The organism is Micromonospora sp. NBC_00330, from assembly GCF_036136635.1.
GTDB classification, from domain to species: domain Bacteria; phylum Actinomycetota; class Actinomycetes; order Mycobacteriales; family Micromonosporaceae; genus Micromonospora; species Micromonospora salmantinae.
In genome coordinates this window covers 2,581,107-2,696,449 of the sequence record NZ_CP108012.1, presented here as the reverse complement: position 1 = coordinate 2,696,449, position 115,343 = coordinate 2,581,107, and the positions used below count along the sequence as shown (strand labels likewise).

Annotated in this window: 104 protein-coding genes and 1 pseudogene (2 of these 105 cut by a window edge); 43 read left to right on the top strand and 62 right to left on the bottom strand. The window is 68.6% G+C overall.

Annotated features, from left to right (window positions below):
* The 4 genes from OG598_RS11980 to OG598_RS11965 all read left to right on the top strand — a co-directional run.
* A protein-coding gene (locus OG598_RS11980; protein ID WP_328654488.1) for a hypothetical protein crosses the window boundary here: on the top strand, positions 1–2,104 show its 3' portion. The gene continues 1,241 nt to the left of window position 1, outside the view; the window shows 2,104 of its 3,345 coding nt (coding positions 1,242–3,345); its start codon lies beyond the left edge, outside the window; its stop codon occupies positions 2,102–2,104.
* Positions 2,101–4,905 carry an RNaseH domain-containing protein gene (locus OG598_RS11975; protein WP_328654487.1) on the top strand — a complete coding sequence of 935 codons (2,805 nt, stop codon included), beginning with the start codon at positions 2,101–2,103 and terminating at the stop codon, positions 4,903–4,905. Before OG598_RS11980 ends, OG598_RS11975 begins: the two co-directional genes overlap by 4 nt.
* A gap of 240 nt (positions 4,906–5,145) precedes the next feature.
* Positions 5,146–5,967 (top strand): sugar phosphate nucleotidyltransferase, encoded by an 822-nt coding sequence (locus OG598_RS11970; protein WP_328654486.1) that lies wholly within the window; start codon positions 5,146–5,148, stop codon positions 5,965–5,967.
* A gap of 185 nt (positions 5,968–6,152) precedes the next feature.
* On the top strand, positions 6,153–6,923 hold the full coding sequence (locus OG598_RS11965; RefSeq protein ID WP_328654485.1) for a carbon-nitrogen hydrolase family protein: 771 nt from the start codon (positions 6,153–6,155) through the stop codon (positions 6,921–6,923).
* Positions 6,924–6,983: 60 nt separating this feature from the next.
* On the opposite strand, the gene OG598_RS11960 is transcribed toward OG598_RS11965, so the two are convergent.
* From OG598_RS11960 to OG598_RS11915, 10 genes are all read right to left on the bottom strand, one after another.
* Positions 6,984–7,181, bottom strand: coding sequence for a hypothetical protein (locus OG598_RS11960; protein WP_328654484.1), 198 nt, complete (start codon positions 7,179–7,181; stop codon positions 6,984–6,986).
* Between the two features lie 253 nt (positions 7,182–7,434).
* Positions 7,435–9,165 (bottom strand): GNAT family N-acetyltransferase, encoded by a 1,731-nt coding sequence (locus OG598_RS11955; RefSeq protein WP_328654483.1) that lies wholly within the window; start codon positions 9,163–9,165, stop codon positions 7,435–7,437.
* 2 nt (positions 9,166–9,167) lie between these two features.
* Positions 9,168–10,037 carry a carbon-nitrogen hydrolase family protein gene (locus OG598_RS11950; RefSeq protein ID WP_328654482.1) on the bottom strand — a complete coding sequence of 290 codons (870 nt, stop codon included), beginning with the start codon at positions 10,035–10,037 and terminating at the stop codon, positions 9,168–9,170.
* Positions 10,038–10,071: 34 nt separating this feature from the next.
* A complete protein-coding gene (locus OG598_RS11945) occupies positions 10,072–10,641 on the bottom strand; it encodes a nucleotidyltransferase family protein (protein WP_328654481.1) in 570 nt (189 codons plus the stop codon).
* A 42-nt stretch (positions 10,642–10,683) separates the two neighbouring features.
* Complete coding sequence (locus tag OG598_RS11940) at positions 10,684–11,136, bottom strand: TSCPD domain-containing protein (protein ID WP_328654480.1); 453 nt, start codon at positions 11,134–11,136, stop codon at positions 10,684–10,686.
* Entirely contained in the window at positions 11,133–12,527 is a 1,395-nt protein-coding gene (locus tag OG598_RS11935; protein WP_328654479.1) for an MFS transporter, read from the bottom strand. Before OG598_RS11935 ends, OG598_RS11940 begins: the two co-directional genes overlap by 4 nt.
* A complete protein-coding gene (locus OG598_RS11930; protein ID WP_328654478.1) occupies positions 12,524–13,435 on the bottom strand; it encodes a phosphotransferase in 912 nt (303 codons plus the stop codon). The genes OG598_RS11935 and OG598_RS11930 overlap by 4 nt, the downstream gene beginning before the upstream one ends.
* Positions 13,432–13,998 (bottom strand): kinase, encoded by a 567-nt coding sequence (locus tag OG598_RS11925; protein ID WP_328654477.1) that lies wholly within the window; start codon positions 13,996–13,998, stop codon positions 13,432–13,434. Before OG598_RS11925 ends, OG598_RS11930 begins: the two co-directional genes overlap by 4 nt.
* Before the next feature lie 11 nt (positions 13,999–14,009).
* Entirely contained in the window at positions 14,010–15,992 is a 1,983-nt protein-coding gene (locus tag OG598_RS11920; RefSeq protein WP_328654476.1) for an ABC transporter ATP-binding protein, read from the bottom strand.
* A 151-nt stretch (positions 15,993–16,143) separates the two neighbouring features.
* The gene (locus OG598_RS11915) at positions 16,144–16,626 is read right to left on the bottom strand and encodes an NUDIX hydrolase (protein ID WP_328654475.1); all 483 of its coding nucleotides are present in this window, start codon (positions 16,624–16,626) and stop codon (positions 16,144–16,146) included.
* Between the two features lie 276 nt (positions 16,627–16,902).
* Between OG598_RS11915 and OG598_RS11910 the strand changes: the two genes are divergently transcribed.
* The gene (locus OG598_RS11910; RefSeq protein ID WP_328654474.1) at positions 16,903–17,703 is read left to right on the top strand and encodes a helix-turn-helix domain-containing protein; all 801 of its coding nucleotides are present in this window, start codon (positions 16,903–16,905) and stop codon (positions 17,701–17,703) included.
* Between the two features lie 69 nt (positions 17,704–17,772).
* Positions 17,773–18,372 (top strand): hypothetical protein, encoded by a 600-nt coding sequence (locus tag OG598_RS11905; protein WP_328654473.1) that lies wholly within the window; start codon positions 17,773–17,775, stop codon positions 18,370–18,372.
* 114 nt (positions 18,373–18,486) lie between these two features.
* Here OG598_RS11905 and OG598_RS11900 read toward each other — a convergent pair whose 3' ends face one another.
* The gene (locus OG598_RS11900; protein WP_328654472.1) at positions 18,487–18,933 is read right to left on the bottom strand and encodes a hypothetical protein; all 447 of its coding nucleotides are present in this window, start codon (positions 18,931–18,933) and stop codon (positions 18,487–18,489) included.
* 71 nt (positions 18,934–19,004) lie between these two features.
* Positions 19,005–19,544 (bottom strand): AAA family ATPase, encoded by a 540-nt coding sequence (locus tag OG598_RS11895; protein WP_328654471.1) that lies wholly within the window; start codon positions 19,542–19,544, stop codon positions 19,005–19,007.
* Between the two features lie 145 nt (positions 19,545–19,689).
* On the opposite strand from OG598_RS11895, the gene OG598_RS11890 reads away from it, so the two are divergent.
* Positions 19,690–20,481, top strand: coding sequence for an HAD family hydrolase (locus tag OG598_RS11890; RefSeq protein WP_328654470.1), 792 nt, complete (start codon positions 19,690–19,692; stop codon positions 20,479–20,481).
* Here OG598_RS11890 and OG598_RS11885 read toward each other — a convergent pair.
* Positions 20,478–21,740 (bottom strand): helix-turn-helix domain-containing protein, encoded by a 1,263-nt coding sequence (locus OG598_RS11885; RefSeq protein WP_328654469.1) that lies wholly within the window; start codon positions 21,738–21,740, stop codon positions 20,478–20,480. The two genes, OG598_RS11890 and OG598_RS11885, sit on opposite strands and share 4 nt — an antisense overlap.
* Positions 21,741–21,928: 188 nt before the next feature.
* On the opposite strand from OG598_RS11885, the gene OG598_RS11880 reads away from it, so the two are divergent.
* Positions 21,929–22,513, top strand: coding sequence for a class IV adenylate cyclase (locus OG598_RS11880; protein ID WP_328654468.1), 585 nt, complete (start codon positions 21,929–21,931; stop codon positions 22,511–22,513).
* Positions 22,514–22,692: 179 nt separating this feature from the next.
* Here the strand turns inward: OG598_RS11880 and OG598_RS11875 are convergent, their stop codons facing one another.
* Positions 22,693–24,147, bottom strand: a complete 1,455-nt coding sequence (locus tag OG598_RS11875; protein WP_328654467.1) for a PIN-like domain-containing protein — start codon at positions 24,145–24,147, stop codon at positions 22,693–22,695.
* A 428-nt stretch (positions 24,148–24,575) separates the two neighbouring features.
* Here OG598_RS11875 and OG598_RS11870 point away from each other — a divergent pair, with 428 nt between their 5' ends.
* Complete coding sequence (locus tag OG598_RS11870; RefSeq protein WP_328654466.1) at positions 24,576–25,355, top strand: transposase family protein; 780 nt, start codon at positions 24,576–24,578, stop codon at positions 25,353–25,355.
* A gap of 202 nt (positions 25,356–25,557) precedes the next feature.
* On the opposite strand, the gene OG598_RS11865 is transcribed toward OG598_RS11870, so the two are convergent.
* From OG598_RS11865 to OG598_RS11845, 5 genes are read right to left on the bottom strand one after another with little or no spacing between them, the layout of a single operon-like run.
* Positions 25,558–26,352, bottom strand: a complete 795-nt coding sequence (locus OG598_RS11865) for an endonuclease/exonuclease/phosphatase family protein (RefSeq protein ID WP_328654465.1) — start codon at positions 26,350–26,352, stop codon at positions 25,558–25,560.
* Positions 26,353–26,367: 15 nt separating this feature from the next.
* A complete protein-coding gene (gene tmk, locus OG598_RS11860; RefSeq protein ID WP_328654464.1) occupies positions 26,368–26,967 on the bottom strand; it encodes a dTMP kinase in 600 nt (199 codons plus the stop codon).
* Positions 26,964–28,067, bottom strand: coding sequence for a radical SAM protein (locus OG598_RS11855; RefSeq protein ID WP_328654463.1), 1,104 nt, complete (start codon positions 28,065–28,067; stop codon positions 26,964–26,966). Before OG598_RS11855 ends, tmk begins: the two co-directional genes overlap by 4 nt.
* Positions 28,064–29,044, bottom strand: coding sequence for an aminoglycoside phosphotransferase (locus OG598_RS11850; protein ID WP_328654462.1), 981 nt, complete (start codon positions 29,042–29,044; stop codon positions 28,064–28,066). The genes OG598_RS11855 and OG598_RS11850 overlap by 4 nt, the downstream gene beginning before the upstream one ends.
* Positions 29,041–29,505, bottom strand: a complete 465-nt coding sequence (locus OG598_RS11845; protein WP_328654461.1) for a metal-dependent phosphohydrolase — start codon at positions 29,503–29,505, stop codon at positions 29,041–29,043. The genes OG598_RS11850 and OG598_RS11845 overlap by 4 nt, the downstream gene beginning before the upstream one ends.
* Before the next feature lie 159 nt (positions 29,506–29,664).
* On the opposite strand from OG598_RS11845, the gene OG598_RS11840 reads away from it, so the two are divergent.
* Positions 29,665–30,111, top strand: coding sequence for a hypothetical protein (locus OG598_RS11840; protein WP_328654460.1), 447 nt, complete (start codon positions 29,665–29,667; stop codon positions 30,109–30,111).
* On the opposite strand, the gene OG598_RS11835 is transcribed toward OG598_RS11840, so the two are convergent.
* On the bottom strand, positions 30,101–30,706 hold the full coding sequence (locus OG598_RS11835; RefSeq protein ID WP_328654459.1) for a hypothetical protein: 606 nt from the start codon (positions 30,704–30,706) through the stop codon (positions 30,101–30,103). The genes OG598_RS11840 and OG598_RS11835 overlap by 11 nt on opposite strands.
* 515 nt (positions 30,707–31,221) lie before the next feature.
* Between OG598_RS11835 and OG598_RS11830 the strand changes: the two genes are divergently transcribed.
* From OG598_RS11830 to ligA, 13 genes are all read left to right on the top strand, one after another.
* Complete coding sequence (locus OG598_RS11830; protein ID WP_328654458.1) at positions 31,222–32,625, top strand: APC family permease; 1,404 nt, start codon at positions 31,222–31,224, stop codon at positions 32,623–32,625.
* A complete protein-coding gene (locus tag OG598_RS11825; RefSeq protein ID WP_442931471.1) occupies positions 32,625–33,632 on the top strand; it encodes an acetamidase/formamidase family protein in 1,008 nt (335 codons plus the stop codon). The genes OG598_RS11830 and OG598_RS11825 overlap by 1 nt, the downstream gene beginning before the upstream one ends.
* Positions 33,633–33,643: 11 nt before the next feature.
* Positions 33,644–34,321 (top strand): GOLPH3/VPS74 family protein, encoded by a 678-nt coding sequence (locus OG598_RS11820; RefSeq protein ID WP_328654456.1) that lies wholly within the window; start codon positions 33,644–33,646, stop codon positions 34,319–34,321.
* A 52-nt stretch (positions 34,322–34,373) separates the two neighbouring features.
* Positions 34,374–35,039 (top strand): GNAT family N-acetyltransferase, encoded by a 666-nt coding sequence (locus tag OG598_RS11815; protein ID WP_328654455.1) that lies wholly within the window; start codon positions 34,374–34,376, stop codon positions 35,037–35,039.
* Positions 35,040–35,280: 241 nt separating this feature from the next.
* Entirely contained in the window at positions 35,281–35,919 is a 639-nt protein-coding gene (locus OG598_RS11810) for a hypothetical protein (RefSeq protein ID WP_328654454.1), read from the top strand.
* Positions 35,920–36,185: 266 nt separating this feature from the next.
* Positions 36,186–36,962: a hypothetical protein gene (locus tag OG598_RS11805; RefSeq protein WP_328654453.1), complete on the top strand. Its 777-nt coding sequence runs from the start codon at positions 36,186–36,188 to the stop codon at positions 36,960–36,962.
* A gap of 54 nt (positions 36,963–37,016) precedes the next feature.
* Entirely contained in the window at positions 37,017–38,120 is a 1,104-nt protein-coding gene (locus OG598_RS11800; RefSeq protein WP_328654452.1) for a hypothetical protein, read from the top strand.
* A 2-nt stretch (positions 38,121–38,122) separates the two neighbouring features.
* Complete coding sequence (locus tag OG598_RS11795; RefSeq protein ID WP_328654451.1) at positions 38,123–38,383, top strand: hypothetical protein; 261 nt, start codon at positions 38,123–38,125, stop codon at positions 38,381–38,383.
* 248 nt (positions 38,384–38,631) lie between these two features.
* Positions 38,632–39,147, top strand: a complete 516-nt coding sequence (locus OG598_RS11790; RefSeq protein ID WP_328654450.1) for an HIT family protein — start codon at positions 38,632–38,634, stop codon at positions 39,145–39,147.
* Positions 39,144–39,968 carry a phytanoyl-CoA dioxygenase family protein gene (locus tag OG598_RS11785; RefSeq protein WP_328654449.1) on the top strand — a complete coding sequence of 275 codons (825 nt, stop codon included), beginning with the start codon at positions 39,144–39,146 and terminating at the stop codon, positions 39,966–39,968. Before OG598_RS11790 ends, OG598_RS11785 begins: the two co-directional genes overlap by 4 nt.
* Positions 39,965–40,915, top strand: a complete 951-nt coding sequence (locus OG598_RS11780) for an NmrA family NAD(P)-binding protein (RefSeq protein ID WP_328654448.1) — start codon at positions 39,965–39,967, stop codon at positions 40,913–40,915. The genes OG598_RS11785 and OG598_RS11780 overlap by 4 nt, the downstream gene beginning before the upstream one ends.
* Positions 40,916–41,089: 174 nt before the next feature.
* Entirely contained in the window at positions 41,090–42,487 is a 1,398-nt protein-coding gene (locus tag OG598_RS11775; protein ID WP_328654447.1) for a D-arabinono-1,4-lactone oxidase, read from the top strand.
* On the top strand, positions 42,484–44,637 hold the full coding sequence (ligA, locus tag OG598_RS11770; RefSeq protein ID WP_328654446.1) for an NAD-dependent DNA ligase LigA: 2,154 nt from the start codon (positions 42,484–42,486) through the stop codon (positions 44,635–44,637). Before OG598_RS11775 ends, ligA begins: the two co-directional genes overlap by 4 nt.
* 100 nt (positions 44,638–44,737) lie before the next feature.
* On the opposite strand, the gene mobF is transcribed toward ligA, so the two are convergent.
* Positions 44,738–49,246, bottom strand: a complete 4,509-nt coding sequence (gene mobF, locus OG598_RS11765; RefSeq protein WP_328654445.1) for a MobF family relaxase — start codon at positions 49,244–49,246, stop codon at positions 44,738–44,740.
* Between the two features lie 346 nt (positions 49,247–49,592).
* On the opposite strand from mobF, the gene OG598_RS11760 reads away from it, so the two are divergent.
* On the top strand, positions 49,593–49,994 hold the full coding sequence (locus OG598_RS11760; protein WP_328654444.1) for a hypothetical protein: 402 nt from the start codon (positions 49,593–49,595) through the stop codon (positions 49,992–49,994).
* A gap of 120 nt (positions 49,995–50,114) precedes the next feature.
* Here the strand turns inward: OG598_RS11760 and OG598_RS11755 are convergent, their stop codons facing one another.
* From OG598_RS11755 to OG598_RS11740, 4 genes are all read right to left on the bottom strand, one after another.
* Positions 50,115–50,276 carry a hypothetical protein gene (locus OG598_RS11755; RefSeq protein ID WP_328654443.1) on the bottom strand — a complete coding sequence of 54 codons (162 nt, stop codon included), beginning with the start codon at positions 50,274–50,276 and terminating at the stop codon, positions 50,115–50,117.
* A 259-nt stretch (positions 50,277–50,535) separates the two neighbouring features.
* Positions 50,536–51,039, bottom strand: coding sequence for a hypothetical protein (locus tag OG598_RS11750; protein WP_328654442.1), 504 nt, complete (start codon positions 51,037–51,039; stop codon positions 50,536–50,538).
* A 99-nt stretch (positions 51,040–51,138) separates the two neighbouring features.
* The gene (locus OG598_RS11745) at positions 51,139–51,585 is read right to left on the bottom strand and encodes a single-stranded DNA-binding protein (protein WP_328654441.1); all 447 of its coding nucleotides are present in this window, start codon (positions 51,583–51,585) and stop codon (positions 51,139–51,141) included.
* A gap of 82 nt (positions 51,586–51,667) precedes the next feature.
* Positions 51,668–52,093 carry a single-stranded DNA-binding protein gene (locus OG598_RS11740; RefSeq protein ID WP_328654440.1) on the bottom strand — a complete coding sequence of 142 codons (426 nt, stop codon included), beginning with the start codon at positions 52,091–52,093 and terminating at the stop codon, positions 51,668–51,670.
* Positions 52,094–53,108: 1,015 nt separating this feature from the next.
* Here OG598_RS11740 and OG598_RS11735 point away from each other — a divergent pair.
* Complete coding sequence (locus OG598_RS11735) at positions 53,109–53,369, top strand: hypothetical protein (RefSeq protein WP_328654439.1); 261 nt, start codon at positions 53,109–53,111, stop codon at positions 53,367–53,369.
* Between the two features lie 475 nt (positions 53,370–53,844).
* Here OG598_RS11735 and OG598_RS11730 read toward each other — a convergent pair whose 3' ends face one another.
* From OG598_RS11730 to OG598_RS11705, 6 genes are all read right to left on the bottom strand, one after another.
* Positions 53,845–54,981 carry a bifunctional DNA primase/polymerase gene (locus OG598_RS11730; RefSeq protein ID WP_328654438.1) on the bottom strand — a complete coding sequence of 379 codons (1,137 nt, stop codon included), beginning with the start codon at positions 54,979–54,981 and terminating at the stop codon, positions 53,845–53,847.
* Entirely contained in the window at positions 54,978–55,493 is a 516-nt protein-coding gene (locus OG598_RS11725; RefSeq protein ID WP_328654437.1) for a hypothetical protein, read from the bottom strand. The genes OG598_RS11730 and OG598_RS11725 overlap by 4 nt, the downstream gene beginning before the upstream one ends.
* A 100-nt stretch (positions 55,494–55,593) precedes the next feature.
* Positions 55,594–56,523 carry a DUF4192 domain-containing protein gene (locus OG598_RS11720; protein WP_328654436.1) on the bottom strand — a complete coding sequence of 310 codons (930 nt, stop codon included), beginning with the start codon at positions 56,521–56,523 and terminating at the stop codon, positions 55,594–55,596.
* A gap of 76 nt (positions 56,524–56,599) precedes the next feature.
* Positions 56,600–57,967, bottom strand: a complete 1,368-nt coding sequence (locus OG598_RS11715; protein ID WP_328654435.1) for a hypothetical protein — start codon at positions 57,965–57,967, stop codon at positions 56,600–56,602.
* Between the two features lie 148 nt (positions 57,968–58,115).
* Positions 58,116–58,838, bottom strand: coding sequence for a hypothetical protein (locus OG598_RS11710; RefSeq protein ID WP_328654434.1), 723 nt, complete (start codon positions 58,836–58,838; stop codon positions 58,116–58,118).
* 51 nt (positions 58,839–58,889) lie between these two features.
* Complete coding sequence (locus OG598_RS11705) at positions 58,890–59,582, bottom strand: hypothetical protein (protein WP_328654433.1); 693 nt, start codon at positions 59,580–59,582, stop codon at positions 58,890–58,892.
* Positions 59,583–60,807: 1,225 nt separating this feature from the next.
* Here OG598_RS11705 and OG598_RS11700 point away from each other — a divergent pair.
* The gene (locus OG598_RS11700) at positions 60,808–61,131 is read left to right on the top strand and encodes a trypco2 family protein (protein WP_328654432.1); all 324 of its coding nucleotides are present in this window, start codon (positions 60,808–60,810) and stop codon (positions 61,129–61,131) included.
* Positions 61,112–66,160: a serine protease gene (locus OG598_RS11695; RefSeq protein ID WP_328654431.1), complete on the top strand. Its 5,049-nt coding sequence runs from the start codon at positions 61,112–61,114 to the stop codon at positions 66,158–66,160. The genes OG598_RS11700 and OG598_RS11695 overlap by 20 nt, the downstream gene beginning before the upstream one ends.
* A 248-nt stretch (positions 66,161–66,408) precedes the next feature.
* Here OG598_RS11695 and OG598_RS11690 read toward each other — a convergent pair whose 3' ends face one another.
* The 7 genes from OG598_RS11690 to OG598_RS11660 form a co-directional block, all read right to left on the bottom strand.
* Positions 66,409–66,585, bottom strand: a complete 177-nt coding sequence (locus OG598_RS11690) for a hypothetical protein (RefSeq protein WP_328654430.1) — start codon at positions 66,583–66,585, stop codon at positions 66,409–66,411.
* A complete protein-coding gene (locus tag OG598_RS11685) occupies positions 66,582–66,983 on the bottom strand; it encodes a hypothetical protein (RefSeq protein WP_328654429.1) in 402 nt (133 codons plus the stop codon). The genes OG598_RS11690 and OG598_RS11685 overlap by 4 nt, the downstream gene beginning before the upstream one ends.
* A gap of 867 nt (positions 66,984–67,850) precedes the next feature.
* Positions 67,851–68,798 carry a DUF2637 domain-containing protein gene (locus OG598_RS11680; RefSeq protein ID WP_328654428.1) on the bottom strand — a complete coding sequence of 316 codons (948 nt, stop codon included), beginning with the start codon at positions 68,796–68,798 and terminating at the stop codon, positions 67,851–67,853.
* A 49-nt stretch (positions 68,799–68,847) separates the two neighbouring features.
* Positions 68,848–69,192, bottom strand: coding sequence for a hypothetical protein (locus tag OG598_RS11675; RefSeq protein WP_328654427.1), 345 nt, complete (start codon positions 69,190–69,192; stop codon positions 68,848–68,850).
* A gap of 164 nt (positions 69,193–69,356) precedes the next feature.
* Entirely contained in the window at positions 69,357–70,490 is a 1,134-nt protein-coding gene (locus tag OG598_RS11670) for a DUF932 domain-containing protein (protein WP_328654426.1), read from the bottom strand.
* Positions 70,491–70,551: 61 nt separating this feature from the next.
* On the bottom strand, positions 70,552–70,965 hold the full coding sequence (locus OG598_RS11665; RefSeq protein WP_328654425.1) for a hypothetical protein: 414 nt from the start codon (positions 70,963–70,965) through the stop codon (positions 70,552–70,554).
* Between the two features lie 166 nt (positions 70,966–71,131).
* Entirely contained in the window at positions 71,132–72,784 is a 1,653-nt protein-coding gene (locus OG598_RS11660) for a ParB/RepB/Spo0J family partition protein (protein WP_328654424.1), read from the bottom strand.
* A 357-nt stretch (positions 72,785–73,141) separates the two neighbouring features.
* On the opposite strand from OG598_RS11660, the gene OG598_RS11655 reads away from it, so the two are divergent.
* Complete coding sequence (locus OG598_RS11655) at positions 73,142–74,074, top strand: phosphorothioated DNA-binding restriction endonuclease (protein WP_328654423.1); 933 nt, start codon at positions 73,142–73,144, stop codon at positions 74,072–74,074.
* 2,010 nt (positions 74,075–76,084) lie between these two features.
* On the opposite strand, the gene OG598_RS11650 is transcribed toward OG598_RS11655, so the two are convergent.
* The 6 genes from OG598_RS11650 to OG598_RS11625 all read right to left on the bottom strand — a co-directional run bounded on the left by OG598_RS11650 (position 76,085) and on the right by OG598_RS11625 (position 83,150).
* Positions 76,085–78,244: a protein kinase domain-containing protein gene (locus OG598_RS11650; protein WP_328654422.1), complete on the bottom strand. Its 2,160-nt coding sequence runs from the start codon at positions 78,242–78,244 to the stop codon at positions 76,085–76,087.
* A gap of 16 nt (positions 78,245–78,260) precedes the next feature.
* Positions 78,261–79,049, bottom strand: coding sequence for a hypothetical protein (locus OG598_RS11645; protein WP_328654421.1), 789 nt, complete (start codon positions 79,047–79,049; stop codon positions 78,261–78,263).
* Positions 79,050–79,069: 20 nt separating this feature from the next.
* On the bottom strand, positions 79,070–79,867 hold the full coding sequence (locus OG598_RS11640) for a hypothetical protein (RefSeq protein ID WP_328654420.1): 798 nt from the start codon (positions 79,865–79,867) through the stop codon (positions 79,070–79,072).
* 107 nt (positions 79,868–79,974) lie between these two features.
* Positions 79,975–80,661 (bottom strand): restriction endonuclease, encoded by a 687-nt coding sequence (locus tag OG598_RS11635; RefSeq protein WP_328654419.1) that lies wholly within the window; start codon positions 80,659–80,661, stop codon positions 79,975–79,977.
* Positions 80,662–81,542: 881 nt separating this feature from the next.
* Positions 81,543–82,001, bottom strand: a complete 459-nt coding sequence (locus tag OG598_RS11630; protein WP_328654418.1) for a hypothetical protein — start codon at positions 81,999–82,001, stop codon at positions 81,543–81,545.
* Positions 82,002–82,826: 825 nt separating this feature from the next.
* Positions 82,827–83,150 carry a hypothetical protein gene (locus OG598_RS11625; RefSeq protein ID WP_328654417.1) on the bottom strand — a complete coding sequence of 108 codons (324 nt, stop codon included), beginning with the start codon at positions 83,148–83,150 and terminating at the stop codon, positions 82,827–82,829.
* A gap of 291 nt (positions 83,151–83,441) precedes the next feature.
* On the opposite strand from OG598_RS11625, the gene OG598_RS11620 reads away from it, so the two are divergent.
* Complete coding sequence (locus OG598_RS11620; RefSeq protein ID WP_328654416.1) at positions 83,442–84,086, top strand: DUF4241 domain-containing protein; 645 nt, start codon at positions 83,442–83,444, stop codon at positions 84,084–84,086.
* 246 nt (positions 84,087–84,332) lie between these two features.
* Complete coding sequence (locus tag OG598_RS11615; protein ID WP_328654415.1) at positions 84,333–85,085, top strand: MBL fold metallo-hydrolase; 753 nt, start codon at positions 84,333–84,335, stop codon at positions 85,083–85,085.
* A 7-nt stretch (positions 85,086–85,092) separates the two neighbouring features.
* Here the strand turns inward: OG598_RS11615 and OG598_RS11610 are convergent, their stop codons facing one another.
* Positions 85,093–85,371 carry a hypothetical protein gene (locus OG598_RS11610; RefSeq protein WP_328654414.1) on the bottom strand — a complete coding sequence of 93 codons (279 nt, stop codon included), beginning with the start codon at positions 85,369–85,371 and terminating at the stop codon, positions 85,093–85,095.
* A gap of 217 nt (positions 85,372–85,588) precedes the next feature.
* On the opposite strand from OG598_RS11610, the gene OG598_RS11605 reads away from it, so the two are divergent.
* The 3 genes from OG598_RS11605 to OG598_RS11595 all read left to right on the top strand — a co-directional run bounded on the left by OG598_RS11605 (position 85,589) and on the right by OG598_RS11595 (position 89,873).
* A complete protein-coding gene (locus OG598_RS11605) occupies positions 85,589–86,029 on the top strand; it encodes a VOC family protein (protein ID WP_328654413.1) in 441 nt (146 codons plus the stop codon).
* Between the two features lie 543 nt (positions 86,030–86,572).
* The gene (locus OG598_RS11600) at positions 86,573–89,356 is read left to right on the top strand and encodes an AfsR/SARP family transcriptional regulator (protein WP_328654412.1); all 2,784 of its coding nucleotides are present in this window, start codon (positions 86,573–86,575) and stop codon (positions 89,354–89,356) included.
* A 61-nt stretch (positions 89,357–89,417) separates the two neighbouring features.
* Positions 89,418–89,873, top strand: a complete 456-nt coding sequence (locus tag OG598_RS11595; RefSeq protein WP_328654411.1) for a GNAT family N-acetyltransferase — start codon at positions 89,418–89,420, stop codon at positions 89,871–89,873.
* Here the strand turns inward: OG598_RS11595 and OG598_RS11590 are convergent.
* A complete protein-coding gene (locus tag OG598_RS11590) occupies positions 89,870–90,781 on the bottom strand; it encodes an NAD-dependent epimerase/dehydratase family protein (protein ID WP_328654410.1) in 912 nt (303 codons plus the stop codon). The two genes, OG598_RS11595 and OG598_RS11590, sit on opposite strands and share 4 nt — an antisense overlap.
* Before the next feature lie 96 nt (positions 90,782–90,877).
* Between OG598_RS11590 and OG598_RS11585 the strand changes: the two are divergent.
* The 3 genes and pseudogenes from OG598_RS11585 to OG598_RS11575 form a co-directional block, all read left to right on the top strand.
* Positions 90,878–91,141, top strand: a pseudogene (locus tag OG598_RS11585) (VOC family protein); the annotation flags it as partial.
* 284 nt (positions 91,142–91,425) lie between these two features.
* Positions 91,426–92,010 carry a hypothetical protein gene (locus OG598_RS11580; protein WP_328654409.1) on the top strand — a complete coding sequence of 195 codons (585 nt, stop codon included), beginning with the start codon at positions 91,426–91,428 and terminating at the stop codon, positions 92,008–92,010.
* 29 nt (positions 92,011–92,039) lie between these two features.
* Positions 92,040–92,984, top strand: coding sequence for an acyltransferase domain-containing protein (locus OG598_RS11575; protein WP_328654408.1), 945 nt, complete (start codon positions 92,040–92,042; stop codon positions 92,982–92,984).
* On the opposite strand, the gene OG598_RS11570 is transcribed toward OG598_RS11575, so the two are convergent.
* A complete protein-coding gene (locus OG598_RS11570) occupies positions 92,923–93,366 on the bottom strand; it encodes a nuclear transport factor 2 family protein (RefSeq protein ID WP_328654407.1) in 444 nt (147 codons plus the stop codon). The genes OG598_RS11575 and OG598_RS11570 overlap by 62 nt on opposite strands.
* Positions 93,367–93,447: 81 nt before the next feature.
* Between OG598_RS11570 and OG598_RS11565 the strand changes: the two genes are divergently transcribed.
* Positions 93,448–94,215, top strand: coding sequence for a helix-turn-helix domain-containing protein (locus OG598_RS11565; protein ID WP_328654406.1), 768 nt, complete (start codon positions 93,448–93,450; stop codon positions 94,213–94,215).
* 44 nt (positions 94,216–94,259) lie between these two features.
* Here the strand turns inward: OG598_RS11565 and OG598_RS11560 are convergent, their stop codons facing one another.
* From OG598_RS11560 to OG598_RS11540, 5 genes are all read right to left on the bottom strand, one after another.
* Complete coding sequence (locus tag OG598_RS11560) at positions 94,260–97,091, bottom strand: PQQ-dependent sugar dehydrogenase (RefSeq protein WP_328654405.1); 2,832 nt, start codon at positions 97,089–97,091, stop codon at positions 94,260–94,262.
* 87 nt (positions 97,092–97,178) lie between these two features.
* Positions 97,179–98,366: a ThuA domain-containing protein gene (locus OG598_RS11555; RefSeq protein WP_442931470.1), complete on the bottom strand. Its 1,188-nt coding sequence runs from the start codon at positions 98,364–98,366 to the stop codon at positions 97,179–97,181.
* Between the two features lie 392 nt (positions 98,367–98,758).
* Complete coding sequence (locus tag OG598_RS11550) at positions 98,759–99,472, bottom strand: alpha/beta fold hydrolase (protein ID WP_328654404.1); 714 nt, start codon at positions 99,470–99,472, stop codon at positions 98,759–98,761.
* Positions 99,473–99,577: 105 nt separating this feature from the next.
* Entirely contained in the window at positions 99,578–100,396 is an 819-nt protein-coding gene (locus tag OG598_RS11545) for a CPBP family intramembrane glutamic endopeptidase (RefSeq protein ID WP_328654403.1), read from the bottom strand.
* Positions 100,397–100,433: 37 nt separating this feature from the next.
* Positions 100,434–101,177 carry an SAM-dependent methyltransferase gene (locus OG598_RS11540; RefSeq protein ID WP_328654402.1) on the bottom strand — a complete coding sequence of 248 codons (744 nt, stop codon included), beginning with the start codon at positions 101,175–101,177 and terminating at the stop codon, positions 100,434–100,436.
* Between the two features lie 62 nt (positions 101,178–101,239).
* On the opposite strand from OG598_RS11540, the gene mug reads away from it, so the two are divergent.
* Positions 101,240–101,809: a G/U mismatch-specific DNA glycosylase gene (gene mug, locus OG598_RS11535; protein ID WP_328654401.1), complete on the top strand. Its 570-nt coding sequence runs from the start codon at positions 101,240–101,242 to the stop codon at positions 101,807–101,809.
* Between the two features lie 213 nt (positions 101,810–102,022).
* Positions 102,023–103,630: an alpha/beta hydrolase fold domain-containing protein gene (locus tag OG598_RS11530; protein WP_328654400.1), complete on the top strand. Its 1,608-nt coding sequence runs from the start codon at positions 102,023–102,025 to the stop codon at positions 103,628–103,630.
* Positions 103,631–103,772: 142 nt separating this feature from the next.
* On the opposite strand, the gene OG598_RS11525 is transcribed toward OG598_RS11530, so the two are convergent.
* The gene (locus tag OG598_RS11525) at positions 103,773–104,288 is read right to left on the bottom strand and encodes an SRPBCC family protein (RefSeq protein ID WP_328654399.1); all 516 of its coding nucleotides are present in this window, start codon (positions 104,286–104,288) and stop codon (positions 103,773–103,775) included.
* Positions 104,285–104,647, bottom strand: a complete 363-nt coding sequence (locus tag OG598_RS11520) for a metalloregulator ArsR/SmtB family transcription factor (RefSeq protein ID WP_328654398.1) — start codon at positions 104,645–104,647, stop codon at positions 104,285–104,287. The genes OG598_RS11525 and OG598_RS11520 overlap by 4 nt, the downstream gene beginning before the upstream one ends.
* 110 nt (positions 104,648–104,757) lie before the next feature.
* Here OG598_RS11520 and OG598_RS11515 point away from each other — a divergent pair, with 110 nt between their 5' ends.
* A complete protein-coding gene (locus OG598_RS11515; protein ID WP_328654397.1) occupies positions 104,758–105,858 on the top strand; it encodes a calcium:proton antiporter in 1,101 nt (366 codons plus the stop codon).
* 48 nt (positions 105,859–105,906) lie between these two features.
* Here the strand turns inward: OG598_RS11515 and OG598_RS11510 are convergent, their stop codons facing one another.
* Together OG598_RS11510 and OG598_RS11505 are read right to left on the bottom strand one after the other, a co-directional pair.
* On the bottom strand, positions 105,907–107,163 hold the full coding sequence (locus OG598_RS11510) for an RNA polymerase sigma factor (RefSeq protein ID WP_442931501.1): 1,257 nt from the start codon (positions 107,161–107,163) through the stop codon (positions 105,907–105,909).
* A 4-nt stretch (positions 107,164–107,167) separates the two neighbouring features.
* Positions 107,168–107,560 (bottom strand): YciI family protein, encoded by a 393-nt coding sequence (locus OG598_RS11505; RefSeq protein WP_238661275.1) that lies wholly within the window; start codon positions 107,558–107,560, stop codon positions 107,168–107,170.
* A 224-nt stretch (positions 107,561–107,784) separates the two neighbouring features.
* Here OG598_RS11505 and OG598_RS11500 point away from each other — a divergent pair, with 224 nt between their 5' ends.
* Positions 107,785–107,994: a hypothetical protein gene (locus tag OG598_RS11500; protein WP_328654395.1), complete on the top strand. Its 210-nt coding sequence runs from the start codon at positions 107,785–107,787 to the stop codon at positions 107,992–107,994.
* A gap of 6 nt (positions 107,995–108,000) precedes the next feature.
* Here the strand turns inward: OG598_RS11500 and OG598_RS11495 are convergent, their stop codons facing one another.
* Positions 108,001–108,366: a hypothetical protein gene (locus OG598_RS11495; protein WP_328654394.1), complete on the bottom strand. Its 366-nt coding sequence runs from the start codon at positions 108,364–108,366 to the stop codon at positions 108,001–108,003.
* Positions 108,367–108,640: 274 nt separating this feature from the next.
* Between OG598_RS11495 and OG598_RS11490 the strand changes: the two genes are divergently transcribed.
* Positions 108,641–109,384 (top strand): neutral zinc metallopeptidase, encoded by a 744-nt coding sequence (locus tag OG598_RS11490; protein ID WP_328654393.1) that lies wholly within the window; start codon positions 108,641–108,643, stop codon positions 109,382–109,384.
* 121 nt (positions 109,385–109,505) lie between these two features.
* Positions 109,506–110,162 (top strand): HAD family hydrolase, encoded by a 657-nt coding sequence (locus OG598_RS11485; protein WP_328655316.1) that lies wholly within the window; start codon positions 109,506–109,508, stop codon positions 110,160–110,162.
* 45 nt (positions 110,163–110,207) lie between these two features.
* On the opposite strand, the gene OG598_RS11480 is transcribed toward OG598_RS11485, so the two are convergent.
* The 5 genes from OG598_RS11480 to OG598_RS11460 all read right to left on the bottom strand — a co-directional run.
* Positions 110,208–110,585: a carboxymuconolactone decarboxylase family protein gene (locus OG598_RS11480; RefSeq protein ID WP_328654392.1), complete on the bottom strand. Its 378-nt coding sequence runs from the start codon at positions 110,583–110,585 to the stop codon at positions 110,208–110,210.
* A 155-nt stretch (positions 110,586–110,740) separates the two neighbouring features.
* The gene (locus OG598_RS11475; protein WP_328654391.1) at positions 110,741–113,296 is read right to left on the bottom strand and encodes an ABC transporter permease; all 2,556 of its coding nucleotides are present in this window, start codon (positions 113,294–113,296) and stop codon (positions 110,741–110,743) included.
* Complete coding sequence (locus tag OG598_RS11470) at positions 113,296–114,063, bottom strand: ABC transporter ATP-binding protein (protein ID WP_210781706.1); 768 nt, start codon at positions 114,061–114,063, stop codon at positions 113,296–113,298. Before OG598_RS11470 ends, OG598_RS11475 begins: the two co-directional genes overlap by 1 nt.
* Before the next feature lie 353 nt (positions 114,064–114,416).
* Positions 114,417–115,103: a response regulator transcription factor gene (locus OG598_RS11465; RefSeq protein WP_328654390.1), complete on the bottom strand. Its 687-nt coding sequence runs from the start codon at positions 115,101–115,103 to the stop codon at positions 114,417–114,419.
* A 207-nt stretch (positions 115,104–115,310) separates the two neighbouring features.
* On the bottom strand, positions 115,311–115,343 hold the end of the coding sequence (locus OG598_RS11460; protein ID WP_328654389.1) for a RecB family exonuclease. Its footprint extends 882 nt past the window's final position; 33 of the gene's 915 nt are visible here — the last part of the coding sequence; its start codon lies beyond the right edge, outside the window; its stop codon occupies positions 115,311–115,313.

Here is a 115,343-nt window from a genome sequence, read left to right as displayed (position 1 = left end):
GTGCGACGCGAACGTGGTCGTCATGAACCACTTCTATTTCCTGCAGGGCACCCTGCGGATCGGCGTCAATCTCGATGGCCGCCCCGTGCGGACCCTGACGGCTGCCGAGTTCGCGCTGCGTACCAGCCATGCCGTGCTCATCGACGAGGTGGATCAGTTCCAGTCGAGGGCCATCGAACGCTGCGCCAGCGACGTGAAACTGCACTCGCGCCGTCATTGGACCTCGGCCCCTCAGGAGATCGATACCGACGCGAAGCGGCTGCCCATCGACGACGAGAACGTGCTGCTGCCGTCGGTCAGCCACGTGCGGCTCATGGCTGAGTTCCTGCTGCTCAGCATCTGCCGCAACGCGCTCAAACTGCACGCTGCCGAGGACCAGCGCGCCGAGGAACGCATTCCCGATCAGACCAGCAGCCGCTGGCACATGGCGCGTGGCCGCGACCGCACACTGGCCCGACTGCTGTGGCCCGATTCCGATATCGGCGACGCGGGCATACCCACCGAGATCGTCGAGCGGATCAACGCGCTGATGCCTGAGCGCTACCAGCATGCCGACCGGCACGGACGCGCGAGCGGCGCGCTCGAACCGGTGTGGGCGGACGTCCAACGGGGCCTGAGCGCACTGGTAGGACCACGAGGCGAGAGCCTGCTTGACGCGGTCAAGCTCGAACTACACGAGTTGTTGGGCGACGTCATCAAGGACGGGCACCGCCGAGCCCAGATCATCAACCTGCTGGCGACCCGCGCGGTGATGATCGAACTCGACGAGGCGCTCGCAGAGGTCCGCAAGAACGCGCAGCGCTTCCGGTCGTCCGGGTTGCGCTCCGCTCAGAAGATCATCGAGCAGCTCCAGCACTCGGCGATCACCACCGTGATGCCGATCGGCATGCTCGGCCGCTCCCTGACCGGCTACCGGGTCACCGGCCTCGATGACAGGCAGAAGAGCGCCGAGCTGGTCGCCCAGACCATCGGCGGCGACCCGCACCTGTTCACCGCCGAACTCGGCGGGATCGTCTCGCTGAGCCTGGCCGGAACGCAACGGCCCGTCATGGGGCTGTCAGCGACGGCGTTCTTCCCGCAGGCCGTCCGCGAACACGTCCACGCCCCGGTCCGCTGGTGGATGACCGACGCACAAGCCCGCTCCATCCGCGCCCGGAAACGGCGTGTCGACTACGGCAAAGGGCACCCGCTGCTCGGCGAACCGATCAAAGTCTCGGGACTGCACACCAGCCGAAAACGAGACGCCCTGATCGAGCTCGGCGACCAGCTGTACGACCGGCATATCCGCCGGGAGCTGGAACGGGCAGCTCGCGAGGACCCCGACCGCGCCCACGTGCTCGTCGTCGCGAACTCCTACGAGCAGTGCGCCTTGCTCGCCCGCGGCATCGCCCAGTCCGGGAACTACCGGTCCGGACTGTGCGTGGCCGTGCGCGCCGAGGACCGGCACAGCCTCAATCCGGACCTGCCCCGCGAGAACCTCGCCGTCCGGCTGACCCAGGAAGAGTTCGAGACCTTCCCGGACCGGGGCAACATCCTGGTCGTGCCGCTGTCGCTGATCGCGCGTGGCCTCAACATCGTCAAGGGCATCCGCTCCGCGGTGCGGTCGGTCTACCTGTGCGTGCGGCCCCTGGCGTTGCTGAACGAGCCGTCCGAGATGTACGGGAGCATCAACGCAGCCGGCATGCGCGCCCTCCCCGCCGGTGGAAGCAGTGATCCCGTCGCCGCGCTCGCCGCCGCCCGCGACGCCGCGTGGGAGAGGCTGAGGCTGTTGCTGCGCTCGGCGAGCCAGTTCGCCTCCATGCAGAAATCCCTGCAGGAGGAAGTGGTCGCCGGCATGATCGTCGACCTCATCCAGCTCGCCGGTCGGGCCCGCCGTGGCGGTACCGAAGCCGTCCTGCACATGGTCGACTTCGCGTTCCACGAGGACACCTGGAGCGCTGACCTCGACACCATCCTGCGCCGCATTCACGCGAAGTGGCCGCCCGACGTGCGCAAACAGATGAACGACCTGTACGGCGAAGCGCTTAACGCATTCCTGTCGTACGCCGGAATCGACCCCAACGAGCCCACCGTGCTGGACGCTTTCCGAGAAGAGGACGAGTGACCCGACACCACCGCGAGCCCGGACGCTATCTCGACACGCTCGCGTACCGCTGCACCCCCGACCTCGTCGGCAACGACCGCGTGTACCTGAGAAACCTGGACGCCGAGACACGCACCCTGTGGGAGAACTTCGACCGCGCCTGCCAGAGGCGGTACGGCAACGACTCCGCCCAGGCCCCGTACTCGATCGCCACCACCGTGCTCAGCGTCCTCACCGGCGGATACGTCTACTTCGAGCCTGGTGGGCCCCAGCCGTTCCTCGCATCACGGGAGCGGATCGACGACAAGCTCCTGTGCCGGGTGTTCACCCTCACCCACGGGCTGGCCCAGGGTATAGCGATCCACGAAATCGACCTGCGGCAGCCGCCGGAGCTGGCACAGAAGATCGCCGACACTCCGGAGAGCGAGGTCTACCTCGCCGAGCACGTCCGGCCGCAGACCGGCAATCAGCCCGTCGCCCCGAACTGGGTGTTCCGCACCATCGCCTGGGGCCTGGCGCAGAAGCTGGCCGGCCCCTGGACGGTCCGCGAAGGCCTTGCCATCCCACTGCGGCCAGACGTCACCGGCGGGTTGATCGCTCTCGACGACCCCTGGGAAAATGACCAGGGCGGCCGGTACGCACTGTCACGTACCGCCCTCACGCTGCAAACGGTGCCGAACATCGCCACCCCCGTACTCATGGTGACCTCCCGGGTGACCCGGATCTCGGACTCACTGATCTACAGCAGGACCGTGCTGGCGGTCCAGCCCGGTGACAACCGCCCGGTCCTCGAAGTGGGCCTGCACGGCGGCGGCGGCGCCCGCACCATCAGCCGCTACGCGCTCGAGGCGCTCGGACGCCTCGAGATGGACTACTCCGTCCTGCAGGCCATCGCGACCCGCTCGCAGGCCGAACAGCGCATGCGCGCCGAAGCCATCGCCGAGGCAGGCAAGGACCGCAGGCCCACCCTGAGCTTCTCCCGTGAACGCCCTGCCCAGATCTGGCCCGTACTGCCGAAGAGCCGGCCGTTCCCCATCGGCGTCGGCACCGGCATGCACCACCTGCGGGTCCTCAACGAGCACGTCCTGGGCCGGTTTGAGGGCCGGGCAGAGCCACTCATCGCGCGCGCCACCACCATGGCTCTGCCGCACCGACCGACTGACCCCGAGCGGGTGCCCAAGGCGGAGCTGGACCGCCGCAAGGCAGAACGCGAAGCCACCGGGTCCAAGAAGGCTCTGCGCGGCAAGGGCAGCGCGTTTCCCGAGCCCGCCTCCATCGCCGCCGCAGTCAAAGCGGCCGGCTTCACCAAGCTGCGCCTGGTCTGCCTCTGGTACCGCGACGAAACCCGGCTGCGGATGATCGCTGCCCTCGCCAAGACGTACGGCCTCGAGACCGAGGGCCTCGACCCGCACGACGGCGAAGAGATCGATCTCTTCGGCGGGACGATCACCGCCGTCTTCCACCTCGCGGCGAACTTCCTGGCGCACGGTAGCCCGAACGGCCGGACCAAGGCACTGAACCCCGCCGCCGCGGCACTCGACACCAGCGGCGACGTCCTGATCGGTGCTTGGTGCGAAACCCACATCCCCACCACCGAGGACATCCCAGGCCTCAAACCCGCCGAACTGGAGGAAGCGGACGCGAAGCCACAGAGCAAGATGATTCTGGCGAGCAAGGACATCGCCAGCCAGTACCTGCTCGGCAGGAACGCCAACGGCATCATCGAGCCAAAGGACCCCGACCACCCGGCAGAGATGGCGCTGCTCGACCTCTACCGCTCGCTCGGCATCATCGACGACCGCATCGCCAACGCCCTGCGTCCTGAGAAACGACACGCGGGGTACGGGGCCGACCGTATCGCCCACGTCGGCTTCCACATCCGCCAGCAGAACAAACGCAAGGGTGAGAAGAGCTCTCCCAGAACGGTCGTGACCGCGACCGCGTTGATCCCGCCGCCGACGCCAGGCGACGTGTGGCAATTGCTCGGCTGGAGCTCGACTGTCGCCTCATGGCAGCCCTACCGCCAAGCCCAGAACCAGTTCCACGAGACCGAATACCCGCAGGAGACCGGCGGCAAGAAGTCGTACCGTCAGCGCTGGGACGACGTCGGCGACGTCGTCGAACAGGCACTGCAGGACCTCGCCGAGGACCTCGATGGCCGGCCGTACGTCGTCACCGTCGACGAGGACAGCGCCCGCCGCATCTGGGATGGGTTGCAGAACAGCAAGCAGGGCAGCCAACCCGGAGAATGGAAGAGTAAGCGGTGGCTGCCGGGCTACAGCCTGCAAGACGATGAACGCCCCGACGCGATCATCCGCGTCAACATCGCCGACGACAGAGTGCCCCCACCGATCGCCTACACCCACGTACTCAGCACAAAAGACGCCGTACGAGAAGGCGAGACGACCAACGCTCTCTACGAGATTGAGACGGACTTCGGCACGCCGGTCTGGGTCCTGTGCAACGTGCCGCGCAACTACGACGGTGGCAACTCGGGCCGGCTCGGCGCGAAGTACACCAGGTGGGACGCCAAACGGTCCGTTATCTCCGAGAACCGCGAAGAACGCCGCAAGAGCGAGATGCCCGAACCGTGGTACTCGATGACCGCTACCGAGATCTACCCCATCGCCCTCAATGACCGTGTCTCTCATGAGGCACTCGCGGTCGCCACCGCTCAGCTCTGTCACCAGACCATGTATTGGTCCGGCCGCGCCCGCTACCCAGTCGCACTGCACGCGGCCATTCAGATGGACGAGGGCCATCCTCAATATCGCCGCACAGCACAAGCGTCCGATGAGGAGGAAGACGGCCCGGGACGATAAGTAGCTCCTGCGTCAAGTCCGGGGTGTGCATTCGGTGCCTGAGTCTCGGTAGACGACACCGGACAGGCGTCGTTCTCGTACGCAGAGGGATCGAGGCCGCCGTCGCCGGCGGCCTGCGCCCGTGCGCGCCTCCACTAGGTGCCCGAATCGACCCAATGCTATGCGTAAGCTGCATTGGTCCGCCCGGCTCACTGTCGCTACACGTTGACGGCCGGTGTAACCCAACCGAAAGGTAAGCACGTGAGGGCCGTCATCGCTGTCGCCGGCATGGGCAGCCGCTTCTTCCCGATCGGCAAAACGATCAACAAGTGCATGCTGCCGATCCTCAACCAACCAGTCGTCGCCTACGCGGTCGCTGACTGCGTCGCCGCAGGCACCCGTGAGATCGCGATCGTCACCGCCCCCGGCGAGATCGGCCGCCAGGTGCGTCATTACTTCACCGAAGACCACGACCTGAAGGACTACTTCACCGCACGCGGCTGGCAGGACAAGTACGCGTCCGTCGTCGACCTGCACAGCCAAGCCGACTTCACGTTCATCGAACAGCCGCGCGACGACCGTTACGGCACCGCGCTGCCCGCGATCGTCGCCGCTGACTTCATCGCTGGCGACGACTTCCTCCTGGTGGCCGGCGACGACCTTTTGCTTCGCAACGACGGCGGATCGGACCTGGCCGACCTCGCCGCGGCCCGGGTCGCCGCCGGAGTGCCGGCTGCGCTCGCCGCCGCCACGGTGCCCGGCGCCGAGGCCCACCGCTACGGCATCCTCCACCCGCGAGCATCCGAGGGTCATGAACTGCTCGACGAGCTACTAGAGAAGCCGCACGACTACGACGAGCCGACCGCGTACATCAACATCAGCCGTACCCTGCTACCCGCTGACGCGGTGGCCTACTTCCAGGAGCTGATTCCGGCTGCCAACGGGGAGTACCAGGCCACCGACGCCGTCATCGCCTTCGCCCGCGACAACGACGTACTGATCCACCCCGTCACCGGTGAGTACCATGACTGCGGCAGTCCCGCCGGCTGGCTCGCGGCCAACAACGCCGCAGCCATGCCCTAGGCCTGACCGGTCCCGGTCGTACAAGCGCCTTCAGACCGGCTAACCCGGCGGCGGAAACGCTGCCCGTCTGCGCGTGCCGTGACCCTCCACGCCGGCCAGTCTCACAGGAGGTCCCGCAGCGGCGGTGCCGTCCCCACTGTCATCGCGCAAGCAGCAACGTCGTCGGACCTCGCTAGGGTTTCGGAGTGGCCGAGGTGATGCGGGTGGGGGCCTGTCAGACCCCGGAGATTCTGGGCGATGTCGGCGCGGCGGTGCAGTGCATCGAGGAGTTCGGCCGCGAAGCTGATCAGCGGGATGTGGAGTTGCTGCTGTTCCCGGAGTGCTTTCTGCAGGGCTATCTCGTGCAGGAGCAGCACCTGGACGCCCACGCTATGGATCTGCGCTCCGCGTCGTTCGCTGCGCTGCTGCGCCGTGTGGGCCGGATCGGGCAGACCCTTGTCCTCGGTGTCATCGAACGACGGGCGGGCCAGTACTTCAACTCAGCGGTCGTCGTGGCCGGCGGTGAGCTCCTCGGCGTCTACCGTAAAACCCACCTCATGCCGGGAGAATCGCTCTTTACTCCAGGTCAGGACTACCCAACCTTCGAGGTTAAAGGCGTGCTGTTCGGCATCAACATCTGCTCTGACACCCGGGTACCTGCTGCGGCCGCGGCGGTGGCGGCGCAGGGCGCACAACTGCTCCTCGTCCCAGCGCAGAACATGATGCGCCGCGCCTCCGCCCTGCATTGGAAGGACCGGCACACCCCGATCCGCGCCGCCCGGGCCCGGGAGAGCGGCATGTGGCTGGTGTCAGCTGACGTCACCGGTGAGCGTGGCGCGGACCGGATCGGCTACGGGCCGACGAACATCATCAGCCCGCAGGGCGAGGTCGTCGCGCAGGTCGCGGAGATGACGCCGGGCATGGCGACCGCCGACATCGGACGCTGTGAGCCGCCGGGTCAGGCCAAGTGTGGGTGACGCTGCCGCTGACGCCGGTTGGAGCCCGAGGCGATCCCCGGGCGAACGCAGGTGGCCTATTTAGGTGATCCGCCATCCGCTGCTCCAGCAGGGGAACTTCGTCGTGAAGACGTCGACGTCGAGGTTCAGGGTGTGGGCGGCGGGTGCGAACAGCGCCGCGTACTCCGCGTCGGGGGAGAAGAGGGTCCAACGGCGCCTTCGGGCGTCGAGCACGAAAAGCAGACCCCAATGGGCAGTGTCGCTGGCGGCTAGTTCCATCAGTTGTTTCCGCAGGCTGGCGGGAACGTGGGCGTGGTCGAATCGACCATGACCGACGATCATCAGCGGGAACTGAGGTCGGCCACGGTACAAGCCGCGTAAGTTCGGCACCCCTGTCACTCCCAGTACGCTCGTGGCTGCGCGAATCGTCCACGCGCCGCGCGAATAGTCGATGCGACGATGCCCGATCCGCGTCCCATAGCCGTCAACCGAGCGGTGAAGGCATTCCGCAGTCGGGACTACCGTCATCCCCCTACGGCAATCGGGGGACCGGGACTTGGTCGAGCCGGACGGGGCCCCCGGGCAGGTGAATCAGCACATCGCTGGTGGTTTCGTCGACGCCAATCGGAGCGTCGCCGATGGCATCGAGCAGCGCCGTTAGGCGGGGGAAGGCGGTGGTCTGCCGGATGCGATCGGCGGCTCCTGCATCGCGGAACGCCTGTACGGCCATTGCGGCAAGGTTGACGGCGCCGCGCCGATACTGGACGTCGTTACGTGCCAGCAGCGGCCCGCTCAGCAGTCGATCCCGATGCTCGGGCCGGACCGGCTGGTACTCGATGAGCAGGTCAGCGCGTTGGACGGCGAAGCTGGTCTCGCCGTCACGCAGCGCCTGCCGGTTCGGCTCAGGAAGCCGCCCGATGACCGGACCTTGTCGCAGTGCCCGGACCTCTGGTACCTGCTCGATGGTCGGATCCACCAGTCTGTCGTGTTCGGGCAGTAGCAGGATGGTGTGCCCGACCAGGGTGGTGTCGTCGTACCAGCTCGGCTCGTCGGTCGCGTACCGGGTACGACCGCCGTCCGGGTCGTGGATCACCACACCGACCGGCAGGATCTCGGCGGCGATCCCGAACTGCTGGTAGGCGTACCGCAGCTGCGCACACGCGTCGATGCAAGCGTTGGCGCGCTGCCCCTCGGCCATCTTGACCCAGAGCAGGGGCAGGAACTGGATGGCGAGCAACTCCCCAGAGCCCTGCGTCAGCAGTGCCGGCAGGTGATCGTCATGCAGGGCCAGGGTGCCCGGGTCAAACGGCGTCCTGCTGCTGTGTCGTGGTGCCGGCACCCGACCGGGCCTCCGATTCGCGCCTGCCTTCTGATGCTGGACGAACGTGCGCTCACCCGGGTCGGGGCGGATCTCGGCGTGAACCCCGAGGACCACCCACGGGTCGAACCCGCTGTCACGCTCCAGCACGTCGAAGCCGTGGCTGCGGTAGAACCGCTCCAGCTCCGGGCTGTCGGCCATCTGCCCATACGTGATCATGTAGCCGCAGTGCGCGTAAATCTGCTGGCAGCGATGCAGCAACGCACTGCCGATCCCGCGGCCGCGCATCGTTTCGTCGACCGCGATCGCCTTGATCCGCACCATCCACATCACGCCAGCCATGACCAGCTGAAACAGCTGCTGACTGCCCAACCCTGCCCGCCGTTGATGCTCGACCAGCTGCTTGAGCACACCACCCGGCGGGTACGCGACCACCGCTCCGACAACGCCGCGCTGGTCGTGCTCGGCCACCAGCACCAGCGTCGCCGGCGGCAGCAGCCTCCTCGGATCCATGGCCTGCGGGCCGGTGAACTTCTCGGCCATGTATCGCATGAACGTGTCCGGACCACCGTCCAAGCCGGCCCGCAACGCGGCCCCGCCGACACCGGCGTCCACGTCGTCGACGACCTCGTCCTCGAGATGGACACCGGCCAGCGCGGTGAGCCGACGCACTGCGGCCATATCCGCGCCGCGGGCCAGCCGCACTCGCACCTGCTCGGTCACCGGCCAGCCGTCGACCAGGCGCTGCCCGGTCAGGTCGGTGACCCTGTCCGCCGAGGCGGACAGTCGTGTTGCTGGAATCGGCCGGCGAATCGGTTCCCTGCGCCGAGATCGGCTGCTGCGCTTGACCACGAGCAAGCTCCCTCCACCACAACAAACTGCCAGGAGTGACCGTACCGTCGCTATACGACATTGTTCGATGGGTGGCGCCTGGTTCGGCGCCACTGTCACCCCTCGGTGCGGTTGTGGCTGCGCGGATCGTCCACGCGCCGTTGCCGGTAGATGGCGCCGTCGCGGGCGGTGGTGCGCCAGGGGCGGGCGTGCTGCACGGCGATGCGCAGCTCTGGGGCGTCACGGTCGAGCGTGGCGCAGACCAGGTCGGCTGTGCCATCGGGTGCGCAGCGGGCGAGCCAGCCGCCGTGAGGGCCGATAATTCCGGTGGGCATGGCGGTGCTGCATTGCGCGGGCACCGAGACGCTCACCCACTGGCTCATGGTGGCGGCGTGGCCCTGGGCGATCACGGCGAACATCGGGTCTTCGGAGAAGGTGGAGAACAGGACGCAGTCCACGCCCCTGTGCAGGTAGTCGAGGAACATCTCCGGGAAGTTGATCTCGATGCAAAGTGCCAGCCCCAGCTTGAATCCCGCGATGTCGAGGACGCTTGGTGTGAAGCCGGGGGTGTAGAAGCGGGTGATCTCCGTGTGGGAGAGGTAGCGCTTGTCGTAGCGGTCGACGATGCGTCCCTGGTCGGAGATCACGTACAGGCTGTTGTGCGGACGGTGCTCGCCGCTGAGTCGGTGATTGCTGCCCAGGATCACCCACAGGCCGAGTTCACCCGCGAGCGCGGCCGTCTTGTCCAGCTCCCGCCGTAGCATTGTCCAGTCGACGTTCCAGCCGGCGAAGTGGTCCTTGGCCTGCCCGGCGTAGCCGGACAGGGCGCCTTCGGGGAACTGCACCAAGTAGGCACCCTGCTGACGTGCGCGGCGCATGAGCGCACGGATTGCGGTGCCGTTGAGCGTGGCGTCGCAGGTGACTGGCGGTTGGGCGGCAGCGATCGTGAGAGTGGACGAGTCGTCCATTCGGCGGGCGTCGAGCATTTGGGGCGAGCCTCCTGGCGTCCATCGCGGGTGATCAGCTGAGGACTCGGACTCGGGGCCAGCGGTGGGCGGGGCGTTGCCGCGCTAGTCGTTGCGCGGACACGACCTGGCTGACTCGGGTCGGGTTGCGTTGCCAGATGCCGTCGAGAAGGTCATCGAGTCCGTGGGGTGCGCAGACAGCGATGTGCCCGCCGGCGTCGAGACGGATCGCGACGGCGGTGGCGTATTCGGGCCAGGTCGCGACCGCGTCGGCGATGCTTCGCAGCGCGGGGACGGGGTCGCCTCCGAATCGGGCGGGGTACCAGGTGTGCACGGCGGCCTGGTTCTTCGCCTCCCATGGCGGTCCGAGCCAGATCGCCGTCAGATGTTCGGTGGCGTGCTCGTCGTTGGTGCGGGTCAGGTCGGTGGGGTCGAAGAATGCCACGTCGATATCCCGAGCTTGCGAGAAGTCGAATCCGTGCCCGTAGCGTTGGTCCCACACCAGGTCCCTGAGGACACCGGCGCCGATCCAGGCGTCAGGTAGGCCCGAGTCCCGCACGGTGCGCAGCGCCCGCATCAGCGGCTGGCTCCCGCCAACCAGACCGCGTAACTCGTCATCGCGCATGCCCTCTTCACCTCCGGCAGGTCCAGGTTGATCGAGGTCGGGTCAGCTGCGGGGGTGCGGCAACCAGCTGGCCGTGGGCAGTCGTGGCTGCGTGCTGGTTTGAATGTCTCCAGGCAGCTGCGCGGCGTCTGGGTGCGGCGGGGTGCTGATGTGTTGCTGGTGGAGGCGGTGTGCGAGGTAGTCGCTCAGCGAGGTCGCGTGCGGCACGTCCGGGTCGGTGGTGGCGCCGGAAGGGGTGTAGTGGGTGTGCCGTAGCGGGGCCACGAACTCGGACGGGGGCGCGCCGGCTTGCAGACCGGTGGTGATCGCCGTGGACAGCGCCTCGGTTAGGCCGGCCAGGGTGGAGCCGTGTTTGCCGACGCGCAGCTCGACGTGAGTGAGCTGCCCGGACGAGGTGGCCGTGGTGAGGCGCCCCGTGGTGCCGTCCAGCACGAAATCAGTCGTGGTGCCGGCGTACCGGCGAGGTGCCCGCCGCTGCGGGTTGTCATCGCTCATTCTGCGTTCTCCCTGGGTGTGGTGGCGGTGGCCGTGACGGCGGTAGACAGGCCGGTGCTCGCGCTACCGGAACGACGTGCCAGTAGGCGACGTCCGCTGGGCGGGTTCGCGGCGGGGGTGTGGGGCGGGCTGTTCGGGGTGGTCTTCCATGGCAGGATCGCGGCGCTGGTGAGGGTGAGGGCGGCGGTTGCCGTGAGGGCGGTGCGGGGGCCGGTGGCGGCGGCGAGGATGCCGGCGGCTGCGATGAAGAGGGGTTGGGTGAGTTTGCTGGTGATGGACCAGGCGGTCAGGACGCGGGACAGGCAGTGCTCGCTGGTGTGGTTCATGCGGTAGGCGGCGAAGGTGGGATTGAACGTTCCCGCCATGAACAGCAGGAGTGTGTCGGCGAGGGTGATGATGATCAGGCCCGGTGTGCCGGGCGGGGCGAGGGGGATGAATCCCATCCAGAGGGTGCGGGCGACGCCGGTGGTGAGCAGGACCCTGCGGAGGCCGTATCGGGTGGTGAGGGGGCCGGCGGTGAGGGAGCCGAGGATGCCGCCGAGGCAGGGCAGTCCGAGGGCCAGGCCGTACTGCCAGGGCGCCAGGTGTAGGTCGCGGAGCATGAACACCGCGATGATGGGCGTGCTGGCCGTGATGGCGCCGCCGAAGACGACGGCGTTGACGAACAGTGCCCGCAGGCCCGCGTGGTGAAGGATGTGCCGCCATCCTTCGATGGCTTCCCGGCCCCGCCTCGGGGCGGGTTGCCGCGCAGGTGGCGGCGGTTCGGGGCTGCGCAGGCGGCGGATCCCGAGCGCGGACATCAGAAAACTCGCGGCGTCGACGGTGATGGACGCGGTAGCGCCGAGCCAGGACACGAGGACACCGCCGATGGGTGAGCCGAGGCTGTTCGCCGTCCACTGGGAGGTCTCGAATCGGCTGTTGGCGGTGACACGTTGATCGACGGTGACCAGGTGCTTCAGGTGTGCGCCGCTGGCGGCGCCGAACACGATGGTGCCGGCGGTCTGCACGACGGCGACGACGCACAGCTGCTCGTACGTCAGGGCGCCTAGCGCGGCGGCGATGGGGACGCTGGCCAGGGCCGCGAAGCGCAGCAGGTCGGCGCCGATCATCACGGGCCGTTTGCGCCGGAACTCCACCCAAGGGCCCAGGGGCAGGACGATGACCGCCGAAGCGAGGCCGGAGATCACCGCGAGCAGGGAGATCTGCAGAGCCGATGAGTCCAGCAGCAGGATCGCGACCAGCGGCAGCGCGCCCGCCCCGACGGCGGATCCCAGGTGGCTGACCGAGTATGCGCCCCACAGCCGGTGGAAGTCACGGCTCAGCGGGGGAGGTGCCTGTGAGCCGTCTGCGGGGCTGCGGTGGGCCCGCGGGATGGCGGTCGTCCGGTTCATGCCCATCGCATCAGTGCCTGAACGTCGCGGCGTGCTTGGCTGAGTAGCTGTCGCAGGTACGCGAGCCGGGACGTGGTCGAGTCGCCTGCTGGCAGCACGGTGTGCAGGCGGATCTCTCTGCAGGTCAGCAGGAGCAGGTTGACGTAGTAGGCCGTCGTGATGTCGGCGATGTGCACATGTTCGGCGATCGCGGCAGTGAGGGTGGGGCTGGCTGCGGCGCCGATGATGTGCAGTAGCGCGAGGTCGTAGCCGGGTAGGTAGCTGCCGGTGTGCTCGAAGTCGATGAGGGCGCAGTGCTCGCGGTCGAGGAGCAGGTTCGCGGGTAGGGGGTCGCCGTGTGCGGTGACCCGGTCCGGTCCGAGCTGGTCGACGAGGGTGTGTAGGGCGTGCTGGTCGGCGTCGTCGAGGAGTCCGGCGGTGTGTTCGGCGCCGATGCGGCCGTGGTAATCGACAGGTTGCGGCAGCGGCGGTGCTGGCATCCAGGCGGCGACGGTGTCGAGGGTGTCCAGGACCAGCTGTGCGGTGGCCGGGCTGACGTCGCGAGTGAGGTGGCGTTGGTCGTCCAGGCGCTGCCCAGGTAGCTGAGTCAGGACGGTCAGGCGAGCGTCGGCGTACAGGACCTGCGGCACGCGCACGGGGGGTGGCTGATCGGTGAACAGTTCGTACATGCGCAGCTCGTGTTGGCGCCGGCCTACCCAGTACGGGTCGTCGGTGGTCAACAGCTTCACGATCACCGGTCGGCCGTCGCGGCGGCCGGTGGCGACGACGGCCTTGTCGGTACGGTGCACCACCCGGCCGGTACCCACCCCTGCGGCAGCGGCACGGGCGACCAGCGCCGCGAACACGTCATCCGCCCCGTCCGCCACGAGACCGGCACTGCCTGCGCTGGACGTCTGGGGTGAAGTCATGGGACGGCCGGGAGCAGGTCGTCGTCGCGGCCGGTCAACGGCAGGCCGGCGACGGTGGCGATGCGCTCGATCGCTTGCTCCAGCATGGTGGTCTCCGGCAGGACGAGCTCGTTGGACCAGCCGAGGACGTCGCGCGGGGTATACCAGCTGCGCAGGTTTTCCGGCGACACCTCCGCCGCCAAGGGACGCGTCTCGTGGCGTCGCAAGGTCTCGGTAAGTGACACATCGAGGTAGACGAAGAGCGTTCGCCCACGGTGCGCGTCACGCAGCTCGGTGAGCATGCTCCGATAGCGGGCGGTGTGCATGATCCCTTCCAGGATCACGTGGTAGCCGTGGTCGAGGCAGAAGCGGACGTTCTGCGCGATGAGCGCGGGCGCGAGGCCGCCGGGCTTGTCGCGTTCCCTGAGCAGGATCCGACGGATATGGTCTTGGCCGACCATCGCGCAGCCGCGGCCGTGCCGGCGCCGCAACGCCGTGGCGATGGTGCTCTTCCCGGCGCTGGAATTGCCGCGGATGCTGATGAGGATCGTCTCGGAGTTGCCGGTGGGCGCCGCTTGGTCCATGACGGTTCTTCCTATCGCGAGGCGGGTCGGTGCTGTTGCGGGATGGGGCTGTCCTCGCTCGGGGTGGCGTCGTAGCCGGCGGCCTGAAGGGCGAACAGTTCGGCGTACCGGCCGCCGGTGGCGATGAGGTCGTCGTGGCTGCCGGCCTCGACGAGCCGGCCGTGGTGCAGGACGAAGATCCGGTCGGCGTGGCGGACGTTCGCGAGCCGGTGGGTGATCAGGATCGTGGTGGCCCGGCCCTTGCGGTCGCGGATGGCCTGGAACAGGGCGTCCTCGGCGCGGGGGTCGAGCGCGGAGGAGGGCTCGTCCATGATGAGCAGTTCGGCGTCGCGGAGGAAGCCGCGGGCGGCGGTGATGCGTTGCCACTGCCCGCCGGAGAGGTCCTGGCCTCGGGCGAAGGTCCGGTCGAGCAGTGTCTCGTACCCGTGGGGCAGTTCGGTGATCATGTCGTGGGCGACCGCGCGGGCGGCGGCGGACTCGATGAGGTCTTGCCGGGCATCGGTGTCAACGTTGCCGATGGCGATGTTCGTGGCCGCGGTGAACGGCCATTTGTGGTATTCCTGCGTCACTACCGCGATCCTGGCTCGCAGCCCGTCGATGTCGCACTCCGACATGGGCTGGCCGTTCCATTCGATGACGCCTTCGCTGGGGCTGCGGAGGGTGGCGATCATCGCGGCGAGGGTCGTCTTGCCCGAGCCGTTCTCCCCGACGAACGCGACGGTCTGCCCGGCGGTGATGGTCATGGTGACGTTGTCGACGGCGGGTGCGTCGCGGTCGGGGTAGCGCATGCTCACCCCGCTGACGGTCAGTTCCTGCAGCCGTTCGGGGCCCGTCGCGGACACCGGTCCGCTGCTGCCCGGGAGGTAGGCGGCGGCGCGGGTCATGAACCCGGTGTAGTCGTTGAAGTGCTGACCCTCGGTGTAGACGCGGTCGACCTGGAAGGTGACGATGGCGAGGGAACGCTGCGCGGACTGCACGGCGATCACGCACGTCGCCGCGGCGGCGAGGGGGATCTGCCCGTCGATCAGCAGCAGGCCGAGCAGGACGTACACCGCGGCGGTGGCTACTCCTCCGATCATCGCCCCGACCGAGGTGGTGGTGGTGACCCGCCGCGCCAGGACGAGCTGGATGTCGGTCTCGACCTGCATGACCCGGTCGTACTGGTCGAGCAGGAACCGGCGCAGCCCGTACGACCGCAGCTCCGGCGCGGATGCCCGCTCGGCCATCAACCGCTGCAACAGCCACAGCCGGCGCCGGCGCACCGACCCGGCCGTGTATGTCTGATACCGCAGGTGGCCCGCCCGCAGCGCCGCCCACCCGTTCGGCACCGTCGCCACCAACAACGCCACCAGCAACAGCGGGTGGATCACCACGACCGCGACCGCCACCGCCAGTACGCCGGCCAGCCCGGCGAGGAGGTTCATCGACGACTGCACCAGGCCGATCGCCGACTCGGTGCCTCGGGAGGCGCGTTCCATGTCGTCGGCGAACGCGTCGGCGTCGAACGCCTCCAGCCGCACCTGCGTGGACACCTCGAACAGGCCCCGCTCCACCTCCCGGCTCACCTGCGGCGTCAACGCGTTCTGCGCGTACCCCGTGGCGATGCCCATCCCCGCACGCAGCGCGACCGCCACCGCCAGCACGGCCAGCGCGGGCAACGCCGCCCGGACCTTGTCCGCGGTCGGCCCGCCGGCGAACAACTCCACCAACACCCGCTGCGTCGCCAACAGGCCGAAGGCCGCCATCACCCCGGCGCCGACCGTCGCTACCGCCACCACGCCCGTACGCAGCCGGTCTGCACGCCAACTGACGCCCAGAGCGGCCCAGACAAGCCGGGGGAGTTCCGCGAAGACGGTGAACACGCCCGCTTCCGCCCGGGCACGCACTCCCGTCTCCCACCATGTGGCCCGTAGCTCCGGCAAGACCGACTCCGGTCGCGCGATGCCCGGCTGGCCCGCTGTACTGGGGTTCTGTGTGGTGGTCGTCTGCGTCATGGACAAACATCCTCAAAGTTATGCAAATGGATGGCAGCGGGACGTGTGTGAGTCGGGCCGGTCGCCCGAAGGCGACCTCCCGCAGATCGGATCTTCAGCAGAGGGCTACGAGTCGAATCGTGGATGCGGCTGGCCCGTGTAGGGCCGGGGGTCAGGTGACCGGCAGCCCGTTCTCCAGGTACCTGGTGAACCCTTGGCCGCGTGCTTCCCGGGCCGCGGCGACGCGTCGGGCCAGCAGCGCCGGCAGGCGTTCATGGGCCGCCGGCTGGTCGCACCAGGACCAGCTGCGCAACTCTGTCGGCGGCAAGACGATCCGGTCCGTCTGCTCGGACGTGAGCGTGCCCGCATCGAAGACGAACATGACCCCCTCGGTGCGGCCAGGCTGCGGTGGCACCCAGTCCATGACCAGCAGCCGGCCGGGCGTCAGGGTCAGCCCGAGTTCCTCACGGCACTCCCGGACCGCCGCCTGGTAGGGCGACTCGTCGGCCTCGACGCACCCACCGGGGATCTCCCACGAGGCCTTGTATGCCGGCTCGACAAGCAGCACTCGACCGCGGGGATCGGTCAGGAGCAGCCCTGCGGCCATCCGCTTGCGAGGTAGATCGGCGGTGAAGTCACGGCGTTCGGCGGGCATGAGTCGACCGTAGGACGCCAGCCGTCCGACACGCCCGCCGCGCCGTGCCACGACATTGTCGGCAGATTCCGCTGCCGACTCCGACAAGACGGCGACATCGTCGGCCGCGCGTGACCCCTACCGGCGGCCAACGCAGCCGCTAGGCTGCCCGGCTGTCGACCAACCCCGTCCGACCCCCGACAGCCCTCAGTAACCGACCCAGGAATTGTCGGAGGCGGCGGATACGGTCTGCCCGCACCGTGACCGCATCTCGGCACCGCCAGGGGGTGGCAAACCATGGCCGACGACGAGATCACGACGGCACGGCGCGCACTCGGCCGCCACCTCGCACAGCTGCGCAAGCAAGCCAACCTCACCCAGCAGGGCCTCGCCCGGCTCGTGCAGTACGGCCGCAGCTCCGTCGCCAACACCGAGACCGGCCGCCAATACCCCGAGCGCGAGTTCTGGGCACGCTGCGACACCGCCCTGCACACCAACGGCACCCTCACCCAGGAATACGACCGCCTCACCAGGCGAATCCAGCGGCACCAACCACAGCCACCGTCGGTCCCGTCGGCGAAGAACCCGCACCGGCCGCAGCCCGCCGCCAGCACCGATTCCAGTGCTGACGAATCGGCTCTCTGGGAAGACGAGAACAGCATCAACGCCCGCCGAGCCGCGCTGAAGTCCTGCAACGACGAAGACACCCGACTCAGCTACCTCGAAGACGAGGTCCGAAAGGCGATCGCCGACAACGAACGCCTCCCGCCAGCAGTCCGCCTGGCGCGCTTGCGGCCGTTGCGTACCTGTGTGGATGAGCTCATGGCCGGGCAGCAGCACCCACCACAACGCGCCCGGCTCTACACCCTCGCCGTCCACCTGTCCGGGCTGCTCGGCGCCCTCGCCCTGGACCTGGGTGCGATCCGGGTTGCGCACGCCTACGCCGCCGAAGCCTTCGACCTCGCCGAAGCCGCTCAGCAACCTGAGGTGCGGGCAACACTGATCGCACTACGCCGAAAACATCCCGCCTTATCGATGGACGGCCGGGCCGCGGCTTACCCGCGCGATGATGCGTCGGGGGCCGGCGGTGCCGGCTAAGCACCGAGTCGGAGGAGGGCAGATAGACCCGGCCGTACGAGAGCTCGGAACTGTGGGAAGGTGGGCCATATGGGCTTCTTCGACCGGCAGGTAGCGGCATCGGACGTCGCGCCAGAACCGATCAGACAGCCCCGTCCCGCCTGGATGAAACCCGAGGCGGTGATCCCCGGTGTCGTGGCCGAAAGCCACGTGCTGGTCCACACCGATCGCGTCGCGGTCGCGATCAGCGGCCTGCTCGCCTACCCCGCGGGCTTCGAGTTCAGCGTGACCGCGGTGCTGCGTACGCCCGACCGTCGGGCTGATCTGATGCACCACCACCGGGTCGGGTACTGGGCCGGGCAGCCCGTGCCAGCTGATTTCCTCCGGGTGGGTGTGCAGTTCGCTGACGGGAGCACTGTCACCAACATGGATCGGCGCTCACTCACGCTGCTGGATGCTGAGCCCGCTGGCCGGTTGTTGTTTCCGGGCACCGCTGAGTCGGATGCCCGGCGGCACGTGGCGCACTACTGGGTTTGGCCGCTGCCGCAGCCCGGGCCCGTCACCTTCGTCTGCGAGTGGCCGGCGTACGACATGCCCGAGTCGCGGCTGGAGGTCGACGGCCAGGTGATCCTCGACGCCGCCGCGCGGGCGGTCCGGCTCTGGCCCGACACCGACGAGACGACCGACTAACCACGCTCGGACCGCCCGCCCCGCTCAGGCACCCGCAGGTTGCTGCGGTCTGGGCAAGGTCCCGCCTCTGCTGTCACCTTTCGCCGGTGTCGCCGCGCCGGTTGGCGTCACCGCCTAGGTGCGATCAGGCACGGTCATCTCGCGGCTCGGTGGACCGGCCGTGATCGTCGTGCAGATGCTGAGCAGCGCAGAGTGGTTGCGCAGCTTGGTGTACCCCTGGGGAGGATGGAATGCGCCCAGCTGAGCCCTGAGCTGCTCCAGCGACATCCCCGGGTACTCCGCAACTCGTTGGATCGGGATCGCGAAGGCCTGGTCCAGGTCCTGGACGTACTCGAGCACCGAGGCGCCGTTGCCGGGGCGAGCCCGTTCGGCGATCTCGGCAATCCGCTCCGGAGTGTCGACGATGGCGGGCCCGAGGTCGATAACCGCCCCGAGCCGGGCGACAGGCCAGGTGAGGTAGACGTACCAACGCGCTGACTGGCCGGTCAGGAACCGGCGTCGGAACTCGTGCGTCTTCTCGCCTGCCCAGAGGAGGTCGTAGTACAGGGGATTCAGCGACATGAGGATGGGCTCGCGGCCGTCGTCAGCCGCGTCGCCGTTCCCGAATGAGCTCGGTTGGCCGCTACGAGAGATCACGTTGCTGACCGTGCCAGCACCTCCGAGGCCAACTGCGCCACCGGCAGCTGACCATCCAGCACCACCGTGTCGGCCGGCAGCATGCTGACAGCCGCAGCGCAGCGGGCTACCTGTTCCAGCCGCCAAGCACGTACCTGCGCATCACGATCCGGGTCATCCGGCCAGACGGACTGCGCCGCGATGCGCGTCCGTAGGACGTCGGTGGGCACGTCGATGAAGAAATAGTCGACAAGCACCTCGTGGGCCCGCAGCCGGCCGAAAATCTCGTCAAGATACGACGGCACCACCACGGTCATCGGTACGACAAGCGTCCGTCCGTACTCCTCAAGCAGCGCCGTTGCTGTATCCGCGACGCTACGCCGCCATACCCGCAGGTCTTGAAAATCGCCACTCGCGGGCGGCGGAACGATCTCGCGGAGCATGAACCCTGGCAACTCCGCATCGAACATCAGCAGCCGAGGGTCATCCGTCGTCAACTGCTGCGACAGAGTCGTCTTCCCAGCGCCGAACGCACCGTTGATCCAGATCACGCGCACGTGTCGCTCCTCAGGCCTCCGGCGGATTCACTAGTAATTGATCTAGGAGGGGGTGGCTCGTCCAGCCGAGGGCAGCCAGTTTGCCTGCGGGCAGGAGATCGTGAGCAGACCGTGCGTCTTTGTCAGCACCGCTACGTTCCTTCCGATGAACCCGATGATGCTGTCGAGTTGCCTGCCCCGGCGTGCGTGCGACGATGGCTCCATGAACCACGGCAGCGCCGGCTTGGTTATCTGGGACGTTGACGGAACGCTCATCCCCGCAGACTTGCGCTGGCTGACGCGAGCGATCTCTCGCGCCTACGGCATGGCCGAGTCGGAGGTTGTCTTCCCTGACAAGAAGGTGCACGGCTATACGGACGAGTCGATTGCCATCGACACGGCGATCACCTCGGGCGTCGACGCGTTGGCTGCGGAGGCCGGCATACCCGCCTTCCGCGAGGCCATCGCCGCGGTAATGCAAGAGGGCCGGCGGGAGCTGGCTGAGGTGCAGCCACCGTATCCAGGTGCTGCGGCGAGCATCGCGGAGCTGCACGGCCGTGGTTTCCACCAGACCGTGCTGACCGGCAACCTGCGCTCGGCCGCCGAGGTGAAGCTGCAGGTGTCGGGCTTGGACGAGTTTCTCGATCTCCGCATCGGCGGGTTCGGGTCGGACGCTCGAGACCGCTTCCAACTCCCGGCGGTCGTAGCTGGACGCTACCTCGCGACCTACGGCCAACAGCTCGATCCTGATCGAGTAATCGTCATCGGGGATGCGCCCAACGACATCGCCTGCGCACGTCACGCAGGCTTCCATGTCGCTGTTGTCGCTCACCGGATTGGACATCAAGAGTTGGCCTCCCACCACCCTGACGTGGTACTCGACAGTCTTGACCCAACGGCGGTAGTGGCGGCGGTTAACTCGCTGTGGGCTTCGGGCGGGTCGCCGGCTACCTCTTAGGCAGCCATTTGCTCCTCAAGTTCGCGTACAACCGGCTCAGCGCGCCAACGGGCCAGCCGCTCTCGGGCTCGTTGAGCTCGGGCGATGCCCCGCTGGTTGCCGCCGGCCTTCAGCTGACCGAAGGTGTCGCCGAGCAGAGTGCAGGATCGCTCCAGCTCGCCGGTCTCGGCGTAGGCGCTCGCGAGGTCGACCGCCGCAGCGAGGGCGACGTTGATGTTCGCGGAGTCGTGTTCGAGCGCTTGTACTGCACCTTCGAGCACCCCCACAGCCTGCTCGGGCTGGCCGAGGAGAAGATGGCATGTGCCCGCGTAGACGTGGAGACGGGCGTTGCTCCAGTCGCTGTAGAGGCCGACACAGTCAATCGGTGACAAGTCGTTGACCGCTGCCTCTGCTCGCCCTAGGGCAGCGGTAGCCTCGCGCGGAAGTCGTAGGGCGGCATAGGCCTGGGCCTGCTCGGCGGCTATGCGAGCTCGCGCGGCGGGGCTGAGATCTGCGGAGGCGCGATCGGCCTCGTCGAGCAGCCGCAGGCCGATCATGACGTCACCATCGGCTTCGATCAGCGTGGCGGCTTGGAGGTTACTCTCGAAGATTCGTGCGGTGGCGCTGATCCTGCGGTCACCGAGCCTGTCGCCCAACTGGCGGGCGTAGGCGCAGTGAGCGATTGCGAGAGCACGATTGCCCTGCGCACTCCACAGCCGGCTGGCGACGACCGAAGCTTCGGCGAGCATGGCCCCAATATCAGCACGGATGGGTGCACGGCCGGCTTTGCGGTAGAGCGTCGACAGGCATTCACGGTGCGCCTCGATCAGCCCCAGCAGCACATCGGGTGACACGGCTTGGCGTTGTTGCGCCAGCATGCTGGTCAGCGTGGAGAAGGTGTGCCACTCGCCTGCCAGGTAGTCGCCGCCGACCCTGCCGGCTAGCGCCTCAAGAGCGGTGGAGGACGACGGCTCTGGAGCAACCTCAAGCGGCTGAGGTGCCGGCACACTGCTCGGCACGTGTCGGGCGCTGGCGTGGCGGATCCGATCGTATTCTCGGGCCAGACTGCCGCCGGTCCGCAAGAGCTCATCGCATTGGGACCAAAAGTTCCGCCCCACTCGCTGACGGCCGGTCTCCACGTTCGCGATCGTGCTTCGTCCGTAGTTGACAAGAGGCGCAAACGCTTCTTGCGTGTAACTGGCGGCCTTACGGCTGCTGGCGAGCAGCTGGCCAAGAGCGATCCATGCCTCGGCAATTTCTTGCGGTGGAACGCTCGGCATCAGCAGCTCCCGATGGAGACGAACGTCCGCACGAGGCGACACGTGGTGGCGTGAGGACACTCTAGTGCGGAGCTGTGGTGCGTCGGTTACTCAGCGGCTTCTTCCAACATTCTTCCGACAAAATTCCGACATCGCTCTCGCGTTGGCCGGAATTCGCGTGACCTGAGACTTTCGTATGCTCCCTGCTCGTGACCCGTGCGCTAGAAAAAAATGATCATGAGGTTGAAGCCAAGTACCAGGTCAGCGACCTGGAAGAGTTGATCACGGCGCTCGCCCAGCGGCAGGTGGCGTTGACGGAGCCGTCGGTGCAGGACGACCAGGCGTACGCGCCAGCCGGCTGGTCGTACGGGATGCCGAAGATCGGTGTTCCGTTCGCGCGTCTGCGCACGCAGGAGGGCCGCCATCTGTTCACCGTGAAGAAGCCGATCGACAACGAGATGGCGTGCCTGGAGCACGAATGCGTGATCTCCGACCGCGACGCGGTGCACGAAGCGCTCGCCACGATGGGCTGGGTGCCAACCGTGCGAATCGTCAAGCAGCGTCGAACCGGTGATTGGGGTGGCGCGACGGTGTGTGTAGACGTCGTCGATGGGCTCGGCGCGTTCATCGAGGTAGAGCGGGTGGTCAACTCCCAGCGTTCGGGTGAGCAGGTGCAGCACGGACTCGATGCGATGATTCGATCACTGGGCGTTCCGGTGTTGCGGGTCGCGGACACCTACGACACCTTGATTTGGAACCTGACGAGCGCTGCTCGGGCATCGTCGCCGACCTGACGGGGCGGCCACGCCTGTTGCCGCCCCGGCTGTGCCGGCCGCACAACTGGCCGCAAGGCCGGCGCGGCTGCCGGTGATATCGGTCGGCCTGAGCTGCCGCATCCGCTAACTGGGCACCTCAGGAGTGTCCAACTTTAGGTTCCTCAATGCAACCCGATTGGCGACTATTGAGGAACTCCTCAAGCTTCTTTATCTGGGTTCGATCCGAATGTGGCTTCTATGTCGAGAAACTCAAGCAATAAGGCGAGAAGGTGCTTTCCATCCATGAGCTGTATGCTGTGTTCCGCAGCAAGCGCCTGTGCTGCCGGCGCGAAACTGCTGCTGGTTACCAGTACACCGGACTCTGCTTCTGCGACTTGCATAGCGCCTAAAAGTTGACGCACTGCACTTACGGCCACGGGCCACCTTGAAAGCTTCACCTCTATGATGGTCGCGCCATCGCCACGGTTAGAGTGAGGATGCTTCGCCAAAATGTCATAACCAAGGTCCTCCTTTGCTGGCGTGGATTCAATATTTGCGTATCCCATGGCAGTAAAGAGTGCCAGTATGAGCTGTTCGAACATGACTACCGACAAATTGAATAAGTCAGGTTTAGCCTCTGCCTCACTGCCAGGATGGCGGAGGTCACCCAACAGTGCCTCAACTCTCGTCATCACCTCGGACTCGCGTACTGCACGTACTGTGTCATCGCTTACGCTGCCTGGGAACTGGTGCGCAGCAACCTCAAGAAAACCCGACAGCGTTAGGAGTTTTAACTCTGCACCAGTGCGCTCGAAGAGTTCTTGTCGCAACTCGGGGCGCGCCCTATCGGGAGCGCCCTTCTTGTCGAGAATCCACCAATCTCCCTTGACGTCGTTCGTGACTAAGGCTACGCGGCCATAACGAGAAACTTGCGATGCGTGGTCTAGAACTTGGCTCCAAAGTATGTAATCGCCGGCCGAACGATAGGCTGAAGCCTTGTCTGCGTCTTTGTAGCCAGGTGGGATCCCGTTGGGGAAGCGGAATTCTATGGCCTCCTTGACAAGCCGCATCAAGCGTTCCTGCGTGTAGGGCTCACCAATTTTTCCCTTGGTGATGTCTTCAAGGTGCGCGAGGATAGGGTCTTCGGAAGTAATTTCGCCCGGCCCGATGTCATGCTCATCTTGCAGTGCCTGCAGCTCTGCCAATGCGGGGTCCATGGCCCCGTCGAGTCTAGCCATGATGGATTGTTCGTCGAGTCCGTACGCTTGCGGCTCCCACTTACGGTCCGTCATATTGTGTTGTCGAAACTCGATCAGCCTGACTATCGATTTCCTGATCTCGGCTACGGCTCTTGTGTTTGCTTGCGACAGTAGTAATCGAGTCTCTCGAAACTGAGACATCTTGCCCCTTACGACGTCCAGGCGATTCCGATGAAACTCGCTTGCGGCCTGGTGGGGAATCCAAAGACGTCCTTCAACCGACCTTAAGGTTGTGAAAATCTGCTCACGCGCCAAGGTCGTTACCCTGTAGAGATGCAACAATACGTTCGCGTCTAGAACTACGAGTCCTTGGCGTATGAACGGGCCGGGGTTGGGATCGGGTTCCACCCAGGCGCGGAAGGAGTCGGACAGCCCCAAGTTGCGCCATCCATCGCCCTGCTGCGGTTTGCTCACATGGCCAAGCTACTTGTCGCCTAACCAGGGGGTCCAGTTACTTGGCGTCATCACGCAATGACTCGATGTCTGTCGAGGCGGCGACCGCGCGCCCGGTGGTCCGGCTCCTCGCACCGAACTGGTGTCTACCGTGGTTCTACGAGATACACGTTCACGAACTGGAGAAGAGGGCTGGAGTGGCCCTCCCAGACCGTTATAGCGAAACCCAACTCGCTTTGCTGGCGCGTCAATCTGTCGTGGTGCCTCGGCCCCACGTAGCGGTCGGCGTCAGTTCCCGACGGGGCAGCGGACACGGTCACGCTCCGACGAAAACGAGCGGAACAGGCTATCGAACATAAGCATTTTCGGCGACCTGCTGTAGCCAATCTAAGGGATGTCTCGTAATCCTGGTGTTTGTCCGTTGAGGATGGTCGGGCAGGATCCCCGGGGTGCAGGTGATCACGGCAGCTCGTTCGGAGTGGATCTTTCCGTTCACCGGGTTGCAGCCCGCTCAGTTCCGCACGCTGGTCCGGTTGGTCGCCGAGCGTGGCGGTGAGGGCATCGCTGATGGCCGGCCGGGCCGGCAGTGGGCCCTGGAACTGGCCGACAGGGTGTTGCTGGTCGCCGCGTACTGGCGTACGAACCTGACGATGCGCCAGATCGGTCCGCTGTTCGGGGTGTCGCACTCCGCGGCGCATCGGGTCATCGACACCCTCGCGCCGCTGTTGGCCCTGGCGCCGGTGCGCAAACGGCCGATCGAGCAGATCGCGATCGTCGACGGGACGCTGATCCCGACCCGCGATCACCACCTGGCCGCCCGGAGCAAGAACTACCGCTACTCCACCAACCTGCAGGTCGCCATCGACGCCAGCACCCGCCTGGTCATCGCCGTCGGCGACCCGCAGCCGGGCAACCGCAACGACACGATCGTCTACCGCACCTCGGGCATCGCCGAGACGTTGGACGGGCGGCCGGTCATGGCCGACGGCGGCTACCGAGGCAACCCCGAGGTGATCATGCCGTACCGCAAGCCCACCGACGGCACGGATCTGCCGGACTGGAAGCAAGCCCTCAACGTCGAGCACCGCACCGTCCGAGCAGGGGTCGAACACGCCCTGGCCAGGATGAAGAACTTCAAGATCCTGCGCGACTACCGCCGCGCCGGCCACACATTGGCCGACGCCGCCTCCGGCATCGCCAACCTCCACAACATCATCCTCACCGGCTGACCACCAGCCCGATGCCGGGCAACGCCTTCAACCAGTTACGAGACATCCCTTAGTCCGCTTGTGTAGGAGATGACCCATGCCGCTCCGGTTGATCTGCTCATGGAGCTCAGTCCGTCGTCCTGCTCTGCTCGTCTCTAATACCTCAGCCTCGGGGGAAAGGAGGTTCGGCGGCGAGCAGACACAGAATCGATGGCGATGCTGTTCAGAACAGTGACGGTATGGCGGCGACTGACTGCTTCGCAACTGTGCGCGGGATAACGTTGAGGCACGCAGCGAGTGCTGAGTGGTCGCTGAGTCTGACCTGACGGGGCTGGTGTAGGTAGCTGCTGGACAACACCTGAGGCACCAGCCTGGCGCCGGCGTGGAGGTAGTCGAAGCGGTATCCGTTGCCGTTTCTACCAATCCAGCTGTGCGCCTGCACTCCGGGGTGTAGAGCGCGGTGAACGTCGATGAGCCCGAGTGCGTCGAGGGCGTCGAGGAACTCGTACTCGAAGGATTGGAAGCCGGGGTAGCGGGGTTGGTGGTCGCGGCTGATGACGTTGTAGTCCCCGCCGACGACCAGGTGTGCGCGGTCGGCGGCGGATAGTCGGGTGAGTGCGTCGGTGACGGTAGTGAGGAAGGCTCGCTTTTTGGCGAGTTTGGCTGGTGCCCGGTCGCTGGAGGGGACGTAGAGGCCGAGGATTGTGACGTCGGGGTGGGTGTCGAGGGTGACGGCGGGGGCGCGGCCGGGCAGGCTGATTCCGGCGGTGAGGTCTGGGGCGAGCCGGGTCGGGATACGGCTGGCGATAGCGCACCCTCGGTCGCCGTCGAGTGAGGGCTGGTGGGTGACGACCATCCCGGCCGCGCGAAGACCGGCAAGCAGGTGCCGGGTGCCGGGTCCATTGCTGGTTTCGGTCAGGATGACCAGGTGGTCGTCGCGCTGGAGTAGCCAGGTCAGCAGGTTCTGCGCGCGTGCGAGGGCCGCGGCCTGCACGTTGATCGTCAGGATGGACAGCACGGGGAGCCTCGCTGGTCAGGGGCCGTCGGCGGGTAGCAGGCCGAGGATAGTGTCCACGACCCGCTCGGGGGTGAGGCCGTGGCAGACGACGACGTGTTGGCGCCACTGCTGCCGGTGTAAGTGAGCCGCGGCCTCGCGGTAGAGGGCGAGTTCCTTCTCGGGTGAGCCGGCGAGCTCCAGCCTGGTCAGTTGTGGCCGAGCTGCCAGGCGGGTGCGGATGACCTCTGGGTGGTCCTCGAGGTAGACGACGGTGGCGGGCAGGACATAGCGGTTGTAGGACCAGATCTCGCCGAGGTCGAGCCCGTCGATCCGCTGCAGCACTAGCGAGGAGGCGACGTACCGGTCGGTGACGACGTGCAGTCCGTCGTCGAGGCGGGGGATGATCTCTGTTTCGATGTGCGCTGCACGGTCGGCGGCCAGGGCGAGGGCCAGGGCCTTGCCATGTAGGAAGGATTCCTGCCTGCGCAGGAGTTGGCCCAGGGGTGTGCGGGTGGGCTCGCCGGTCAGGTGGACCCCGGCCGATCCGAGTTCGGCGAGACTGTCGGCCAGGAAGCGGGCAATAGTGGTTTTGCCAACGCCATTCGGGCCCTCGACGGCGATGAACAGACTGCTCACCCCTTCGACGGGGACAGCGGCAGCAGGCGACGACCGTTGGGTGCCGTGATGGGGCACTGCTCGGTGTCGACGTCGCCGATGCGGCCACCTGCGGCCACGACCGCGGCCGGGCAGCCCTTGCCGCACTGCCCGGCCATCTCGCAGGAGCCGCAGGTCGGGTTGGCGCCGAGTTGGTAGCGGGTGTGGAAGTCGTAGGCGTCGAGGCTGGGGGCGGCCTCGCTGTCGAGGATGTTGCCCGTCAGGAACTCGGTTTCACTGTGCACCGAGGCGGGCGTGCGGGCGGCGAAGACCAGGTAGGGGCAGACGGCGACCTGCCCGTCGACGAAGACGTGGATCAGCTTGCCGGCGTCGCAGCCACCCAGCGGCAGGTTGTCGTTGGGGAAGCGAATACGTACGAGATCGAGCTGGTCAGCGAAACGATCAGTCACCGCCCGGATCGCGTCCATGGCAGCTGCGGTCGCGGCGAGCTTGCCGCGGCTCTTCACTCCTCGCCCGAAGGAGGAGAGCGGGTTCATCAGCACGTATTCGGCGCCGACATCGACGGCGAACGCGCACAGATCGGCGAACTCTTCCGGCGTGGTTAGCGCGTTGGGCGTGGACAGCAGGCCCTTGAGTAAGCCGGCGTCGGCGAACTTGCGGGTGGTCGCGACGGTGGTGTCGAACGACGACCGATCGCCGCGGAACTTGCCGTGGCTTTCGGGCCGGAATCCGTCGAAGGACACGTTGATGTGTACGTTGCCGAGGGCGGCCAGGGCGTCGATGTCCGCGTCGCGGGTCAGCGTCGCGTTGGTGCAGAGGCCCACCGGTAGTCCTCGGTCGGCTACTGCCTGGCACATGGCGATCAGGTCGGGGTGCACGAACGGCTCGCCCCCGGTGAGCGTGAGGCGTTCGACGCGGGAGTCCAGCAGCCGCGGCAGCACGCGGGTGGTGAAATCTGCCAGGGACAGGTCGGACCAGGCGGAAGTCGACGAAACGAAGCAGTGGGCGCAGTGCAGGTTGCACCGTTCGGTGACCTGCACCAACGCCTTGCGCCCGTCGCCACCGACGGAGGTGCGGAAATAGCAGGACGAGGCGTGGGTGTCGACGACGAGGCGCTTCACGAGGATCTTCCTGCAGTAGGTGATGGGCGGCTGGTGTTGAGGAGCGGCGGTGCTCCGAGTAGGTCCACTGCGGCTCGGAGTTGCCGGAGGACGACTTCGGTATGGCGCCGATCGGCAGAAGCTTGGTAGTGGCCAGCGGCGGCGGTAGCGAGCAGCCACCAGGCTGCCCACACCCGGTGCCAGCCCAGCGCCCATCGGACAGCGGGAAGCCCGCCCCGGTCGACTTCGGCGTCGGGATGCCCGCCTGCGGCGACGTAGGCCTTGATAAGTCTGGCGAGGAGTCGGGGTTCGGTGGATGTGCGGGTGCCGAACCAGGTGGCCAGGTCGAGGAGGCCCGGTCCGGTGAATGCCTTGGCCCAATCGACGAGGCGGCAGCCGGTGCGGCTGACGTGCAGCGACGTGCGGTGGAACTCGCCGTGGCACAGCCCGAACGGTGGCCGCTCGGCACCGTCGGCCCTCTGTTGTGCGGTGGCAGCGAGTCGCTGCAGCACCGCTTCGATCCCTTTCGCGTCGTGGATGAAGCGCCCTTGTCGACGGAGCTCGTCTAACGCGTCGAGTCCTTGCTCTGGCAGCCGCGCCAGTCCCGCTTCGTCGAAGGTCGGGAGGTTGGGGATGCCGGCAGTGGCGTGAACCCATCGGGCCGTGGCGGCAACCTCTGCGGACGTCGCGGGCCGGCGAGGCTCGCCAAGGTCTTCCATCAGCATGCCCACCCCGTCGGGGCGCATTGTGTAGCCGTCCAGCAGCGGGACCGGGGCTTGCCGGTTGTTGAGCGCGCGAAGGACGGTCGCTTCGCCGGTGAACGGTGCGGTGGCGAGCTTGCAGACCAAGCTGCTGCCATCGGGGAAGAACCAGCGCTCGACCGAAGACAGCTCCCATGTCTGGATGATGTGTCGCCGCGTCGGTACTCGTCGTGATGCGGCGAGCAGGTCGACTCGTAGTCGCGTGCGGAGCTGCTCGTCGAGCACGGCGCTGATCACCGTGCACCCGCGCCCTGCGCACAAGCAGTGGCGCGTTCGAGCGGCGTGAGGGCGGCGTCGAGGTGTGCCGACATGCTGGCGGGCACCCGAGGATGTGCGGCGCGTTGGAAGGCCCGGAAGTACGGCAGTAGTCCGCGTAACACAGGGCGCCGGTCGAAGAAGTCTGATGCATTGCCGGTGCTCTGGGCCCGGCGTAGCAGCGAGGTCAGGGCGACGATCTTGTCGGCGGTCGAGGCCAGCAGGACCGGCTGGTCGTCGACGTGGATGGGCGGGTCGGGTTCATCAAGGGAACGATGTTCGGCCTGAAGGACGGCGATGATCCGGGCGACCTCGATCCCGTATGCGGCGGTGAGGGCCTGGTAGACGTCGGGCTCCGCCGGGGCAAATTCCGGTGCGTCGTGTAGGAGCGCGGCGACGATGACGTCCTGCGATGGGGCGGGGACGTGTTGCCCGATGGTCACTGCGACGCGCAGCGCGTGGACCAGGGCTGGTCGGTCATCGATCGTGTGCCCCGCGCACCACGTTCGAGCGTCGCAGAGGGCGCGGTCGATGGCGACGGGACGGGGAGGCGATAAGACCGTCATACCCTGATACCTCCTGATTGCCGTACGATCGGCGGCATGTCGGGGCCCCTTCCGCAGTGGTGTGAGCAGACCTGCGTGGTGTGTCCGGCTCAGCAGCTCGGGCCGGGCCAGTTCGATGTCATCGACCGGCCGGGACCCGAATTCGCGTACCGACCTGACCTCGGGTGGCGGGCAACCGCGGACGGTGTCGCCGTTTGCGTTCATCCGTTCCGGGTGGGCCTTCCCGCCGGCCGGTACGCCTCGGCCGGGGAACTGGTCCCCGATCAGGCGCCCCGACCGGCGCCGACGGCGGCGGCGCTGGAGTTGCCCGCCGACCTGGTGGACCTGGAAGGTTGGCTCGTAGCCGTCTTGCGGGAGGCACCCGCCGAAGGGATCTTTGCCGCTGTGGCCCGCGCCGAGCGGCTGGCCGCCGAACGGTTCGGAGCGAAGGAAGCGGTGACGGCCCTGCGGCGGGTGCTGTCGGTGGAGTTGGCTAACCGCTGACCCCGGCGGCGACCGGCTCGTTCCGGTCGAAGTCGAAGTCGTGGCTGCGTCCGTCCCGGCCGAGGCCGGCCGCCTGGTAGCGCTCGTTGAGCAGGCCGAGACGTCGATTCACCTCGGCTGAGTCCAGCCAGTACCGCAGTGGTTGCTCTCCCCACCCGGCGGCGGCGTAGTAGGCGTCGGTGATGCCGCCGCGGGTGTAGGTGAACTCCTCCAGCTCGGTGGCATGGGGGAAGGTGACACCCAGGTCGCTCTGCAGGCGCGTCATCAGGGTGAACTGGGCCAGCACGGCGTGGATCATCTCGTCCACCGGCGCCGGCACCAGCAGTTCGGCGGCGTGCTCGTCGCCGCCGGAAAGCTCGAACACGGCAGCTTTGAGCGCCAGCACGCGCAGCGCTTCGTCCAGCAGCGGAGCGGCATCGCGCTCCAGCGACCAACGGCTGATAGCCGGGTAGCCGGTGAACGTGGCCCAGCAGGTGGAGTACTTCATCGACGAGCTCTGCAGCCGGCCGTAGGCCGGGTGCGCCTGCATCTTGTCGAGGATCTCGGCGGCCCGACGGCCAACCTCTCCGACCTCCGGCATGGATGAACTGGTCATGGTGCATGCCCTCCCAAGCGGTCGTGGACACGGCAGACCGTCGCGCCGCATTGCGGCTGCGGTCCCTCATCGCCTGCGACGTCGACGCGGGCGATGACTAGAACATCAAAAGTCGCCGCTGACCGTGTCGATAAGGGCTGCCGTGCATCTCCGACAATCCGCTGACATTCACCTACGGCGGATGTTGGGGGTGCCGTGAATGTCAACGGAATGTCAGAACCGTCTGACGGGGCTGGCCGACATTGATCGATCTCGTCTTAGGTCGCTCTATGTCGGCGTCATCGCCGCTGCTGCGTACTCACCAGCCAGCGAAACCGCTCACCGAAGAAGATTCACCGTGCCTGTCGCCAGGAGTTCCATGCCACTGCTGATCACACCGCTGGCGGCGCATTCGGCCATCGCGCCACAGCTGCTGCCGTCGAGCGGGCAGGGCCGCGGAGGCTCCTTCGCCCGGCCGACGTGTTTAGCAAGCGCAAATTTCCATCCCACTGATACCTGAACCCGCGGAGGATGTTGTGCACGAGCAGGATTTGGCCCGCTATGGCTATCGCCAAGAGCTGAGCCGGCAACTGCGGTTCCGGGATCTGATCGCGTACGGCCTGGTGTACATGGTGCCGATCGCGCCGATGGCGATCTTCGGCAGCGTCTACGCCGGCTCCGGCGGCATGGTCGCTCTGGCGTACGTGATCGGCGTGGTGGCGTTGGTGTTCACGGCGTTCTCCTATGCGCAGATGGTGCGGGCGTTCCCGATGTCGGGCAGCGTCTACAACTACGCCGGCCGGGGGATCAGCGCGCCGGTCGGGTTCCTCGCCGGCTGGGTGATCCTGCTCGACTACGTCCTCGTACCGGGGCTGTTATATCTGGTGGCGTCGGTGGCGATGCACTCCACCGTGCCGGCGGTGCCGGTGTGGTTGTGGCTGCTCGGTTTCGTCGCGGTCAACACGGTCGTCAACTCGGTGGGGATCCGGATGACGGCGGTGGTGACTCGGGTGATGCTCGTCGGTGAACTGATCGTCCTGGCGATCTTCCTGGCCGTCGCCGGCTGGGCCCTCGCGACCGGGAAGGGCCGGTTCAGCTGGGAGGCGTTCTACAACGCCGACACGTTCACCTGGTCGGTGGTGGCGGGGGCGGTGTCGATCGCGGTGCTGTCGTTCCTGGGCTTCGACGGCATCAGCATGTTGGCCGAGGAGTCCAAGGGTGGCTCCCGGCAGATCGGTCGCGCGATGGCCGCGGTTCTCGTCCTGGCCGGGGTGCTGTTCGTCGCCCAGACGTGGCTGGCCGCGATGCTCGTCCCCGACCCCGCCGGTCTTCTTGCGGAGGGGGATCCGAATGGCACTGCCTTCTACGACGCCGCGCAGGTGGCCGGTGGCGGCTGGTTGGCGACCCTGTGCGCGGTCGCGACGGCAATCGCGTGGGGGTTGCCGAACTCGATGGTCGCGCAGGTCGCCACGTCTCGGCTGCTGTACGCGATGGCCCGGGATCGGCAACTGCCGGCGTTCCTGGCGAAGGTGTCGATCCGGCGCAACGTGCCGATCAACGCGACTCTGCTCACCGGGTTCGTGTCCCTCGCCCTGGGCCTGTACTTGGCGACCCGAGCGGACGGGATCACCCTGTTGTCGTCGCTGATCAATTTCGGGGCGATGGTGGCATTCCTGGTCCTGCACGTCTCGGTGGTGGTGCATCACCTCATCCGTTCGCGTAGCGGGAACTGGTGGGCTCATCTGGTGATGCCCGGGGTCGGGTTCGCGATCCTCGCCTATGTCGTGGTCAACGCGAACATCGCCGCGCAGCGCCTCGGCGTGGCGTGGCTCGCCCTCGGGGTCGTCGTTCTCGCCGGCCTGTACGCGTCCGGGCGTCGGCCCGCCCTGTCGGGTCTGGCGCCCACGCAGGTGCCGACGCGTGACGTGGAACGGGTGTGATGGCCGTGGACACGATCATTTACCGGCCGGTTCGCGACGAGTTCGCCTACACCTTCGGCGGGCGGATGCCGGTAGCTCAGGTGCGCTCCGGCGACATCCTGCAGGTGCACACCGAGGACTGCTTCGGTGGTCTCGTGCGCGGTCCGGCGGACCTGCCGTCGCAGGTGTGCCGGATGCCGTACCTGAATCCGGTGTCAGGGCCGTTCTTCGTCGAGGACGCCGAACCGGGGGACACCCTCGCGGTCCATGTCGTGTCGATCGTGCCGGCGCGGGACTGGGGTGTGTCATCGACGTTCCCGCACTTCGGAGCGCTGACCTCGACGTCCCATGCCGCCTTGCAGCTTCCTCTCGAAGAGCGGGTGTGGCGGTACGACATTGATCAGCAGACCGCTGCAGTGCGTTTCCACGCGACGCGCAGCGGCCACAGCGTGGACCTGCCGCTGAATCCGATGATCGGCACCATCGGCGTTGCTCCCGCCGGCATGGAAGTCCGCTCAACGATCGTCCCGGACATGCACGGCGGCAACCTCGACACCCCCGAGCTGCGGGCAGGCACCACCGTGTATTTCGGGGTGAACATGCACGGGGCAATGTTGGCTTTGGGCGATGGGCACGCCCGTCAAGGTGAGGGCGAGGCGTGCGGAGTCGGGGTCGAGATCGCCACGATAACCACGCTGGCCCTCGAGGTGATCAAAGGGGTGTCAACGGCGTGGCCGCGGCTGGAGACCGACCGGGAGATCATGTCGATCGGCTGCGCCCGGCCGCTGGAGGACGCGTACCGTATCGCTCACCGCGACCTCGTCGGCTGGACGAGTCAGCTCACCGGGCTGGACGAGCTCGATGCCTACCAGTTGGTGTCGCAGGCAGGCCGGGCGCCGATCGGGAACGTCTGCGATCCCAACTACACCGTCCTCGCCGCGGTCGACAAGGGGCTGCTTCCACAGCCGCAGCCCGTCCATGACGGCGTGCACGCCCGGCTGCGGCAACGGGCCGCCGGGCTACGGTAGAGGTCCCGTCGATGACCGCGCCGATCCCACGCCTGTCGCTGCGGGATGACCTGTTCCTCCTCGGCCACGACGACGACACCGGACACCCCCACGTGCACCGGCAGGCTCTCGCCCTCGGGCTCGCGGGCGCGGTCCTGATCGACCTGTACCTGGCCGGGCGGGTAACCCTCGACCCGAATGACGACACCCGTGCAGCAGGTCACCAGCGGGTACACCCGCACGTCGATCGGCCAGTCGGGGACCTGATCGCCGATGCCGCGACCGTCACCATCCGCAACGCTCACCCGCTGCTGCGGGCATGGCTGCGGGGGTTCTCCCCCGACCTCTACGAGCGCACCCGCGCCGGCCTGGTCGCCGGCGGGATCCTGCGCCAGTACACCCGACGGCGCCTCGGCGGCCTCATACGCGCTGACGTCTACCTCCCGGCCGACAGCAAATGGGCGGTCATCGCCCGTTCCCGCCTGCGCTACCTCGCCGCCGGCCACGAACAACCCGACAACCACACCGCTGCCCTTGCCGGCCTCGTCGCCAGCCTCGGCCTCACCCACCACCTCTACCTCGATGACGACACCGCGATCCTGGCCGCTCGCCTGAAGGCCATCGCCGCGCAGCACTACCAGCCGGTACGCGACATCACCGCGGCGGTCGACGCCGCAGTGGGGGATCTCGCCACCGCCGCATACCGCTGACCCCGGACACCACCGGCAGCTATCCAGCTGCCCGCCGTGCTTGGAGAACTCAATGGACGTCATTCCGCGCATCCGATCGGCCCGCTGGGTGGACAAAGACTCGGTCGCCGCACTTATCGCCGACGCCGTTCACCCCATCCCACTCGCCCAGTGGCTGGTACCCGACCCTGCCGCGCGCCGCCACGTCCTGGCCGACGTCGCGACGATCTGGGTAGAGCACGCCATGTTCCACGGTGACATCCAGATCACCGACGACCTGAGCGCTGCCACCGTTGCCTTTCACCGCTATCGGCCCATTGCGCCACCAGCGAACTTCCGGATCCGCCTCGACACCGTCGCTGGCACCCACGTGCAGCGCTTCGCCGTCCTCGACCAACTGCTCACCAACCAGCGTCCCTTCGACCCGCACCACCACCTGGCGATCCTCGCCGTGCGTCCCGATGCCCAGCGGCGTGGTCTCGGCGCGGCGATGCTCACCCACCACGAAGCCCGCCTCGACCGCATCAACCTGCCCGCCTGGACCGAGACCCTTCCCACCACCCAGGACCTGTACCTCCGGCACAGATACCTACCCCGACCGACGCTCACCCTCCCCGACGGTCCCACGGTGACCTTGATGCACCGCGCCCCACGTCCAGCTCGCGAATCGGGGCGGCTCAACGCCACCAACCCCACCGCCGTCGCCGAGACGCTCGTAAGGCCCGTCGCCCCAGAGTGAGCCGGATGCCTACGCGAAGGCGACAGCTCAGCCATCACGCCGCGTCTTCGCCTCACGGTCGTCCGCGTCATCGCCTGCCAGTCGCGCTGAGCCCGCGCCGGGGCGCACAAGCCGGTCGCCCGCCCAGGAAAGGGGAGGGCCGCGGCGACCGACGTGGCCGACGGCGATAGGCCCCCACTGTCGGCGCCGGCCACACCAGCCCTTTCCCCAAGATCGAACGTGAATAGGAGCTTGAACGGACATGCCGACGCGGACGCCGATGCCCCGGGCACTTGAACCGGCGTGCGGGCCACACCACACGCCCGCGCGTAGGGCGATCGACCGCGCCGTGGCGCGGCAGACGCTCGGCGACCTCACGGACGCCTACCAATGGGCCGTCTACGCCCGCACGCTCGCCCACCGCGCCACCCCACCTGCCGAACAACTCGACGCGGCGGCGCTGCTGGCACCCCTGGCCGCCGTGAACGGGCACGCAGACCAGGCCGTGACCGCCTACCGCGACCTGGCCGACCTCGCCACCGCGCACCTCGGCGCCGGCCACGAGCGGACCCTGTACGCCCGCGCAGGCCTGGCCCAGGCACGCCACCGCGTCGGCTGCTGTGACCAGGCGATCCGGGACCTCGCCGACGTCTACACCACCGCCGCGCACCGGCACGGCCCCGACGCACCAGTCAGCCTGAACACGCTCACCGAACTCGCGTGCCTCTACCGCGACTGCGGATGGCCCGACGTTGCTCACCGCTGCCTCGCCGCCGCCACGACCATCGCCAACAGGTACCTGCCGAGCGGCGATCCTCTGCGCGCCCGCATCACCGACACCGCCGGGACGCCCGCCAGCTCAAACCATCGCGCTGTCTGCACCCAGGCGAGGTGGTCATGACAAGTATCGACGCCGACCGCACGAGGTACCTCTGGCCGATCAGTGCGACCGCGGGGCCGCTGGCCGACACCCGTACGCCGGCATCCCGGTTCGCAGGCGCCCTACGACCTCGCACGCTGCTCGGCCACGCCGCTGTCAAGATCGCGGTCCTGCTACTGGCCGTCGGTCCGCTGCCGGACTGTGCCATCCGCTCTGCTGGATCAGCCCGTCCCGACGCCTGGCCGTGCAAGACACCACGCAACGCGTCCACCACCGAGCTGCAACAGGTGGTCGATAGCACGCAGATCGCAGGGCCGACCCGGCTGTGGTACCCCCACCCGCCCGCGACACGACTACACCAGCTGATCGGCCAGGTGCCCGCCAGTAGCTGCGATCTCACGGCGGGCACCTACGACGTGATCCACCTTCGCCTCTGGCGCAGCGACCCAATCACGGTGCGGGACATCATCCGCTGGCGTGCCAATGACCGGTCGGGCGCGCAGCTTCTCACCAGTTACCCCCGCGGGTATGTCGAGGTGACCAAGGACTGGTGGTTACCCGGCGACATCCTCTTCGTCGAACCGGGTAGTGCGTTCACCGACAGCGGAGCGGTGCGCGACGGGATACACCGCCGCTATGGCGACACCGCCGAGCCCCAGGCGGTGCTGCGGGGAATTGCCTCGCTCGCCAACTGGTACAGCCCGCGGCGCGTCGAACGCGCCACCACGATCGCCGTTCTGCGCCACACCCAGCCGATCACCTACTACTCGCGGGTGATCGACCGTGCCGGTCGCAGCGGCATCGGCATCACCGCCACCGGCCACAACGACCGCGATCTCCTGATCCTGGACCCCAACACCGGCGAGGTCCTCGCCTACGAATACGCCCGCCGTACGCCCACCGGCTGGCACCTCGAGAACTACTTCCTCTATCTCACCCACACCCACTCGTCTCAGCGGTGGTGGGAACCCCCCGGCGCATCGAATGACGAGGATCTGCCGCCACCACCTCTGCATCCGCGCGTCAAACCCAACAGGCACTGGTCCACCCTCCCAGCCGCATGACATCCCCACGAAACCGCCGTCGGGCACACCCATGAGCAGGAAGAAGAGTCCGTCATGCCGTCGAGGACCCGGCCGCTTGCCTCGTGGACGCCGGCGTTTGTTGCCGATGCGGTGGCCGCGACGTTGAAGCGTGCCGTCGAGCACGGCCTGTCACTGGCGATCAAAGATGTGGCTCGAGAGCGCGGGCTGTCACCGGCCACCATCGACGAATGGGTGGCGCGGGCACGAGCGGTGCCGGCTGCCCCGGTACCGCCAGGGCTGGTGGCCTGCCACAGCTGTGACCACCCGATGATCCTGGTGCAGCTCCCCGGATGCGCACCGGTCTACCTGTGCATGCCGGCCTGCGGCCGGGCACCCGTCCCAGCCCAGGCCTTGCGCGACGGGATCGCTGAGGCGGTGCTGCACCGCGCCCCGCACCTCGTGCCGTCGGGCAAAGTCGATTCTGCTGCCGCGTATGCCCCTGGTGGCCTGCACCGTGTCGCGGTCGGCGCCGATTCCAGCGATCTGCACATCACGTGGCGGGCCAACCCGCGCCAGCTTGTCGGACCTCGGATGTCCATGGCGCAGCGCCTCACTTACGCTCGTGCCCGCGCTGATCACGGTGATCACGCACGCGCCATCCAGGTCCTGCACACCGGGCTGCTGCTCACCGATCCCACCGACGACATCTGCGCTCTGGACGTCGCCTCCGCGAACGCCGCCGCGTTACTCGCGGAACTCACTCTCGTCCACGGTGAGGCCTGCACCGCACTGCCCTGGGCGGAGTGGGCGTACCGCTCCCTGCGTCGCCTACTTGGTGTCACGTCACCGGAGGCGCATGCCGTCCTCCGGGTCCTCGCCACTGCACACCGCCGGACCGGCAACCTCACCGAAGCCGCGAACTGCTACAGCGACCTCATCCGCCACCACAGCAAGGCCGAAGGCCCTCGGGCGCTGCCCACCCTCGCCGCCCAAGCGACCCTCGCCCTCGTCCTCTATCAGGACGGGCACTGCTTGCACGCACGTCAACTCCTCACCCGGACCGCCACCGACCACCGCGCCGACCACCCGGGCCACCGCGACGGCCCGCGCCTGCGCCAAGAACTCGCCCGCATGCGCGCCGGGTGCGTTGAGCAAGGCCACGGCCACTCTGCCGAACTCGATGAGCCGGGGCGGTAGAGGTGACGCATCCGGGTGAAGCGGCGGCGGACAACCGGCGCCGCATCTACACGACGTTGCTCGCCGATCCGACCCGGGCGTGGACGGTGCGGGAGTTAGCCGCAGCGGTGGACATCGCCCTGGACGGCACGGTTCGCGACACCTTCAACGTGCTGTTGGCCGACGGATTCCTGCGGCAGGTGCCGTACCGGCGTTCCCTGACGGCCGTGCTCACCGATCACGGCTACCAATCCCTGACCCGACTGGTGCGCCGTGCCCCCTAGCGCCGCCCAGGTGCAGCGCCGCCGGAGCGGACGGTGCTCAGACAGCGCACCGCCCGGCCGGGCACGCCGCCGTTCCACAGCGACCACCCCGCCCTGCGAAGCCACCCCTCGATCGTCAGGAGTGTCAATTGAGGATCGCCTCACCAGCCAGCATCGACCCGCAGCATCGGTCGCCTCCTGGCCATGTCGCCACGCCCGGCTGCCCATCCGACTCGCGCACAGCGCCTCCCGAGGAGACCTCGTACGCCATGTCCTTGACCTTCGATCCGCAGTGGCTATCTCGATACCCGGCACAAGATTCGGTCGGTGACGCGGTGTCCTCCTGCGTGTTCTGCGGCATTGCGTCCGGCGACGTGGAATCGCACGTCATAGCCGAGACAGCGGACACCTTGTGTTTCCTGGACCATCTCCCGGCGACCTACGGGCACGTCCTCGTTGTTCCCAAGCAGCACTTCCAGGACCTGCTGGACATCCCGGAAGAGCCATTCCAGCACGTTATGGCGACCGCGAAGCAGGTGGCGAACGCGCTGCGGGACTCGTGCGGCGCGTCCGGCATCAATCTGGTCCATGCCACCGGTGAGGCCGCCCATCAGACCGTCTTTCACTTCCACGTCCACGTCGTGCCCCGCTACGACGGCGATTCGATCGTCGTCTTCCCTCGGCTGGCCGATCCGGCCCACAAGCACGAGGTCGCACAACGACTGCGCACAGCCCTCAACGCCCCACAGCCGTCCAAGACCAAGGCAGAAGGCAGCCAACCATGATCACTTCGCCGATCGACGCCGTCGCCCAGTTCACCGAGCAGGGCTTCGTGCTCCTCAATCAGGCCGTTCCGGACAGCGTCGTCAGCACGCTGGACGCGACCGTCCGCAGGCTTACCGATGACCGCGGCCCCGACCTGACGCACAGCTCGTTCAACACGAACCCGGCCCTGACCCACGTACGTGACGCCGCGAACCTCATCGCCGAGTACCAGCTGCTCTTCGAGTGCGGCGCCCTGATGTCCGTACCCCACCGGATCCTCAACGGGTCGCTCCAGGTCCTGGGCACTGAGGTGCTGCGGCGGGGGATCTACCAGGACGCCCACGAGCCGTGGCACCGCGACTCCGGGCCCTACCTGGAGCGTCCGTACGACGAACTCAACGGACCGCTGCACCTCAAGGCGCAGGTGTTCTTCACCGACACGCGACCCAAAGACAGCAGCAACCTCGTACTCATCCCCGGTTCACACCGGTGGCCGGCCAACCACATGGACGACGCCTACTGGAAGGCGGCGAACGACGCCCTCGCCCGGGGCTCGCTTCCCGACGGCGCCCTGAGCATCCACGCGAAACCAGGCGACGCGGTCGTCTTCGGCAACACCATGTGGCATGCCGTGCTGCCCAACCGGACCCAGGAGCGCCGCAGCGCGATCATCCGCTTCGGGCAAGCGTGGCTGCGCCCGTACGACCACACCTGCGACCCCGCCACCGCGGCCGGCCATCTCTCTTCCCAGAGCCGTCGGCTGCTGGGCTACCACTCCAACACGGTCAACCCGGTGGATCTGTACAAGGACACGACGAGCGGCGAGAGCTGGGGCGCGTGATGACAGACTTGCCGCAGGTCGTCACCGTGCTCGGGGCGACCCGGAACTTCTTCAAGGTCGGCCACTACACGCTGCGCCGACTCGCCGCCGACGCGCAGCAGATGACGCTACGCCTGGCCATCCCGGAAGCCCGGATCGCTGGGCGGGCCGTGCGCGACGTCGAGGTTCAGCTCCGGGACTGGGAGCCGACCCAGCCCGCCTCGCTGGTCGAAGCGCTGGCCGGCACGGAGACCATGCTGATGGTGCCTCCAATCGACCGGCGGCTCGACATCGGCGGCATGTACCTGCAGGCGGCGCAGAGGGCCGGTGTGCAGAGGATCGTCTGCCTGGGCATCCAGTTCGCCTCGGAGCAGTGCGCGATGGCCGACGAAGCGGCAGCGCTGGAAGTTCTCCTGGAGAAATCCGGGATCGCGTTCGACGTCGTCCAGCTGCCCATGTTCCTGGAGAACATCCTTTACCAGTGCCAGTCGATCGCCGAGACGCGGTCTTTCACCTTTCCCGTCGACGCGGACACCCCGTTTTCCTACATCAGCTGCGACGACGCCGCCGATCTGTTCTGCCGCAAGATCCTGTCTCCCGACTCGGTGGATCTGAGCGGCTCCCTGATGAGCCACCACTCGCAGGCGACCTGTGCCCAGTGGGCCTCGGCCCTGAGTCAGGCATGCGGGCGGCCGATCAGATTCGTGCGGCAGACAGACGAGCATTTCGTGACGAGCCTGGCCAAGTACGGGATGCGCCGCAATGCCGCAGCGCAGGTCCTCGGCCTTTGGGGCCGCATCGGCGCTGAGGGGGACGCCCCGGCGACCCGGACGGCCGCGCAGCTCCTGGGGCGATCCTCCACCGATCTTGAGACCTGGACGACGGCCCATGCCTGCTGCTTCGGCCCCGGGTTCACCTCATGTTCCCACCCGCACCCACCCACTCAGCACATGTTCGGCCCCGCCTGAGAGGCGGAGTGCCAGGGCGCAGCGCGAGCCCTCCGCCGGGCCCGCGCTGCGCCTGACCGCCAACTGCGAGCCCGCGTTTCGGGGCACGACGGCGTTGCCAAGTAGAGGCAGGTACCAGGTGCGACGGGCGCTCTCCGCCCCGAACAAAGACCGAGACAGCTGAGGACTCCTTCCATGACTCTCACCAACTGGGCCGGCAACGTCGCCATCGCCGCCGAGGACGGCTGGACGCGCATCACGTCCCTGGAACAGCTGGAGTCGATGCTGACGCGCGAGGAAGGAACAGTGCGCGTCCTCGGATCCAGGTTCACCTACCCCGCTCAGCTGCGGTGCCCGGACGGAACTCGCGGCATCCTCCTCGACCTCCCCGGTCGGGGAGCCGGCGAGCTGCGTGGCGAGAACCTGTACGTCACGGGAGACACGCTGCTCGAAGACGTGTGGCGTGCTTTCGGCCGCCGCGGTTTGGAGCCGGCCGCATGCCCGCCCGTGATCACAAGCCAGACGGTCGCCGGCGCGCTCGCCACCGGCACCCATGCACAGGGTCTGTCCGGCGGCACCTTCTCCGACTGCGTGGCCACCGTCGAGTTCATGGACGGGACCGGCACCCTGCACCAGCTCACCCCCGCTGACGCCGAGTTCGACGCGGCCGTGCTCAACCTCGGGTGCCTCGGCGTGGTCGTCGGACTGGAACTGCGAGGTCGACCCGCAAAGGGACTGCACTGCGCCCGTTTCACCGTCGCCGAGGACAACCTGCCCGAGCGCTACGCCGCCTGGAACCGCGAATCCGTGGCCGCCAAGAGCTGGTGGTTCACCGAGCACCAGGTCACGCACACCTGGATCGTCCACGACGACAGCTGGACACCCTCAGGCGACGAGACCCACACTCGGGCTGACCTGGACCACATCGTGACCCGCACCCGCCGCCAACTGATGGCCGACATCGGCGACGGCCGGGGCCGGACGCCAGCAGCCCAGACGCTGGAGAAGTTCCTCAGCGCGACGGGCTCCACGGGGACACTCCACGGGATCTTCAAGAACGGCATCCCGGCCCCGCAGCTGAACATGGAGATCGCCGTTGCCCTGGACGCCGTCCCCGCGGCGTACGCCGGCCTCAAGGAACTCCTGCGCGACTCTCCCTACAAGCTGCACTACCCCGTCATCCTGCGCACCACCGGCCCAGCCCGCGGTCACCTGAGTCCCACGCAGGCAGCCCCCGCCACCTACTTCGGCTTCGTGTCCTACATGAGCGCCGCCGGGTCGATCACCGCAGCGCGTCCGTTGTTCGACGACATCCAGCGCCTGCTCTACGGCCTGGGCGGTAGGCCGCACTGGGGCAAGTACTTCACTCCGGAGCTGCTGCCCGCCTCCCACACCGACGGCTTCCACCGGTTCCGGCAGGCTCTCCACACGTTCGACCCGCACCGACGCTTCGAGAACGACACGTTCTATCGCACGCTCGGGCTCTCCCCGGCACGACCCGGAACTGACAAGCCGCCCCCGCTCAGCCGCCCCCGCCTACCGGAGCAGCGGGCAGAAACCCGCCCGACGGCGCCGACGCAACACCGCGGATGAATCCCACCAGCGCTACCGACATGCTGTCAGGGGCAGTCCGCAGAATAGGCAGCATGACCCCACCTTCCGCAGCGGCGCCCGCTGTCGACCTCGCTGACGAGGCCGCCTACCTTGAAGCCGTCGCGCAGGCGCGGAAGGCCGCCGATGCCTACTACGGCTCCGGCGAATCAGACCTGGACGACGAGACCTACGACCGGCTGCTGCGCGGCATCACCGCGTGGGAGGACGCGCACCCCGGACAGATCGCGGTCGACTCCCCGTCCCAGCAGGTCGCGGCAGGCGTGACAACTGGCGACGTCGCGCACCCCGTTCCGATGCTCAGCCTGGGCAACGTCTTCTCCGACGAGGACCTGACGGCGTGGGCCGTCTCGCTGGAGCGGCGGCTGGGCGGCGCCACGGTGGCAGGCTGGGCGGTGGAACCCAAGCTCGACGGTGTGGCCCTGGCAGCCCGCTACCGCCAGGGCCGGCTGGCCCAACTCGTCACCCGCGGCGACGGGACGACCGGGGAGGACGTGTCCCACGCGATCGGGGACATCGTCGGCCTGCCCATGACCCTGACCGAACCGGTCACGGTCGAGGTGCGGGGCGAAGTCCTCATGACCGAGGACCAGTTCGCCGCTGCGAACGAGCTGCGGATCGCCCACGGCGCCACGGCCTTCGCCAACCGCCGCAACGCCTCCTCGGGCTCGCTGCGCGCCAAGGACCGTGCCTACCGAATCGGGCAGACCTTCCTGGCCTACGCCGCACTGACCCACCCCGAGCACACCGACGATCCCGGCCTCGCCGCGCTCACCCACACCCAGCTCATCGCCCGCCTCGCCGATCTCGGGCTGGGGACGATGACCGACACCCCGCTCGCCACCCGCACCTACGCGACCGTCGACCAGGTGGTGAACCGGGTGCACGAGATCGGCGCCCTGCGCGCCGGACTCGACATCGAACTCGACGGTGCCGTGATAAAGGCCGACAGCCCTGCCGACCAGATCCGGGCCGGGATGGGCTCTCGCACCCCGCACTGGGCCACCGCCTTCAAGTTCCCGGCCGCCCAGAAGATCACCGTGCTGCGCGCCGTGGAGTGGAGCGTGGGCCGCACCGGTGTGATCGCCCCACGGGCCGTTCTCGACCCCGTGGACGTCGCCGGCACCACCATCACCTACGCCACGCTGCACAACCCGGCCGACATCACCCGCCGAGGCCTGATGCTCGGAGACCACGTCATCGTCTACCGAGCCGGCGAAGTCATTCCCCGTGTCGAAGGTGCGGTCGCCGGTCTCCGTACCGGCACCGAGCAGCCCATCGACTTCCCCGCACTCTGCCCGCGCTGCGGCTCCGGCATCGACCGCAGCCAGGAGCGCTGGCGCTGCGCGCGGGGACGCTCCTGCGGCCAGAAAGAGGCGATCCGGTACGCCGTGGCCCGCGACGCGCTCGACATCGACGGCCTCGGCGAGAAAATCATCGTGCAACTCGTCGACAAGGGGCTGATCGAGGACTTCGCCGACCTGTTCACCCTCACCCGCGATCAGCTACTCACCCTGGACCGCATGGGGGCCAAGAGCGCCGACAACCTCATGGCCGCGATCGAGACGGCCAAGACCAAGCCCCTGAATCGCGTCTTCTGCGCTCTTGGCGTCCTGGGCACAGGCCGTTCCATGTCGCTGCGCATCGCCGCGCACTTCGGCTCCATGCAGGCCATTCGAGACGCCGACGCCGTCGCTTTCGAGCAGGTCAACGGCATCGGCAACGAGAAGGCCCCAGTGATCGTCGAGGAACTGGCCGACCTCGCCCCGGTCATCGACAAGCTCGTCGCCGCAGGTGTGAATCTGGACCAGCCCGGCTTCGTTCCCGCTGTTCCCACAGATGCTGAGGGCGATGCGGAGGCGTCCGCCCAGGAGGCGAAGAGCGAGCTGCCCTTGGCGGGGCTGACCGTTGTCGTAACCGGTGCGATGACCGGGCCTCTCGCGGACCTGTCCCGGACCGAGATGACCGAGCTGATCGCCAAGGCGGGGGGACGCGCATCCTCAAGTGTCTCTGCTCGCACCCACCTCGTCGTCGCTGGAGAGAAGGCCGGTAGCAAGCTCGACAAGGCCCGGTCGCTGGGCATCGAGACCATCACACCCGAGGAACTCGCCCAGCGCCTCGCTGGCATCTGACGTCGGCCGTCGCAACCGAGGACTCCGGGTACGGCGTCCACGCCGCGCACTAGGCGGGAATGCCGGCGCCCCGCGTACCGCGACGCCTGCCTTGCTCGGTTCACCAGGACATCTGAACGTCCGGCTGACTCTGGACTTGGTCAAGAGGTGGCTCGGGCGCGGTGTGCTGTAGGCCGACGCGCTGCTCGGGCGAGGTGGCAGACGTCGCGGGGTAGGGCGTGGTTGCGGAGCTGCGGTAGCCCTCGGCGATGAGTTGAGCGTTGAGACGCGTTGCGTACGTGGGCGTGGCGAGGATGCTGTCCGGGTCGCCGTCGCGGGGGCCGAGGCAGTCTTTGCCCAGGTCGTCGGCGATTCGGGCGGCGATGTGTGCCCGTTGTTCGTCGGGTAGGGCGAGGTAGATGTCGCGTGCGATTCTCGCGGTGGTGGGGTCCGCGGGGGTGGTGTGCGGGTGCCGGGCGGCGAGGACGGCGTCGGCGGCGTGGAGGTATGCCCGGTGCCCGGCGTGGTGTTGGGGGACGTAGGGGCCGATGGGTTGGTCGGGGTCGTCGCTGGTGATCTGGTACTGGTCGCGGTAGGCCGCGATGGTCGCCACGTGGGTTCTCCACGTCGGGTGTTCGTTCGGCTGGGTGGCGTCGCTCTGGAGTCCGGTGAGCCAGGCGGGTTGCTCGGTGAGGGCGCGGTCGGTGACCTCGTTGACCCGGTTCTGGATGAGCCGGGTGGCGTCTTCGAGGTAGGCCGTCAAGGCGTTGTCGGTGGTACGTGACGTGGCGTCGAGCCAGGGAACCGGCCCGGCCTCGGGGGCGGGGCGGGTGAGGTTGTGGAGTTGGTGGCGGATGCTGTCGAGGTCGCTGCCGGGGCGGGCGGCGGTGAGGAGTTGTTCGGCGGGGTGGCCGTGGGCTTCGGCGGCCTTGAGGGTCCAGGCGAGGGTGCGCCAGCCGTCGGTGGTGCCGACTTCGACGGGTGGCGGGGTGGTGTCGAGGTGCCGGTTGAGGCGCCAGGCGAGGACTTCGGAGAGGGACCGAGCGTCGTGCAGGGGTCGAGCGAGGGCGGCCGTGGCGACGGCGGTGAGGGCGTCGTGTCCGGCGTGTTCGGCGCGGCGGATCGCTGCGGTGAGGGCTGGCCAGGCGGGCTCGCCGGTAGCTTGGTCGGCCTTTCGGTCGCCGAGAACGGTGGCGATCAACTGTCGGTGGTCGCCGTCGTGTGAGGTGGGTTCGCTGGCGAGAAGCCGCGGTGGACGGGTCGCGTCGATGGGGTCGAAGGGCTCGGCCGTACGCAGGATCGGTCCCAGGAGAGTGGCGTAGCGCGCGGTGTCGTCGACGCTGGGCTGGGTGAGGGCGGGACTTGGGCTGCGGCCGTCCAGGTGGTCCTTGATGCGCCAGGTGAGAAGTTGAGCGGGGGATTCGGCGCCCGCGAGAGTGCCGCGGCGGGCGGTGTTGGCGAGGACTTGGGGCAGGTCCCAGCCGTTGCTCTCGGCGGTGCGCAGCGCGCGGACGACGGTAGGCCAGGCGGCGTCACGGTGCACCGCGACGGCGTCGGGGCCGAGTGCGTCGGAGACGAGGGCGTGCAGGCGCTGGCTGTCGGCGAGTTCGGTCGCGTAGCGCAGTCGGGGGACCAGGGTGGCGAGGCTGCGGGCCTGGTCGGCGGCGTGGGTGATGGCTTCGGTGGCGGAGGTTTGCGCGCCTTCGGTGGCGAGGACGGTTTCGAGGACTTCTCGGGCGGCGCGGGCGTGTGGGTCGTAGCCGGCGCGGTCGAGGCGGGCGTCCTCGTCGAGGGGCAGGATGCGGTGGGTGACGGCGTAGAGGGTGGTGTGTTGGCGGGCGCGGGTGGCGGCGACGTAGAGGTGTTCGCGGGCCATGTCGTCGGTGATGAGGGCGTGGGTGGTGTCGACGGTGGCGCCCTGGGCGCGGTGGACCGTGGTGGCGTAGAGCAGTTCGACGTGCGCGCCGACGTAGGCGGCGGGGAGGGTGAGAGTGCCGCCGTGCTGCTGGTGTTTGACGGTGAGGGCCCCGTCGGGGCGGCGGTGGGTGACGGTCCAGGCGTCGCCGTTGCGGACCCAGTCCTTGCCCCGGTTGCTGGTCATGGTGCGGCTGTTGAGGCGGGTGACGATCCAGTCTCCGCGGCCGGCGCGGTTGCCGTCGTGCAGGTTGACGCCGTCGGGTTCGACCTGGCCGGCGGTGACGCGGTCGGCGCGGGCGCGGGCGGACAGGGCGGTGACTCCGGCGCTGGTGGACGACGACATGAGGGTGGTCAAGCCTGCGGTCATGTCGGTGTGCCAGGCGGTGTAGGCCTGTTCGACCATGGCCTCGTAGGAGCCGCCACGGATCCGGCCGTTGCTCTCGTAGTGGTCGAGGGCGGTGGTGTCGCCGTCGCGGAGGCGGCGGGTGGCATCGGCTTCGGTCGGGGTGGTGAAGCGGTGCAGGGCGGTGAGTTCGACGGCGCCGGCCTCTGTTGCGAGCAGGCGCAGTGCGCCTCCGGACTCGACGGCGGCGAGTTGCCGGTGGTCTCCGAGGAGGCGTACGAGGGCGCCGTGGCGGGAGGCGATGTCGCGTAGGGCGTCGAGGTTGTGGGTGCCGGCGAGGCCCGCTTCGTCGACGAGGATGACGTCGCCAGGCCGTACCCGGAAGAAGTCCTTCTCAGCGGGGAAGGTGCTGTCGGCGTGCCGGTGGGTGGTGTGTTCGTGGACGAACTTGTGCAGGTTTTCGGCGGGGACGCCGAGGTCGGCGCTGAGGACGGCGGACGCGGCGGCGGAGGTGGCCAGGGGGATGAGTCGCTGCCCGTGGGCAGCGACGACGTGTTGGTACGCGCGCATGGTGGTGGTCTTTCCGGCACCGGCGGGGCCGAGCCCAACGGCGATCAGCCGCGCGTCGGTGGCGAACGCGACGACCATGGCCCGCTGCCCGGGGTCGAGCGTGGTGCCGGTGGTGGCCTCGTAACCATCAAGCACTGCCTGCACGGCGGGGGCTGCGTAGCCCAGGACGGTCGGGGTGCGGGCGGCGTCGAGGAGGCGCTGTTCCGCGTCGAGGATCGTCTGGCTGGTGTAGCGGGCGGCGCCGTGCTGTACGAACACCGACGTTCCGTCCTTGCGGCGCAGCCCGGCGGGCTCGACCAGATCCGGCTCGGCCGTCACGGGTACGCAGAGCGCGGTCATGGCCTGGTGGACGACCTGCTGCAGCACCTCCGCGCGATCATGCTGATCGGTGAAGCGCAGCCCGCGAGGGGCGACGGTGGTGGGTGGTTCGCGCAGCAGCCGGTCGGCTTCGGCACGCAGGTTCCACACCGTCCACGTCGACCGGGATCCCTCTGCCCGCCGCACCGCCAGAGCGGCAAGGGCCTCGACCTGGTCTGTGGATAACGTTGTGGAAACCATCTCGTATCTGTGGGTGGGGCCGGTGGCGGTGACTACCTGGGCAAGGGATCGTGCGGCCGATTGGCCGTGTTCGGCGTGCAGTCGGGCCGTCCACTCCTCGCGCAGCGCGGCGAGGGAACGGGGAGCGGGTTTGGGGCCGCGGGTGTCGAGATTGGCTTGGCCCGCGAGGCGGAACGCCGCCTGGTTGTCGGGGTCGCGGCCGTGGGCGCGACGGAAGTCGACGACCAGCTGCTCGTAGCGGGCCTCGATCTGCGACCGCCGCGATGAGAACGTCCCGATCACGTCGCGCGGAACACCGGCTACCTCACGGACCGGACGCCGTTTGCCCACGGTGTCGGGGCGGACCGCGAACTCCACCCCGAGGTGTTGGACGGCAAGGGTTTCGATGGTGGAGTTGTAGTGCTCGGACGCGGCGACCGCGACGCGGTGCAACGGGCCGCCGTCGAGGCTGCGCCACTTCCCATCCGCTCCCTGGATCTTGTTGCTGATCGCGACGTGGGTGTGCAGGTTCGGGTCGCCGTCGCGGGAGTCGTAGTGGTCGAACATGGCGTAGACCAGGCCGCGGGTGTCCAACTGCGCCTGCCCGGTATCGCCGCTGCGTGTGAACGCCGCGTGCTTCTCCAACAGCTGCAGCGCGGAGTCGCGGGCCTGCTCGTGGATCGCCTTCACCGTGTCGCGGACCCACTCGCGCTCGTCGAGGGCCCACAGCAGGACGAGGCTCTTCACGGGGGTGAAGACGAGGTCGTAGCCGGCGACGGCACCCCGGGCACGACGCGCCTCCTCGGCGCGTACCTTGCCCGTCTCGGCCTGTGTCGGCTCCCGACCTGTCTCGGCGCGCACCACGTCGAGCCGCTGCTCGACACGGGTGTCGAAGTCCTGCAGGGTCGCGTAGACGGGGAAACGGCGCCCGAGGGTGGCCTGACGGATCGCCTCCTGCGTGAGCCGCTCAATCTCCTCGTCGTCCATGCCGGGCCGAACCCGGGTAGCGAGGTGGCGGGCGATGTTGGCATCGGCGTCGGGGTGCATCCCCTGGCCGAACAGGTGCCGCATCTGCTCTTCGGACACCTGCCCGGCCAGACCGAGCGGGGCCAGCCCTCGGCCGCCCCACCGGCCGGGAGGGTTGCCGAGGGCGGTGTAGTAGTCGGTCGCGTCCTGCCCGGGAAGCCGGTCGCGGTCGCCGCCGACGACGTGCCGGGTGAGGTAGGTGTAGCCGTCGCCGACCGACAACTTGTGCAACGTCATCACTGGGCGGCCACCCCCTTCCCTTGCGTCGAATTCGCCTCCCATCCGGCTCGATGGCGCGATTATTTGCGCCTTCTATTTGAGGGGGAGAGGGGACGGTACCCGCCGCAGGCGATCCATGGCAAGAGCATCTGCAAGAGGTGTGTCGGCGTTCTCTATTGAAGCTGTAGATCTACGCTTTAGCTGGTGAGGCGGTGTTGTGTCGGGGTTTTGATGGCTTTTCTTTTCGGTTGTTTGTGGTTGGATTGACGTGGCTTGAAATTGCGACTTGGCCTTGTTGGTAATGGGTGCAGGTGGCTAGGGTTTCGGCATGGCTAAGAGAATTTCTGGTGCGGGTGTGAATCGGATGGCGGCGCGGAAGGCGTCGGAGGTTCGGGCGGCGCGGGTCGCGCGGCTCGCGGCTTACGAGGCGAACGTGACGGAGGCGGTGCGGGTCTACTTCGACCGGGTGACACGCGCGGATCAGGTGCGGGACGAGGCGGACCTTCGGGCTCAGCGGATCCTCGCCGCCGGGCAGAGCAGGGCAGGAGGGCTGGACCGGGAAGCCGATGCGGCCGTCGCCCGGCTACGGAAACTTGGTGAGCCGGTCACGGAGATCGCGGCCATGATCGAGCTTCCGGTTACTGGGGTGCGCGCCGCCCTCGCCCGCGCCAGCGACCAATCGACCCCCGTGGGCGACCAGCCGGCCCTCGTCGATGAGCACATGGAGATGCCCGCGCATGAGGAGCCGGCATTGTCGACGGCATGAGGTCGGGCGCGGCCTTCACCACGGCGCAGCCGGGTGCGGTCGGCAGGGGCGGGCGGTGGCGCCACAGTGATGGCGCGGCGGGGCCGGACTCGACAGTCCGGCCCCGCCGCGCGTCGCGGGTCAGCGGTCGCTGTAGCGCAGGACGGTTCGGTACTCGGCGGCGTCGGCGGCGCTGTATTGGTCGTAGGCGTCCTTCTGCCCGACCAGCACGAGCCGGCGGCGGACGGACGCCGTGGTGGGGTAGCGGTGCTGCGGGGCAGTGGGAGTGGCGGTGGTGCTCATGAGTGGGTCCTCCTGACGGTTCGGGTTGGTGCGCTGCTGCCCGGTTGGGGCCGGGGTGCCGCGCTGACAGGCCGGTGAGGGACCGGCCGCGGCCGGCGGCGGGCAAGCGGGAAGGCCGCGAGATCTTGGGAGCGCAGCGGTCCGGGGAGCGCAGCGAGCCGGCCAAGATGTTGGGTCGCCGCTTGCCGGACGTGGCCGGGTCGGTCACCACTGGGGACTGGCCAGCGCGCACCACGGACACCGGCGAGACCCAAGCGGGTCAGGGTGGAGTGGCGATGCGCGGCGTCTCGTATGGGCGGACGCGTTGTCCGATGAGCCGCAGGCGCAGGTGCCTGACCGGTGAGGTGGGGTAGGCGCGGAGGTAGGTCACCAGCGTGTAGGCGAGGTTGGCGGCGCGCTTTTCGACATCATCGAGACCGGGCTGGCCCTGCATGCGGGCGTTGAGGGCGCCGAGGAGTTGATACCAGCCGTAGTAGAGCTCCTTGACGGCGATGACGTTGTCTGCCGTCAGGTGGGTGCAGGTTCGGGTGGCGGTTAACCACTGCTGGTTCACCGCTTGGGCGTGCTCGTCGAAGAGATTGCCGATGAGCATGTCGAGTTGGCGGCGTACGTCGTCGGCGTCCTGCGGGAGGCTGATCGCGGGCAGGGGCAGACAGGCTCCCGACTGGGGGTGGGCGGCGTGGACGACCTGGGTGATCGTCGCGCAGCCGCGAACCAGCTCCCGATAGGCGTCGGCAAGGTGATGGCGGGCTGGAGGAGTCATGAGAGGTTCTCCGGGCGTCGGGCGGGTGTTCGGTGTTCGACCAGGCGGATGGACTGATCCCCGGGCGGGCCGCGGGCAGCGGCCCGCCCGATGTGGTGGTCAGCGGTGCAGGAGCTGTGGGTCGGTGGTGACCTCGGGGTAGAGGTGCGCGGCGTACTGCTCGCCGTCGGGGGTGGTGACGATGTCGCCGCGGCGGGCCTTGACCGCAGTGCCAGCGTGGGCGTCGGTGAACCGCATGGAGACCGACAGGTTGCGGGCCTGGACTTTGAGGCTGGGCATGTCGGAGTCGTTGAGGTAGGGCAGGAGTTGGCCGGCTTCGACGAGGACCTGGTCGCCGCGGGTGAGGTTGCGGGCCCGGGCGGCGAGGTCGCCCCAGCACATGACCTCGAAGAACATGGCGCGGGTGTCGACCCACTTGCCGCTGTGGTCGCGGTAACGGTCGCGGTGCACGATCGAGAACTGGACGTACTCGCGGCCGTCGCGGGTGTGGCCGGTCTGCGGTGAGGCGGTGAGCCGACCCTCGACGATGCAGGTGAACAGGGACATGACGACGCTCCAGACAGTCGGGTCGGGTGAGGGGTGATGGGCGGGGCCGGCCGGCGCGGCCGGCCCCCGCCTGCGGTGAGGGCTAGAAGGCGGGCTCAAGCTCGCGGTCGTCGGCGCTCCAGGGGTCCTCGGCCTGCTCGGTCTTGGCGGTGCGGGCGGACTGGGCGCCGGCGAACCGCATCGAGACCGCGACGTTGCCGGCGGTGACCTGCAGCTGCCCCGCCGGCTTCTCGCTGTTGGGTGACTGGTAGGCCCAGACGGAGAGGTCGTCGCGGGCCTCGACGATGACCGTGTCGCCCTTGCGCAGGTGCTCGGCGCACCGTTCGGCGAGGCTCTCCCAGCAGGTGACCGTGACCCACATCGTCGGCCCGTTGCTCCACTCACCGCCGTTGCTACGGCGGCGGGTGTTGTGGCCGACCCGCAGCTTGCAGACGGCCTTGCCGGAGGGGGTGACGCGCAGCTCGGGCTCGTCGGCGAGGTTGCCTTCGAAGGTGAGGTTGAACAGCATGACCGTGCTCCCTGTCGCTTGGTGTGCGGCGGGCGGGCCGGCCGGGTGACCGGGGCGCCGGGGTGCCGCGCTGACGGGGCCGGTCAGAGCCCGCCCTGGGGCCGGGGCTGCAAGCAACCGGTCAAAAGATCTTGGCGTCGAGCGGAGCGAGACAAGGGGCCAAGATGTTTTGGAAGGGGGCTTAGCGGCCCCGGCCCGGGTGGGCTGACCTTCGGGTCCCTCAGCAGCGGACACCCGGCCGCCACCCGGGACACCAACACCGCCCGTGCGCCTCATCCGTGAGGATCGGGGCACGGACGTCGTACCGACCTCGCCGGCCGCCGAGCTCGGGCGCTGGCGGCACGCTTGGACGGAGCCAAATGATGTGGGGGCGTTCTGCGCCCGCCAGCGCCGTCCGGACGTGTCGTGGCCGGGTCGCTTGTTCCGGGGCGAGATGCTGCCCGCAGGGAGCGACCGTCCGCGCCTGGCATTCCTCGCGCGGGTTGCTGTCCAGCCACACGGGGTGCCGAGTCAGAGGCCCCGATGGCATACGGCGGCGGGGTGGTTGAACTCGACAACTGGTAGGCGCTGGGTGCTGGACTGGTCGTGTTGTGTTCTTACCGAAGTGTTCCGGCCCCACGATTCCGGCATGTTGTGGCTCCACGGCGGGAGTTCCGAGACGTTCTGGCCCCAAGCGGCCGTCGATGCCGTACGCCGTCAGCGTGGCCCACCTGGCAGCGTTCGGCCGGGAGCATGGAGCTCGTCGGTCGCCGGCGAGCCGGGTGCCGGCCTCGATCCCTTGGCGGTCGTGCTAGCGGACTATTCCTCGGTGAGGGTTTGTGCCACTCAACATTGCGCCAGGTTGCGTGCGCGTGGCGACCACCCCAATGACGACGGGAGCTGCTACGCGCGCCATATGGGCGCAAGGGTCCGACCCGGACATGGTGCGCACGTGACGGGTCGTAGCCGGCCCGATTTGGAGTGGGGTCAATGCAGCCTCCTTGCCCGCCAGCCTGCTGCGTGCCAGCATCTGGACATGAGCATCTTCGACTCCATCGCACGCGGCTTGGGCAGCCTCCGCCCGCTGTCCGACGCGGAACTCGAAGATGAGCGCGAGGCGTTGCGACAGCGCTACGTGTCCAGCGACAGTGACGGCGAGGCGTCGAACCTCTACGACGAGCTGCACCGCTACAACGGAGAGATGACGCGCCGCGCCAACGAGGCCTACAAGCGTGACAACCCGGACGCAACCACCAGGCACCGCGAACACGGCTGGTACCTGCCGAACGACGACTAGCCAATCGGGCATGATCTGCCGCCACCGGCTAGCAGCACCAGCGTCCAGACAATTTCTTGCCCGGATCTTCACCGCTCGGGTGACCGGGAGACAAGCTTCAGTGGCACGCGGACACACTTCGGTGGCAAAGGACACCCGCGTCCTGCTGAGCGAGACCGCCGTCTGGCGCATAGCGCCGCAGATCGCGCGCGACACGAACATGGCGCAACGCCGTCGACGGCCGCACCGCGCGTGGATGTGCCTGAACAGGAGCGACGCAGCCGGCAGGGTCAGAGCGTCGCCGCTCGTGCACAAGCGACGCGCTGGGCGGGACTGCCGGAGGAGGAGCGCCGTCGTCGACAGTCGCAGAGTGATGCTGCTCGCGCTGCGGCCCGGCGTACCGAAGTACCGCCTGCCCGAAGCTCGGCGACCGAGTTGAGCGACGACGAGATCGTCCGGGCGGTGGAGGACACGATTGACAACGGTGGCTACGACTTCATGTCGAAGGACGATTGGTGACAGCGAGACGAAGGCGACGGCCGGGGTGAGGGTTCGTACCGTCGCTGTGCGGTTGTCGTCCCCGGGTTACTGCGCGGGGGCGGCGTAGTCCGGCTCGCCAGCCGGAGGCGATTGTCGCGCGAGCCTCAGCCGCCGAGAGGCCGACGGTGTGCGCGGCTTCCGCGAGCTGGGGCCACACCACCTGTGCGGCTAGCCCGTCGTGCGCGGCGAGTTGTCCGAGGCGGAATGCCGCGAGGTGCACGGCCGTGTTCCGGCCGCCAGCGGTGATCCGCTGTCCGCCGCGGATGACTGGTCGGGGTGCGGCGAGGATTCTGCCGATCTCGCCGTTGAGCGCGGCGAACCCGTACCGGTCGGGGTCGTCGATCCGCGTCGAGATAGCCGTGGCCAGTGATGCGATAGCCGGTTCGGGCACCGGCACCGGCACCGGCACCGGCACCGGCACCGGCACCGGCACCGGCACCGGCACCGGCACCGGCACCGGCACCGGGGCCGGGGCCGGCGGTGGTGACAGCAGTCGCCGTAGGGCTGGTGGGCAGTCTGGCAGGACGCGGTCGAACTGTTGGGTGAAGGTGTACCGGCGGCCGGTGGGGTGCAGCGAAGGCGGTGCGACGACGAGTCCACCGCGTCCACGCCAGTCCACCCCGGGAATTAGGCCGACGCGGTTGGCATGCCCGGTCGCGGCAAACCAGAGATGCCACCCAGATCCGGTTCGCACGACAGGCCCCTTCGGGCGGGTGTTGTCGAGGATGGTCGTGACCGTTCGCAGGCCGTCTACGGTGTCGATGTCGCAGACGTCGAGCAGGGTGCCGGTGGCGAGGCCGATGTTCGCGTCGGGCCACCTCGTCCACCATCGCCGTACGAGAGCGGGGTCGGTGGAGGCATCTCGCAGCCCGTGCCGCAGCCTGGGGTGTTTGCCGGGTGACGGGCAGGCGAGTGCCCGCCGGCAGCTACAGCCACCAGCAGGCTGGGGAGTGTGTAGGGGCATCACGGGGATACCGGCGGTGGCGTAACGAAGGGCCACGTTGAGGACGGGCTCGGATCGCAGGTCCTGCGGTGGGGGCGGTTGGGTGGCTGGTGCGGCGGTCGGCCCCTGGACTTGGGTCGGGGTGGTCATCGGAGGGTCCTCAGGTGGTCATGGGTGCGGTTCGGGCCCGACTGATCGGCCGAGGCCGGGCAGGGCACCAGGACGGCGGGATGCTGGACGGGATGCTGGTTGACCGTGAGGTCGAGGCTGACGTACTCGCCGTTCTCCGTTGCGATCGCGATGCTGAGCGGCGCAGCGGTGCCGGGGACCGGGGTGACGGTGAGGGTGACGGGGCCGGCGGTGATCGTGGCGGTCGGGACGCCGTATCGGTCCTCGCTGACCGCGGCGTTGACGTCCCAGGTTTCGGTCAGCAGCGGCCGGCCGCTGCTGTCGATGAGGCTGCTCATCAGTTCCAACGCGTCTGCGCCGGATGGCTCGGCTTCACGGTTGAGGAATGCGGTGAGTGCGTCGACGATCGCTGTGTCCGGGTGTTGCTGTCCGTTCGTCGTGTGGTGCGAACGCAGCTCGCCGTCGTCGGCGACTGTCGGGGTGCGATGGTGTTGCATCAGGCCGGTGTTGGTCAGGGCAGCTTGCGACGTCACGAGGTACTCCAGAGGCAGTGGTGAGGGCGGGATGATCAAGGTCGGGGCGTGGTTGCTTCGGCCCGGAGGGCTGGCTGTGCGGAGGCTCGACGGGAACGTGTCACTCGGCGCGCGCGACGTCGAAGTCGCAGGTTCCGAGGAAGGCCAGGTCGCGGGCGGGTATGTGCCTGTCGGCGGCGAGCGCCACGATGCGGCTTATCCGGTCCTGGGGGTTGACGGTGAGTGCCCGCCGGGCCGCGGCGAGAGCGAGGGTCTCGTCGCCGAGTCGCCAGGCGCACCAGGCGGCGAGACCTGCCGGGGCGGTGACGTACTCGTCGGGGAGGCGGCGGGTCAGATCCAGCCACAGATCCCGCTCCCACATCGCCCCCGACGTGGCCCGCCGTACCGCGTGTTGGTTGTGCGGATCGGTCAGCAGGATCGCCAGGCGGGCGGCCTGCTCGACGGTGAGGCGGTGGCCGTTCCGGGCCCGGTCGAGCAGCGCTCGCAGCGTCGCCGGCTCGTCGGAGGCGGGCTGAAGGGCGGCAATGGCTGCGGCGACCGCGGCCTGTTGTGCCGGGTCGGGATCGGTGAGCGCGAGCAGGGCGTCGCGACTCGGTAGCGCGACGAGGCCCTCGACGGTCGACTGGGCGGCAGTCGCGGTCGCCTTCGCGTCGAAGCTGACACCCTCGATGGCGTCGCAGGGACAGTCGAGGCAGAAGTAACGGTCGGTGATCACCAGGAGTGTCTGGCTGACGGTGAGGTGCGCGGCCAGGGCGTCACCGGCGGCCGTGACCGTCGGCGCGACGTCCCGGTTGCCGTAGCCGACGAGGACGAGGGTCTGCGCCGCCGCCCGATCGGCGACGTCGCGGAAGGCCTCGACGACCTGCGCCATCGGGGCGGCAAGGTCGACCCGGGCCGCGACGGCGACTCTCCGGTCGGCCTTCATGAAGAGTGCGACGAGACTCTGCTCGGGGTGGTAGCCCAGCAGGTAGGGCACCAGGCCCAGCAGCTCCGCCTGCGACCGGACTGTGAAGGTGGGGACGTGAGACACGACTAACTCCTTGATCGAGTACGGGTAGAAAGCAAGACCGGCTGTGGTCGCCCGGAGGACGGCAGGGGATGCCGCTCTACTGCGGTTTCGGGTGTCGGCGTTCGCTGGCGAGGATTCGGACAGTGGTGCTCGCGGCGATAGGCGCGTCGGTGGGGCCGCGGAGGTAGGCGAAGACGTAGACGTCCTTTCGCAGCGCACGGCCGGGGCCGTGCGGTTGGGAGCGCCAGTAGCCGCTGATCCACTGCCGCTGCGCCTGCGGCTGCCGGGACTCGCCCGACCCGGTCTCGCGCCGGCTGGTGTTCTGCCGGCTGCGGATACGCACCAGCCGCACCTCCGGGGTGGGCCGCCGCGTTCGTTCGTACGCCTTGCGGATGGACCTGTTCGCGAGGACCGACACGGCCTCTCCGGTGCGCTGGGCGATGAGCAGCCACGTCGCGGCCATTACCGCGAGCGCGCCGTCAGCGGACGTGATGGCCCGCCTGGCAGTGATGAGCTGGTGGTCGACGGGGATCAGCCAGCCGACCTGTTCCCGCAGCGCCTGTACCGCCGTTGCGTCGTTGATGCTGTCGGTGCCGCCGATAGCGCGGTAGCAGATGATCTGGATGCCGTCGTTGTTGCTGGCCCATGACGCGGCGCAAACACCTCCAGCGACTGCGGCGGCCCAGAGCAGTAGCCCGTGGGGTGCGGGGAGGTCTTCGACGTCGAGGACGGTCGCCGGGAGGTCCACGGCGGCGGTGCGGGCGAGGTCGGTGAACTCGTCGTCGACCGCGTAGAGCCGCCCGCCCTGCAGGCTGGCAGCGATGGCCTGCCGCTGGCGGACCTGAAGCAGGTCCATGCGGTCTGGTCCGGTTAGCAGCGTGGTCAGTCGGTCACGGACCTTCGGCAGCGCCGTGGCCGTGATCGGGGCGTGGGGCCAGTGGACGTCGGTGAGCAGGGTCCGCCCTGGCCGCAGGGTCCCCACGACACCGGCATGAATCGCGCGGACGGCTTCGGCCGCGATCGTCGGATCCGCCCACCCCATCCGGGTGACCGCCCGCTGGGTCAGGGCTTCGCTCTTGCTGGCCTGGGCGAGCAGAGTGCAGGTGATACACGCCGACCAGGTGGTGCCGAAGTCGTCGACGCTGCTGTCGTCCTCGCCGAGAGCGAGGGCCTGTACGGGGCCGCTGTCGAGCCGGAAGACGGGATATCGGTCGCTGCAGAAATCGCAGGACCGTGCCACCCCGGCCACCTCCGCGCTCGGGACGGGGTCCGGGTCGTGGTCGTAGGAGGTTCGGGCGGTGGGGTGCAGGTGCCGGAGCTGGCCGCTCGTGTCGAAGGAGGTGTTCAGGATCCGCCGGCAGGCGCGGCACGCCATTTCAGGCCGCAGGCCGATCGACGTACCAATGGCGACATCCGGCCCGTACTCCGGGGATGGATCGTCATGGAAAGAGATGGAGTGAGACATCGGGGTGAGGGATCCTCCGGTCGGGGTGGGATCGGCTCGTCGTCAGGGGGCGCCGGCCGGCGGGGCGACGACCTCGACGGAATGGCATGGGTCGACAGCCGTGTGGAGCCGCTGCCGGCTGCGGCCGATCCGGTCGGTGGCACGGCTATCAGGGCAGGTCAGGGCGGCAGGTGTGCGCGGCGTGTTCAGCGAGCAGACCCGCCACGCTCGTCCCGGGCGTGACCATCACGGTTTTCTGGTCGCAGGTCGGGCAGGTCAGCCAGTCGCCCTCGTCGTCAGCCGTGACGTAGGTGTCCGGGGATACGCATGGCAGCTCACCTGCGCACGCGCACGCTGGGGGCGTCGGGAGCAGCGGCAGCGGTGACCACTGCTGCAGCGCTTCCGCGATGGGGTACGCCGCGGCCAGCTCTTCGCTGGTGTCGCAGTGCATCTGATGCGGGATCAGGATCTGCTGGTGCACCCAGCGCTTGAGGCGGGGCCCGGCGGTGTCGCGCATCAGCGCGAGCCGGTCCAGCCGCCGGTAGCGGGAGGCGAGCAGCTGACACAGCGCCACGGCGCGGCGGACGGCTGCCGCGCCACCGGCCGTCGCCCGGTCGGCGGCCTTCAGCGGCGCCAGGCGTAGCCGCAGCGGCCAGGATGTCGTGTCGAGGTCTATCGCGTCGCCGCCGCCGACGAGGGTGACGCCGCGTACGACGAGCAGGTTCGTCACGTGGGTAGCGAGCACATGCTCGCCGTCGCCGAGCTGCATGATGACCCGGTCAGGGACGAGCTGCTGATCCAGGACGTCCGGCTTGAGCACGATCGTGCCGAACAGCTCAGCGGCCGAAACGCGGTAGGCGACCACGCCGCCCGGACGCCGTTCCTCGGTCACCGTGACACGACCCAGACCCGGCAGCTCCACGAAGTCGTCGAAAGTCATCGGTCAGGCCCCGCTTCCGACGCCAACGGCGTGGGCGGTGCCAACCTGTGTCGCTTGCAGGGCTGGCTGTCCGTTGCCGCTGCTCGATCCGGCATCGGCGCCGGCCGTGGCCAGGGTGCGAAGGTCGGCGACGCGCCGCTCGTAGTGGTGGATCTCTGTGGCGAGCTGGTCGCGTCTGCGGTAGCGGTGCGCCAACTCGTCTCGCAGGAGGTGCTCGGCGCGCTGCTCGGCACACAGCCGCGCCCAGGTGGTGACGAGGGTCTGGCGCAGTGGGTGGGTGGCCCACATGGCGCGCAGGACAGTGATGATTGCGGCGGCGTACTCCGAGGTCCTGTCCGGCACCAGGTCAGCGACCCTGGTGCTGCCGGCGCGGTAGACCGTCAGGTGCCATCGCCGGACCGGCTCCTGCTGATCCGGGTCCAAGTCGACGATGCCCGCAATGGTGATCCCGTTGATCACCGGCCGATTGATGAGCGGGCCCGTGTTGAACTGGTCTGCGGGTTCATGGCCGCAGCGGACCCAGATCCGGGTCGGGATTAACTCCTCGCCGGCGAAGGCGGGCTCGATGGTGAAGGCGCCGCTGGCGCGGCGCCCGGAGATGACGTAGCGGACCTGCCCGCTGGTGAGGTTCGGGGTCTGGGTGAGGGTCAGTTCGCCGTATGGGTCAGGCAGGGCCACGGTGTGAAGTTCAGTCATGGGTGCTTCCAAGGGTTCTTGAGGTGAGCGGGTCGCCGGCCGGCGGCGATCAGGTGGGCGGTAATGCCGAGCAGCGCTTCGCGGCTGGTGTGACCGGCCGTGAAGTACTCGGCCACAGGCGCAGGTCGTTGGCGTGTGCGTGGTGATCAGCAATTCGCCGCCTTGGATCTCGCTGCCGGTGCGAAGCTGCACGGCAGAGGGATGACGGTCGGGAGGGTGCTGTGTAACCCACGGATTGGTTCGCTGGGATGCGCTTTGCATCACGGGCTCGGTGCCTGCGGGGCAGCGTCAATCGGCGTCCGACCCCGGTCTGCTTTCAGCGGGCGGGGTCGCCGGATGGGCGATGCTGGCCCGATCCGCCCGGCCGGCCGATCGGCGCAGCCCCGCACTGGCCCACCCAACCGACTTTCGAAGATCACGAGCGGCTGCGACGGTGGGCCTTGCGGAGCCAGCCGGGGCCGGTCAGGATCGAGGGCCAGCACGCACACCGGCTGACCGTCGCTGCAGAGCGCGTGCGGGCCCCGCTGCGGCACCTGCACCCAGCCCAAGGCCGGCGACGGCTGCGGCTGCTATAAGCGCAGGTGCCAGCGCCTGCCATGCCGTCGATCGAAAGCGGGCAGCTCGGAGATCCCTGGGTGCGCTGTCTAGCGTCGCCCTGATCTGGCCAGTCTCTGCGGTGGTGAGCAGGTAGGTGGGTAGCTGTGGCACCCGTTTGCGCCAGGTTCAGTAGAGCCGGTGTGCCCCGTCGAATGAGCAGCGGGGCGGCTGGCCGGTGATGTGGATCTGCCCCACGACCAGTGGGTGTGCTCAGGTCGGTGGTCAGGGCGAAGGTCCGGTTCAGGGCGCTGCTGGTTGGGCCGATGAGGTTCGCTCTACGCGGATTCGGGTTGTCGAGGCGGGATAGGTGTCGGCGTACGAGTTGCAGTGCAAAGCCGCGTAAGCCACCGAGTACACAGCGGCCATCGGCGTCCGTAAGGTCAGCGACGACCTGACAGCCGAGCCGACCTCGTCGCACACCGAGAAGATCGACTACAAAGGGTGATGCATGTCGACCCGGCGGCGTCCGGATCTGCCGATGACAGTGCATCTGCACATAGGCATTGAAGGGGCGCGGAGGCATCCTGGGGTCCACCCAGATCCTTACGTTCGGTGGACGGCGCCGGCCCTCCCGGTTTCGCGGGGCTAGAGTTAGGCGCACTGACGGCACGGCGCGAAGGTCGAATGTATGACAAAGGCTTCGGATGGCATCGGACTGGCAGAGGCGATCGCGGCATTGCGTGACGAGTTGCTCGAGGCCCGGGCGAAGGGCTCCAGCAGCGACATTCAGCTGCCAGTGGAGTCGATGACGGTCGAGCTGACTGTGACGGCGACGCGCTCCGCCGAGGGCAAGGCTGGTTTCAAGGTCCCGATCGTCGAGGTCGAGTTGGGTGGTGGCGGCAGCCGGGAGCGTGCAGAAGAGCAAAAGGTCACGGTGGTCTTCGGCAGTCCCATCGACCGCTCGGGGCGGCCGGTGAAGGTCGCCAGTTCGGGTGACGAGCTCAAGGGCTGAGCGGTTGGACGTCTCTTTGGCTGCTCGACTCGTTGAGGTCATCGCCGACCTCGGTGCGGATGCGAGCCCGCGGTACCGATACGGGTCCGGATGCATCGTGGCTGGCCGTACGGTTCTCACCGCGGCCCATGTGGTGGCCGACGCTTTGAGGGTCCGGATCCGTACGGTCCACAAGGACCTGTACGACGCGTCGCTGGACTCTCGCTTCGTCGGTCAGGAGTTCGGGCCGGCACCGGATCTAGCACTTGTGGAGATCGACGGTGCGTGGGCGGAATTTCCGGCGCTCGAACTGGCACGTCTCGACCGGGATGCCACTGCTGAGTCGTCGATCGACTGTCACGCCTACGGTTACCCGTGGTTCGCTGAGCAGCCGTCGCCTGAAGTCGTAAGCGAGGTCGTCGACGTTATCGGGGAGATCCCCGTTCTCGCCAAGCTTGTTACCGGCCTGGCCACCGTCCAAGTACGCAAGTCCCCTGGGCACCGCGCCCTGGAGGATCGTGTGTTGGACGAGTCGGCCTGGTCGGGCATGTCCGGTGGGCCAGTCATCTCTGGTGGGCGTCTGGTCGGCGTGGTAATCGAGCATGCTCTGAGGGAAGGGCAATCGTCCATCACGATGGCGCCCATCACCCTCCTCGAGCCTCGACCGGACTACCCGAAGTGGGGCACCGGTGTGCCTGACCCGACCGCTTGGTGGCGCCGGCTGGGGGTTACCAGCGCCGCCGACCTCGTAGTCTTGCCGGCGCCGAAGGGATGGACTCGGCTCCTAGCCTTGGACGAACAAGCTCGGGCGACAGTCGTCCGTTCCCTCGCCCTAGGCTCGTCCAACGAGCTGATTTTGCCGCGCTCCGGTATGCGCGACGAGTTGAAGGCCGCTCTGATAGCCGACGGCGACATCATTGTCGTGGGCGACTCTGGCGTCGGCAAGAGCGCGCTGGTGATGGACGCTATCGCGCCCGACCAACTCGGCGCCGACCGTCAGGCAGTCGCACTCAACCTACGACATCTGCCCACAAGCCAGCTTGAACTACTTGCGCTGCTTTCGAGCCCTCTGGAGGAGTTGCTCAGTGAGTTGACGGCTCCTGAACGGCTTCTCGTCATCGACGCTGCGGAGGCTGCCGTTGAGGATCATCAGGATATCCTCTTGTACTGCGTACGCGCGGCCCGGACAGCAGGAGTTCAGGCGGCCGTTGTCACGTCGACAGAAGGCATCGCTGTCGTAAGACAGTTGCTCAGATCCGGCGCCGAGGGCCCCCGCGAATTCACCGTGGCCGGCCTTAACGACGTCGAGCTCAATGACATCGCCGCGCACTTCCCCGCTCTGCGGCGACTCGTCGACAACCCCCGCGCACGCGAGCTACTGCGCCGCCCCATCGTCGTCGACCTTCTCGGCCGGGCCGGAGACCCCGGCCTGCCTCTTAGCGAGTCACAAGCGCTCGACCACGTCTGGCAGCACCTCGTGCGCAACTCCGGCCGCAGGGATCAGGGAACGCCGGACGCCCGTGAAAACACGATGCTGAGCTTGGCGAACTACGCCTTGCATAAGGGCGATACCGACGATCTTCTCGCTCGGCTCGATCACGACGCGGTCGACGGACTACGCCGAACTGGACTGTTGCAGCCAGCCAGCAGCCTGCCCTGGGAGCGAGTCCCGTCGTTCCGGCACGACCTGCTCCGCGCCTACTCCGTCGCGCGGCTGCTACTCGCCGAACGAGACCCAGCGGCGTCCCTGACTGCCGCGGGTGCCGCCCGCTGGACGCTGCCATCCGCCCGGCTCGCCTGCGAGATCATGCTTTCTGCGCCCGACGACCTCTCGTATCCCCGGGCCGGTCGCTTCGCTGGGCTCCAAGCGGGCTTCAACGCCATCGCGAAATCCGGAGGCGGCGAGCGATGGTCTGACATCCCCACGGAGGCGCTGCTCGTGGCGCCTGACCTCGCTGTGCTTCTTCGTGACGCGTGGCCCGTCTTGACCGAGGACAGGGCTCAGGGCACCGCTCGCATAATCCGCATCTTGAACACCCGGCACCGACGCGACGGGATGCTGGATTCCATCGCCGCCGAGCCCGTAATCGCCCGGCTGCTGGACGCCGGGACACCGTCCGCCATACGGCGAGAAGCAGACGAACTGGTCCGGGACTGGCTCCGGACATTGGTGTTACGCAGGATACCTAGGGGACATCCGCTGCGGATCGAACTCTGCGGCGCCATCGTCGACCAATGCCGGGCGAACGAGCAGGCCCTCGATGAGCAGGAAGCGGCCCGCCGCGCCGAACTCGCCGCACGAACTCCGGAACAGGTTGCTGAAGACGAGGCTCGAGTCAAAAGACTCAATATCTTCGATTCATCGGGCATATCGCGACGCGGCAGTAGCGGGCCAAGTCGAACACGGCATCGGCCCTACCAATGGATCAACGACCAGCAAGTTGAGCACCTCGCACTACTCGGCCCCGACCTAGGCGAGGCCGGCGAGGCGATCCTCCGGCGCATCGCGGAGGACGAGCCGCACTCACTTGACCACGCTGTGGAACCGCTGCTCGCCGGTCATAGCCTTGCCAGCTACAGCACGGAACTGCTGGTTTACCTCGCTGCCGAGTACTACATCGACCAGCCTGACGAGGACGACAACGGCTACGAATCGCACGGTGGGCTCCACGACGACGGGATTCGCGACCACGCCTTCTTCGCGCTAGGACCTCTCGCCCACTTCGCGAAAGGGCCCTTCCTCGCGCTTTTCAGGGCGGACTATTTGAAGGGAGTGTCGCTGCTCAACCGGATGCTCGACCACGCTGCGCGGTGCCGTGTCCGCCAGCTCTCCAGCCTCCGCCATGGGTCATCCGCCGAGGATGACGACGAGAGCAAGCAAGTCCTGTCGATCATCGGAGAGCCACGCGAGTATGTCGGTGACGGCCACGTCTGGCTTTGGTACCGCGGGACCGGGGTCGGTCCCTACCCATGTATGAGCGCGCTCCAGGCGCTCGAACTCGTCACGGAAGAGCACATCCGGGCGGGTGTCCCTCCGCAGGCACTTACTTCGATCTTGGTCAAAGACGCCCACAATCTGGCGATGCCTGCACTCGCGCTCGGCGTTCTCGTCCGGCATCTCGAGGTTGTGGGCGGCGCTGTGGATCCCTTTCTCGTCGAGCCGGCGGTCTGGCAGCTCGAGTTTTCGCGCTCGTCCCAAGAACGGTCGAGCGGTTTGGCCGCGCGTGTCCCTGAACTATCGAACCCCGAGCGCCGCACATGGAGTCTGCGCGAGACGAGCATGGCGCTGACGCTGTCCGCAGAGACCGACCGCCTTGCGGAACTCAAGGCGGTCGGCGAGCAGCTACGAGCCAACGCCCGGGCACGGGTCGGTGACGAGGCCTCCGCCGCTGCCCGTCAATATCTCGCCACGGTCCAGAATTGGGCGGCTGCTCTCGATCGAAACACCTACGAGGTCACCCCGCATGACAAAGGTTTCCTGATTCAGCAAACATCCGATCCCGAAGTCGAAGAGGTTCTTGGAGAGACCAATGAAGCCCTTCGCAGAACTAGCGACGCAATCGGCCTCACCGTCCGCCACGCACACGTCCGCGACAAGGGCGGCTGGGCACCCGACGTAGACACCGAAACACTCACCGCCGACCTCCTCCTCGCAAAGGCAATATGGGAGAACCCTCCTGAGCCGCGTGCCTTGTCCATAGACGGCCCTGTTGCCGTCGCAGCGTCTGCGTTGGAGCTCCACCTAACATCCAGAGCGGCAGTTTCCGATGACGACCTCATCTGGAGCGCTCAGGTGCTGCTGCAGGTCGCGGCAGCCACCACGTCCCGCGACGACATCGACGACGACACGGTGTTCGGCTACGGTGCCGACCGGTCCGCGGGTCGGGCCCTGCCCCTCCTTCTGCTGCCCGCAGCCGTCGAACTTCGGTCCGCGCTAGGTGTGCTCGACGTCGGCGGCCTCGACGAACTGATCGCACTCAGTCGTGCGGTCGCCGTCCACGGCGCAAACGAGACTCGGCTCGCCTACGCCCGCGGCCTCGATGACGTCTGGGCGTCGCCATGCGATACGACCCACTTATTCGGCCGCTGCCACCATCGCGTGGCCTTCGATCTGGTCACCGAATCGTTTCTTCGCTCTAGCCTCGGGCCCTGGGACCGAGAAGAGCAACGCCGCCCCGTCGTCGCCCTCGACCCACCGAACGCCCGATCACTCGACGCGTTGACCGGCGGCGACATCCTCGTCTCGCGGCTCACGGCCGCCCTGCGCGCTACCGGTGCCGCAGCGGTCAGCCCGGCCTGCTCCGCCGAGGACGCGCAGCAAGCTCTACGGTCGCTCGTCGCGGCACATCAGCGCGCGATGCTAGCGAGCAAGCACGGGTATCACCACAGCCAAAGCGATGCGCTCGTGGCAGCACGCGCGGCGCTCTTGCAGGCCATCGGGGGCCGCGATGAGCCGGTGCTCGACTATGTCCACAATTACCTCGGCCGGGGACGACCCCTCGCTGAGGCGCTCAAGGCCATCGCCGCAGCCGCCGAGGAACGGGTGGAGGTCGGCCGACAAGCTCAGCGCCTCTGGCCCAAGATCATGGACAAGATCATCGACGCAGCTCAGGCGAACCCTAGTCTCTTCCTCGAACAATCGTGGGGCGGCTATGTCGAATCTGCCTTGATTCCCAATCCTGCTGCCGAGTGGGGCTACCTCACGATCGAACTTGCCGGAGAACCCTACCGCTGGCGGAACCTGCTGGCATGGGCACCACAAGTTAACTGCTGGCTCGGGGCGGTCCCCCGTTCGCGAATGAGCATCGACCATCTCGTTGTCGCCGTACGCGAACTTGATGTCTCCGACCAGATCGAGCAGGGCCTGATCTGGATCGAGCGCATCGTTGCCGGCGCCGGCGAAAGCTGCGCCTTGACCCACAGTCTGCCGGAATGGCTACGTGAACGGCGTCCTGATATCGCTACTCCTGACCATATTGCCCGCTGGCAGCGAGTTGTCGACTGTCTTGTCGTGGCAGGTGACACGAGGGTGGCCGACCTCGCGGACTAACTGGCTACGATCGAGGCTCAACTGGTCGCGGCGCTGCTCATCACCGCTATGCGGAGCGGCTCGATGTAGGCAGTTCCGTCACCTTGATTGCCCTCGCCCAGAAGCAGAGCGGCATCCGGATCTGCCGCGATTCGGGTGCCAGCCCACGGCGACCGACTACTCGCAGTTAATGGCGGACGCGGGTCGCCGGGCACGCCCGCCGGCGCAGCGTCCCGAGTGTTCCGCGTCCCTGCCTCTGCAGAATTGGCCTACAGGACTCTGCACTGGAACCCGTATGCCGTCAGTAGGCCGTACGCGGTCGACCAGGTGGTGACGTCGAGGGGCAGGGTGTCCCGGGGTGCCGAGGCGATCAGAGCCTTGGCTGCGTCGATGTCGAAGACCCATGGCCCGAAGTGGAACCACTGCCGCGGTCGGCCGCCGGTCACCGGCTGTTTGCCTTCTCGGTGAGGCGGGTGTAGATGGCGATGCAGCGAAGGATCAGCTCGTGCGGCGGCAGGGTGAGCAGTCGTTGTTGGTTGTCGGGGCGGAGCCGGTCCCAGATGAGGATGGTGACGCTGGCTGACCACAGGTCAACCAAGACGCCGTTGATCTTGGCGTGTTGCCGGTTGGCGACGATCTGACGCAGGGTGTCGATGAGGGTGGGGTCGTCGGGCCGGTGGTTGGCGTCGTCGGGTCGGGCGGCTTCGGGGAGCAGGGTGTAGCAGTCTGCGCAGGTGTAGCCGGTGCGAGGTGGGGCTTCGGTCTCCCATCGACGGAAGTCGGCGGCGGGTACGCCGCACACCGACTGGCGCGGGTCGCGGGGGTGGCGGATGTGGCCGCTCATCGGGAGCCCTTCCGGTCTGGTCGAAGTGGGGTGAAGGTCGGGCATCGCAGTGCTTCTCCTGGAGGCTGTTTGGGGACTTCGTGCTGTCGCGGCGGCGGGCATCGCTCTGGGCCGCGTGGAGGGTGAGAGGCGTCGGTCGGCGAGACGCTGGCCGGGCGCCGGGGACCAAGGGCTTGCCTAGTCCTGCGGTGACGGGAGGACTGCCGCGTCGTTGATCGGTCCGTCGGCCCTGAGCGCCGCGAGGAGCGCCGTGGCGCGGTCGGTAGAAACGCGGACCCCATCGGTGCGTAGCCCTTTGATCAGGACCGACCGGGACAGCGTCACGCCGTGAGCGCTCAGGCGGTCCGCGACTCGACGCCCGGGGTCCATCAGGTCCCTAACGTCGGGGATCGGCCGTGGCCGTAGCCGGTCGGCCCCGTCCCGCGAGGGCATCTCGCGCGGAGCCGGTCCGCTGTCGCCGATGCTCCGGACCCCGACCCGGTCGTCCGCCTCGACGGTCGATGCTGCGACGGTGTCCCTGGAAATCGAGGGCGAGGTGGAGGTCCGCTGCGAAGACCACTCGGCGTTGACCTGGTCCGGGAGATCGTGGCCGTGGTCCTGTTCACTGCGGTCCCTGTCGACCGCGGTCCGGTCTTGCGCCGGGGCCATCCGCGCTGCCGGGTCTGACCCTGCAGATAGCGCAGAGTCCGGGGCCGGCCGGGTCCGGTCCTGCGCCGGGAATGCTTGCCCTGAAGCAGACGTGGGGTCCGGCTCGGTGCAGGCGCGGTCCTGTGGTGATGAGGACTGGTCCGGGACCTGTCCTGTCTCATGGTGGATCTGTGGGTGGGGTAGGGCGGGGACCGGGCGGCTGGTGCCGTGTTCGGCGAGCTAGGTCAGAGATGCGAGGACCGCGCCGGTGTCACCCCGCCGTGCGGCGGCGCGGACCGTGCGGCGTGCCAGCCGGCGGACCTGGTTGCGCCTCGCGGCAGTCCGCCGGGCCTGTCGTTCGGCTGCGGCCCTCCGCAGCAGGTAGGCGGCGCGGGGGCTGACACGGTCGCGGACATCGACGGACCAGGCTGCGGCGGTGCTGGGCAGGTATCGGAGCCAGCGGCGCCAGCCGAACGCGGCCGGCGGATCGGGTAGGAGCCTGCGGCGGCGCAGTTCGACGCGGTGTCGGGCACCGCTGCGGATCTCCCAGACCACGATCCCGGCGAGGGACAGGACGGCGAGGAGCCCGGCGCCGACGCGGCTGGCATGTTGGTGGCCGAGGTAGTTGATGCCGGCGGCGGTAGCGGCGCAGAGCCAGGTCAGGGCGCGTGGGGTGCGGGCGGCTTCCCCAGCGAGGCGCATCTTCTGCGCGGTCAGCGCCATAACCAGTGCCAGACCCTCGATCGCGACGGCGACGACGATCCCAGCGAGCATCGGCCAGCCGCGGGCTTGGGCTGCGGTGATCTGTCCGTAGACGGCGCCACCGACGGCCAGCAGGTACATGGTCGCGGCGTAGACGTCATCGGCGTGCCCCCGCACGTACCCGACGAGCGGAGCGGCTCGGTGCCGCCAACGCGCTGCCCGCTGCCGGGCGGCGCGGGCGCGGGCCTCGCGGCGGGCCCGCTGATCGGCGCCTCTCTCCTCGGCCTCGCGGCGCTGGGTGGCGCGGGTCTGGGCGGCGAGGTGCTGCTGCCGCTCTGCTGCCTGGAGTTGACGCTGCATCGCGGCGTCAGCGGCGGCGATCCTCGCTTCCTCGGCGGCCTGGGCCTGCTGGGCGGAGAGGACCTGGCGGGCCAGTCGCCGGTCGCGGCTCGCCAAGTGCGCGACGGCCTCCAGGTCGACGCTCACCGGCCCCGCCCTCTCTCGCCAACGGCATCGCGGTAGCTGTCGAGGGGAGTCACCGCGGCCCCTGCGCGGGGAAGTCCGCCAGGGTGCCGCGGACGATGGTCGTCGGGTGGTGGGCGCGGGCGAGGAGTTCGTAGACCAGGTGCGGGTGGCCGCCGGCGAGACGGAACCCGAGCTCATCGCAGGCCGCGCCGCGAACCGGCCGCCGGACCTCGCCGGGTGCCTGGACAGCGATGACCCACGTACGCGCCCGGTTGACGTCGTAGGTCAGCTGATACACGGCCCCGTCGTCGCCGACCACGGTGAGCAGCGCAGGTCCGTCCGTGGTGAACAGGATTCGGTCGACGCGGGCAGGACCGTGCGACAGGGCCGCGCCGACGGCGAGACGGAACTGCATCCAATCCATGATCACGAACGGCTCCGTGTCCTGCTGTCGGGCGTCGTCGGATCGGGAGCGAGGAGATGTGTGGTTCATGAGGATGGCTCCTGGGCGAGTACACGGCGCGCGCCCGGACCTGCGAATGGGTCCGGGCGCGCGAATGTGCGAGAGAGGTGGTGGTTTCAGGCGGTGGTGGCGGCGAGGTGCAGGGCCTGGACGGCCGTGGCCTCGAGACCGTGGGCGGCGTCGGCGTCGGAAAGGGTCTGGGCGACGGAGGTGATGGCGTGCATGACCCCACCGGCGGTGGGGTCGGCACCGGCGATGAAGTGGGCGAGGATGTCGCGTTGCTGCTCCTCGGAGTACTTCAAGCGCTGCCCGACGATCTTGAGGGTGGTGTTGGGGTCGGTGATGGGGGTACCGGCGGCGGTGTCGAGCTCGCGCAGGACCTCGTTGATGTAGTCGGCGTCGAGGAAGGCGGTGACTGCGTCGGTGGTGCGGGAGGTGATCAGGTCGAGGGTGCGGCGGGTGGTCTCCTCGGAGGTGGTGACGACCCCGTCTGTGCCGGTCATGCGGGAGCCGATGTGGGTACGGCGTAGGGCGTTGCGGCGGATGACCATGCCGTTGCGGCAGACCTCGAAGCGCACCCACGGGGCGATGCTGAACGCGCCCGCCCCGGTTTCGGAGTTCGAGATCAGGAACCCGGCTGAGACGATCGGCAGTTCGGAGCCGGCCCGCCCGTCGAACGGGGACCGGTAGCGGGCCAGCAGGCGGGGTGCGGCGACCTGCACCTGTGGTGAGTAGACCCGCAGGTACATGCGCCGGTCGGTCAGGTCGCAGCCGGCGAACTGGACTCGCACGTTCGCGCGGCGGATCCCGTCGAGGGCGGCGAAGAGTACGTCGAGGTTGTCGATGCGGTGGTACCGGTCGGACAAGACGGCCCGCACGATGCCCCCGCCAGTGTCGTTGCGCAGGCAGCGGATGAGGAAGCTGCGGGGGTCGCGGGCAAGCCAGCCGTTGACGTTGTCGTCGAACAGGTCGGGGTGTTCGGCGGCGAGACGCCGCAGGTACACGACGGGGATGCCGAGCTTGTCGGCGAGGCCGGCGGTGGCGACATCGTTGATCGCGTAGGTGCCGGAGGTCATCGTCACCCCCTCCGGGCCGAGCTGCGGCTCGGTGCCGTCCAAGACGAGGCTGCCGCCGACGGCACGCATCCGCCCGGCGCCGGCCTTAACGTCCAAGGCCCGGGTGGACTGGTCAGTGAGCATGCGGCGTAGCTGGTCGAGGTCGACGTTGCGGTGCGCCGGAACGGTGATCATCGAAGACATGAGGGATGGGTCCCTTCGAGGAGAGTCGGGGGTGGGGACTTCGTTGAGGGAGTCAGCGGGCGCCGTCAGCGGTGGTTATGACGGCCAGGCGTAGTCGCTCCCACTGCTCGGGCCCGAGGGTGCCGAGCGCTTGGGCCTCGTCGAGGTGGTCCAGGGCGGCGGTGTCGCCGGCGGTGAACGCGGCGTCGGCGGCGCGGAACGCCGCTTCGCCCTGCTCGCGGCGCAGCTGCCGCCATTGCGTGGGGTTGCGGGCCGGCTCAGCCTGGATCAGCACCTCGGGGTGGGTTCGGGCGTGGGCGTAGATCCACTCCCACTCGTCACGGGTGGCGTTGACGATCTCGGCGACGTACCGGCAGCCGTCGCCGGTGACCCGGTGATAGCCGGGTCCGTACTCCTCGAACGCGAGCAGGATCTCCCGCTGGCGGATCAGCGCCAGACGGCGCTTAGGGTCATCGACCTCGGACACCAAGTCGGCGTCAGTGGACACGGGGCTCCAATCGGGAATGTCGAGAGCTGGTGCGGTGAGTGACCTCGCTCCGCTGCGGAGTCGGGTTGGCACGCGAGTCGGCGGGGGCCTACGCGCAATGCGTGGACCCCCGCCGATAGCGGATCTTCAGATCAGGACTCGTTGCTCACAGGCTCGTCGTCAAGGTCTGCCTCTCGACGTCGGCCAGTTCATCGGCGTCCGAGAGGCCATCGGCCTCGGGGCCCGCTGCCTCGGGCGCGGGCTCCTGCGCGGTGTGTGGTGCGGCGAGCACGTCGTCGTCCGCAGCGACGCCGTCGGCCTGCTCGGTCTCCGCATCGACATCGCCGAAATCTGGATCCTCGGCGTCTGCGGCAGTGGACTCGTCGGTGTCTTCGTCGTTGGGCAGCTCGTCCTGCAGGTCACGGCCCAGCGAATCCCGCAGCGTCGTCTCCGACTCGGAGAGGGTGTAGCCGTCGGCGACGAGCTGGTCGAGCCACGCCACTGCCGCCTCGTCATCCAACGCCCACGTCTCATCGCGGGCCGCGTAGCCGAGGTTGCGTTCCTGGACGCAGATCCACTGCGCCACCAGGCAGCGGCGCAACTTGTCCTCCCGAGCCACCACGGCAGCGGCACCATCGACGCCACCAAGAGTGGCGTACAGGCCGTCGACGTCGCGGAACTGCAACCCGTCCACGACGGTGGCCCGAAGCGCCTCCAGGAAGAGCCGCTTCACCGCCCGCGCCGACCCGTATGCGGTGCGGTAGAACTCCCGCCGTACCTCCGCCGCGACTGTCAGACCAGCGAGGTACTCGGCGCGGGCCTGCTCGGCTGCCTCCCGGCGGGCACGTTCCTCTTCCGTGACGCCCCGACGACTGCCGTAGCTCAGGCGCTGGTAGCCATACCGGTCCGGCTCCGCGCAGTAGAAAGTCGTCTGGGCATGGTCGCCGATCTTCTCAACGAACGCTGCGAGCCCCGCCAACGTGGGAAACATCTCTGGGTCGAGCGGGTTGCCGTTGGCGTCGGCGAGCTGCGTGGCGGCCACGGCTGTACCGCTGTAGGGGTAGCCCTTAGGCTTGGACGTCACCTTCACCCCGGCGAGCACCAACTCCGCCTTCGCCCGCTCCTTCGCCGCCGCGAAGGTCCGCTTCGACCGCTCGGCGGCGATGGCGTGCCGGAATCCCCAACTCGACCCGGTGCCCTTCAGGATTCGATCCAGGGCGGCCGGGTCCTCGGTGAACTCGCTGAGCGCGGAGGCATCCTCCAGAGTCAGGGTGCCGGCGTCGGCGGCTCCGCGCGCCGCCTGCGGCAACTCCCGCAGCTTCAAGGTCTGCTTCACCTTGGCCGTCGGGATCGCCCGCACGGTGGCGATCTGCTCGGGCGACCAGTCCAGCAACGTCAGCTGGTGGAACGCCTCAGCCTCCTCGGTGGGGGTCAGCCCCACCCGGTGGCCGTTCTCGGCAAGCTGCGCGACGATCTGCGCCGCAGTCCCTTCGTCGGAGGCGACCCACACCGGCACCTGCTCCATGCCGAGCTCGATCGCCGCGTACTTCCGGCGGTGCCCGATGATCAACTGAAACGCATCCGGCTGCTCTGGCACCGGAATGACGACCAACGGACAGAGAACTCCCACGACCGCCATCGAGGCGGTCAGATCGCTCAGGTCCCCGACGTCGGTACGCAGGTTGCGTGGGTTATCGACCAGCTCGCGGGGGTCAAGGTACTGGGCCCGGACCAGCAGGCTCGCAGGGTCCGCGAGGGCGGTGACCTCGGCGACGCTGAACTTGTCCGGTACGGGTCGGGACAACAGAGTGGTCGTCATAGCAGAGAACGTCCTTTCCAGAACCACAAGGACGCCCTACCCGGCGCGGGAACGGCCGGGTGGGCGGTGCTGGCCCGATTCGCCCGGCCGGCCGATCGGCGCAGCCCCGCACAGGCCCACCCCACGCTCCGTACGACGCACTGACGCGACTGCGACGGTGGGCCTTGCGGGGCCAGCCGCGGACGGCCAGGATCAAGGGCCAGCAACGCAAGCCGGCCTCCCGCCGAGGCGAAAAGAAATCACTCCTGCGGCTGCTCAGCGACGCGATGGCGGTTATCCGCGACTCGTCGGAGCCCTGGGCACGCTGGTCAATGCTGGCTGTGACGCCGATTGATCCGAATGTGACAATCGACAGCGATGGCGGAAAACGTTGAGCAGGCAACAGCGGAACGTAACGAACTGCTAGCCCGGATTGCCGCGCTGCGGCTCCACCAGCGTGATGGGCGTCGCTCGCCTCACAAGCCACTGCTGATCTTGCTGGCGCTGGGGCGCTTGGCAGCCACCGGCTCCAGCGCGATGACGTGGCACGAGGCTCAGCTACAACTGGGGAGTCTGATCGCCGAATTCGGGCCAGCGTCCAGGACGAGCCGGGTGCAGGGAGCGGCGTATCCGTTCACGCGGCTCCGCTCGGATGGCTTCTGGGTCCTTGACCGTGATGTGCCGATGGACAAAGTTGGACCCTTGGCCGTTGAGCCGGTCACCGGACGATTTGACGCTGCGGTAGAGCACGCGCTGTCTGATGACCCCGAGTTGGCTAACTCCGCCGCCCGCGCGTTGGTCGAAGGACATTTCCCGGACACAATCGCTCCGGACGTGCTCAGAGCGGTTGGTCTCGACCCGGCCACCGTGCTCCATGCCGCCGAGCCCATCTCCGAGCTTGCGGGAGCTACCGAACGACGACGGGATCCCAACTGGCGCAAGCTGATCATCCAGGCATGGGATCGTCAGTGCGCCTTCTGCGGATTCGATGGGCAGTTGTACGGCGCCACCGTAGGTATCGACGCTGCCCATGTGCGTTGGTTCGCTCTGGATGGCCCCGACGAGCCGGACAATGGTCTGGCGCTCTGCGCGCTGCACCACAAGCTGTTTGACCGCGGTGTCCTCGGCGTTGACCTGGACCTGCGCATCCATGTCTCCACTACCTACACCGCCCGCACCGATGCCGGCCGGGCCATCTACGACCTGCATGGCAGATCCTTGAAGGCGAGACCTGGAACTGCTATGCCCGCTGACGAACATCTGGAATGGCACCGTCGCTGGGTGTTCAAGGCGCTCCCACTGGCCGCGTAGCCGTGCGGGCAGCTGCTCGACCAGCCTCGCCCGCCGATGTGGCCTGTAGCCGTCCCATGATCGTGAGGGCGGTAGTCCTGCCTTCCTGCGCTTTCAAGGGGTGATGGGCTGCGGACGTCGCGGGTTAGGTGTGCGCGCTGTTACGGTCGGTGGGCGGACCTGCCCCACGTTTGTGGATCGGCAGGTCCTGCTCTGTTTAAGCTGCCCGGTGGCTTCCTCCAGCCTTTTGCCGGCCCTGCACTGCTCGAGTGCCGCTCGATCTCCAGGCGTGTGCCGATGTCGATTACGCGTTCCTTATGTGTCCGGAAGTTCGTCACGCGACCTTTCGGCGTGAGGGCTCCTGCCGTTGCCGACGACGGCCGGATTCCACCGGAACAGGTGTAGCCGGACCACCGTTGCTGGGACCGGCCTACGCTCGTGCCAACAGAGACACCGGCTGTATCCAGCTGGTGAACCTCTATATGGCGGCGCAGGACACCAAGCAGGCGGGGCTGCAGCGGAGACCGGTCGTCTCCGACCGGTGAAACTCCCGGGACAGGGCGTTGGTGACCTCCTCGCGCTGCTCGCTGTAACGGAGACCGGTCGTCTCCGACCGGTGAAACGGCGCGCTGCGCACCAACCTCGGCAGCCGCGTCCTGCTGCAACGGAGACCGGTCGTCTCCGACGGTGAAACCCGGGCGAGCCATCCGCACCGACGAACCGCAATGGTGGCTGCAACGGAGACCGGTCGTCTTCGACCGGTGAAACCCGTCGAACTCGTCCTTAAGCCCAAAGATGAACCGGGCGCTGCAACGGAGACCGGTCGTCTCCGACCGGTGAAACTTCGCCCGCACCAAAGTGGTTCGGTTCGGCGCCACCTGGCTGCAACGGAGATCGGTCGTCTCCGACCGGTGAAACGACAACGCCGCCGCGCTGGATATCCAGGCCCGGGCAGAGCTGCAACGGAGACCGGTCGTCCCAGACCGGTGAAACACGCGCTCAACGCCAACACCCGAGCCACCGGCAACTGGCTGCAACGGAGGCCGGTCGTCTCCGACCGGTGAAACGCACGCCGTGTAGGCGTCGGCCGCGAGCTGGCGACAGCTGCAATGGAGACCGGTCGTCTCCGACCGGTGAGACGTCAGCGGCGCCTCGGGCGTCGACTGGTGGCAGCCGCTGCAACGGAGACCGGTCGTCTCCGACCGGTGAAACTCGAGCGGAACCGGCTGCGTCAGGCGTACTACGACATGCTGCAACGGAGACCGGTCGTCTCCGACCGGTGAAACATGATCAGCTCTCCTGGCCCCAGCTCGTCGGTCTGGGTGCTGCAACGGAGACCGGTCGTCTCCGACCGGTGAAACGCTGCCAGAGCAGCATGAATAGATGAACGCTAATCTAGAGAGGTTTGGTTCGTCGCCCGTTATGCAGAACTTGCCCGGATTTACCGGCTGAGAACCTCGCGCTTGTGGCGCGATCGCCTACGGTTCCGAACCGGGGAGGCAGGCCCCTGCTCAGGGGTGGTGCCCTTCAGTTGTCAAGGTTCGTCGCCGGGTCCGGTATCCGTCAGGCTATGACTGTGGAACAACCAACGTAGCGGTTACGTGAAGATGGGGTGGGCCCAGCGGCCGGGGCGTCGGCGAGGTGCAGGCCGCCCCGTCTATTTGAGGCGATGGGTGGACGGTCCGCAGGCAGTCCGCAAAGTCCGCGACAAGTCCGCAGGATGACCAGTATTGAGCAAGGATGATCAACGTTGTCCAACACGTATACGAGCAGCTCAGAGGACTCTCTTGCTGATCAGTGCTGGTGGGCGCCCACCCCTCAGAAGTTCCGCTTCAACATCTGACACGGACACACTGAGCCCGGTCCACCCTGGGCAGGGCTGCCGGCAATTTCGGCGATGTCGGCTGGGCCGGCTGCCTGCGATGTGCGGGGACCGTCAGGCGAACATCAACAGATCCAGATCCAGATCCAGATCCGGCTCCGCGACGCCGACCGCAGGTTGAAGATCAAGCTGGCGGCCGACCGTCCCGGTCAGTCACGAACCAGCCAGGCCATCGTCCGGACGAAGCGAGGCCCGGTGATGGTGGCGTAGGAGGCGACCAGCGTCGCGTGGCGGCTCTCACGTGCTTGGGCTGCCCTGAGTTCCGACGCGGCGCGTCCTGCATGCCGTTGAAGGTTGTTGCCTTCACTCCTTGTTTCCGTTTCGAGCTGGGTTTGCTGCGCGTCCAGTTCGGCGTGCCGGCGCTGCTCCTGCGCTCGGGCGGCGTCGATCGCATCGGTACGTTGCTTTTCAGCCAGGTCAGAATCCTGCTTCAGGCGGGCAACCTCCTGGTGTAGGCGGTCCCTAATCATCTTCTCCTCGGCGGCGGTGAGGGTTCTCGGCGCGCTCTGCTCGGCTCGCTCCTTGATGTTGTTGCGCCAGGCCAGGAGGTTTTTGGCGCAGCCCTTGCCGATCTGGTTGACGTAGGTGCCTCTGTCTCCGGGGGTGCGCCGAAGGTACGTGCGTTCGCCCCTGCCGCCGTGGTCGGAGACGTAGTAGTCCACGAAGTCGGCGGCCGACTGGAACCCCTGCTGGGCCAGATACCTGATGCGAAGCGTGTTGATGTCCTGTGGGGGGTCATCGGCGATCACCGCATTTTTCAGTGCGGCCTCCACGTGCCGCAGCCGCTTGCTCGCGACGAAGGACTGCCGCAGCGGCGTGCCGTCGCCCAGCTTGGCACGCTCGCTGGACAGTTGCTGCTTCTTGTTCCTCAGTGCGTTGCCGGCGGCGGTCAGGGCCTTTGTGCGCAGTTCCACCGCTTGAGTCCGTGCGACATCGATGGCGACCTGGCGTTGGTGGCGTCGAGCTTCGAGGTCTGCCAGGTGCTGCTGAGCTACGGTGAGTAGCTTCTTGGTTTCAGCGGTGGACTGCTTGATGGACCGGTGGTCCTGGACTGCCTTCCGGCGGGCGAGCGTCTGCGGGTGGTGCTTGTACAGCCAGCGCACCACGAGCACGGCCAGGACTGCAAGGGCGTACCAGAACAGGGGGTTGATCGACAGAAAGCGGTCGCCCCACCCGCCGCCGGCTGCGCCGAGCAGGCCCGCCACTGCGGCTACGCGAGCGGCCGCAAGACGGCGGTCTCGGGGAAAACGCTGCAGGAGCAATTCGGGTTCTGCGTCGGCCGGCGACGGGGTGGCTGGTGCGGTGGTGGGGTGGACGTGGTCGGTCAACCAGTCCGGGAGGTGGCCGGCGTCCGGTGAAGGTCGGCGGGGGGCGGGGATGGTGGTGGCTGCGGCACCGAGCACGGCCGGCGGGTCCAGTGGCGGGATGCGATCGAGGCTGCGGGTGCGCGCGAACGAGGCAAGCGCGTTACTTAGCCTGGCTAGCTGTGGGTCACCCTGTGTGTGCAACTGGGTGAAGGCAGTGGAATTGGCCGGGTCCAGGTAGTCGTCTTTGGCGAACAGGAGGCGTTCGTCGTCCCTGCCTCGCAGTTGCGTCCAGAGCCGCGGGTTGGTGGCCACGGCATAGAGGCTGGTGTAGATCACCCAGGCCGAAAATCGGTCCAGCCCGGGTCCGTAGTCGGCGTCGCGGCGCTCCGGGTGCTGGTAGTCGGCTAGGCCACTCTCCGTGGCCGGGTAGCCAGCCAGCGCGGGCACATACATTCCGTCGTAGTCGACCAGTGTGAGCTTGCCAGTGTCGGTGACAAGCAGGTTGCCGTGCTGCAAGTCGCCGTGGGCGATGCCAGCCTTCTCCATGGCCGCGACGATGTCCACAAGCTGTCCGGCGAGGTGGAACACCTTCTCCTGGTCGGTGTGGTGGCGATCCAACCAGCGCAGCAGTTCCTGCGCCTCTGCCCACTGCATCTTGAGTAGAGGGAAGGTGCTGCCGTTGATGGCCAAGCCATCAGGCTGGTAATTGAAGTGGACCAGGGCGTCGTGGTGCAACTTGTTCAGGGCTGTGTCGACGGCCGCGTAGCGCCGTTGCTGGTGTTCCACGGGACGGGTAAAGCACTTGACGGCCCATCGCCCGGTCGTGCTGGTGACCTTGAAGACCGAGGCGAAGTTGCCCGACAGCGGATCCGGGAACCCGAGCAGGTCCTGCTTGACGGTTCCCGAACGCAGGTCCGGGTCCGTGAACGCAGTCTGTGGGTGTTGCAGGGCGTCAACGTACGCGCTGCCGTTCGGAAAGGCCGGGGTGCGCTGCGGGGCCACGGTCGATCGTCCTCGCTTACTGGATGTTGATGCGCAGCAGAGTGGTGTCGTCGTTGCGCAGGGCCTTGTCGCCTCGTAGGTCCTGGACCCATTGGTCGAAGTCGTTGTCCGTTTCCAGGCTCTGCAGGGTGCGCCACGGCGTGGCGCCGGCTGCGGCTTGGGTGAGGAACCAGCAGGCCAGGGCGTCGCTGGCGAGGTGGATGGTGTCTCCGCGTTGCCAGGTGGTGCTCAAGTGGGTGACGTGCTTGGCGATGGCGGCGGGTTCCTTGGGCCGGGACGGGGCCAGTGCCGGGCTGGTGTTGAATCCGGTCGGGTCGTCCATCGGGAACGCGGTGATTAGCGCGTCGGATCGGATGTGGAAGAGGCAGGAGTCGCCGAGCGCCCACGCCTGCAGTGGCCCGTCCTCGTCTGTGGTGCCGGGCATGAGCCGGGCGCCGATGATGGTGGCGTAAGAGCCTTGTTCCAGGCCGTCATCCTCGTACCAGGCGATGGGTTCCCCCTGCTCCTCGCGCAGCTGCCGATAGTTGGCCTCAATGGCGTCCCAGCGGCTGGCCGAGGCGAGGATGCCTTCCGCGAGGTGTTCGGTGGGTTCGGCGTCGGAGAACTGACTGACCAGTTCGTTGGCCCACTGCCGTGCCAGCAGTGCCTCGCTGGCGCCATCGGCGATGGCGGCAGCCAGCCAGGGGCCGTGGAACTCTCCGGCTGCCTCGCCCGACTGGCCGGGGCCGACGGCGGCGGCGTCCTCATACTCCTGCCAGGATGATCCGACCTTTGGCACCCGGAAGGTGGTGACGATCGCGCGCATCTACCCCGGTCCTCGGCCGGTCAGCGCAGGTCCGACGCGCGGGTACCGATGTCCAGGAACTGCACCACCGTGGTGACGTCGGCGTTGAAGACGAAGCCCCTGCTGCTGTCGTCGACAGGCAGGCCTTGTTGGGAGGCGTAGGCGCGCATGTGCGCGGGAAGTGGCGAGCTCATGGAGAACAGGAGCCGCGCGTAGTCGTCGGCGGGTAGGGCGGCTTCCTGTCCGGGGAAGATGGTGGGCTGGCCTCCTTCGCTGGACACGTGCAGGTTGAACAGCAGCACGTTGCCGTCGGTGGAGGTGAGCTCACGCAGCTTCGCGGCGTCGGAGGTGGGGTCGCCGTCGGTCGATGCCCCGTCGCTGAGGTTCAGCACTACCGGCGGAAACGAGTCCGGATGTTCGGTGAGGAACTGGTCCACCAGCGTGTAGGCCTGGCGCAGCGCCTGACACATCGGTGTGCCGTTCTGCGCCACTGGTTCCACCCAGATGGGGAAGCGGGTGGATTGTTCGACTAGGCCGCCGGCACCGTCGGACACCTTCTTCTGCCGGGTCTCGATCCGCGCGGGGTTGATGGCCACCTGGGACAGCGGCACCAGGTCCCGGCCGGTCAGTTCGCCGCTGAACGCCGAGGCTGCTCCGGCGCCGTAGCCGATGACAGCGACGTGGAAGTAGTCACGAACGCCGCCTTCCTTGGCGCATTTGATGGTCAGTTCCCGCAGCAGCCGGTTGAGGGCATCGGCGACCACGTCGGCTTTGCGCTGGTTAATCTCCGCGTCGCCGACTGTGTCGATCATGGAGTGGGACTGGTCGAGCAGAAACACGAAACAGCTGGGGTTGGTGCGGCTGATCTCGGCCGTATAAGGCATGGGCTGACCTCCGGGGGTGTGGGGGAGCGGCCGCGGTCGCGGCCAGCCAGTGGCGATGGTGTTCAAGGGGTGGTGTGGTCGCTCCACCAGTCCGCGGCTGGTGGACGGCTGGGCTGAGCCGTCAGCGGGCTGGTGGCGTGCGGTGGGGCCGCGCTGGCGGCCGGGTCGCGCGTGTGCGCGGTAGCGGTAGGCGGCGGTGCTACGGCGGCCACCTGCGGATCAGACTGGTGGCGTCTCCGGCTGGGCCAGCCCTTGATCGGCGGCGTATGGGTGGTGGCCCACCGGGACAGCAGCGTGCGGTCGACCAAAGTGATGTTGCACAGCTTGGCGACATCGCGAGCGGGGTTGGTGACGTGCGCGGTGGTCACCAGCAGGGGGACATGGGCACGGTGGACATCGCGGGCGGTACCGGCAAACCGTTGAACGTCCGGGCTGGTTAGCTTGGAGCTGTACCGCTTGCATTGCACCACGACCTTGCGGCCGTCCGGCGTGTATCCGACCACGTCACAGCCCATATCACCGGACCTGCCGGACACTGTGACGCGCCTGAAACCTGAGCGGCGCATGAGGCGGGCCATGAAGTGCTCGAACTCTGTGCCGGTCATGCTGTCGGTGACAGCGATGTTGCGTTCGTACTCCGCCAGCCGCCGGGCCTTGACGAACTTGAGGTAGAACGCACCAGCGAAGGCAGCCACGATGATGAGGATGACCAGCGCGAGGACGACGGGATGGTCCTGAGCTAGCTGCATCACTAGGCCAGGGAGGATAAGTACCGCCACAACGACGCCAGCGATCCATCCGCCACCAGAGCCGGCCCTGCTGCTCGATTTACCCGCCGCCATAACCCCCACCAAGATCGCGGAACGTCAGAACGCACCTGCGGAATGTAAGAGCAGGGTCTGACGATTCCATAGAAGATGATCTAAGAGAGTGGGTGTCGGAATCTCGACAGATCAACTCACAGCCGCACGCCAGTCCCCGGAGACGGTACTCGAGCACCTACTACGGGTCTTCGAGGCCACGTCCGCGATGGCCGTCTCTTACACCACCAGTGCCGACGTGACTCGGACCGAGGCTGGTGACTCGGAGGGCAATGGGCAGGAGCCGCAGCCGCAGCCGCAGCCCGGGCGGGGGTAGACCTGAGCGGTGAGGCAGGCCAGGTGTCCCACTATTTCTGCCAGTGGCTGTAGAGGGGGCCGCGCTCGAAGAGGCGGTCGAACTCGGAGGGGGTTGATGTCGACGCGTGGGGCGTCGCGGACTGGCGGACGATCAAGGAATCGCCGCATTGCTATTGGTTGGACTGCTACTGGTCGTCGGCGCGTGGGTCCGCTGGCGATTGCCCTAGCGGGTTGTAGGTTTCAATCGGGCGCCAGGACCGAATCGACTGGGTCCGCCAACTACGAGCTCCTGGGGACCCTGGACTATTGTCCAGCGTCCCCAAGCGTCCGTGATATTTCACGACCGATTCAGGGGGCCGGGAAGGCCCGGCAGAGGTTGGCACTCACCTCGCCGCTGACCTGCACGCCCATCACGGTTCGGCACTTTCTAACAGGTGCCGGTAGACCGGCTGGATCTCTGGGGGTCAAGGAGTCGAGCCGTTCTTGAACGCCTCGGTCTAGCGGATAGTCGCTCAGGCTGGGTGGTCGTGTAGGAACGATCGCGCTGCTGCCTTCATGGCCGCCACCGCGTCTTCTGCCTCCCTGTACGTTGCGCCCCATCCGGCGTACAACTCTAGGAAGTGATCGCCGACCGGTCGTAGCTCCGGCCGGCCGGAGTAATAGGCCTGCCAGTAGATTTCGTGCGCCAGATCCTCGGGGTCACCCTGTCCGGCAAGTATGTTCGCCGCGGCCTGGCGCATGAGGTGTAGCCGGGCGGCGCTCTTGTCCGGGACGGGACTGCCCAGCTCATCCATCGCCTGCCGGAACAAGCCGACGGCTTCCCGCGACTGGCCCTTCGAAAGGCCGGCGAGCTCACGCAAGCTCGGAGAGTCGACGCCTCGGGTCAGAGCGTGAGCGGCCGCCATCGGCAGGTCATCGCCGATCGGCTCGTCCATCGCCAGGCGGATGCCAAGGTCGCGCAGTTGCTCCATCCCGGAGAGGCTAGGCGGTGCGCGAAGCGCCTGCCAAGGCGTCGACGATGGATCGCAGCTTCGGGGACGCGTGGCAAGGCGGGCAACCTCGACGGAGGGTTGGGGCCACAGGCGGGCACAAGACACCGGATGCAACCTGTGCGCGTCCGAGGTGCGGCACCGGCAGGGCCAAGATCATGCCGTTTCCAGGCCGTCGGAGGGAAACCCGCAATGCCGACTGCTGACCATCAATGCCAGGCGTAACAGCAGGTCAAGAGCCAAGTCGTCCGCTTTGGTCGGCTACGCCCCCGCCGTTGATCAATACAACGCCAAGTGACGGTGGCAGGCGCCCTGAGCTGCACCTCAGGGCGCTGCCGGCGTGGCTGGTCCCACCAGATGCTTGACAGAGCCGTCCCAGGACAGGCTTGACGGTTCGACCTAGGTTTCCTGCGGCGGGCGAGGCCCGACGACGGCGGCGTAGATCTCGTCGTACAGCTCCTCGTCAACATGCGGCTGCTGTGTACGTGCGTGGCAGATCGAAGGACCGCAAGAGTTGGTCGACACAATCCCGCTGGTGCTCAGCGCCTCGACGGAGTGGGACCGGGACTAATCACCCGCAAGACGCAGCTTGACCCGGCGTCCTCGAGTCCGGCGACTGGTGTGGTGGTCCGTGGCTGGCGTTCACGGACGCCGAGTGGGCCGGCGAGCCCGGCACAGTCCAGCTCAACCGCGGTGAAGGGGCCTCGACCCAGCAGCCGACCCGATGGCTAGTGGGCCGCGAGGCGGCAGACATAGGTCCTGTATGTCGAGACCCACTGGGTGACTCCGTCCTCGGGGAGGGCGCGGTCAGTCCCCGTTGAACAGGAGTTGTCGGTGGTGGGGGCGTCGGGGCGCGGCCTCTAGCAGCGATGCGAGCTGCAGTATCGCCTGGGCGGCCGCCCGCACGCTCTCATCCTTGGATCGCTCGACGATCGACTGAAGTTCGGTTTCCAGCCTGGCCGTCTGGCGGCTGTTGAACCAGGTGTCGTCGTAGGGATCGACTCCGGAGAGCAACGGGTAGCGGGATGGCTCCGATGCAGCCAAGGAGCAGAGAGACGCGACACCCGCGGCGTCCGTCAGTTGCTCTACGACGGCACCGCTGTACTCCCGGACCTCCACACTCATTCCCACGGCCTCATCGTGCCGGAACGGGGATCGCAGGATGAGCCCCGTGCCCCCGAAGCACCCGATTCTGGCAGGCATCTGGTGAGAGGCCAGTGTCGAACGTGTCCTGTGACAGGCGCAGCCGGGCTGCTGGGCGTGTCTAGTCCCACGACATGCTTGACGAATCCATCCCAGGACATGCACGACAACCGGCCTTGACGGTACGACCAGCCCGCTGACGATGGGTGACAGCCGAGCTTGGCATGATCGCAGCCAGTTCCCAGGGGTGTGTGCTGTGCTGGTAGCGCTGGAGGATGTATGCCATACCTGCCTGATTTGACCACGGTGTTGGTCGACGGTGCTCGGATCACCCAAGGCGGCGTCGAGTACGTGATCAAGGCGCATCCGGTCGGCATGGTGACGCTGCCGAGTGGTCAGGTCGTCGGTTGCGATCCGTTGATTGCCCCCGAAACAGCGGCACCGTTCACGGTCACCGTCGAGCCTGGCCGGTATCGACTGGCCGCGTGGGTCGCGGCGGTCCACCAGAGCGGGAGCGAACCGCAGGACCGCACGGCCGCTCTCCAACTCGTTGTCAAGGAACAGCCGACGGTGCGCTGGGAACTGGCGTTGACGGACGGGCAGGAGCCCGTCGAACTGGAGGCGGACGGGTTCTTCGGCTATCCCGTTGACGCGGGCGTGGGCACACTGGCAGACGCGATGGCCCTGCGGGCGCTGGCCGATTGGAAGTTCGACCAGGTGGACGAGGTCTTCATCCCGGCGCAGGTGCCGCCCGCACCTGCCGCTGTCGATGCGATCGCGGATGAAGCGACCGGAGCTAACGTGATCATCGTTAGCTCCGGGTGGGGCGACGGCATCTACCCGACCTTCGTTGGTTTTGCCGCCGACGGCGAGGTAACCAGCTACGTCACTGATTTCCTGGTCATCCCAGACCCGACGCCGTGATCATCGCCGCGCTGGCAGCACTGCTTGGCGTCGGCTACCTGGTGACAGCCGTGCTGCTGCGCCGGCGCCAGCGCTCACATCAGTAGTTACTGGAAGCTGGCGCGCCGACAGCGGCTCAAGATCATGCCGTTCCGGGACCAGAGTCGCCGTTCACTCGTGCCGGTGCGTCTTCCGGAGGCTCAAGGTGGGCCGGCATCCCATACCAGGGGGTGTCCATCCCACCTGAAGAGATGACACGCTGTGCGGATGCGACAGGTCACCGTACTCGGCAGTTCCGGTGCCTTTCCCGAGCCAGGCCGGGCCTGTAGCGGCTTCGCTGTGGACTGGGACGGCTACCGCGTGGTGCTTGACCTTGGGTACGCCACACTGCCGCGGTTGCTCAAGCACTGGCCCGATGGTGCGGTGGACGCTGTCGTCATCACCCACGAGCACCCGGATCACTGCGTCGACCTGCACGGTCTGTTCAGGATGCGGTTCTACGGTCAGCCCGGGGGACCACGGCTGCCGTTGTTCTGCCCGCCCGGCGTGCTCGACCGGCTCAGCGGCCTGGAGCCCGATGTCGACCTGCACGCGGTATTCGACCTGCACCCTTTACCCGGCAGCTACCCGGTCGGGCCATTCGACCTCACCGGGCTGTCTCTGCCGCACTTCGTGCCCAACGCCGGCATCCGGCTTCAGGCCGACGGAATTGCCGTGGCCTACTCGGGGGACACGGGGCCGACTCCCGCGTTGGCCGAACTGGGCCGTGGCGCCGACCTGTTCATCGTCGAGGCGACGGACCACGACGGCGAGACCAGCCGTCCCACCCGTAACCTCATGACCTCCACGGAAGCCGGTCTATGGGCTCGCCGGGCGGGTGCCCGCCGCCTGTTGCTCACCCACTTCTGGCCAGGCAATGATCGGGCAGCCGCAGTGGCCGCCGCGCAGGTGGAGTTCGACGGTGCCGTGTTGGCGGCTGAGGAAGGACTCACCCTGATGCTGGGGACACCAGATAGCTGACTGCCCCTCACTCAACGAACGTGCCGTCCGGATTCATGATCTCGTCACGCACCAGCGGTACGAATGCCGACCAGGTCCCGTGATCCACGGCGACCGACATGCGGATGCGCCCGTCGCCGTCATCAAGGGCGTAGCTCACCACGTTGTACCGCGTACCGTCCGCGCCGATGACGGTGTTCACGTCCTTGTCGTCGAGCATCGCCCGCCAGGCGCCGTAGTCGACGCGTTGCCATTCAGCAAGGCGTTCCTCGGCAAGCCTTGCCGCCAACTCGTTCCGCGGTCCCACTCACTCAGCCTTCCAGCCCTCCCGTGGCCGTTAGGTTGTGGGGCGTGGAAGACAGCACAGGCGCAGCCTGACGGGCTGGCATCCGAGCGGCGGGCCTGACGGCTGGTGGGGCCGTCCCGCGGCAGACAGCCCGTTCGTCATGTCGAGAACGGCCGAGTGGCTCCGTCCTCGGGGAGGATGCGGTCACCGTGACCGCACCAGAGCAGGGAGATCCAGCATGGCGATCCAGCGGATGGACAACGTCCTCATCGTTGTCGAGGACCTCGACGCGGTCATCGCGTTCTTCGTCGAACTCGGCATGGAGCTGGAGGGGCGGGGGCCGGTCGAGGGGCGGTGGGTGGAGCGCGTCATCGGGATCGACGACGTCCGGCAGGAGGTCGCGATGCTGCGGACCCCGGACGGCCACGGCAAGGTCGAGCTGGCGATGTTCCACCGACCGACGGCGGTCGGCGGGGAACCGAAGAACGCGCCGGCGAACACCCTGGGCATTCGACGGATCATGTTCGCCGTCGACGACATCGAGGACGTGATCACCCGGCTGCGCGGCCACGGCGCCGAACTCGTGGGGGAGTTGGAGCGGTACGAGGACGTCTACCGGCTCTGCTACGTCCGCGGCCCGGAGGGCATCCTCGTCGGACTGGCCGAACAGCTCACCTGAGACTCGACGCAGCCAACTACGGATCCGGCTCGCGGCCCTTCACCGCCGCGCCTCCGGCGCAGCCACGTGCATACCGGAAATACGGATTTGATCAGCCGATCCGTCAGGTCAACCGGGTGCTCGCCTGCTGGCCGGCCCGTCCGTCGCATTCGAATTCGTCCAGTTCGGCAGTTCGTACGGGCCGCACACGTGTGAGCCTGTCGCACACGTCGATGAGGCATCGGTGTGATCCCACCTTGTGGTCGCATTTCGAGACGGACCTGGCCTGTCCACCATTCGAGATGGACCCCTCGTAAGTCCTGGATGGACCGTGTCATGACAAGCCACCGGAGCGGTCTTCAGAGCGTTCGGATCCAGTCCGAACGGCCCTGCCCGTCACCTAGCGGACGCCCCTTGAACAAAGTTTGTGGGAAGCTTGAATCTGCTGATGGGGGCAGGTGCGAGCAGCGGGGGCTCATGGTCGCGCAATTCAGGCTGCTGGGCGACGTCGAGGCCTTCATTGACGGCAATCCGATTGACCTGGGGCATGTCCGTCAGCGATGCGTGCTGGCAGTTCTACTGGTCGAGGCGAACAAGGTCGTTCACGTCGACCAGTTGCTCGACAGGGTGTGGGTGGACCGGCCGCCGCAACGCGCACAGGGTGCGCTCTACAGCTACCTCTCCCGGTTACGGCGCTGTCTGAGGAGCGCCGACGACGTCGCCATCGTCCGGCAACAGGGCGGTTACCTGCTCAAGGTCGATCCCATGATGGTGGATCTGCACCGTTTTCAGGAGTTGGTCTCCCGCGTCCGGCTCGCCGTGGACGACGACGACGCGCTGCGGCAGTTCGACGAGGCGATCGGGCTGTGGCGCGGTGATCCGTTCGCGCGCCTGGACACCCCCTGGTTCAATTCCCTGCGTACCGCTCTGCGTCAGGCACGGCTGGCCGCCGAGCGTGACCGTACCGACATCGCCCTGCGTCGCGGTCAGCATTCGGCGTTGTTGTCCGAGCTGTCGCGTGAACTGGCCGAACAACCATTGGACGAGCGTCTCGCCGGCCAGCTCATGCTGGCGCTGTCCCGCTCCGGTCGACAGGCGGAAGCCCTCGACCAGTACCAGCAGATCCGGCAACGCCTGGCCGACGTGTTGGGCATCGACCCGGGGCGTGACCTGCAGGAGCTGTTTCTCCGGATCCTCCATGGCGATCGTGAGTTCGCCGCCTCGGCCGTGGTGCGGGCACCTACGGAGCCGGCCACGGCTCATCCGCCCCGACAACTGCCACCGCCGCCGGCGCACTTCGCCGGCCGGGCTCGTGAGCTTGCGGCGCTGACCCACGCCGTGGACCGCCAAGCCGGAAGCGGGCCCGCCATCATGACTGTCGCGGGGATGGGTGGGATCGGTAAGACCTGGCTCGCGTTGCGGTGGGCCCACGACAACCTGGACCGGTTTCCCGACGGACAGTTGGCTGTCAACCTGCGCGGCTTCGAGCCCACCGCGGAGGCGCTGCCACCGGCGGTAGCGCTACGCGGCTTCCTCGACGCCCTCGGTGTGCCGCCCGGTGCGGTGCCGCCGGACCTGGACGCGCAGGTCGGGTTGTACCGCAGCATCGTCGCCGGTCGGCGAATGCTGATCGTGCTCGACAACGCCCGCGACGCCGAACAGGTCCGTCCGTTGCTGCCCGGTGTCGCGGGCTGCGTGGTGGTGGTGACCAGCCGACAGCAGTTGTCCGGCCTGGTGGCGGTCGAGGGCGCCCACCCGGTCACGCTCGACCTCCTCGGCACCGCTGACGCCCGGGAGCTGCTGGCACGTCGACTCAGCGGCGGCCGGGTGGAGTCCGAACCGCAGCCGGTGGACGACATCGTCGAGCGGTGTTCCGGGTTGCCGCTGGCGCTGGCGATCGTGGCGGCCCGCGCGGCGACCCAGCCCGGGTTTCCGCTCGCCGCGCTCGGCCGGGAATTGGCCGAACTGCAGGGCGGCCTTGACGGCTTCTCCGGCAGCGGGGACCCGGCCACCGACCTACGGTCGGTGTTCTCCTGGTCGTACCGCGCGCTGGGCGAGCCGGCGGCGCGGCTGTTCCGCCTGCTCGGGCTGCACCCTGGGCCGGACACCTCGGTGCGGGCCGCCGCCAGCCTCGCCGCCGTGCCGGAACGGCAGGTACGTGGCATCCTCGCTGAACTGACCCGGGCGCAGCTTCTGGTGGAGTGGGTGCCGGGCAGGTACACCTGCCACGACCTGCTGCGAGCGTACGCGGCGGAACTGGTCGAGTCGGAGCCTGCGGAGGTACACCGCGACGCCCTGCACCGGATCGTGGAGCACTACCTCCACAGCGCTCAGTGCGCCGACCGGCGGCTGTCCCCGCTGCGGAATCCGAGCGAGCCGCCACCAGTCCAGGTGGGCGTTCAGCCGGAGGAGCCAGCGGACAACGCCCAGGCGTTGTCCTGGTTCGCCGAGGAGTACGCCGTGCTCAGGCAGGTGGTCGAGCTGGCCGCCAGGCACGGGCTCGACCGGTACGTCTGGCAGCTCGCCGCGTCACTGACCACCTTTCTGAGCCGCCGGGGGCACTGGGAGGACCTCATCGCCGTGCAGAACCGCGCGTTGGCTGCCGCCGAGCGCAATGGTGACCGGGCGGCGCGGGCACAGGCGCACCAGGACATCGTTCCCGCCTATTCGGAGACCGGCCGGCTCGAATTGGCCCGGGCCCACCTGGAACGCGCACTGGTGTTGCTGGACGAACTCGCCGACCGGGTGGGCCAGGCGCACGCGCTGTTGACATTGAGCTGGGTCAGCGACAAGGAAGGCGATCAGGCGGCAGCGTTGCGCCATGATCAACGCGCGCTGAGGCTGTTCCGCGACAACGGGCATCAGGCAGGTGCGGCCCGCGCTCTCAACGCGCTCGGTTGGGATCACGCAATGCTCGGGGAGTACCAGGAGACGGTCCGCTACTGCCAGCAGGCTGTCGTCCTGCAACGTCAGCTCGGGGACCGGACCGGCGAGGCGAACAGCTGGGACACGCTCGGCTATGCCCATCACCATCTCGGTCACTACCAGCGGGCGGCCCGCTGTTACCGCCGGGCGCTGAAACTCAACCGGGAACTGGGACACCGCTACAACGAGGCGGAGGCCCTACGGCACCTGGGTGACACCCAGCAGGCCCTCGGCCACCCGGAGGCCGCCAACCTCTGCTGGCTGCGCGCCCTGGAGATCCTCACAGCGATCGGGCATCCGGAGGTCGAACAGGTCCGCGACAAGCTCGCCGCGATTCAGGGCGTGCTTGCGGATGCTCGCCCGCGGTCGGCTGGCTTCGCGAGGCCGCCAGCCGACCCGACCGCGCTGACCAAACCTCGCTGAGCCCGGGGGATGCGCCGAGTGCCAGGCCCCGATCCCGGCCACTGTTGGTTACGCTTCAGCCATGTTCCGTGCGGCCCGGTCGGACGACTTCGAGCAGATCATCGGCCTCTACCGGCAACTGAACCCCGACGATCCGGTGCTGCACGACGGATCTGACGTGGCGGCCTTCCAGCAGATCCTGGGCTCGCCGGCGCTGCATCTCTTCGTCCTCGACGTGGATGGTGTCGTCGTCGCCACGACGTACCTCAACGTGATCCCGAACCTCACCCGGTCGGCGTCGCCGTACGCGGTCATCGAGAACGTCGTCGTCGAGGAGTCGCGGCGCGGCACCGGCCTGGGTCGGCTGATCATGGCCGGCACACTCCAGGCCGCCTGGGATGCGGGCTGCTACAAGGCGATGCTCATGACGGGTTCGCGTACGCCTGCGACGCACGCCTTCTACCGGGCCTGCGGGTTCTCACCGGACGCCAAGACCGCATATCTGGCCCGACCGTCGCAGCGAAGGCCGGACCGCTAGGCAGCGGGGAAGGTTTGGCGCAGCGCCGGGTCCAGCGGGCGGCCGCTCGTCGGTTCGATGAACAGGTTCGCGAGCAGGAGGTCGGCGAGGTAGGTGGGGTTGACGCCCGACTCCTTGCGCCCGAGGGACTGTAGCGCGCCACCCAGTCGCAGGGCGGCCTTCGCGGCGCCGGACGGCATCCGTGTGACCCGGCGGGGTCGGCCCACCGCCTCGGCGATGCGCCCGATCATGTCGGCCCAGGTCAGGTTCTCGTCGGCGACCGGGATGTCCGCACCGCTGGCCTGCTCCAGGGCGTCGACAGCGACCTCGGCCACGCTGCGGGCGGAGGCCGCGGCGCTGCCGCCGGTCGGGGCGACCAGCGGGGTACGCGAGCGCGCCCACCGGTCCAGCGGACCGGCCCAGTTGGGCAGTCGATCCCCGGCCCTACCGAAGACGAAGGGCAGTTCGAGTACGGCGACCGGCAGGCCCTCGCCGGCGGCCGCCCGCCCCTCGCGGGCCTGCTCCAGGCGGCACCGGATGTACGTGTGCCGTTCGGCGAGGCGCCACTGCGGGTGGAGCCGGTCGAAGTAGGTGTAGTAGGAGCCCATCACGACGCCCCGGGTGAGACCTTCGAGGCGGGCCGCGGTGAACAGGCGTACCACCGGGTCGACGTTGTCGCGGCGGAACTCGGGATAGATCGGCTTGGGCAGCGGTCGTTGCTCCTCGGTGCGGGTGGCGTACACGACGCCGTCGTGACCGGCGAGCAACTGCCGCAGGTCCTCGATCGACGCGGACCCGACATCGAGCCGATGGTCGACGCCCGGCTGGGCGGTACGCGCCACAGTGGTCGCGGTGTGACCACGCTCCCGGAGCACGTCCACGACGTGAGCGCCGATCAGGCCGCTGCCACCCACCACAAGAATTCGCACGGTGCATCGTCCACTCTGGAACCCCGTCCTTGTCAAGCGGCTGCCGCTGCGGCACCGTCGCGGTCCGACCAGAATGGCATCCGGAGGTGATCGACGATGGTTGACCAGGAGAGCGTGCCCAAGCTGTGTTCGGTGGTGCTCGACTGCACCGATGCGAGGGCGCTGGCGGAGTTCTATCGACAGCTGTTGGGCCTCGTCTACCGGCCCGGTGACGAACCGCCGGCGGCCGGCACGGACGACGAACGCGGCAGTGACTGGCTGGTGCTGCGGTCGCCCGGTGGCGGACCTCAGATCGCGTTTCAGCAGGTGGAGCATCTGCCCGAGGCGACGTGGCCGACGAATACCGTGCCCCAGCAGCTGCACCTGGACCTGACAGTGGAGTCCGTCGAGGAGTTGCTGGTCCAGCATGAGCGTGTTGCTGCGCCTCGGCGGCCGGCTGTTGTACGACCGCATCGACGACCCGGACGAGCCTCTGCGCGTGTACGCCGACCTGGCCGGGCATCCCTTCTGCGTCTTCGTCGGCTGAGCGGTCTGCCGCCGCCCGGCCGAGCGCAGGTTGACAACGGGCGAGGATGGCGTCGGTAACCCCGACATTCGCATAGGTTCGAGGTACGCAACACCACCGCTGTGAAACGGGGTTGAGGATGCCGGAGCCGCGCGCCTTCTGGCTGGACGAGCAGTTCGACCGTGAGCATGGCACCGACGGGCGCGGCCGGTACGAGGCCGAGGTGTTTCGTCGGATCGACGAGTTCGCCGACACCTGGGGTGACTTCGCGCCCGTGGCGTTCGCGGTGACCGCCTGGCGGCTGGCCACCGAGCTGTCGCCGGGCTTCGCGCGGTGGCACCGGCGGATCATCTCGGCGACCTGCGCGCGCAGCCCGTGGGACGGCAGCCTGGTCTGCGAGGTGACAGTGGCCTCCCGCTGGCCGGCCGAGCTGACCTGGACCAAGCAGTGGCAGCGCGACCGTGGTTGGCAGGACTGGCCCCAGCTGTTCGGCCAGTTCACCACACCCACCGAGCAGGACCAGACGCGCCGCCCGCATCTGCGCGCGTTGCTCCAGGTGGAGGCGCCGGTCCCGCTCGACGACCTGCCGCCGACGCCCGACGGTCCGGACGACGAGGTCGCCGCGGCGGCGCGCCGCGCCGTGGCGGTGCTGGCCCGGGAGCTCAACGACCTCCTCGCGCCGATGATCGGGCAGCTCGACGCCGGGGTGCCGGCGGACTCCTGAGAAGCCCGCCGGCCGGTATGGTCGTCGGCGTGGATCTGGACGACACCGCAGCCCGGCTCGGGGTGCCCGTCGAGGAGGTCGACCGCGTGCACTGGCTCGCCGGTGACGGGCCGTCAGCTCCGTTGCCAGCCAAGGCCGACGCGCCCGCGCTCCTCGACCGGCTCGCCGTGCGCCCGGACGACGCCGCCGAGGTCATGGCGGGCTGGCCCGACCCCGACTCTCCGCTCTGGACCCCGGAGCTGCGCTGGCTGCTCGACCGCTCGATCGCCCTGGTCCGCGCCGACCTCGCGGGCTACGACTGGCTGTCGCCCGGCCCGGAGCTGCCGCGAGAGCGCGGGCCTGCCTGGCGCCATCTCTACGTGTACGCGTACCTGGCCCTGGTTGACGTGGTGCGCGGGTACCACCGCGACCACGGCATCCCCGATGCCGTGACCTGGGTGACCCTGGCTGACCTGGGCCGTAACCTCGCCATCGACCGACGGATGCGCGGCGAGGGCTGGCCGATCATGCAGAGCTGGCTGACGCAGCACTCGCGCGGCAGCGTCTACGAGCTGGGCCGACTACAGCACCAGCGTGGCGCCGGCGCCATCGGCCTGCACGTCCCCGATTCGGGGCCGTTGACCCCGGAGGCGGTCGCGGCGTCCCTCGACGAGGCCCGCGCGTTCTTCCCCCGGCATTTTCCCGACGAGCGCTACACCGCGTTCTCCTGCGCCTCGTGGCTGCTCGACCCGCAACTGCGGGAGTACCTTCCGGAGGACTCCAACATCGTGCGGTTCCAGCGCCGGTTCGAGCTGGAGCCCTACGACGAGTCGGCAGGGCCGGACGCCGACATCGAGGTGCTGCGGTTCGGGTTCCGGACCCTGACCACGCCGCTCGACGAGCTGCCGCGCCGCACGGTGCTCGAGCGCGCGATCATCGACCACCTGCGGGCCGGCGGCCACTGGCACTGGCGCCACGGCCGCTTCCCGATCTAGGGCGTGTGTCCCACCACGCGTCGTTGGCGGCGGTGTGGGTCGCCGGTTCGATGACTTCCCACACCTCCGCGATCAATCCGTCGGCGATGCGTAGGACGTCGACGACCACGATCTCCGGCCCTCCATCGGGGAGTCGGCGTCGCGAGTGCACCACGACGTGGTCACCGTCGGCCAGGAGGTGCAGGATGTCGACCCGCATGCCGGCGGTCGGGCCCAGCGCGGCGCGGACCGCGGCGAGCCACTGCGTCCTGGTCGAGGTCGTCGAATCCGACCGGTGATGGGTGAAGTCCTCGCTCAGGTACGACGCGAGCGTGTCGACGTCGCCGGTGTCGACCAGCCCTGCCAACGCACGTCCGACGATGCTCTTGTTCTCGGTGGTCATGGCCGCAAGTGTTCGCCCGGCCTCGTGCGCTTGTCGATGACATCGCACTTCATGGCGTCCCGAGCGACGATGAGTAGGCTCATGATCGTGTATGCGGTCGGGGAACTCCTGCGGCAGTGGCGCAAGCGCCGGGGGCTCAGCCAACTCGACCTGGCGATCGCCGCGGATGTCTCGGCTCGGCACGTCAGCCTGGTCGAGACCGGCAAGTCCACGCCGAGCGCCGACATGATCCTCCGGCTCGCCGATCAACTCCACGTGCCACTGCGTGATCGCAACCAGTTGTTGCTCGCCGCCGGATTCGCGCCCCGGTACGCGCAGCGCCCGCTCGACGACACTGCCCTGGCGGGTGCCCTCGACGCGGTCCGCAGGGTGCTTCGGGCGCACGAGCCCTATCCGGCGCTGGTCTTCGACCGCCGGTGGAACATCGTGTTGACCAACCGCGCGGTCGACCCGTTCTTCGCGTACGCGGCGCCCGACCTGTTGCGGCCGCCGGTGAACCTGGTTCGGCTGGGCCTGCACCCGCGTGGGCTCGCCCCCCTGGTCGTCAACCTGGCCGACGTGCGGGCGGTGTTCCGCAGCCGGATCTCGCGCCAGCTCGCCGCCGCGCCCGACGCGGAACTCGCGGCGCTCTACGAAGAACTGCTGAGCCCGCTGCCCGAGGAGCCGCCGGACCAACGGGTCGACGCCGACGTGGTGATCCCGATGATCCTGCGGATCGGTGGACGCGAGCTGCGGCTGTTCTCGACCATCACCACGTTCGGCACCCCGATGGACATCACCATCGAGGAGATCGCTGTGGAGTCCTACTACCCGGCGGACCAGCAGAGCGCCGCCTACTTCACACGGTAGGGCCCGGCCTGGTCACCGCCCAGGCCGGGCCCACCACGTGCTGGTCAGCCGGTGGTCAGGACGAACCTCTCCCAGGACCCGACCGACGTCCGGTTGGCGATCAGTGATCCAGCGCCGGCGTTCTCGGCGGCCACGATCTGGTTGTTGGCCAGAGCCCGCAGACCGACAGTCCCGTCGGAGTTGTTGATGATCTGGAACGTCTCCCACGGTCCGATCGTCGTGCGGTTCGCGATCAACGGATTGGCGCCCGCGTTGTCGGCGCAGACGTACAGCCCGTTGGCGCGGGATCGCAGGGCGATGTTGCCGTTGCCGGCGTCCACCCGGTCGAACTGCTCGGTCGTCGAGACGCTGGCCTTGTTGGCGATCAGCGGGTTGGTGCCGACGGCCGACACGTACTGGTTGTTGACCTGCGCCCGCAGCGTGATCCCTCCGCTGGGGGTGGTGGTACCGGTGGTGAAGGTGAACGCGTCCACGTCGAACAGGTTGCCCGAGCCACCCTTGAACACCAGGTACAGAGTGGTCGACGCGCTCGGCGGGTTGCTGATGGCGGTGGAGACGTCGACGAAGGTCTCCCAGTCACCGGTCACCGGCACCGTGGCGGTGCCCAGCAGGGTGCCGGTTGCCGACCCGGCGCGAACCTCGATGGTGCCGCCGGCGCCGGCCGAGGAGACCCGCGCGGTGAACCGGTTCGCGTTGGACAGGTTGTACGGCTGGTAGGAGATCCAGTCGTTGTTCTCGATGAACCCGGCCGTGCGGCCACCCTCGGCGTTGGTGTGGTCGGTGGCCTGGACACCGGACTGGGCGCTGAAGTGCTCACCCTGGCGGTGCTTGGGTTGCAGCGTCTTGATGCTGTGCGTGGTGAGCCCACCGTTGTCGGTGTACGCGGCGTCGAAGACCCCGTAGATGTTGGCCGCCGAGTCGTGTTCACCGTCTGTCGGCACGGTGATCGTGCCGCTGCACCCGGTCTTCGAGGTGATCTGGTGGGCGTGGCTGTCGTGGCCCAGCGCGTACGTCAGGCTCACCTTGGAGCAGTCGATGGTGCCGTCCTGCGGGTCGCTCACCGAGATCTGGTACGGCACCGTGTCACCGAAGGTGAACAGCTGGCCGTCGGTGGGCGAGGTGAGGGACACCGTCGGTGCGGTGTTGCCCACTGTGACGATCAGGCTCGCCGTGCCGGACAGGCCGGTCGGGTCGGTGACCTTCAGGGTGGGGCTGTACGAGCCGTTGGTGGTGTACGTCTTTGTGGGGTTCGCCGCCGTCGACGTGGTGCCGTCGCCGAAGGTCCACAGGTAGCTGAGCGCGCCGCCCTCGGGGTCGGAACTGCCGGCCGACGAGAAGTTGACGGTCAACGGGTTGGCCCCCGACGTGGGGTTCGCCGAGGCGACAGCGATCGGGCTGCGGTTGCCGCCACCGATGTACTCGATCCGGAAGAGCGCCTGGTTGTTCGAGCCGGTGCCGTAGTCCAGTACGTACAGGGCGCCGTCCGGGCCGAAGGCCATGTCCATGACCTGGGTGCCGGTCCACGGGAAGTTGGAGATCTCCCCGCGCGAGCCGTCGGAGTTGATCGCGATGGCCTTGATCCAGCGGCGGCCGTACTCACCGGCGAAGAACTGACCGTTCAGCGAGGCCGGGAACTTGATGCTGGAGTTGAGCGAGGCGTCGTACCGGTAGACCGGCCCACCCATCGGCGACTCCGAGCCGCTGCCGAACTCCGACGGCGAACCGGAATCGCCTGCGTACTTGATCCAGGCCGGCTTCGCCGCGGGCAACGTGCCGAGCCCGGTGTTGCGGAACGAATTGTTGGTCGGCCCGCCCGTGCAGTTGTACTTGGACTGCGACGGCCCGGACGGGAAGGTGTATTCATTGTATGTTTCCGTGCTGGTGTTGCTGCCGGTGCAGTACGGCCAGCCGTAGTTGCCGGGCGCCGCGATGCGGTTGAACTCGACCTGACCGGAGGGGCCACGGCTGGAGTTCGTGGACCCGGCGTCGGGGCCGTAGTCGCCGAGGTAGACGACACCGGTCGCCTTGTCGACGCTCATCCGGAACGGGTTGCGCAGACCCATCGCGTAGATCTCCGGGCGGGTGCCCGACGTTCCGGGCGCGAACAGGTTGCCCGACGGGATCGTGTACGTGCCGTCCGCCTGCGGCTTGATCCGCAGCACCTTGCCCCGCAGGTCGTTGGTGTTGCCCGCCGAGCGCTGGGCGTCGAACTGCGGGTTGCGGTTGGTCCGTTCGTCAAGCGGCGCGTAGCCGGACGACTCGAACGGGTTGGTGTCGTCGCCGGTGGTCAGGTACAGGTTGCCGGCGCCGTCGAAGTCCAGGTCACCACCGACGTGGCAGCACTGCCCACGGTCGTTGGCGACCTGGAGCACGATCTTCTCGCTACCCAGGTTGAGCGTGTCGTCGCTGTTCAGGGTGAACCGCGACAACCGCAGGTGCCCCTTCCACCGGTCCCAGTCGGACTGCGAGCCGGTGGTCGGTGCGTCCCCGGACGGGGTGCTCAGCGTGGGGGAGTAGTACAGGTAGATCCACCGGTTGCTGGCGAAGTTGGGGTCGACGGCAACGCCCTGCAACCCCTCCTCGTCGTGCGTGTAGACCGACAGGGTGCCGGAGACCTTGGTGTTGCCGGCCACGTCGGTCACCCGCAGGACGCCGTTGCGGGCGGTGTGCAGCACCGAGCGGTTGGGCAGGACGGCCAGGGACATGGCCTCACCGAGCTCACCCGAGCCGGTGGCGAGCTTGACCTGCTGATAGTCCGAGGCGGGGATGACCGCCGCCTGCGCGGTGGACGGTGCGGCCACAGCCAGGGCCACGCTCGCGACGGTGGTGACCGCCGCGAGGAGGGCCCGGGGCCAGCGCCGGGGGTACGAGAGCATGATCGTCCTTTCTCGACGACCGGTGGACGGGCGCGCGGGGGCGCACCACGACCAGGTGGGGTGGTGGAAAACGAGCGGGGGACCAGGTCAGTTGGTGGTGACCAGGTCGAACTTCTCCCACTGACCGATGGAGGTCCGGTTGGCGATCAGCGGGGACCCGCCACCGTTGTCGGCGGCGACGTAACGGTTGTTGACCGTGGCCCGCAGGCTCACCGTGCCGTCGGAGTTGCGGACGAGCTGGAAGGTCTCCCAGGCGCCGGCGGTGGCCCGGTTGGCGATCAGCGCGGCGGCGCCGGCGTTCTCGGCGGCGACGAACTGCCCGTTGCCCTTGGCGCGCAGCGCCACGTTGCCGTTGGCGAGGTTCACCAGGTCGAACCGCTCGGTGGTGCCCACCGAGGTCTTGTTGGCGATCAGCGGGGTGGTGGCGTTGGGGGAGCTGACGTACTGGTTGTTGGCGCGGGCCCGCAGCGTGGAGCCGCTGGCGGTGGGCGGCGGGGTCGTGGTGCGCGGCGAGCAGTCAGCCGTCACGGAGCCCGCGGCGACCTGGAGGCCGCCGAGCAGCATCCGGGTGAAGTTCGGGTCGGTGTACGACGCCTCGGTGTGCCCGAGGCCCGTGTACCAGGCGCGCCCGCCGCCGTACGCCTTGCACCAGGTGATCGGGTGGTCGCCGCTCATGTTGCCGCCGCTGTAGGACGACTCGTCGAGGCTGGCCAGCACCCGGGCGCTGGAGCGGGGGTTGGTGCGGTAGTTGTACCACTCGTCGGAGCGGACCCAGGTGGTGCCGAGGTGGGCGGTCGACGGGTTGGTCTGGTCCTCGATCTTCACTGTGGCGTTCTGGATCGCCGGGTGCGAGTCGAACCACGCTCCGACCAGCGAGCCGTACCACGGCCAGCTGTACTCGGTGTCGGCCGCGGCGTGCACGCCGACGTAGCCACCACCGGCGGCGATGTACGACTCGAACGCGCTCTGCTGGCTGGCGTTGAGGACGTCGCCGGTGGTCGACATGAAGACCACCGCCTGGTACTGGGCCAGGTTGGAGGTGGTGAACTGGGCGGCGTCCTCGGTCGAGGTCACTGTGAAGCCGTTGGCCGAGCCGAGCTGCTGGATCGCGGCGATGCCGTTGGGGATGGACGAGTGCCGGAAGCCGGCGGTCTTGCTGAACACCAGGACCTTGGTCAGGGGTGCCGCCGAGGCGGGGGTCGGCAGTGCGACCAGGCTGGCCAGCATGACGGCCAGGCCGGTGACGAGTGCCAACAGGCGGGGACGGGAACGCATGGTCTTGCTCCTCTGCTGAGCGTCGACCTCAGGCGGTGCACACGGGCAGGCCGGAGGCCGCGATGGCGGTGGTGCGGAAGCCGGGCCGCCGATGCTCGGCTGAGGTGTGGTGCGGGGTGGTGGGGGTGCAGGGGGCTTGCGGAAACCAGCCGATGACGCAGAACGCCCACAATGGACGATCAAAATTCATCGACTGGCATCGTTGACGCAGTAAACCTCCGATGTCTACGCCCCGTCAAGCCCAGGCGCTCCGGGCTGAGTGTGCCCGTCCAGGGTTGAGGTGAGACGTATGACGTATGTCGGTGTATGTCCACCGACGAAGATCGGGAACGGCTCGCCCGGGCAACTCGTGGTGCCGCCGGCCGGCCGTCGCGCGGCCAGCCTCTGCCGCACTACGCGGGGCTGCGGGTACCCCTGGTCGCCATCAGAATGAGGTCGGCGATCGTCTCCGGGTGGGTGACCATGGCGAGATGCGATGATTCGACCTCGATGGTCGTCGCATTCATCCGATCGGCCAGAAACCGCTCCAGCTCCGGCGCTGTCGTGCGGTCCTGAGTGGAGATCGAGTAATAGCACTGCCGGTCCCGCCAGGCGGCCGTCGTCGTGCGGCCCTGGAAGAGGTCCTTGGCGATCGGGCCCTGCACCGCGTACAGGGCGCGGGCGCGGGTCTCCTCGATCCCCCCGGCGAAGTCGGCCAGGAACGCGCTCTCGCTGAGCTGCGCGTACCCGTCGTGGTGCACGAGGCCGGCGTTCGCCGGCGGCGTGGGGTACTTGGCCGCTAGCGCGTTGTAGTCCTCGCCGGCGTCCGGCGCGCGGGCGGCGACGTACACCAGGGCGGTGACCCTCGGATGGTTGCCGGCCTCGCTGATGATCGTGCCGGCCCAGGAGTGGCCCGCCAGCACCGTCGGACCGTCCTGGCGGTCGAGGGCGCGGTTGGTGGCCGCGACGTCGTCGGCCAGGGAGGTCAGCGGGTTCTGGACCGCGGTGACCGTCAGCCCGGCCCGCTGGAGCAGCGGAATGACGTCGGACCAGGACGAGCCGTCGGCGTACGCGCCGTGGACCAGGACCACGTTGCGGGCGGGCTCGACCGAAGACGTGTCGCTCATCCGAAAACCTCCGCACGACGCCGTGCCGTCGCTCGCTCGTCGACGACAGCTCTCGCCCGCCACTCTTCCCCACGCCGGTCGGAGTGGTGGCCGAACGCCCAGGCTTCAGCCCCTCGACGCACCGGGTTCCGGTGCGAGAGCGCGCCAGTTCAGGCGGTCCCGGTAGTGGTGTCGCAGGACCAACCAGCTGACCGAGAACGGAACGGCCCCCATGGCCACGACTCCCAGGACGTCCGCGCCGCCCACGTCGAAGACCGCCCCGACGTCGCCGAACAGCTGAGCGACCGTCTGGAACGCGACGTGCAGGCCGATGCCGGCCCAGATGTCGCCGGTGGCCGCGCGGAAGGCGCCCAGCAGCAGCGCGAAGACGAAGAAGAGCGCCAGTCGGTCGACGGATCGGGCCGCCCCGACGAGGAACCCGAACACTGTGAACAGCACCGCCTGCCCGACGCCGGCCTGCCAGGCGGGCAGCCGGGTGGCGAGGTTGTGTTGCAGGTACCCGCGGAAGACCAGTTCCTCCGGCAGCGCCTCCTTCAGGAAGACCAGCACGACCAGCAGCGCCGCCACCCGCAGCACGTCCCCGACGGACGTCCGGACACTGATCTCGACCCAGCCGAGACCGAGGCAGAGCGCGAACCCCGCCGCGGCGGGGACGAGCCAGCAGGCCAGGCCGAACAGCAGACGACGCCAGCCGGCGCGCAGCGACGGCAACCCGAGGCCGGCCCAGGGCCGTCGGTCCAGGCCGCGACGCGCGACGACCACCAGGGGTACGACGACAGCGGTGGTGAGGACCGCCCCGATCGCGTGGGTGGGTCGGTCGTAGGCACGGCCGAGCAGGGCACCCAGGAACAGCCAGACCAGCACGGCCGCGGTGGCCACGACGAGGATCCGCCAGGGCAGGGCGAGACGAGATCCGGCGCTCACCACGCGCAGCGTAGCCAGCGGCGTCAACCGCGGGCGGTCAGCGGCCGAGGACGAGGTAGCCGAGGCCGAGGACACCCCGGTAACCGCCGACGTACTGGCGCAACCGGTCGTCGAGTTCCGCGCGGACCTCGACCGCGCGGGGATCCTCCGGGTACGCCAGCAGCCACTCCTGCCGGCCGGCGAGCCAGGTGGACTCGAAGTCGTCCCATTCCCGCTGGTCGGCGGTGCTCAGGTGCAGCAACCGCCAGCCCCGCCGGCGGGCGGCCTCGACCAGCCCGGGAAGGGTCGGGACCTCCGGGCCGAAGACCTCGGCGATCTCCGCCGTGGGGGACCGCTCCCAGTACGCGTCGCCGAACAGCAGCCGCCCACCGGGCCGGACCACTGCGGCGAGGGCGTCGAGGGCGGCCTCGGTGCCCCCGAAGGCATGTGCCGAGCCGATGCAGAGGACCCGGTCGGCCGGCTCCTGCCAGGCCGCCGCTTCCCCCATCACGAAGGCGACGTGCCGGTTCAGCGACCGCCCCGAGGCCAGCCGCCGCCCTCGGGCGAGCGCTGCCTCGTCGGTGTCGACGCCGACGCCGCGCGTCGCGACCGGGCCGGAGACACCGCCGGCGGCGACCGCCCGCAGCAGCAGCTCACCCCAGCCACAGCCGAGATCGAGCACACGCGCGCCGGGGCGGACGTCGAGCCGTTGCAGCAGCAACGCGGCGTGCTCCGGCGAGAGCGGAGTGTTCCAGCGCATCCGCGCGTAACGGCTGGCGGCGAGGTGGTCGGTTGACTGCATCCGTTGAGGGTCCCAAGCCGTGTGTCGGGTCCGGCACCGGGGCGTGCGGCAGGATCGGTGGGGTGGACGCGGAGCGTGCGGGGCCGGCGCGGCGGCCGACCCCGCAGGAGGTGGCGGCGGCGGCCGGCCGGAGTCTGCCGGACATCATCGGCCCCGGGCTGCGCGTGCTGTTCTGCGGCTACAACCCGGGCCTCTACTCGGCCGCCGTGGGGGAGCCGTTCGCCCGCCGGGGCAGCCGATTCTGGCCGGCCCTGCACGGGGCCGGCTTCACCGAGCGCCAGCTGCACTCGTGGGAACGCGACGAGCTACTGCGGCAGGGTCTGGGCATCACCAGCCTGAGCAACCGGGCCACCGCCCGCGCCGCCGAGCTGACCTCGGAGGAGTTGGTGGCCGGCGTCACCGGGTTGGCGGTGAAGGCCGAGCGCCACCGGCCGCAGTGGGTGGCGATCCTCGGGGTGACCGCGTACCGGATCGCCTTTGCCCGACCGAAGGCCGGGTTGGGCCCGCGACCGGACCGGCTGGGGCCGGCCCGGGTCTGGGTGCTGCCGAACCCCAGCGGCCTGAACGCGCACTTCCCGCTGCCGGCGTTGACCGCCGAGTTCGCCAAGCTGCGGCGGGAGCTGGACCGCTAGTAGTGCCTTGTTAGGTTCGGTGGCGTTTGTTGCGGTGTAGCGGTTTCACAGGTTGGTGGCAGGTGAGGCGGTCCCCGGTCAGCTGGGTCGGGGCGTTCGCCCCCGCAGCTCGTCCGTATCCCTGGGAGGGGCATGCGCCGGATCTTGGCGACATGCCAGGTTATGCCGCGAAGGCCGCGCCGGTTGCGGTAAGTGTGGAGGAGGAGGTGTCCGATGACGCTGCCGTACGCGACCTTGCCGGGCGACCTCGACCACCTGATCGCCGACGAGCACGTGGTGGCGAGCCGCCTCTTCGAGCACCTCGAGGCCGGACGCGGTGACCGGCGCACCCTGGTCGACCAGGTGAGTTACGGTCGCGCCCTGCACGCCCACGCCGAGGAGGAGGTGTTGTATCCGGCGCTGGCCGAGATCGGCGTCGCCGCGGACGCCGAGGAGGGGCGGGACGAGCACCAGGCCCTCAAGAGGCTGCTCGTCCTGCTTGACCATGCGGATCCCGGCAGTCGCAAATTCGAGCGGGCGCTGCACAAGCTGATCGGCGGTATCCGGCACCACGTCGAGAAGGAGGAACGGGAGTTCCTGCCGGCGCTGCGTCGGGCGGTGGGCGCGGAGGAGATGGGTCGGCTCGGCGAGCGGTACCTCGCCGCCAAGCGGTCGGTCCCGGCCCGCTCGCATCCCACTGTCCTGCCCACCGGACGCCGTCGCAGGCTCATGTACGTGATGGCCGGGTTCATGGACAAGATGCGCGACCGGGCGTCCGGCCGCAGCAACGTCCTGTCGACCGACGCCTCCTGCCTGCTCGACACCCAGGCGCAGCGGATCCTCGACACCTGGTCCCGACTGGTACTGGCCCCGTACGAGCTCCTCACCCTCGAGCAGGCCCGCCAGCAGCCGAGCCTCGTCGACGCGGCGATGGAGATCCTGCAGCAGGACGGGCGGCCGACGGACCCCGAAGTGATCGGATCGGCGGCGGACGTCACCGTGCCCGGCCCGGGTGGTGATCTGGTCGTACGCGTCTACAAGCCGCTCGGCCAGACCCTCGATTCGGTGCCCGTTGTGATGTGGGTGCACGGTGGCGGTTGGATCCTGTTCACGAACGACGACTATGACGCGTCCTGCCGCGCCCTGGTCAATCGGACGGGCGCGATAGTGGTGTCGCCGGAGTATCGCAAGGCTCCCGAGCACGTATTCCCGGCCGCCCACGAGGACGTGCTGGCCACCTACCGGTGGCTCCGGACCAACGCCATCGGGCTCGGCGGCGACCCGTCACGCATCGCCATCGGTGGCGAGGGCGTCGGGGCGAACATGGCGGCCGCGACCTGCGGTCAGCTCAAGCAGGCAGGCGAGCCACTGCCCGTGGCGCAGGTGCTCGTCTGCCCGCTGACCACCACCGCCCAGTACGGCGCGTCCATGCGGGACGCCGCAGACGCCCGGCCGCTGAATCGTCCACTGCTGTCCTGGATGATGATGCATGCCTTCCGTGGCGTGACCGACAGCCTGAAAGACCCCAGGGTCGATCTGCTTCCGCTCTCCGCGCAGGGCCTCGCCGGTCTGCCGCCGACACTGATCGTCACCACCGACCGCGACGTGCTGCAGAGCCAGGGCGACGAGTGGTGCGCCCGGTTGGAGGCCGCCGGCGTGCGGGCCACCTCGGTCCGTTACGGGGGAGTGATGCACGACTTCTTCGGCCTTGCCGCAGTGTTGGACAAGGCCGCGCACGCCCAAGAGGAGGTCGCCGTGCACCTGCGCCAGGCGTTCGGGGAGGCCCCGGCCGCACATCCGTTGGATGATGCGCCAAAGCGAGCGCCCAAGGTCATCGGGTGACGCTGGCGGTCTGCTCGTCGGGCCAGGGGGCGATCAGCCACCGCTCGGGCAGGAGGCCGTCGGCGTCCCGGGCCACGCGATGCCCGGCCGGACGCACCCGCAGGAAGGCGAACTGCCAACCGACAGCCGACCTGACAAAGCCCTAGGCGTGCGGGGTGGCGGCCTCGGCGACCAGTCCCTGGTAGTAGGGCTGCATGGCCGGGTGGTACTCGTCGAACTCCGGGCGGGGCGAACCGTCCCGGGAGGCGACCAGCAGGTCCAGGTAGTACTCCCAACCGGCGCCCACCTCGGCGATGCCCTCCACGCTGCTCAGGTGCTGCACGAAGCGCAGCTCGGTGGTGCCGTCGGTCTCGGTCAGCAACAGCTCCAGCAGCCAGGTGCCGTAGTCGTCGACCATCGACACGGCGAGGCGCTGCTGGGGTTCGCACGCGTCGATGCGTACCTCACACCAGGGCTGCTGCTCCTCGTACGCCATCTGGACCCGGATGGTCCGTCCGGGCCCGGCGTCGCCCTCCCACGGGCCGAACCAGCGGGCCGTGCGCTCCGGCTCGGTCAGGCTGGCCCAGACGTCCGCCGCCGGAGCGCGGAAGGTTCGGGTGAGGACGAGATCGTGGCCGGTGTCGGTGCGAAACAGGCGTCCGGCGGGTGTGCGGGTCATGCCGTGTGCTCCCTTCGGTGCTCCGCCGGGCCGCGGCTGCGGCGCTCTCGGCGGGTGCGATAGACCTCGGTCTCCAACGCGTCGAGGTGCTGGCCCCACCGGTCGACTGTGGTGAGCGCGGTGAGCCAGTCGAGCAGCGGGGCGAGCGGGCCCGGGTCGAGCCGGTAGATCCTCCGCCGTCCGACCAGCTCGTCACGGACCAGCCCGCTGTCGCGCAGCACCCGCAGGTGGCGGCTGATGGCGGGCCGGCTGATCGTGAACCGCTGGGCGATCTCGCCGGCGGAGAGGGGTTCGGCGCGCAACATGGTCAGGATGTGCCGCCGTACCGGGTCGGCGATCGCGACGGCCACCTCATCCACCCCAGAAGCGTAACCCATAGGTTACGGGTTTGCCGGTTGTGGACCGTCGACACCGCAGATCCGTGCGTCGATGGTGGGCACATGATCACCTGACCTGGCACCCTGTACGGATGGCCGCCCTGCTTCGCTCCCGCCTGACCGACTGGACCTTCGCCGTACCCGTGCTCGCCGTTCTGGTGTTGATCGTCACCTGGGGACGGAGCCCGCCCGGCCCGATCATCGTGGTGGTCGCGGTGCTGCTCGGAGGTGCCGTGCTCGCGGCAGTGCACCACGCGGAGGTGGTCGCCCACCGGGTGGGAGAGCCGTACGGGTCGCTGGTGCTCGCCGTCGCGGTCACCGTGATCGAGGTCGCCCTCATCGTCACGCTGATGATCAGCGGCCCGGAGAAGACCCAGTCGCTCGCCCGGGACACCGTCTTCGCCGCCGTCATGATCACCTGCAACGGGATACTCGGCCTGTCCCTGCTGCTCGGGGCGCTGCGCCGTCGCGTCGCGGTGTTCAACCCGGAAGGCACCGGCGGGGCGCTGGCCACCGTCATCACCCTGGCCACCCTGAGTCTGGTCATCCCGACCTTCACCACGGCCCGGCCCGGCCCGGAGTTCAGCCCGGCCCAGCTCGCCTTCGCCGCCGTCGCCTCGCTGGCGCTCTACGGGCTGTTCGTGCTCGTGCAGACCGGCCGGCACCGCGACTACTTCCTGCCGGTCGACAGTCGGGGCCAGGTCATCGAGACGGAGGAGCACGCCAAGCCGCCCACGACCCGCGCGGCGATGGTCAGCCTGGGCCTGCTGCTGGTGGCACTGGTCGCGGTGGTCGGCGACGCCAAGACGGTCTCCCCGACCATCGAGGCCGGCGTCGCGGCGGCGAACCTGCCGCACGCGTTCGTCGGCGTGATCATCGCCCTGCTGGTGCTGCTGCCGGAGACCCTGGCCGCCGCCCGCGCCGCCCGCCGCGACCGCGTGCAGACCAGCCTGAACCTCGCGCTCGGCTCCGCGATGGCCAGCATCGGCCTGACCATCCCGGCCATCGCGATCGCCTCGATCTGGCTGGACGGCCCGCTGCTGCTCGGCCTCGGCGGCACCCAGCTCGCCCTGCTCGCGCTCACCGCCGTGACCGCCGTCCTCACCGTGGTGCCCGGCCGGGCCAACGTGTTGCAGGGCGGCGTACACCTGGTGCTGATGGCCGCCTTCGTGTTCCTGGCCGCCAGCCCGTGACCCGCACGGCCCGCCGGCTCGGTCCGTGACCCGCACGGCTCGTGCGGGTCAGGCGATGGGCGGCGGGTCGCCCGCGAGACGCTCCGCGCGGGCGTTCAGGTAGCGCTGCTGCGCCAGGTTCGTCGAGCGCGCCGCCGCCATCCGGTACGCCTCCCGCGCCGCGACCCGCTCACCCTCCAGCTCCCACAGGTGGGCGCGAGCGGCCGGCAGTCGAGGGTCGTCGGCGAGACGGGGGTCGTCGGCCAGGTCGGCGAGCAGCGCCAGCCCGGCCGGAGCGCCACGGCTCATCGCCACCGCCACCGCGTGGTTGAGCGCCACCACCGGGTTGTCGGACATCCCGAGGAGCACCTCGTACAAGGCGGTGATCTGCGCCCAGTCGGTGGCCGCCGCGCTCGGCGCCTCGTCGTGCACTGCCGCGATGGCCGCCTGGAGCTGGTACGCCCCGACCACCCCGCGCGGCAGCGCCCCGGTGATCAGCTCGACCCCCTCGGTGATCTGGTCGGCCCGCCACCGGGAGCGGTCCTGCTCGGCCATCGGCACCAGCTCACCGTGCGGGCCGATCCGCGCCGGCGCGCGGGCGTCGGTGAGCAGCATCAACGCGAGCAGCCCGGTGACCTCGGGGTCCTCGGGCACCAGCCGGCGCACCAGCCGGGTCAGCCGGATCGCCTCGGCGGTCAGGTCGGCGCGCAGCAAGCCGGGCCCGGCGGTGCGGGCGTACCCCTCCGTGAAGATCAGGTAAAGCACGTGCAGCACGGCGGCGAGCCGGTCGGCGCGCTCCGGGCCGGTGGGCGGCGCGAACCGCAGCCCACTGTCGCGGATCCGCTGCTTACCCCGACTGATCCGCCGGGTCATCGTCGCTTCCGGCACCAGGAACGCGCGCGCCACCTCGGCGGTGCTCAGCCCGCCCACCGCCCGCAGGGTGAGCGCGATCTGCGACGCCGCCGACAACGCCGGGTGGCAGCACAGGAACAACAGGATGAGCGTGTCGTCGGCGTCCGCCGGCGGACGGTCGGCGGCGGGGGCGCGCCACTGCTCCGGGAGCACCCACCGGGCCACCGCGTCCTCCCGCCGCATCCGGGCCTGCTCGCGTCGCAGCAGGTCGGTCAGCCGACGGGATGCCACGGTGATCAGCCAGCCACGCGGATTCTCCGGTACGCCGTCGCGCGGCCAACCGTGCGCCGCGGCGATCAGCGCCTCCTGCACCGCGTCCTCGGCCGTGTCGAAGTGCCCGTAGCGGCGGACCAGCGCGCCGAGGACCTGCGGCGCCAGCTCGCGCAGCAGATCCTCGGCGGGAGTCTCCGGCACCGGGTCAGCCGGCCAGGTCCTCGACACCGTCGAGCACCGGCCGCACGTCCACGTACCCACCGGGTGCGTCCGGGTCGACCAGGCCGGCGGCGATCTCGGTGGCCCGGTCGAAGCTGGCGCACTCCACGATGGTGTAACCGGCGAGGACCTCCTGGGTCTCCGGGTACGGGCCGTCGGTGACCACTGGTGCACCCTCGCGCACCTGCACCCGGCGGGCGTGCACCGGCTCGCTCAGCCCTCGGGCGTCGACCAACTCCCCGGACTCGGCCAGCGCCTGGTGGAAGGTCTCCATGTGCTTGTGCATGGCCGCGATCTGCTCGGCCGACATCGCCGGCCGGTCGGAAGCCCGCCCGGACAGCACGTCGTAGTCCTGCTGCGACCCGTAGAGCAAAATCATGTACTTCACGGTTCTTCCCCTCCTCCTGCGAGGACACCACCCGGCGCCCCCACAGGAAACGTCGAACCCCAACCCCCCACCCGGACATCCCACCCACCCCGGGTTCTGCCGCCCCCACCCGAACCGGTGATCATGAAGTTAGCGTCACGACACGCCGAGTGGGATGACGCCAACTTCATGATCAGCGGGGGCCAGGGGTGGTGGGTGGGGCCTAGATTGGCGGGATGACGGTGCTGTGGGTGGTGGTGGGCGTTTTCGTTCTTGTGGCGGCGGTGGCGTATGTCGTCGTGGTGCGGCGGGGGCGGGTCGGTGAGGTCGGGGGCGAGGACTCTCGGGCTGGGCGGGACGCTCGGGAGCGCCAGCAGCGGTACGAGGCCGAGCGGCACGGTGACCAGGGCGACACGTGGCATCGAGGTCGGGAGTCGGGCGGTTGAGCGACCCTACTGGCCGTACGAGCGGCGCAGCCGGCCATTGACCAGGTAGTTGAGGCGGTGGCGTAGGTGGCCGAGGGTGCTCTCGCTCGGCAGCTCCCCGTCGGTGGTGAGCGTCCAACGCAGCGTGCAGTCCCCGCCGGGCAGCCCGGGAGTCACGTCGAAGCGGATCCGGTCCAACGGTCGGTGCGGCCACAGCGACGACCATACGAGCAGCGTCGGCGCGTAGCCCGCCACCACCCGGGGCGGTACCTCGTCGTCGCGCAACTCCAGCCAGGGCCGGCTGCCGGCCTCGTCCGGGTAGCGCAGTGACCGCCACAGGACGTGCGCCGGCGCCGGTTGACGTCGGCTGCGACTGCCCAGCTCGTGCACCACGGCCTCTCCTTTACTCGACGGCGACACCCGTCCCGGAGCATTGTGGCGGCCCCGCAGCGGCGCTCCGCGCCCACCGGGCCCGCCGCGCGACACCACCCCACCCGGGCCCGCCGCGCGGCACCACTCCAGCCCACCCGGGCCCGCTGAGCCGAAGCCCAACCGGGCCCAAGGGCTGTGAACCGTCCGGCCGTGCCGTGCGTGAAACCGGTGACGGGCGTTTCGGTCCTATCGTCGGGGTACTACCAGCCTGAGCACCGATGTCTGGGGAGGCACAGTGGGGGCACGATTCGGACGCGACGCGCGGGGCCCGGTGGCGGGTCTGCTGATCGCCGCCCTGGTCTCCCTCGCCTGCGCCGGCGGTGGTCTGGCCGAGCCGGAGGCCGAGCGCCCAGGGGCGAACCGGTCGGCAGCGTCACCGGGACCGAGCACCACCCGGGCCGACAGCACGACCAGCGTCGCCGAGTTCGAGCAGGACGTCGCCGACGCAGAGGAGGTCGCCGAGCGGTACTGGGCGGCCCAGTTCAAGGAATCCGGTCAGCGGTTCCGACCGATCCGGCGGATCATCCCGTACCAGCGCGACGGCGAGGTGTCCTGCGGTGGCCAGTCGTTGCCCCGCAACAACGCCGTCTACTGCTCGCAGGGCGACTTCATCGCGTACGACGTCGCCTGGTCGGTGGCGGCGTTCCGCCAGGTCGGCGACGCGTTCGTGTTCTACCTGCTCGGGCACGAGTACGCGCACGCCATCCAGGTGCGGCTCGGCATCAACTACAGCTTCACCATCCAGCAGGAGTTGCAGGCCGACTGCATGGCCGGGGCGTACCTCGGCGACTCGGTGCGCTCGAAGGCCCTGACCCTCGCCGAGGGCGACCTGGACGAGTTCCGTGAGGGGGTGGCGGCGGTCGGCGACGACCCGGACCAGCCGTGGTTCGCGGAAGGGGCGCACGGCACCGCCGAGCAGCGCACCGACATGTTCTTCCGGGGTTACGAGGGTTCCCTGAAGGAGTGCGACCTGGGCTGAGCGGGGTTGCCCGGATCACCCTGGCGCCCGTTGCCGCCACCGCCCCCGGCGGCTGCTGGCAGGATCGCCGGTGTCGGTCACGACCCTGGAGGTTCCGCTGAGCAGCCATCACCCCGCCGCTGTGCTCTTCGACATGGACGGCACGTTGGTCGACAGCGAGAAGCTGTGGGACGTCGCGTTGCAGGAACTCGCGAAGGAGTACGGCGGGGAACTCTCCGTCGACGCCCGCCAGTCGATCATCGGCACCGCCATGGCCGAGTCGATGCGCATCCTGCACGACGACCTGGGGCAGCCCGAACGGGATCCGGCGATCAGCGCGGCGTGGATCAACACCCGGATCCTGGAGCTGTTCCGCACCGGCCTGCCCTGGCGGCCGGGCGCGTTCGACCTGTTGCGCGCGGTCCGTGCGGCGGGGATCCCCACCGCGCTGGTCACCTCCAGCCCTCGGGCGCTGGTCGAGATCGCCCTGGACACCCTCGGTCGGGACAACTTCGACACGGTGGTCGCCGGCGACGAGGTGGTGGCGGCCAAGCCGCACCCCGAGCCGTACCTGACCGCCGCCCGGCTGCTGGGTGTGCCGATCGAGCGGTGCGTGGCGATCGAGGACTCACCGACCGGGGTGGCCAGCGCGCTGGCGTCGGGCGCGGCGGTCCTGGCCGTACCGGCGGAGGTGGCGTTGCCGAGCACTGTCGGCGTACACCAGGTGGAGAGCCTGACCGGCGTGGACCTGGCGCTGCTCGCGGCGCTGCTGACCGATCGGGCCGCGGCGGCCGGCTGACCGCCCGGCGCGGGTCGGTGGCGCTGGGCTCCCGACCGGCCGGGTTCAGTGGCGCTCGGCGAAGACCGCGGCGACCACCTGGTAGCTGTCGAATGCCCGCGCCGCACCCGCGTACGCGGCGAGGTGGATGAACAGCTCGACGATCTCCTCCCGGGTCACGCCCGAGGTCAGCGCGATGCGCAGCTGCCCGCGCAGCGGCTCGTGGGTGCCGAGGGCGGCGGCGATCGCCACCGAGATCAGGCACCGGCTGCGCAGGTCCAGGCCCTCCCGGGGCCAGGCCGCGCCGAAGGTCTGCACGGTGGCGAGACGACGGAAGTCGTGCCCCACCGACGGCTCGCCCTCGCCGAGCGGCAGGACCAGCGGCTGCCCGAGCAGCCGCTCGGCGTTGTCGAGTGCCCGCTGATACGTGTCCTGATCGGTCATGTCACCGGCCCCGGCTCTCCGCCGCCCGGATCGCGGGCGGGCCGGCGCCCTGCCGGCAGCACCAGCCTGGCAGGCGCGTACGGGCGGCCGAGGGGGAATGGGACAGGCCGAGGCCCCCGGTCGCGGATGGCGACCGGGGGCCTCGGCAGTGCCGATCAGTCGTGGGCGATGGCGCCCAGGACGTTGATCCGGGCCGCCCGGACGGCCGGGAGCACAGCGGCCACCACGCCGATGATGGCGGCGAGGCCGAGGAAGACACCCATCTGCCCCCAGGGCAGGATCAGGTCGGTGATGCCCTCGTCCTTGAGGGCCTCGACCACGGCGGCGCCGAGGCCGGTGCCCACCACCACGCCGAGCAGCGCGCCGAACACCGAGATCACCACCGCCTCCACGGTGATCATGCCCATGGTCTGGGACCGGCGCAGGCCGATCGCCCGCAGCAGACCCAGCTCGCGGGTCCGCTCCAGCACCGACAGGGCCAGGGTGTTGATGATGCCCAGCACGGCGATCACGATGGCCAGCGCGAGCAGGATCTGGATCATCGTGAGCAGCCCGTCGAGCGAACTGGTCTGCTGCTTGATGAACGCGTCCCGGTCCGCCACCGACACCTCGGGGCTGTCCGCGAGCAACGCCTCCACCTGCGGCTGGACGTCGGACACCCGGGTGCCCGGGTCCAGCTGGATGAAGCCCTGGATGGGCTGCGGGATGGCGAAGTCCTTCGCCGCGGTCGCCGGCAGCGTCACCGGGTTGGTCAGCTGCGACGACTCGTAGATGCCGCTGATCGTGTAGGTGCGTGCCTCGCCCCGGGTCAGCTGCACGTTGACAGTGGAGCCCACCGACCAGCCACGGGACGTTGCCGTGTCCGAGCTGGCGAGCATCTGGGTCGGCCCGAGCCGGTCGATGTCACCGGCGGTCGGCTTCGCGCCGAAGATCTGCCGCAGCGACGCGATGTCGCTGCTCGCCGCGACCCAGGTGCTCTCGCCGTCGATCCGCCCCATGTCGCCGTACTCGCCGTCGACCAACCGCACACCGGGCAGGGCCTTGGCCTGGTCCAGCACACCCGGGTCGAAGGTCGGCGGACGCGGGCCGCCCTGCTGGCCGGCGATCACCAGCTCGGCCTTGATGGTGTCCTGGGCGAGCGCGCTGATGCTGCCCTTGGCCGAGTCGAGGATGACAGTGACGCCGGTGACCAGCGCGATGCCGACCATCAGCGCGGCGGCCGTGATCGCCGTACGACGTGGGTTACGCCCCGAGTTGAGCCGGCCCAGCTTGCCCGGCACCGACCAGGAGAAGATCGCGCCGAGCAGGCTCACCACCGGCCGGCTGATCAGCGGAGTCAGCAGCGCCACCCCGATGAAGGCGAACAGCACCCCACCGAGGATGGTGGCCAGGGTCTGACCGCCGGCGTTGCCGCTGAGCCCGAGGAACAGCAGCACCGCGCCGACGCCGGTGACCAGCGACCCGGCCACCGTGACCTTGGTCAACGGCCGGTCCGGGGTGGCCACGTCCTGCATGGCCGCGATCGGCGGGATCCGGGACGCCCGCAGCGCCGGCAGCAATGCCGCCACCACGGTGATCACCAGACCGACGGCGAACGAACCGATCACCGCGGCCGCCGGCACGCCGATCCCGGCCAGGGTGAGCCCACCGGCGAGCTTGCCGAACAGGAACGCCAGCAGCGCGCCCACCCCGATACCGGCGGCGAGGCCGAGCACCGACGCGATCAACCCCACCGCGATGGCCTCCAGCACCACCGAACCGATGATCTGCCGGCCGCTGGCCCCGATGGCGCGCATCAGCGCCAACTCCCGGGTCCGCTGCGCCACGATGATCGAGAAGGTGTTGAGGATCAGGAAGGTGCCCACCAGCAGCGCCACCGCGGCGAAGCCGAGCAGGATCTTGTTGAAGAAGGACAGGCCCTCCTTCAGGCTGGCCGAGGCGTCCGCGGCCACCTGCTCGCCGGTCTTCACCTCGAAGTCCGCGCCCAGGGTGCGGGCCACGTCGTCGCGCAGCTTCTCGTCGGAGACCCCGCCGGCGGCCTGCACGGTGATGCTGCTGAACACGTCCGGCTCGCCCAGCATCAGCCGCTGCGCCACCGGCGTGGTGAAGAAGACCTCGTTGACCCCACCGATCGAGTCCCGGTCACCGCTGTAACCGAAGACGCCGACCAGTGTGAAGTCCCGCTTCTTCGACTCGAACGCGGTGAGCACGCCGACCTTCTGGCCGACCTGCACCTTCGCGGCCGTGGCCAACGCCTTGTTGATAGCGATCTCGTCCTCGGCCTGCGGCGCGCGCCCCTCACGCAGCTTCAACAGCTCGCTCTCGCCGGTCCAGTTCTCGCCCAACTGCGGCGGACCGAACGAGGTGACGACCTTGCCGTTGCTGCCGATCACCCGGGCGCCGTCGGCGTTGACCACACCGGTCGCCGAGGCCGCCCCCGGCACCTGCTTCACCCGGTCCACCAGGGCGGCCGGCAGCGGGGCGACGGTCTGCTCGCCCTCCATCTCGTTGACCTGCACCTTCGGCTTCGCCGCGACGTTCACGTCGATCTCGGAGAAACCGTCGGCGAACACCGAGTCGAAGGAGCGACCCAACGTGTCGGTGAGCACGAACGCGCCGGAGACGAACATCACCCCGAGCACCACCGCCAGGCCGGACAGGATCAGCCGGACCTTACGGGCCAGCAGACTCTTCAGCGTCGCGCGGAACATCAGTTGCCCACCTCGGCCGCAGTGTCCAGCTTCTTCATGGTGTCCAGCACCGTCTCGGCGGTCGGCTCGATCAGCTCCGAGACGATCTCGCCGTCGGCGAGGAAGACCACCCGGTCGGCGTACGCGGCGGCCGTCGGGTCGTGGGTGACCATCACGATGGTCTGGCCATGCTCCCGCACCGAGTTACGCAGGAAGTTGAGCACCTCCGCGCCGGAGCGCGAGTCCAGGTTGCCGGTCGGCTCGTCCGCGAAGATCACCTCGGGGCGGGAGACCAGCGCCCGGGCGCACGCCACCCGCTGCTGCTGCCCACCGGAGAGCTGCGCCGGCCGGTGGTCCAGCCGGTCCTTCAGACCCACCGTCTCGATCACCGTGTCGTACCAGGCCGGGTCCGGCTTGCGACCGGCGATCGACAGCGGCAGAAGGATGTTCTCCTTGGCCGTCAGCGTCGGCAGCAGGTTGAACTGCTGGAAGATGAAGCCCACCTTGTCGCGGCGCAGCTTCGTCAGCCCCGCGTCGCCCAGCCCCGTGACCGTCGTCTCACCGATCGACACCGTCCCCCGGGTCACCGAGTCCAGGCCGGCCAGGCAGTGCATCAGCGTCGACTTGCCGGAACCCGACGGGCCCATGATCGCGGTGAAGCGGCCACGTTCGAACTCCGCGCTGACCCCCCGCAGCGCGATGACCTGAGCCTCGCCGCTGCCGTACACCTTCCACACGTCGTTCGCCCGGGCCGCGGCCTGCGCCTGCTGGCCTACCGTCGCGGTCACGTCATCTACCTCTTCCGTCTGTCCGAAAATGCACGCCGCCCCCCGATGGTCCGGCGCGACTGTTCAATCATCGGTGCTGCGTACGCCCGTTCCGTCCAACCCTGGGGGGACCCGGCGCGGATTTCCCGCTGCGGGTGCACCCCCATGTCTGATCAGGGTTGCCCCTGAGTCGACGGCCGGTCGACCGCTTTTCCCCGGCGTCGGGCGGCAGCACCGACACTTGCACCTGACGCCACAGGAGGGTCAACCGAACCAGGCCGTCTCCGGTCACGGTAGGTGACGACGGCAACGGCAGCCGTCCCCCCACGGAGGGATCTTCGAGTACGCCGAGTGAGGTACCCGGGCCGGTGCGGCTACGCCCGGGGGCGGACCAGCCCCGACTCGTACGCCAGCACCACCGCCTGCACCCGGTCGCGCAGCCGAAGCTTGGTCAGCACATGCCCGACGTGCGTCTTGATGGTGGTTTCGCTCACCGACAGCACCGTCGCGATCTCGGCGTTGGACAGCCCTCGGGCGACCTGCACGAGCACCTCGCGCTCCCGGTCGGTGAGCGCGTTGAGCGCCGCCGACGGCGTCGCCGCCGGGTCGGGCAGCAGTTCGGCGAAGCGGTCCAGCAGCCGCCGCAGGATCCGAGGTGACACCACCGCGTCCCCGCCGGCGACAGTGCGGATCGCCGCGATCAGATCCTCGGCCGGCACGTCCTTGGCCAGGAACCCGCTGGCGCCGGCCCGCAACGCGCCCACCACGTACTCGTCCAGGTCGAAGGTGGTGAGCACCAGCACCCGTACCGGCAGCCGGGCGTCGACGATGGCCCGGGTCGCCGCCACCCCGTCCATCCGGGGCATCCGGATGTCCATCAGTACGACGTCGGGCAGCAGCCGGCGGGACAACTCCACCGCCTCCACGCCGTCACCGGCCTCCGCCACCACGTCCAGGTCGCTCTCGGCGCCCAGCACCATCCGGAACCCGGTCCGCAGCAGCGGCTGGTCGTCGGCGAGCAGGATCCGCACCGGCCGCGCCGAGGGCGCCTGATCGCTCATCTCGTCCCCCTCCCGCCGACGTCGTGCCGCGCACCGGTCATCCTCGCGTACCGGAGCCGGTGCGTCGCGGATCACCGTAGAGGCCGGCCGGTCGCCCTGTCCCGACCGCGGCGGCACCGCTGCGGTCGGGTCGTCGGCGTCGGCGTGCGGCAGACGGTCCGGCGGCCTGAATCACCGCGCCGGGCGTACGCGTCGCTCAGGAGGCCGTCACTCGTCGGCGCCCGGCGTCACTGGAGTGGC

Excerpts from the sequence above, each read along its gene's own strand:
- OG598_RS11655 (WP_328654423.1), top strand. The coding sequence starts at position 73,142 with ATGGCGGAAAACGTTGAGCAGGCAACAGCGGAACGTAACGAACTGCTA.
- OG598_RS11740 (WP_328654440.1), bottom strand. The coding sequence starts at position 52,093 with ATGCTGTTCAACCTCACCTTCGAAGGCAACCTCGCCGACGAGCCCGAG.
- OG598_RS11945 (WP_328654481.1), bottom strand. The coding sequence starts at position 10,641 with ATGCGCGATGACGAGTTACGCGGTCTGGTTGGCGGGAGCCAGCCGCTG.
- OG598_RS11570 (WP_328654407.1), bottom strand. The coding sequence starts at position 93,366 with ATGACCACCGAGAACAAGAGCATCGTCGGACGTGCGTTGGCAGGGCTG.
- OG598_RS11635 (WP_328654419.1), bottom strand. The coding sequence starts at position 80,661 with ATGCAGCTAGCTCAGGACCATCCCGTCGTCCTCGCGCTGGTCATCCTC.
- OG598_RS11700 (WP_328654432.1), top strand. The coding sequence starts at position 60,808 with ATGACAAAGGCTTCGGATGGCATCGGACTGGCAGAGGCGATCGCGGCA.
- OG598_RS11750 (WP_328654442.1), bottom strand. The coding sequence starts at position 51,039 with ATGACTCCTCCAGCCCGCCATCACCTTGCCGACGCCTATCGGGAGCTG.
- OG598_RS11920 (WP_328654476.1), bottom strand. The coding sequence starts at position 15,992 with ATGACGCAGACGACCACCACACAGAACCCCAGTACAGCGGGCCAGCCG.
- OG598_RS11755 (WP_328654443.1), bottom strand. The coding sequence starts at position 50,276 with ATGAGCACCACCGCCACTCCCACTGCCCCGCAGCACCGCTACCCCACC.
- OG598_RS11925 (WP_328654477.1), bottom strand. The coding sequence starts at position 13,998 with ATGGACCAAGCGGCGCCCACCGGCAACTCCGAGACGATCCTCATCAGC.
- OG598_RS11825 (WP_442931471.1), top strand. The coding sequence starts at position 32,625 with ATGGCCGTGGACACGATCATTTACCGGCCGGTTCGCGACGAGTTCGCC.
- OG598_RS11685 (WP_328654429.1), bottom strand. The coding sequence starts at position 66,983 with ATGAGCGGCCACATCCGCCACCCCCGCGACCCGCGCCAGTCGGTGTGC.
- OG598_RS11715 (WP_328654435.1), bottom strand. The coding sequence starts at position 57,967 with ATGTCTCACTCCATCTCTTTCCATGACGATCCATCCCCGGAGTACGGG.
- OG598_RS11620 (WP_328654416.1), top strand. The coding sequence starts at position 83,442 with ATGCCATACCTGCCTGATTTGACCACGGTGTTGGTCGACGGTGCTCGG.
- OG598_RS11540 (WP_328654402.1), bottom strand. The coding sequence starts at position 101,177 with ATGCAGTCAACCGACCACCTCGCCGCCAGCCGTTACGCGCGGATGCGC.
- OG598_RS11530 (WP_328654400.1), top strand. The coding sequence starts at position 102,023 with ATGACGCTGCCGTACGCGACCTTGCCGGGCGACCTCGACCACCTGATC.
- OG598_RS11915 (WP_328654475.1), bottom strand. The coding sequence starts at position 16,626 with ATGCCCGCCGAACGCCGTGACTTCACCGCCGATCTACCTCGCAAGCGG.
- OG598_RS11900 (WP_328654472.1), bottom strand. The coding sequence starts at position 18,933 with ATGTCGCTGAATCCCCTGTACTACGACCTCCTCTGGGCAGGCGAGAAG.
- OG598_RS11730 (WP_328654438.1), bottom strand. The coding sequence starts at position 54,981 with ATGACCACCCCGACCCAAGTCCAGGGGCCGACCGCCGCACCAGCCACC.
- OG598_RS11480 (WP_328654392.1), bottom strand. The coding sequence starts at position 110,585 with ATGACCGATCAGGACACGTATCAGCGGGCACTCGACAACGCCGAGCGG.
- OG598_RS11930 (WP_328654478.1), bottom strand. The coding sequence starts at position 13,435 with ATGACTTCACCCCAGACGTCCAGCGCAGGCAGTGCCGGTCTCGTGGCG.
- OG598_RS11800 (WP_328654452.1), top strand. The coding sequence starts at position 37,017 with ATGCCGTCGAGGACCCGGCCGCTTGCCTCGTGGACGCCGGCGTTTGTT.
- OG598_RS11645 (WP_328654421.1), bottom strand. The coding sequence starts at position 79,049 with ATGCGCGCGATCGTCACCACCTTCCGGGTGCCAAAGGTCGGATCATCC.
- ligA (WP_328654446.1), top strand. The coding sequence starts at position 42,484 with ATGAATCCCACCAGCGCTACCGACATGCTGTCAGGGGCAGTCCGCAGA.
- OG598_RS11500 (WP_328654395.1), top strand. The coding sequence starts at position 107,785 with ATGACGGTGCTGTGGGTGGTGGTGGGCGTTTTCGTTCTTGTGGCGGCG.
- OG598_RS11660 (WP_328654424.1), bottom strand. The coding sequence starts at position 72,784 with ATGACGACCACTCTGTTGTCCCGACCCGTACCGGACAAGTTCAGCGTC.
- OG598_RS11905 (WP_328654473.1), top strand. The coding sequence starts at position 17,773 with ATGGGCTTCTTCGACCGGCAGGTAGCGGCATCGGACGTCGCGCCAGAA.
- OG598_RS11525 (WP_328654399.1), bottom strand. The coding sequence starts at position 104,288 with ATGACCCGCACACCCGCCGGACGCCTGTTTCGCACCGACACCGGCCAC.
- OG598_RS11940 (WP_328654480.1), bottom strand. The coding sequence starts at position 11,136 with ATGAGCGATGACAACCCGCAGCGGCGGGCACCTCGCCGGTACGCCGGC.
- OG598_RS11835 (WP_328654459.1), bottom strand. The coding sequence starts at position 30,706 with ATGACCAGTTCATCCATGCCGGAGGTCGGAGAGGTTGGCCGTCGGGCC.
- OG598_RS11555 (WP_442931470.1), bottom strand. The coding sequence starts at position 98,366 with ATGCGTTCCCGTCCCCGCCTGTTGGCACTCGTCACCGGCCTGGCCGTC.
- OG598_RS11735 (WP_328654439.1), top strand. The coding sequence starts at position 53,109 with ATGAGCATCTTCGACTCCATCGCACGCGGCTTGGGCAGCCTCCGCCCG.
- OG598_RS11950 (WP_328654482.1), bottom strand. The coding sequence starts at position 10,037 with ATGCTCGACGCCCGCCGAATGGACGACTCGTCCACTCTCACGATCGCT.
- OG598_RS11745 (WP_328654441.1), bottom strand. The coding sequence starts at position 51,585 with ATGTCCCTGTTCACCTGCATCGTCGAGGGTCGGCTCACCGCCTCACCG.
- OG598_RS11775 (WP_328654447.1), top strand. The coding sequence starts at position 41,090 with ATGACTCTCACCAACTGGGCCGGCAACGTCGCCATCGCCGCCGAGGAC.
- OG598_RS11820 (WP_328654456.1), top strand. The coding sequence starts at position 33,644 with ATGACCGCGCCGATCCCACGCCTGTCGCTGCGGGATGACCTGTTCCTC.
- OG598_RS11910 (WP_328654474.1), top strand. The coding sequence starts at position 16,903 with ATGGCCGACGACGAGATCACGACGGCACGGCGCGCACTCGGCCGCCAC.
- OG598_RS11760 (WP_328654444.1), top strand. The coding sequence starts at position 49,593 with ATGGCGGCGCGGAAGGCGTCGGAGGTTCGGGCGGCGCGGGTCGCGCGG.
- OG598_RS11560 (WP_328654405.1), bottom strand. The coding sequence starts at position 97,091 with ATGCTCTCGTACCCCCGGCGCTGGCCCCGGGCCCTCCTCGCGGCGGTC.
- OG598_RS11475 (WP_328654391.1), bottom strand. The coding sequence starts at position 113,296 with ATGTTCCGCGCGACGCTGAAGAGTCTGCTGGCCCGTAAGGTCCGGCTG.
- OG598_RS11605 (WP_328654413.1), top strand. The coding sequence starts at position 85,589 with ATGGCGATCCAGCGGATGGACAACGTCCTCATCGTTGTCGAGGACCTC.
- OG598_RS11595 (WP_328654411.1), top strand. The coding sequence starts at position 89,418 with ATGTTCCGTGCGGCCCGGTCGGACGACTTCGAGCAGATCATCGGCCTC.
- OG598_RS11790 (WP_328654450.1), top strand. The coding sequence starts at position 38,632 with ATGTCCTTGACCTTCGATCCGCAGTGGCTATCTCGATACCCGGCACAA.
- OG598_RS11675 (WP_328654427.1), bottom strand. The coding sequence starts at position 69,192 with ATGCAGTTCCGTCTCGCCGTCGGCGCGGCCCTGTCGCACGGTCCTGCC.
- OG598_RS11580 (WP_328654409.1), top strand. The coding sequence starts at position 91,426 with ATGCCGGAGCCGCGCGCCTTCTGGCTGGACGAGCAGTTCGACCGTGAG.
- OG598_RS11785 (WP_328654449.1), top strand. The coding sequence starts at position 39,144 with ATGATCACTTCGCCGATCGACGCCGTCGCCCAGTTCACCGAGCAGGGC.
- OG598_RS11935 (WP_328654479.1), bottom strand. The coding sequence starts at position 12,527 with ATGAACCGGACGACCGCCATCCCGCGGGCCCACCGCAGCCCCGCAGAC.
- OG598_RS11670 (WP_328654426.1), bottom strand. The coding sequence starts at position 70,490 with ATGATCACCGTTCCGGCGCACCGCAACGTCGACCTCGACCAGCTACGC.
- OG598_RS11505 (WP_238661275.1), bottom strand. The coding sequence starts at position 107,560 with ATGATTTTGCTCTACGGGTCGCAGCAGGACTACGACGTGCTGTCCGGG.
- OG598_RS11565 (WP_328654406.1), top strand. The coding sequence starts at position 93,448 with ATGATCGTGTATGCGGTCGGGGAACTCCTGCGGCAGTGGCGCAAGCGC.
- OG598_RS11960 (WP_328654484.1), bottom strand. The coding sequence starts at position 7,181 with ATGGAACTAGCCGCCAGCGACACTGCCCATTGGGGTCTGCTTTTCGTG.
- OG598_RS11815 (WP_328654455.1), top strand. The coding sequence starts at position 34,374 with ATGGACGTCATTCCGCGCATCCGATCGGCCCGCTGGGTGGACAAAGAC.
- OG598_RS11515 (WP_328654397.1), top strand. The coding sequence starts at position 104,758 with ATGGCCGCCCTGCTTCGCTCCCGCCTGACCGACTGGACCTTCGCCGTA.
- OG598_RS11840 (WP_328654460.1), top strand. The coding sequence starts at position 29,665 with ATGTCGGGGCCCCTTCCGCAGTGGTGTGAGCAGACCTGCGTGGTGTGT.
- OG598_RS11810 (WP_328654454.1), top strand. The coding sequence starts at position 35,281 with ATGCCGACGCGGACGCCGATGCCCCGGGCACTTGAACCGGCGTGCGGG.
- OG598_RS11890 (WP_328654470.1), top strand. The coding sequence starts at position 19,690 with ATGAACCCGATGATGCTGTCGAGTTGCCTGCCCCGGCGTGCGTGCGAC.
- OG598_RS11885 (WP_328654469.1), bottom strand. The coding sequence starts at position 21,740 with ATGCCGAGCGTTCCACCGCAAGAAATTGCCGAGGCATGGATCGCTCTT.
- mobF (WP_328654445.1), bottom strand. The coding sequence starts at position 49,246 with ATGACGTTGCACAAGTTGTCGGTCGGCGACGGCTACACCTACCTCACC.
- OG598_RS11550 (WP_328654404.1), bottom strand. The coding sequence starts at position 99,472 with ATGAGCGACACGTCTTCGGTCGAGCCCGCCCGCAACGTGGTCCTGGTC.
- OG598_RS11465 (WP_328654390.1), bottom strand. The coding sequence starts at position 115,103 with ATGAGCGATCAGGCGCCCTCGGCGCGGCCGGTGCGGATCCTGCTCGCC.
- OG598_RS11630 (WP_328654418.1), bottom strand. The coding sequence starts at position 82,001 with ATGGAGCAACTGCGCGACCTTGGCATCCGCCTGGCGATGGACGAGCCG.
- OG598_RS11615 (WP_328654415.1), top strand. The coding sequence starts at position 84,333 with ATGCGACAGGTCACCGTACTCGGCAGTTCCGGTGCCTTTCCCGAGCCA.
- OG598_RS11705 (WP_328654433.1), bottom strand. The coding sequence starts at position 59,582 with ATGACTGAACTTCACACCGTGGCCCTGCCTGACCCATACGGCGAACTG.